Consider the following 113856-nt stretch of genomic DNA (forward strand, 5'->3'; position numbering starts at 1 on the left):
CCAGCAACCAGCCATAGGCAATATTGGAGAATTGCTGCAACCGGGCAAACACCGTCTCCGCCCCGATCAGCATCGGGAAGGTCTGGATCAGGCCGGCGCGCGGATCGACGCTCAACTCGTCGGCCAACCGGTCAATGGCCCGCCCGGTCATCAGGCTGTCGGCATCCAGTACCAGCATGGCCTCATAGGCCGCGCCCCAACCCGTGATCCAATCGACCAGATTGCCAACCTTCTTGTCGGAATTGGTCTCCCGTCGGCGGTAGTGGACGGCAAAACCTGCGGGCGCGGAGGCCTCCAGGGCGGCAAAGGCGCGCAGCTCATCCTCCGCGATCATGTCGTCGCGGGTGTCGGACAGCACAAAGAGCGTATAGCGGTGCGGACCGCCGCGGCGCGCCAGATCATCCAGCATCGCGGTGGCGTTGCCAAAGACGTCACAGGGAACTTCGTTATAGATCGGCACCAAGAGAGCCACATCCATCGGTACGACTTCGGACCGTCGGCGGGTCTGCGCCGTCTCGCGCGCCAAGAGGCCCGCGATGGCCACCCCAACCGTGCTGACCGACAGGGTGACCCAGATGAAAGTGATGCCAATCAGGGTCAAAAGCACCCATTCGAGCCCGGTCATGCCCATTTCGGCCAACCATCCGTGCATGCCGGAGACCAGAAGCAGCGTTGCGATCAGCGCAGGCACAAACAGCGCCACACGCCAGCCAAAGGCATGCTCGGACATGCGCGAGGGGTTGTCTTCCGGACAGGCGGACAGGTCCTGCACCCGCATGCTCAAGGGCGCGCGGGGCGGCATGGTCATGGCGACCGTGTCTATGTTGTCCGAACTATCCTTCACCCAGTTGTCCACCTATATAGCCAAACTTCGCTCAGAGGCGCGCCATCCAGACGCAGTTGCGCGCGGAATTCGATGTAACGGGCGTCCTCTGGTTTGAATGTAAACGCCAGTCGCGGCCCATTGGTTTCAGGGTTTCTTTGCAGCAGGCCGGGCGTGAGCGAACCGCCGCTGCCGCGCAGGACGATATCCAGCCGATTGAGGTCTTCGGGCACCAGCGCACCGTCTTCGAAATCGATTGTGACGATCTTGCCGCCCTCGGGGCGTCCACCAATGGCCGTGCTGAGCACACGCAGGGGCATATCGCGCTTGGGCGCCGGATCTTCGCCCCAATCGAGCAAATAGCTCATCTTGTGGCTTTGGCCCGCCAATATTGGCTCCGATGGGCGCCAGTAGGCCACGATGTTGTCGTAGATTTCCAGATCCGCCGGGATTTCGACCAGTGTCACCGAGCCTTGCCCCCAGTCCTCCTGCGGGGTGATCCAGGCGGCGGGCCGCGAGTGATAAAGCGCCTCCAGATCGGCGTAATCGCTGAACTTGCGTGGCCGCTGCATCAGGCCGAAGCCACGCGGGTTGGTGTCGGAGAACGCGCTGATCTGAAGCGTCAGCGGATTGGCCAGCGGGCGCCAGATCACCTCGCCGGCGCCATTGTGGATCAGCAGGCCATCATTGTCGTGCACGGCGGGGCGAAAATCGTCAAACCGATGGCGCATGGTTTCGTCAAACAGAAACATCGAGGTCAGCGGCGCGATCCCCACATGGGTCATGTCCGCGCGGGCAAAAACCTCGGCAGAGACGGACATGCGCAGCGTATCGCCATGGGCGATGTCGAAGCGGTAGGCACCCGTACAGCTGGGGCTGTCCAAAAGCGCGTGCAGCACAACGGAGCCAGCGCCGGGCTGAGGTGTTTCCATCCAGAAGGCGGTGAAATCGGGGAATTCCTCCCCCATCGGATCGCCGGTCTTGAGCGCGAGGCCGCGGGCGGAGAGGCCGTAGGTCTCGCCGGTGCCGATGCCGCGGAAATAGCTGGCGCCCTGAAATACTGCGTATTCCTGAAAGATGCCCGCCTGTTTCAGTTCGGCACGCAGGCGCAGGCCGGAATATCCCAGTATGGCATCGATCTCGACTTCGGGGAATTTGTCGGTGGAGTCGAAAACCCCCATGTCAAAGGCGAGCGGCCGGGCAGCGCCATTTTCCACCACATTGATTTCCACCGCCTGCGGGAAATAGAGGCCGGGCGGGAAGACATCAACGCGTTGTGGTTTGTCTGATCCTTGCCACAGGGCATTGCGACCGTCGAACCAGATCTTGCGGTACTGGTCATAGCTCAGGTTGCGCCAGCTTTCCGGGATCAGTGGACGTGGCGTGTAATCGGTCGCCGCCAGTTCCATGGCCCGCGTGCGCACGGTGTCCGCGTCAAAGGGTTGTGCATCGCCCAGCTGCAGGCCGGGTTCCTTGGTAAACCCGGCTGAGGGAACAGCGGCAAGCGCTGCGAGGGATTTCAGAACATCACGACGAAGCATCAGTGCACCGCTTTCTTGCGCCAGGGTTGCGACTTGTACCAACCCGCGCCATAGGCCGTCAGGACCAGCACGCCCATGCCCGCGAAGTTGATTGCAACCACGGTCCAGGTATCCCGCCCGATATTGTCCATCACGAAACCACTGACGCGCGCGGTGAACATGCTGACGATGAAAACGGCGAGCGATTGTTGGCCAACCTTGAGGATGATCGCCAGAATATTCTGCCAGGTCCGCGCCAGAAAGCTGGTGCCATGCGCGAGCAATCTTGCGCCTTTGTCTCCTGCGGCAACCCAGCAGAGATAGGCCAGCGCGAGAAAATGCACATAGCGCAGCAGGCCGAAATCGGACTTGGTGATCCAGACTTTGTTGGCAATGCGCCAGTCGCGCGCCCATTCAAAACCGAACTCGCGCACACCGATATTGGAGAGCGGAACAATGATCAGCACAACGGCCATCGCCAGACCGATCAGCATCGGCGTGACGGGCGGCTTGGGCAACCATCCCCGCATGAAGGCAAAGCCGGTGAAGAAGACCAGCTGCCAGCCGAATGGATTGAAGAACCACTTGCGGTCAGACCAGGGTTCGGCGGGCAGGCCCAGGTGATAATTTTCGAGACCGACCTTCGCCAGCACGAGGTTCTGCGCAAAGAGCCAGACACCCGCCACAAAGAGCGCCACAAGACCCAGATGGACGCGAGAGAGCGCCATGATCAGCGGCATCATCAGCAGCACAACCATATACATCGGCAGGATGTCGAAATAATTAGGCACATAGGTCAATGTCAGCAGCCCCACGAGCGGCGGTCCCGGCTCGTTAAAGAACTTCCACAGGTTCAGAGAGCCGATATAGACCTTGTCGTATGCCCCTGTCATGTCGATGGCGGCAAGCAGCGTGGCCACGGCAAAAAACAGCCCAATATGCGCCCAATAGACCTGCCAGACGCGGAAGCTGACCCGCGCCGTTCCCAGTCGCCAGCCAACCGTGTCATAGGCCCTGCCGAAGGCAATCGCCGAGGCCATGCCGGAACAGAAAACGAAAATCTCCGTGGCGTCCGAAAACCCCCAGCGCGCCGGGATCCAGGAGGTAAAGAAATTGCCCGGCGTATGGGCGAACAGAATGATGAACATCGCGATGCCCCGGAAGAAATCCAGACGCACATCACGTTGCTTTGCCATAGGCGCCGCTTGCGCCGCAGAAGCGGCAGCGGTAGGCGTTATTTGTGTTGGGTCGGCAAGTGTCATGGCCGGTCTTTATGCGTTGTCAAAAGAAATGTCATTATGCGGGGTATGCTATTGTGCGGGGATCCGCCGGGCCTCGTGAATGGTGGCCAGACGTGTTGTGGTAAAACGATCTTCGCGGCCGGCGCGGCGTGCCAGACGGTCCAATATGACCGCCTCAGCCTGTTCGTAACGTCCTGCGCGCAATCCTGCGTCAATCGTGATCCGTTCAAAAACGTCGCGCTGGGCATGGCTGCCCCCGATTGTCTGCATGGCCGGTCGCGCAGCGGTCAGATCAGCAAAGGCGGCATCGTAACGCCCTTCGGCAAAGGCATTCAGGCCGGAGAGCGCGGAGCAACCCGGATCGGCATAGCGCTGCGGTATTTCGCCGGACGTCGCCGCATCCCGCGCGAAACGGCGCGTCATGGCCGCCTTGGCGTCCGGGCGGTCTGCGCCGGTCAGGGCCAGCATGTAGTGCAGATCGGCAAAGACGACGCAGCCATCGTCGGTGCGGTTCTGCGCTAAGTCTGCCAGCTCTTCCCAGCGCGGGCCAACATCCACACCCTCCAGCTCCAGCCGGATCAGCAGCGATGTGGCGTTTGAGATGTCGCGGTAGTCGTCGGTCTTGTCCGCTCGGATCTGCGCGTCATAAAGGCCCAGGGCGACATCCAGTTGACCACGGTCCATATGCAACAGTGCCTTGTGCCACCAGACGTGATACCGGAAGTTATTGCAATGATCCCAGGCACTTGTGTGGCTTTCAATCAGGTCTATTCCGAGGTCGGGGCGGGCGGTCATGTCATAGACATGGGTGATGGCATGCAGACCCCAGGCGTCGTCGGGCGCCAGCAGCAGACCCTCGCGCCCGGCGGCCTCCGCCTGATCATAGGCGCCGGTTTCCTCCAGTGCAAAGGCGTGACACCCCAAGACATATCCGCGACAGGCATGGTCGTCGCCATGCGCCGCCAGCACCCGTTCGATGGAAGAGCGCATGCCGCTGGCATCCCCCAGAATGAACCGGATGGCATGGCTAACCTTGGCGGAAAGCGTGTCTTCGGGATGCCGCGTCAATACGCCTTCCATGGCGGCCACCGCTTTCGAGGGGCGCCCCTCCAGCCAATGATCCAGCGCGCGGGTCCAGGCGGCCTCCCGGAAAGACAGTGTCGAGTTCGCAGAAGCCTCATGCGCCGCAACCGCCGCCTCTTTGGCGGTCTGAACCATCTCCGCACGGCCCAGCATCAGCGAAAAGAGCCCGCGTGCCGCGTGCCCCATGGCGAAATCCGGATGGCTGGCCAGCACCGCAGCCAGATGGGTTGGCGTCGCCGTGCTGTGCGCCAGAAACGCGCGGATCATGCCATTCCAGTGATCCAGCGCTTCGGGATCGGTGAGCGAAACAGGGCAGTTACAAATATCATACATCATTGAGATGGCGCCTTTATTCTGCGAATTGCACAATTCTTTACCGCAATATCAGCATGCGCGAAGGCTTGGGCGCGTTGTTACACGCCAACGTGAAGGCGCGTGTTAAGATTCTGCATATGTTTCAGGATTAACGCGCAAAAATCGGCGGAAATAAGCTGATTTTCGTCAGTTGTTTCAATCCATCTTTGGCTTGATATCAAACATTTCAAAAACCGTATTCGTATCCTGCCCGAAACGCGGTGGTGGTCGCCGGTATTGCACCGGTGTGCGCGAAAACTTGAGAGGGTTGCCCAGCAGCTCAACCGCGCCCTTGGCGGTATCCGGTGTCTCCATCGCGACGACCGTGCCCCGCGCCTGCGCCTGATCGGATTGCAGCGCCTGCGCAACCGTGTGGATCGGACCGGCTGGCACCTTGACCGCATGGCAGCGCGCCAGCACGTCGGCACAGGATATATCCTTCAAGACGGTAGCGATCCGTTCGGTCAGGTCCACCCGGTTTTCAATACGGGCCAGATTGGTGTTAAACTCTGCGCTTTCGGCCAGACCGGTCAGATTGAAGGCATCACAAAACCGCGCGAACTGCGCGTCATTGCCGACCGCGAGCAGGATATGGCCATCAGCACAGGCAAAGGCATCGTAGGGCACAATGTTGGGGTGGGCGTTGCCACGCCGTTCCGGCAGCTTTCCCGAGGTCAGGAAATTGGTGCCCTCGTTGATCAGCCAGGCCATCTGCGCGTCAACCAGGCTCAGATCAATGTGCTGGCCTTCGCCGGTTGCATCGCGGTGCCGCAGCGCAGCTAAAATGCCGATGGTGGCATACATGCCGCACATGACATCCGCGATGCCGACACCAACTTTCATGGGTGGCCCGTCAGGCGCACCGGTCAGGGACATGATCCCGCCATAGCCCTGCGCCATCAGGTCGTATCCCGGCTGATCGCGGTTTGGCCCGGTCTGGCCAAAGCCGGAGATCGAGCAATAAACCAGACCGGGGTGTGCTGCGCGCAGCGTCGTGTGATCCAGCCCGTATTTTTCCAGCCCGCCGGGTTTGTAATTCTCAATCACCACATCGGCGCGCGCCGCCAGATGGCGCAGGGTTTGCTGGCCCGCTTCGGTGGCCAGATCGACGGAAATGGAAAGCTTGTTGCGATTGGCGGCCATGAAATAGGCGGACAGGTCCGTGGGCGTGCCGTCCTTGCCCTTGGCGTAGTTTGGCCCCCAACTGCGGGTGTCATCGCCCCCAGTTTTGGGGTTTTCGACCTTGACGACGGTTGCCCCGAGATCCCCCAGCAACTGTGTTGCCGTTGGCCCGGCCAGAATGCGGCTGAGGTCGAGGACAACCAGCCCGTCCAAGGCCATCGGTGTATCAGAGCCGGCCATCGTAAGCTCCGCGCTCGATCACGGCGGCAATGACGGTGAAGGTGTCGGCGGTCATGGCGGTTTTCAGCGCCTGTTCCAATCCGTCGCGGCTGGTGACGGTGTGCCCCGCGCCGCCAAAGGCCACGCCCATCGCCGCAAAATCGTGTTTTGCAAAATCCACGCCGCGGTTTTTCATCTGCCGCGAACGCTGTTTGAGCTCAATGAGGGAGAGCGACGCATCGACAAACACCAAGATGATCGGTTTCAGACCCAATTCCGCCGCAGTGGACAACTCGCCCGCGACCATCAGGAACCCGGCATCGCCGCAAAATCCGATCACCGGGCGTTCCGGATCGGCCAGCTTGGTGCCCATCGCCAGCGGGATGGCGCAGCCCATCGTGCACAGCGCCGTCGATTGTGTCAGCCCGCGGGGTGCGTAACATTCCCAAATCTGGCTGAGCAGAATGCGGTGGGCGCCGCTGTCCACCGTGGCCAGCGTGTCGCGGGGCAGGACTTGGCGGCAGGTATCCATAACGGCGGCGGGTCCCCAGGTGTCCTCCTTGGGGAAGGCCTCCGCCAGCGCTGCCTTGGTCGCGGCAACCTCGCCCTGCGCCCAGGTCTCTTGCGGGGCGATCCCATCTGAAATCGCCTGCAGGCTTGCCGCGCAATCGGCGATAAAGTTCAAGCTGGATTGATGCATATAGTGGTGGTTCGGCTCGGCGGTGATGTCGATCACGCGCTGCGTTGTCGGATCCCAGATATCGCGCCAGCCCACCCGCATTTCAATCGGGTCGTAGCCTACGCACAGGATCAGGTCCGCCTTTTCGATCAGGGGCAGGAGGTGGCGATCGGCGAGCGGTGAGAGCCCAGCCCCTCCAAGCGCCAGCGCATGGTCTTCGGGCAGCAGACCCTTGGCCTTGTAGGTCGTGACCACGGGCACGTTGTAGGTTTCGGCAAAATTCGCAATCGCCGCCTCGGCGCCTTCCACCATGGCATCCAGACCGACGACCATGACCGGGCGGCGGGCCTGCGCCAGCCAGCTGCGTGCCGTTTCCAGGTCCGTGCCGGAAGGGGCCACCGGGGAGGCTTTGACCCGCCTTGCCGGCGCCTCGGCGGGCACCTGCGCATCGGCCACGGTGATCGGCACATCGATATGCACCGGACCAGGACGGCCTTCGGTGGCGATGGCCACGGCCTTGTCGGCGATCACATGCGCGGCACCGGGCACCAGCGAGAAGCTCGCCTTGGTGATGGGGCGGAAAACGGCCTGCTGGTCCAGCACCTGATGGGTGTAGGTCTGCGCCTCATCCGCATCCACGGCACCGGCCAGAACGATCATCGGCACGCGGTCCTGATGGGCATTGGCCACCGCATTCACCCCGTTCAGCGCGCCGGGGCCGACGGTGGCCACCAGAATACCGGGCGCACCCGTACGGTGATAGGCCCCTTCGGCCATGAAGGCCGCGGCGTTTTCATGTTTGGCGAGGATGAACCGGATTCCCGCGTCTTCGAGCGCATCGACCAGGGTCAGAACCTCGCCGCCGGGCATGCCAAAGGCATAGCGGCACCCTTCGGCATAGAGGCGGCGCGCCACGGCATCCGCCGCTCTGATGGTTGATGATGGTGCCAAGTCCCGCCCCTCCGGTCATAAAGTTCGCCCGCATGGTCATACCCGAAGCAGATCGCAGTGCAATTCACCATTGTGTTCAAAGTGTTTCAGCGCACCAAAAAACCCGAACCACAGCGGCCCGGGCTTTCACGTGCTGTTGCTGCGCGGGTCGCGGTTCAGCGGCGGCGATCGCGGCGGGATGACATCGGCTGGAATGCGACGCCAACATGCGCCTCGCAATAGGGCTTGCCCTGCTGTACGGGCAGGCCGCAGAACCAGAAGTCTTCTGTTGCCGGATCGCCGACAGGCCATTTGCAGGTCCGCTCGGTCAACTCCATAAGCGAGAGCTTTTTCGCCTTTTTCTCGATTTCGGAGACTTTGGCCAAGGCTTCCGGGCTGATCTCATTGGCCGAAGGTTGTGGCGGCAGCGGCTGCCCTGCTGGAATAATCTGTTTGCGCGCGGGCAGGGGGCGCGGGGCTGGCTCCGCCTCCGTCTTGGCTGCGGGTTCAGCAGGTTTGGGTGCCGGTTTTGGCTTTGCCTCGGCCTTGGGGGCGGGTTTCGCCTTGGCTTCGGGCTTGGCCGTCGCCGAGGCCGTTGCCCGGTTGGACAGGCCCAGGCGATGTACCTTGCCGATCACAGCGTTCCGGGTCACGCCCCCCAGCTCTTTGGCGATCTGGCTGGCGGATTGGCCTTCGCCCCACATCTTTTTGAGCATTTCCACGCGATCGTCAGTCCAGGACATCAGCCATTCCCTAATTTAAAAGCGGTCCTGCTGTATGCGGACCGCTCTGTCAGTGTCGTCAGCGCCCTATTTTAATCACTGAGGGCGGAGTTACAAGCGGTGAACGCAGCGTTACACCCTTGAGTTTTGCGCGCGCTGTCGTGCCTTGGCCTCGCGCCAGGCCAACAGGATGCCGCCCGACAGGATGATCCCGCCCCCGGTCAAGGTAATCCAATCCGGGATTTGGCCAAAGAACGCAATGTCATAGAGTGTCGCGAAGAGCAGGGTGCCATAGCTGAAGGGCGCAATAAAACTCGCATCCGCCCGGGCCATGGCGTTGACAAAGCAGGCCTGGGCCAGTGCCATGCACACCCCCAGGGCGATCAGCACACCCCATTGTGCCGCTGTGGGCACCTGCCAAACGCCGATCACCGCCAATGAGGCAATGATCACGCCCAAGAAGTTGTTGATCAGCAAAACCTGAACAGGCGCTTCCCGACCGGACAGCTTTTTGATGAAAATCAGCTCGAATCCCATGATCAATGCTGCAGCGAGGGCCAAAAGGCTGGCGATTTGAAAGCTTTCGGGGGTGGGGCGCAGCAGGATCATCGCACCGGCAAAGGCAATGGCCGCAGCGGACCAGCGGATCGGCCCCACTTTTTCGCGCAGCAGCGGGATCGCGAGGATCATGGCGAAGACCGGGTTGAGAAAAACGATTGCCGTGGCATCCGCAAGCGGGATGAACGCCACCGAAGCAAACATCAGCGTGACCCCGCCCCAGCCAAAGAAAGTGCGCGCAAAGTGCAGGGCCCAGTTGGGTCGCGTGAATTGCGGCCGCATGATCGCAACGGCGCTGGAAATCGCCAGAAAAGCAAAGACGAAACGCCCATGGCTGACCTGCAGCGGGTGCAGGGGTGCGCCAAGCGTGTCGCCTCCCAACGCCTTGGCAAAGAGCGTGGTGCCCGCGATGAACGCGGTTGCTGCGCCCATCAACAGGACAGCGAGGCCGGGGTTGGTCGTCTTGGGCTGGAACATGATCGTCGCTATGCGCCCGAAACGCGCCATGGGCAAGGGCGGAAAAACGGCTTTGCAAATGGCAGGTCATGCGGTAAATGAGCCTCATGATCACAGCATCACATACTTCTATCCGACGACGCGCTTGCGCCTGACCCCGCTGCCGTGATCCCGCGCCTATGGGCGCATAAAATCCTCAACTTAAAATATTGACCTGTCTGCCTGCCTCATGCACGTTCCGTGTTCTTGCAGCAGACCCTCTGAGAAGGAAGATCCGATGATCCCGACCCTCCTGCCGACCTATGCCCGTGCTCCGCTCAGCTTTGAAAAAGGCGAAGGCGCTTGGCTGATCGAGGCGGATGGTCGACGTTTTCTGGATCTGGGTGCCGGTATCGCGGTGAATGCCCTGGGTCATGCGCATCCTGCGCTGGTGCAGGCGCTGACGGATCAGGCGGGCGCGATCTGGCATACCTCAAATCTCTATCAAATTCCCAAACAGCAGGAACTGGCGGACAAGCTGACGGCGCATAGCTTTGCCGATACGGTGTTTTTCACCAACTCCGGGACTGAGGCTTGCGAATTGGCCGTCAAAATGGCGCGCAAGTATTGGTACGAGAAAGGCGCGCCTGAAAAGACTGACATCATCACCTTTTCGGGGTCTTTCCACGGCAGATCCTCCGCCGGTATCGCGGCTGCGGGATCGGAAAAGATGACCAAGGGGTTCGGGCCGCTGCTGCCCGGTTTCGTGCATCTGGAATTCGGCGATCACGACGCGTTGACGGCGGCGATTACCGAGACAACGGGCGCGATCCTGATCGAGCCGGTTCAGGGCGAGGGCGGCATTCGCCCGGTGCCGGATCAATGTCTGAAAGGGCTGCGGGATCTCTGTGATGAACATGGGCTGCTGCTGATCTTTGACGAAGTGCAATGCGGTGTTGCCAGAACCGGCAAGCTTTTTGCGCATGAATGGTCCGGGATTACGCCCGACATCATGATGGTCGCCAAGGGTATCGGGGGAGGCTTTCCCATCGGCGCGGTGCTGGCGACCGAGGAGGCGGCGAGCGGTATGACGCTGGGCACGCATGGATCGACCTATGGCGGTAACCCCCTGGGCTGTGCCGTTGGCTGCGCGGTGCTGGATCATGTGACCACGCCGGGGTTTCTGGACGATGTCAATCGCAAGGCCGGGCTGATGCGGCAAAAGCTTGAAGGGCTGGTGGCATCGCATCCGGATGTGTTTGAAACGGTGCGCGGATCGGGCCTCATGCTCGGCATCAAATGCAAGGCGACCAATGCCGATGTGGTGCAGGCAGGCTATGACCAACTGGTGTTGACCATTCCTGCCGCTGATAATGTGATCCGCCTGTTGCCGCCGCTCACCATCGAAGACGCGGAAATAGCGCAGGCCATTGACCGTCTGGACGCGGCCGCAACCGCGCTCAGCGCGGCCTGATTGTTTCTTTTGGGGCCAAAGACCTCTCGTGCCACATCTTTTTTGAGTTGAACACCATGAACCATTTTCTCGACATTCATCTGACCGATACCGCCGACCTGCGGCGGATCATCGATACGGCGGCGGATATGAAATCCGCGCGTCTTGGTCAGCCACGGGGCGCTTTGGACGCGGATCAACCGCTCAAGAACCGAATGGTGGCGCTGATCTTCGAAAAGCCATCCACGCGGACCCGCGTATCCTTTGACGTTGGCGTGCGCCAGATGGGCGGGCAGACCATGGTGCTGTCGGGCAACGACATGCAGCTGGGGCACGGCGAGACCATCGCCGATACCGCCCGCGTTTTGAGCCGCTATGTCGATCTAATCATGATCCGGACCTTCGATGAGGCGGTGCTGACCGAAATGGCGGAGTTTGCCACCGTGCCGGTCATCAATGGCCTAACGGATCGGACACACCCCTGCCAGATCATGGCGGATGTGCTGACGTTCGAGGAGCATCGCGGCCCGATCAAGGGCAAGAAAGTCGTCTGGTCCGGGGATGGCAACAATGTCTGCGCGTCGTTCCTGCATGCCGCTGGGCAGTTCGGCTTTGATCTGACCTTTACCGGGCCGCCGACCCTGGACCCGGAGCAGGAATTCGTTGATCTGGCGCGGTCCAAGGGAGCGAAAATCGAGATTGTGCGTGATCCTGCCAAGGCGGTGCAGGGGGCCGATCTGGTTGTGACAGACACCTGGGTCTCCATGCATGATGCACAATCCGCGCGCGAACGACGGCATAACCAGTTGCGGCCCTACCGGGTGGATGCCGAACTGATGGCCCAGGCAAAACCGGATGCCTTGTTCATGCACTGCCTGCCCGCGCATCGCGATGATGAGGCGACATCAGAAGTGATGGACGGGCCGCATTCGGTCATTTTTGATGAGGCGGAAAACCGGCTGCATGCGCAAAAGGCAATCTTGCGCTGGTGTCTGGAAGTCTGACCCGGGTTAAAAGTCGCGCAGGATGGCCTTGAGTTCTGGTTCGCGCACGCGTGCGGCGGCTTCATCCGGTGTGAACCAGCGCCGTTCCCTTTGGTGATCCTCGGGGTAGCTTTCCGCGAGGGTTTCGACCTCGGCCAGATAAACCTGCGCTTTGACCGGCGTGACTTCCCCGCTATCGCCCAATTTGTCGTAGTCGTAATGCCCAACCGGGTCCGCCTCGACCTCCGCGGATTTAACACCCGCTTCTTCCCAGGCTTCCTGCAGGGCGGCGTCAGGATCATCCAATCCTTTGATCGGCCAACCCTTGGGCACGATCCACCGTCCGGTACCACGGCTGGTCACAAGCAGCACTTTCTTGCCCTTTTTCGTTTCACGAAAGCACAAGGCGGCAACCTGTCGTTCTCGGGCGGGTCCGGTGAAAACGCGCATGGCATTTTCGAGTGTTGTTTTAACGATATTGATCATGACAAGATATATTTCTGCTCACTTTTTAAACATGATAGACGGTTTTGTGAGGGATTCCAACATATTAAGTTTTTTGGACCTTCCCGGCGAGATCAGACCTCAATCCATACCTAGAAAGTTCGAATTTTCTGTAAACGACATCACATTCGTTTAAATTTCGTTACTTGTCGTCAATCCGTTGCCAAATTGCGCCCGGGATTGCCCGTCATCATCGGTCACTTTCTGGGTTTCGCCCGCAGGGTTGGATCAGCCTGTGTAGGGTCTTCGGGCCAGGGGTGCTTGGGGTAGCGACCGCGCATGTCTTTGCGCACGTCCGCGTAAGACGACGCCCAGAACCCCGGCAAATCCTCCGTCACCTGAACAGGGCGTTGCGCGGGCGATAAAAGCGTCAGTTGCACCGGCGTTCCGGCTACCGTCGGGTGGCGTGTCACCCCGAAAACTTCCTGCAATCTCAGTGCGATGCGCGGTTGCGCGCCGTCATATTCAATGGGCACCTGCCGTCCCAGGGGTGTTTTGAACTGGCCCGGAACAGTGCGTTCCAAGGCCTGCGCCTGATCCCAGTTGAGCCGAGCCTTGAGGGCCGGTGTGATATCGAAACGCTTCCAGTCCGCACCGGATTTCACCCCTGTAAGATGGGGCAGCAACCAATCCTCCAACGTCTCCATCAAATGTGGTTCCGAATAGTCGGGGAAGGCCGGGTCGGTGCCCTGCATCAGCCGTGTCCGTGCCATGAAACGCTGTGCTTTGGCATTGGGCAAGAAGCCCAACTGCCGCACACCCTCCAACATGGCGCGCGCGATATCTTCGGCGGGTGCGTCATGCCAGACGCGGTCCTCCAGGACCACCGCGCCGAATTTCTCCTGTTGGCGCGCTAAAACGCGGCCCTCCCGGCGCGACCAGATGCAGAGGTCGTGCCAGGCAATCTGGTCCGGAAACGTCTCGCGCAATTCGGTCTGTGACAGCGCCACCGCTTGCCGGATGCGCGCCTCGCGCGGGTCACCGTCCAAATCCGTGGCAACGATGAGCCGTGCGCTCGCCAGCGGATCGCCTTCGGGCATGATCGCGCCCTTGCCGCCGGAAAGCACATAGCGGGGCGCCTCTCCGGCGCGCCGCGCGCCGACGCGGTCGGGATAGGCAAGTGCCGCCAGAACCGATGGTTGATTTGGGCCGGTGCCGTTGGTTTTTGAGGCCAGTTTTTTGGCCTCTTCACGGATGCGCGACAGGGCAGGGCGGTCAGGTTCCCACCCGTGTTGGCTCTGAAATTGTGCGGGGGTCTTGGCCGCTGACACACGCAATGAAAGATCCAGCGGTGCATTTCGCAAAATGTCGCGTTCCGACAATAATGCAGCCAATAGAGGTGCATCGTGACCCCCTTTTGTGACCATATGGGCAAGTCGCGGGTGGAGGGGTAACGCGGCAAGTGCGGTGCCGTGGAGGGTGATCCGACCGTTTTTGTCCAAAGCCCCCAGCATCTTGAGAACGCTCTGCGCTTCTTCCAGCCGCCCTGCGTGCGGCGGTGTCACAAACTGCATTTGATCAGGGGCACTGCCCCAGATCGCCAGCTCCAGAGCAAGGCCTGTCAGATCGCCAACTTCGATTTCTGCGGGTGGGTGCGACGCCAGCGCGCCGTCTTCACCGCGGGTCCAGAGCTTGTAGCAGACACCGGGGGCCACGCGGCCCGCGCGGCCCGCCCGCTGCGTCGCCTCCGCGCGTGTGACCCGCGTGGTGATCAGGCGCGACATACCGGAGGACGGATTGAACTCAGCACGACGGGCGCGGCCTGCATCCACGACAATCCGAATGTCCTCAATGGTCAGCGAGGTCTCGGCAATCGCCGTGGCCAGCACAACCTTGCGCCCCGATGTCACCGGCGCAATGGCGGCGCGCTGATCCTTGAACGACATCGCCCCGAAAAGCGGGCGCAGCACAGTATCGGGTGGCAGATGCGGGCGCAACGCGGCCTCCGTGCGCCTGATCTCGCCCTCTCCGGGCAGAAAAACCAGGGCGCTGCCGTCGTTTTCCGCTAAGGCCTGCAGCGTCAGATCCGCAACCGCCCGTTCCAGCCGCGCGGTTTTGGGAACGGGTTTGGGCAGCCAGCGAGATGCAACTTCATAGGATCGCCCCTCGGATGTCAGAATGGGGGCCGCCATCAGGGAGGCGATGGGCGCTGCATCCAGCGTCGCGGACATCGCCACCAAAATCAGATCTTCCCGCAGCGCATTGGCCACATCCAGCGCCAGTGCAAGCCCGAGGTCGGCGTTGAGAGAGCGTTCGTGGAATTCGTCAAAGATAATCGCGCCCACACCCGGCAGATCGGGCTGTGCCTGGATCATCCGCGTCAGAATGCCCTCGGTCACCACCTCCACGCGTGTGGATTTCGAGACCTTGCTGGCACCGCGCATGCGATAGCCAATGGTCGCACCCACAGGCTCGCCGCGCGTCTCCGCCATCCTTTCGGCTGCGGCACGCGTGGCCAGACGGCGCGGCTCCAGCATGATGATCCTGCCGCTGGTCACACCCGCGTCCAGAAGTGCCAGCGGCACCCGCGTGGTTTTGCCCGCACCGGGGGGCGCCTGCAGCACCAGTCGGCCGCTTTGGCGCAGCTGTGCCACCACGTCAGGCAGGATATGATCGATGGGCAGGGAGAGGGTCATGCCCCTGCTTAACGAATGCGCGTGCGCCCGCCAAGCACTGGACATTTACGCGCGCCTGCCGGACAACCGGGACCAAAGCAGAGGGACCGCGCGCTATGGACATCGCCGATCTGGCAAAACGGGTGGCAGGAGGTGAACGCCGCGCGCTGGCGCGAGCCATCACCTTGGTAGAAAGCGCCCGTGCCGATCACAAAGAGCAGGCAGCTGCGTTGCTGGACGCGATACCAAAGGACCGCCAGGCCTTGCGCATCGGGCTGTCGGGCACGCCCGGCGTTGGCAAATCCACCTTCATCGAGAGCTTTGGCATGATGCTGGTGGGGCAGGGCCTGAAGGTGGCTGTGCTGGCGGTGGATCCGTCATCGACCCGGTCCGGTGGATCGATCCTGGGCGACAAGACCCGCATGGACCGGTTGTCGCGCGAGGCGGATGCTTTCATTCGGCCCTCCCCAAGCCAAACGCACTTGGGGGGCGTTGCGCGGCGCTCTCGCGAGGCCGTGGCGCTCTGCGAGGGGGCGGGTTTCGATGTCATCCTGATTGAAACAGTGGGCGTCGGGCAATCGGAGACCGTGGTTGCGCAAATGGCGGATATCTTCCTGCTGCTCTTGGCGCCTGCGGGCGGTGATGAATTGCAGGGCGTGAAACGGGGGATCATGGAGATCGCGGATATCATCCTGATCAACAAGGCGGATGGGGATCTGAAAGCTGCGGCCACCCGGACCTGCGCCGATTACACCGGGGCCCTGCGGTTGCTGCGCAAGCGGGAACAGGACCCCCAGGGGTTTCCCAAGGCGATGATGGTGTCCGCGCTGCAGGAGAACGGTTTGCAGGAAGTCTGGACCGATCTGACCGGGCTGCGCGACTGGCGTCAGGCACAGGGGTTCTGGGCGGCGACACGGGCAAATCAGGCGCGTTACTGGTTCGAAGAGGATGTCAAAAACGCGCTTTTGGCCCAATTGCAGACACCCGGCGCCCGTCAGGCCCTGGCGCGGCTTGGGGCCGAGGTTGCCGCCGGTGAAAAAGCGCCCGGAACCGCCGCGCAGGAGTTTCTGGAAGATTTGCAGCACCCTATGACCGCAAAACCGTGAAATGCGGCATGGTTCGGGTTGACCCGGTAGGCGATTCCCACTACAGCCAGCGAACGAATTTCCGGGGCGCGGCCTGAAGCTGCCCCCTTTGTCGTTTACCGGACCGCCGGGGCGACCTGAGAGAAAAGGATAAACCCATGTCGCGCGTTTGCGAATTGACCGGAAAAGGCCCGATGACTGGCAACAATGTCAGCCACGCCAACAACAAGACCCGTCGCCGGTTCTTGCCGAACCTGAACGATGTTTCCCTGCAATCAGAAGCGCTGGGACGTGCCTTCAAGTTCCGCATTTCCGCCGCAGCCCTGCGTACCGTGGATCACCGCGGTGGGCTGGACCAGTTTTTGGCAAAAGCCAAAGACAGCGAGCTGTCGCCCAATGCACTGAAAGTGAAAAAGGCGATCGCCAAGTCATCTGACACGGCTGAAGCGCTGAGCTGATCACTCTGATCAGATCGAGAAATCGAACCCTGCCTCAATCGGGCAGGGTTTTTTCGTGTCCAGGGCTCAGCTCTTGAGAATTTCATCGACCCAAGGGGGCAAGGTTTCTGTCGCCGGGCCAATGCGGATGTCGTCGAACTGGCTGCCCACCAGCGACGGTTCGAGATTGAACTCAACCGTATCTGCACCACAGCGCCGGGCCTCCGCCACGAACCCGGCCGCCGGGTAGACATTGCCGGATGTGCCGATGCTGGCAAAGAGATCCGCACCGGCCAGATGGTCGAAAATCTCATCCATATCGTAGGGCATTTCACCAAACCAGACGATGTCAGGCCGCGCGGTGGGCCGGTCGCAATTGGGGCAGGCGTCTCCCGGTGCCATGACCATCGGCGCGGGCCACCTGGTGTCGCAGGCGGCGCATAGCGCGCCCTTTAACGCGCCGTGCATATATATGACCTTTTGCGATCCGGCCTTTTCGTGCAGATCGTCGACATTTTGTGTGATCAGCACGACCTCGCCCGCGAACTCGGCCTCCAGCTTCGCCAGCGCCAGATGCCCGGCGTTTGGGTCGGCCTCCGCAGTCTGCGCACGGCGAGCGTTGTAGAAATCGACAACCAGTTTCGGGTTGCGCGCGAACCCTTCGGGGGTGGCTACGTCTTCGATCTTGTGTTGCGCCCAAAGGCCACCTTCTGCCCGGAAGGTGCCCAATCCACTTTCCGCGGAAATACCGGCGCCGGTGAGGATCACGATTTTCTGCATGCAGCGGCCTCCTGTGTCATCCACACGTTGATGACGCCATCACCGGGAGCTGTCAAAGCGGTTCGCAGGTTCAGAGGCCCAGAATGCGCAGGTGCCCAGCCAGAAACGGTAATTCCGTGAGCGCCGGGTCGATCATATGGGTCTTGATCAGGCGCCGCATGGTCTGCGCCACATTCAGCGGCACGTCATCCGACCAATCCGAACTGGCAAAGAGCGAGATTTGCCGGGCGAAAGGTTCCGACGGCAACGGGTGGGCATCCAGCTGGTTATGAAAGCGATGCGCGCGCATGTAACCCAGCGGCGTCGTGATCGTCCAGCCAATGCCACGTGCCACCATCGACATCAGCGCCAGGTGGCTGCCGATCTCAAACGGAACCGGATGCGCATCGATTTGATGGGCCAGGTGACCGTCGATTTGTTTGCGGATCAGCTGATCGGGATCGTAGCGCAGGTAGGGCAAGCCATTGGGATCCGGTAATGCGCCGCTGCTGACATCGACGCCCTTGGGTGCGACCAGCATGAACGGGTCTTCGGCCAGCGGGTGTTCGACTACACCCTCCAGCGGCTGGCCGGTGTGGGCTGAAATCACCAGATGTAGACGTTTTTCGGCGATGGCCGCAATCAGATCATGGCTCGATGCGGTGATCATCTTGAACTGGCACCCGGTCAGGCTGTCGGCCAGAATTGTGGCAAGGCGCGGGGTCAGGCTATCGTCGAAATCATCGATGATGCCGATGCTCAACGCCTTCAGATGCGCCAGATCCATCACCGTCAACTCGCTCTGCGCCAGCCGCAATTCGGCCAGCGCCGCCTCCACCCGGTGCAGGAACAAGCTTCCCGCGGGGGTAAGCCGCATGGGCCGGCGTCCGTGATCGATCAATTCCGCGTTCAGCGCCGTTTCGAGGTTGCGCAATTGCTGGCTGACAGCGGGTTGGCTGAGCCCGGTGCGCGCGGCAGCCTGCGCGACGGAACCGGTGCCCGCCAGCGCTTCAAAAACCTCGAGGCCGCGCAGGGTAATGCCCTTCATCATGTCGGCGAGCCTTTCACAGTTTCAGCTTTCCTGAGAAGTGCATCCGTATCTGCCCTATATTAGAGGTCACTGAGCGCCTGTATATGTCGGAAAACTGAATCTGCAACATATTGCTTTGACGGTTGCACTGTCGCGCTGGCTTCGAGACGATGGGACAGTCACATCAAGGAACACAGATATGAAGATCGCCACCGCCGCCTATCCGTTGGATTATCTGACGTCCTGGGCGCAGTATGAAGACAAGATCGCGAAATGGGTGCGCGGGGCAGCGGCAGAAGGCGCGCAACTGGCCGTTTTCCCCGAATATGGTGCCATGGAACTGGCAACGCTGGACGGGCGCGATATTGCCGCCGATCTGGAGAGATCGCTGTTCTCCGTTTCGGACCGGTTGGCCGACGCGGATGCTTTGCACCAAAGACTGGCGGCGGAATATGGGATGCACATTCTCGCCGCCTCGGGGTCTGCCGCGACCGCGACGCGACCGGTCAACCGTGCGCGCCTCTTTGCGCCCAAAGGGGATGTTGGGGTGCAGGACAAGCAGATCATGACCCGGTTTGAGCGCGATGTCTGGGGGGTTGTCGGTGGGGGTCCCTTGCAGATTTTCGACACGGAGATTGGCAAGATCGGCATTCTGATCTGTTACGACAGCGAATTTCCCCTGTTGGGGCGGGCGCTGTCGCAGTGCGATATGATCCTGGTGCCCTCATGCACCGAAGCGCTGTCGGGCTATTGGCGCGTGCGCATCGGCGCAATGGCCCGTGCGCTCGAAAACCAATGTGTGACGATCATGTCCTCTCTGGTGGGAGAGGCCGCATGGTCGGAAGCCGTTGACGTGACCACCGGAACGGGCGGTGTCTTTGGGCCGCCCGATGTGGGGTTTCCGCCCACAGGGGTGATGGCGCAGGGAGAGATCAACAGCCCCGGCTGGACCTACGCGGAGGTGGATTTGGACAAGATCGCACAGGTGCGCGCAGATGGCAGGGTTTTGGGCCGTTTGCACTGGGAGGAGCAGGACGGGCGCGATAACGTCGCGCCAATTGTGTCATTGCACTGAATTCCCCTTGAAAATCCTTGAAAATGCGCTCATTTAGGCGGCGTCCATATCAGGTGGACGTGTAATCAAGGAGACAACATGGCCAAGGAAGATACGCTCGAATTTCCCGGTGTCGTGAAGGAACTCCTGCCGAATGCGACATTCCGGGTCGAGCTTGAAAACGGCCATGAGATTATCGCACATACGGCAGGCAAGATGCGCAAGAACCGCATCCGTGTTCTGGCTGGCGACAAGGTGCAGGTCGAGATGACCCCCTATGATCTGACCAAGGGTCGGATCAACTACCGCTTCAAGTAAGCCCTTGTTTATACTGGGGTCTGGAAGTCCGCGCCGCAAGGAATTGCTGGCGCAAATCGGCGTTGTGCCGGATGATATTCGCGCGCCCGATATTGATGAAGACCCGCGTCCGGGCGAATTGCCCAGGCCCTATTGCCGTCGCATCGCCCGCGAAAAGGTTCTGGCGGTCGTGGCGGATGAGGCGGATGTCGTGCTCTGTGCCGATACCACGGTGGCGTTGGGGCGTCGCATCCTGGGAAAACCGGCGGATGCCGAGGAGGCGGCGGATTTTCTGCGGGCGCTTTCCGGGCGCAGGCACCGGGTGATCACCGCCGTGGCCGTGCGCCAGGGCGCCCGCATCTGGGAGAAGGACGTGGTCAGCACCGTGCGGATGAAGTCGATTTCTGATGAGGAGCGCGCGGCCTATCTGGCCACTGATGATTGGCGCGGCAAGGCAGGTGGCTATGGTATTCAGGGGCCCGCGGGCGTTCTGGTGCCGTGGATCAGCGGCTCCTTTACCGGCATTGTCGGGCTGCCGCTGGCCGAGACCGCGAATTTGTTACGCGCGGCTGGTCAGCCGGTGATGAGGGCGCTGGCATGAAGGGGCGCAGCATCATTCTCGACCATCTGGGCGACCGTGAAGCGGCGGCCCTGATGGTTGATGGACGGCTCGAAGACCTCCTGATCGACGCAGACGCGCCGCGCCCCGGCACGGTCTATCGCGCCATTGCGGACCGGCCGGTCAAGGGTCAAGGGGGCATGTTCCTGAAAACACCAGATGGGTCTGCCTTTCTACGTCAGATCAAAGGGTTGGCACCGGGGCAGGCGATCCTCGTGCAGGTCACCGGCTACGCGGAGCCGGGCAAGGCGCTGCCGGTCACGCAAAAGCTGCTCTTCAAAAGCCGCTACGCGATTGTGACGCCCGACGCGCCCGGTCTGAACATCAGCCGCGCCATCAAGGATGAAGCCGAACGGGATCGTTTGCTGGAGATTGCGCATGATGTGCTGGCGGAGGCCAAAACCGGCCTGATCCTGCGATCCTCCTGCGCGGGGGCAAATGCGGAAGAGATTGCCGACGACATTGCGCAGATGGCAGAGCTTGCGGCGCGTGTCGCTGCAGATGACAGCGCGGGTATGGAAACACTGGCAGAGGGGGATGGCCCCCACGTGCTGGCATGGCGGGACTGGGTTGCCCCGGCAGAGGTAATCACCGATCCGGGCGGCTTTGAGGACCACGGTGTTCTGGATGCGCTGGACGCGGTGCGCGCGGCGCAGGTTGGTTTGGGCGGCGGTGCCAGCCTCTATGTCGAACCCACACGTGCCTTGGTTGCCGTCGACGTCAATACCGGTTCGGACGCGTCGCTGGCGGCCGGGATCAAGGCCAATATGGCCTGCGCCAGGGCATTGCCGCGAGCCTTGCGTTTGCGCGGTCTGGGCGGACAAATTGTGCTCGATCTGGCACCGATGCCGAAAAAGGACCGTCGCGCTTTCGAGACAGCCTTGCGGCAGAGTTTCCGCGCGGATGATGTGGAAACGGCGCTGGTGGGCTGGACGCCACTTGGCCACTATGAGTTGCAGCGCAAACGCGCGCGCCTGCCGATAGAGGAGGTTCTGATATGAGTTGCCCGATCTGTGGCAAAGAGACCGCGCCCAAGATGCGGCCATTCTGCTCCAAACGCTGTGCGGATGTTGATCTCTCGCGATGGTTCAACGGCAGCTACGCGGTGCCCTCCACCGATCCCGAAGACATGGACGATCTGGAACAGGCGCTGGATGAAGCAGCGCGAACGGGTGACGCCCCAAGCAAACCCCACTGACGCAGTGCCGTAGGGTGGGCTTCAGGCCATCCGCACCTAGAGATCAAAGGTCGGCAAATGCTCGAACGCTGCACGCAAGGCGTCACCCCAGCCCGTTGAAATACTTTGGTAAACCGCATCTTCCTGTTCGATCCGTCGCTCCAGCAGGGGCTCGAAGACATCGTTTTCATAGATCATCAGATCGAACGGCAGACCAACGGATAGATTTGACCGAACCGTTGAATCGAAGGATACGAGCAGCAGCTTCACCGCATCCTCAAACCGCATGTTTGCGTCATAGGCACGCACGAGGATGGGCCGACCATATTTTGCCTCGCCGATCTGAAAAAACGGTGTCTCGGAGGTCACTTCGATGAAGTTTCCTTCCGGGTAGACCATGAACATCGTGGGTGCGCTGCCCTGGATCTGTCCGCCCACGATCACCGTGGCCTGAAAGGCGGCATCGCTTTTCTGACCCACGGGCGCGCTGTCGGCGATCACCTCTTTCAGCGTCGCGCCCACCATACGGGCCACCTGAAACATCGACGGGGCACGCAGGATGGAAGGGTCACGCTCGCCCACGGCTTTGACGCGCTCCTCGATCAGGCTCACCAGCGCCTGCGTTGTGGCCAGATTGCCAGCGGTCATCAGCGTGATCAGGCGTTCGCCTGGCACGCCCCAGCTGAACATCTTGCGTGTTTTCGAAAAGTTATCGACCCCGGCGTTGGTACGGGTGTCTGACATGAAGACCAGGCCACGATCAAGGCGCAGGCCCACGCAATAGGTCATGAAGTCATCCAGTTCTCAGGCAGCAGTTCTTTCCCGCAGGCTTACTGCTGTATCTGCAGCGATACAATCATCGATTCATTCGATGCCCCCAGACGCATGCCAGAAATCGGTGCCGCGTGCCGGTAATCGAGGCCCACAGCCAGGCGGACATAGCGGTCATCGGGGCTGATCCCGTTTGAGGCGTCAAAGCCCACCCAACCAAGCCCCTCGACATGGGCCTCGGCCCAGGCATGGCTTGCGTCCTGATCCACCCGGTCGTCCATCATCAGATAACCCGAGACATAACGCGCGGGCACCCCCGCCACCCGTGCACCGGCCACGAAGATCTGAGCGTGATCCTGGCAGACACCGCTGCCGCCCATCAAGGCGCTCTCCGCAGTGGTCGCCGCATAGGTTTCGCCAATCTTGTAGGGCGCCGCCATGCGGATCGAAGAGGACAGCGCGTGCAGCGCCCCCAGCGTGTCGGATGCCTCGGACAACTCGCCCGCCAGCGCGCGAATGCCGGGGCCCGCTTCGGTCAGCGCGGTGGATTGCAGGAAATACCAAAGCGGGGCAGGGCCGTAGACCTTGCCGAGCACACCCGCCGTATCCGTCGTCTCGACCTCGCCCGCCGCGGTGATCGCAATCTCCTGCGCGCCCGGGTCGACGCTGACCAGATGCACCTGCGTGCCGTTGTGATCCCGATACTGCGTCTCAATGGTGCCACCTTCGACGGATAACGCCCAATCGCGCACATCCTGCTGCGCGGTATTGGGCGGCGTTAGCCGCACCTGTTGCAAGGCGTAGTCGACCGGCGCGTCGTAGCAGTAGCGGGTGGTGTGATTGATCGACAGCTGCATGGCTGCTCCCTTCTATCCGATGAACCGGAAGTCTTTTTCGACCTGTGACCCTAAGACGTTGTTGTCGCGGATGAATTCCGTGACCATTTCGTGCAGCCCCTGATCGAAGACTGTATCGATATCGAGCGTTTTGAGCCGTCGCCCCAGTTTCTCCGCCAGATCATGGCAGGGGTGGCGGGTTTCGTATTCCTGTTCGAGATACCGCAGATTTTCGGTGGTCTGCTTGACGCAAAACGCCAAGGACCGCGGCAGCCTTTTGTCAAAGATCAGAAATTCCGCGATGGCGGTGGCGGTCATATCCTGTTCATCGAGCCACCGGAAACACCGATGGGCCGAGACCGAGCGCAGGATCATTTCCCATTGCACGTTATCCAGCGAAGATCCGACCGCCGAGGCCGAGGGCAGCAGTGTGTAGTATTTCACGTCGATGATCCGGGCGGTGTTGTCCGCGCGCTCGATGAAGGTGCCGATGCGGGCGAAATCGTAGATGTCATTGCGCAGCATGGTCCCGTAAAGCGCCCCCCGTACCAGCGCGCTTTGTTTGCGGATCACGGCGAGAGCTGCGGGCAAATCCACCGTTGTCACGGGCTTGGCCAGCAGATCTCGCAGGCTCATCCAATTGTCATTGACGGCCTCCCACACTTCCGTCGTCAGCGCCGTGCGCACCAGCCGGGCATTGTCGCGCGCGGATTTCGTGACGGACATGACGCTTGACGGGTTGTCGCTGTCGCGCAGCAACCAATCCATCACCAAGGTGTCGCTATAGCTGTCGTATTTCGCGTCGTAGCCGATGCCTGTGCCTGAGGTCGTGACCACCGATTTCCATTCGGATTCCGCATCAGACGAGCGGGTGAGCGCCATGCGAAACCCCGCCTCCAAAAGCCGCGCTGTGTTTTCGCTGCGTTCCAGAAACCGGAACATCCAATAGAGGCCGCCTGCGGTTTTTCCAAGCATATCAGTCCTCCAGCACCCAGGTGTCTTTGGTCCCGCCGCCCTGGCTGGAATTCACCACCAGGGACCCTTCGGTCAGGGCGACGCGGGTCAAACCGCCGGGGGTGATGTTCACGCCCTGTGGCGACACCAGCACGAAGGGGCGCAGATCCACGTGCCGCGGCGCAAGCCCCTGATCCACGAATATGGGCACGGTGGAGAGCGACAATGTCGGCTGCGCGATATAGTTGGAGGGTTTCGCCTCCAGCTTCTTGCGGAAGGCGGCGATCTCTTTCTTGCTGGCGGCGGGCCCCACCAGCATGCCGTATCCGCCGGAGCCGTGCACTTCTTTCACCACCAGATCGGCGAGGTTGTCGAGCACATATTTCAGCGCTTCGGGTTCTGCGCAGCGATGCGTCTCCACATTGCGCAGTATGGCCTTTTCGCCGGTATAGAACTCCACGATATCAGGCATATAGGAATAGATGGCCTTGTCATCCGCGATGCCCGCCCCCGGTGCATTTGCGATCGTGATGCCGCCCGCACGGTAGACATCCATGATCCCGGGCACACCCAGCATGCTGTCGGGGTTGAAGCTTAAGGGATCCAGGAAATCATCATCGATCCGCCGGTAAAGCACGTCGATCACTTTGTACCCGCGGGTGGTCCGCATTGCGATCCGACCCTCCACCACCCGCAGATCGTGTCCCTCCACCAATTCTGCACCCATCTGATCCGCCAGAAAAGAATGCTCAAAGTACGCCGAGTTGTGAATGCCGGGGGTCAGTACCGCAACCGTGGGTTTGCCGACGCAGGCTTGCGGAGCGCAGGCGGCGAGGGACCGGCGCAGGTTTTTCGGATAGTCACTGACCGGCTGCACCCGGATCTGCGAGAAGAGTTCAGGAAACATCTGAAGCATCGTTTCGCGATTTTCCAGCATATAGGACACGCCGGACGGGGTGCGCGCATTGTCTTCGAGCACAAAGAAGTCGCCTTCGCCCGTGCGCACGATATCGGTGCCCACGATGTGGGTGTAGACATTCCCGGGCGGGGTGAAGCCCATCATCTGCGGCAAGAAGGCCTCGTTATGCGCGATCAACTCTTTCGGCACACGCCCCGCGCGCAGGATTTCCTGACGGTTGTATATGTCCCAGATGAAAGCATTGATTGCGCGCACCCGTTGTTCGATGCCCTTTGACAGCCGGGTCCATTCCCGATGCGCCAGAATACGCGGCACAAGGTCAAAGGGGATCAGGCGCTCCTGCGCTTCGGACTGACCATAGACATTGAATGTGATGCCTGTACGTCGAAAAAACGCTTCTGCTTCCTCGGATTTGGACTGCAGGCGCTCAGCATCCTGCGCTTGGAACCAATCGTTGTAGGCCTGGTAGGGTGGGGTAATCGATCCGTCGGATTGGATCATTTCATCGAAAATCTGCGATTTCTTAATCATCTGTTTACCATAACGCACAAGGCCTGTGGCACAACCGTTTGGCGTCAAGCCGCTGATCGCAAAGGTCATGATGCGTCTGCTGCCCAAAAAACAGGCGCTTTGCATGTGCTGACTCTAAGGTGGTGTGACTTAAATCAAATAATGAATCTGGTTGCTACGGTCAGTGGTTTTCCGAAACGGTCGCATGACCAAGAGGGATGGTTCAAAGGATACCGTTTGACCTTGGTGGAACAGATGGAAAATTGCACTGGACAGCCCTGCGACAAACTCCTAGAACCCGCTCACCCAGCCAAGCGATTGGCGTCCCGTGCCCGGGTAGCTCAGGGGTAGAGCAGTGGATTGAAAATCCTCGTGTCGGTGGTTCGATTCCGCCCCCGGGCACCATTTAAATCTTTTATGATCAAATGGATAGATGGCTTGCTCCAGCAGTGGGCCAACGAAGGTTCGGCCTTGGGTATCATATGGGTAGCATTTTGAAGCCACTTCTTGTTCTGGCAGGTTAGTACTGGCCCAAACCCGGCATTAGTTCATCTCGGTACTCGAGGCGCTTTTTTGGGTTAGGTTTTTTTGCCTTAGATGAATTTGGTGGTGAGCTTGCGTTTCATATGCCCATGAAAAGGTGTGCAAATGAGCTGCGTCAGTGACACACGGCCGTTCGCAGCAGGCTCGTCAATCAGCTGCAAGCGGTCCAAAATTGGGCGGGCAACGTACGAACCCGCACACTCTCGCTATGAATGGAGGCGCCGCGGGAGATAGGTCATCTGGATCGTGTCACGGGAAAGAATGACTTGGCACCCACCCAGATGACAATCCATCCGGCGCGCCACGCCGGGTATGGGAGTGGGCAGGTAAATTGATCCTGTTTGACAGTCAGGTTGGCTCCCCCGTGTCAGCGTTACTTGCCCCACCAAAGCCGCAGAGCGATTGGCCCGACCTGCAGGCTGGCTGCGCACATCCGACTTTTCGAATCCTATCCTCCGCAAGGCGGCAACGGCATGCGGTTTAGGGCGCCATCAACGGCCTTGGTCGTCAATTCTCTGTTGCATGCAGCCGCCTCGTGACCACGCAGGCATGTCGTTACAACGCAAATACAACGCCATTACAACGCAATTACCACGCTTCGTGCGGGCTCCTGGGCTTTAGCCAAACACTGACTTGCTGTAGCTGACGGTCGAGAGCGTGGGCCATAACGGCGCATCACGGCAAAACGGCGTAACGGGTTACATTTTTGTGTTCTTTGCCGCTCTCGGATTTTTGAAACAAGACCTTTCGTGGGTTCAACGTTTGTAACGAATAAAGGATGATTTGATGAAGCACCAAGATAAACTGGAAGCCCTTTTACAGCAGGCAACCCTCGTGACCGGTACGGCTGTTATGGGCGCGTTTGCGGCCACAACCGCCGGTGCCGCGACCGTGGATGCCAACGGGCTGAGAATCGTCGATATCAACGAGACGGCGAGTAACTCTTCCTTCAACTTTGATCTCAACGGGGATGGGGTGGACGACTATAGCGTTGCCGCGGTTAATCGGGGAAAAGGCGCTTTTGGAGCTATCACCGGCCTCGCCGAAAGCAAATTCGACGACCCGGCAGGGAACGTGCTCACTGATGGCGAACTGAACCGTTTTCGTCTGGCTCTCCGCTTCGAAGAAGGTGATGCGGTTGATGCCGATAGCGACGGCGACGCCAACCGTTTCGCCAACGCCTTTATCAATGACCAGGGTCCCTTCGCGACGCTCGGGGACACCGGTTTTATCGGTCTTGTCTTGTCGCTTTTGGACGAAGATGGGGTCGCGAACACACATTTCGGCTGGGCCGAGGTGGAACGCGGTCGCGAAGACAGTCTGTCCCTGCTGCGCATCGGCTTCCAGACCAACGCCAACGCGGCGGCTGAAATCCCCGGCGGCGAGGATCTCGCCGCCGTGCCGCTCCCTGGCAGCCTGCCGCTCCTGTTGGCCGGTGCGGGCGGTCTGCTGGCGCTCCGGCGTCGCCGGAGCGCTCAGGCGGCGTAACCCCCTGATCCGCGGGGTTTCCCCCGATCAGGCAGGCGAACCCGGGTATCCCTCTCACCGGGGTTCGCCCTTGGAACTGTTCCATTCAACTGCGGTCCTTGTGGCCGCGAACCAAGGTAGAGTTGGACACCATCATGACCCAGCCTCGATTGCTCTGGATCAATCTGCAAGGTGCCGACTGGGCGCTGATGCAGCCGCTGGTGGATGCCGGTGCGCTGCCAAGGCTGGCGGCCCTGATTGAGGCTGGCAGCATTGGCAAGCTCTTTGCCGGACAGTCGCTGCGGTTTCCGACCGCTGCCATGACCCTTGCAACAGGGGCATCGCCGCTACGCCACGGAATCGTAACCCCGCTGGTCGAGGATGCGTCAGGTCCGGTTGGTGCGCGCCTGGTGGAGCGCTGCGACCTGGGCGTACCGCCCGTCTGGGAACACGTCGCTGCCGCCGGTGTCTCCTGCGCCGCGGTCGGCTGGCCGGTCACCTATCCGGCCACCGGGGCGGACAATCTGCTGGTGGTCAGCGACAGCTTTACCGACGCCAGCGGCACCGCGTTTGAGACATGGCCCTTTGACCCGCGGACGGTGTCCGACCTCGACCTACACGCGGTTTTTTCCGACCTGCGTCTGCATCCCAGCGATGTCAGCGCCGAGATGGTGCTGCCGTTTCTCGACAAACCCGAGACCATCGACAGCGGCAGCGACGAAAGGATTGTCCTGCTCGCCCGCGCTCTGGCGCGCACGCTGACCCTGCATGGCGCGGCCACCTGGATCGCAGAGCACCGCACGCCGGATTTCCTTGCGGTGAATGTCGATCTTGTTGATTTTCTGTCCGCCACCTTCCTGCAATACCGCGCCCCGCGCATGGGCCATGTGAGCCGGTCCGATCACGCGCGGTTTGCCAATGTGGTCGAGGGGGCATACCGAACGTTCGACATGATGCTCGCAACGTATCTGGAACTGGCAGGCGAGGGTGCGCGGGTGGTCCTCACCTCTGATCACGGCCATCAGAAGGGTGCGCTGCGCAAACGCCCGGCAGAGATGCGCGGCGGCAAGGTGCATCTGGCGTACCGCGACCCCGGCATCCTCTGCGCGGCAGGTCCCGGCATTCCCGAGGATCGTCTGGTGTTCGGGGCCCTGCAGACCGACGTCGCCCCTACGCTGTTGGCGCTGCTGGGCCTTGCGCTCCCGTCGGAGATGGACGGGCACCCGATTGCGGATCTGACCACCCACGTCCCGTCTGAGCGCAGGGGGATACCGTCTGCGCAGGGCCCCGCAACAGCACCCGCGCCCGAAACCGTGGTGCCGCGCCTGCTGGCCTGGACCCGCGCTGGCTATCTGCCGGATCTGCCGGGCAGCTGCGATGCCACCCGCGAAATGACGGTCTCCATGCAGCTGGAGGCGCTGGCGCGGCTGTCCATCACGGCGGGGGCGCATGGAAAGGCCCTTGCCCACCTCGCCGAGCTGCTCGACCTTGCGCCAGGCAACATCAACGCCCATGTCCTGATCGCACAAAGCCAGATCGAACTTGGGCAGGCAGAGGATGCCGCAACGGCGCTCGATATCGCCGAAGGTCTCGGATCGGAGAACGCCATGCTCGATTTCCTGCGCGGGCGCATCGCACAGTCGCGCGGCGATACGGAGACCGCCAAAGCTCATTTTTCACGTGCCGCGCAAAAGACCGAAAAGACGGCAGAGGGCAGCAGACTGCTGGCTTCAATTGGTTGGGCGCAGCTGCGCCTCACGGCTCATGACGCGGCCAGCAGCAGTTTTGAGCAAGCCCTGAGCATCGACGGCGCGTCCACACTGGCCCTTGGTGGCCTCGGAACCGTGCATCTTGGCCGCAAACAATTTACGCAGGCGCTGTCATACTTTCAAAGCGCGTTGAAAGGCGCCCAGCATCAGCCCAAGGTTCACGCCCGGCGCGGGTTTGCCCCGCTGGGCCTTGGCCGGTTGGGCGAGGCGCGATCCGCTTTCGAGACGTCGCTGTCGCTTGCCCCCGGGCTTGAGCTTGCTGCGGAGGGGGTGCGGCAACTCGATCAGATTTCCGCCGGCACCGCAATCGAAGCTCTTTTGCAAAATTGGCGCGCTGCGGAAATGGAGGCTTGAATGTTCAACTGGTCCGGAACATTCCACGATCTCGCGACAGGCAGCCGACTGTCCGGCCCCGAGCTTGGTGCCGAAGTCCACCGTCGCGCTGGCATCCTGCTGCGTCTCGGCATCCGCCGCAAGGATTGTGTGGCCGTTGCACATGCCAACTCACCGAACTTCTTCGCGGATCTTTTTGCAATCTGGTCCGTGGGGGCGACGGCGGCCTGTCTGAATCCGGGGTTGACGCGCGCGGAGTTTGCCCGCCTGATCGCCTTCTCAGATGCCGTGGTGCTGCTGACCAATGGGCAGGATCTGCGCTGCAGCGTACCCGTTCATGACCTCTCAGAGCAGAGCCTGTCCGCGGACATGTCGCACGCGCGACCGCTCGCCTTGGACGATCCGGCGCTGATCCTCTTCACCTCCGGATCGACCGGCACGCCAAAGGGGGTCGTTCACACGCTGCGCGCCCTCTTTGCGCGCATCGAGCTTAACCGGGCCCATATCGGCGATGACGCCTTGCAAAGCACGCTTTGCACTCTGCCCACTCATTTTGGCCACGGTCTGGTCGGCAATTGCCTGACACCGTTTTTCGCGGGCGGCACGGTCTATCTCGGCGCTCATCTGGGCGCATCGCTGGCGCTGAACCTCGACCAGATCATTGTCGACCATCAGATCCGGTTTCTGAGCTCCGTCCCAGCGTTCTGGCGGCATGCAACCCGTTCGCCCAATGAGAAATCCGTGGACAGCCTCAAACGCATTCATATCGGATCCGCACCGCTGTCAGCCGATCTTTGGCGAGAGGTGATCGACTGGAGCGGATGCGCTGATGTGGTCAACATGTATGGGATGACGGAGACTGCGAACTGGGTCGCTGGCGCGTCGTCCCGCGATACCGGACCTAGGGACGGACTGGTTGGGCGGCTCTGGGGCGGGCGCGCGGCAGTGCTGTCCGAAGACGGAAGCCTTCACAGTAGCGGGCAAGGCGAGATTGTGGTGCAGACGCCAACACTGATGCGGGCCTACCTGAACAGCCCGGCACTGACCGATGAGGTATTTACGCAAGGCTGGTACCGAACTGGAGATTCCGGAGAGATCGCGCGGGATGGCGCGCTCCGGCTGCACGGGCGGACGCGGTACATGATCAATGTCGCTGGCACGAAAATCTACCCCGAGGAGCTAGACCTGCTGTACGAAAAGCACCCCGCCGTGAAAGAGGCCTGCGCCTTCGCCCAGGAAGACGCAGTGAGCGGTGAGAAGCTCGCGGTCGCTTTGTCGCTGGCCGAAGGTGCCAATGCTGATTCAAAGGTGCTTGCAGGTTGGGCCAAGGCCCGGATCCGCAAGGACGCGCATCCCGCAAAGGTTTTTCTGCTGCCCAGCCTGCCCCGAACCGCCACGGGCAAGATCGACCGAAATCGGGTCGCTTCGCTTTGTATGGTTACAGCGCAATGATCTGGTCGCCCGGAGATCTGGTGGAGATCGAAACGGTCCGCTTTCTGGTTCGGTCGATCGAGCGCGAGGATGTGACGGAAAGTCTCCTGTCATGGATGGCCGATCCCGAGGTGATGACCGGGCTCAACCTGCCAGAGCGCCGGATGTCACAGGCCCAGGCGTTGCGATGGGCGATGGGGTTCGACAATGCCCGCCAGTTCTTTCTGCTCGTCTGTGACCGGGCGACTGGAACCCCCATCGGGTTCTTCACAGTCACCATAGACAGCCACAAGACCGCAGAGACAGCGGTTGTCATTGGCGACCGGAACTACTGGGGAAAAAACGTTGTCATGGAAACACGTGCGGCACTTCTCGATTTTCTCTTCGATACGCTCGGTATCTACAAGGTTATTGGACGGCCGCATGGTCGGAATTTATCGTCCATATACAACTACAACGCCATGGGGTTCACCTGCGAAGCGATCCTGCGCGCGCAGATGCTGTCCGTCGTCGACAACGACCGGCTGGATCAATTGGTCTATGGCATTCTGGCTCCTGAATGGGTCGAAAAAAGAAAGGGCACCGGATGAAGCTATCCAGCAGCACAATCCGGTTGATGGCTGATGCGCTTGAAGTGTCGTCAGAAGAGATAGACGATAGCCTCACGCCCGGTACCAGTGAAGTTTGGTCAAGCCTGTCGCATATGCGGCTCATTCTGTCGCTGGAAGAACGTCTTGGCCGTCGCCTCGCGCCGAGAGAAATCATATCTGTCGTATCGGCGAGTGCGGTAGAGGCTCTCCTCTCGAAAAGGCCGGCCCTTGCCCGAGACGCTGGCTCGCCGCGCTGATTGCCCATATTCTGTCGAGTTCATCCATCCAATCCGATATCGCGGCAGTCAGTTCGAGCGCGTCATCCACTTCCACGGCCTCGGTGTTGACTAAAATCGCATGCCATTCGCAGTGGCGAGAATAGAAGTGGCTCGCTTTCTTGATTGGCGAGGTTGGTACAAGAATGGTCTGCCTCAGCGCCCGCACCATCTCCTCTTGTTGCCGCTTTTCCTGCTCCGGTGTCGGTTTGCTGAACACAGTCACATCAAACCCGACGCCACGCGCGATGCTTCGCAGAGTTTGTACGTCGGGCACACGCCGCCCGCTTTCCACGTTCTGTATCCTACGGACGGTCAGCCCAGCAGCTTCCGCTAAGCTCTCTTGTGTCAAGCCAAGCATCTTGCGCCGAGCATTTGTTTCCAGAAAGTCTTGCGGGCGATGATGTCCGATGTTGCCATGTCGGGCAAGGCGATCTCAAGAATGGAAACTGTGTAGTCACGGTGGCCCGCATAGCATCCCTATAGATACCGAAGCCCGATCTCTTTGTACTATGTTGAAGGGCGCCTCCCACCATAACAGCTGACCACCGCTGGTGGCACTCTTGTTAAGATCGGAGACGCCCGAAGGGCATATGGGTCCCAGCGATGTTACTCCGTAACAACGAATGCATTGGGTTCGTCAATCTGGACAAGCAGGAAGCAGTCTTTAGGCCCAAGGAAGCGATCTCCGTAAACTTCCAATTTGGGTTCCCGCCTCAGCTGAAGCTGCTGGTTTGCCTCGCCAGCGATTTGCTGAATTGGAAGTCTGAGTATCGCAAAAATGAAACCCCCAAGCTTCGACCGCGTAAGCGTGGACGTAAAAGACATCGTTCGCGGTGCGCTTGTCGCTGTCAAAGGCGTTGAACGAACCAAAACGCGCCGAAATAGGGTGGGACTAAGAATCTGAATCTGACAAAGGCAAATGGCAATTCTTTGCTAAACACGACAGCGAACAAGCGGCAAATAGCTTGAAAACCTCCCTTGCTTGAAACGTGTGGCGTTTCGCGGCTCAACGATTATGCGTGAATTGCGATGATCTCGGTCGGAAGGGAGTTTTGTGCACAGCATTTCTCACGGGGTAGATCTACAAGATCTGGGCCAGCTCACCGGTCTGGACATCGTTGCGGTCTTTCGTTCGGAAGCAATCGCCGGATCCCTGGTCGAAAAGAAGATTCCGGCAGGGCACGACCAACTATGTACTGGTCTCGAAGGCCAACAGCCGGTTCTCCGAACGATTGTTTGCCCCGCGCTGGTGTCCGGTTTCGTCGATGCAAAGTGGACCAAGGGCCCTTCGGGAGAGCTTGCAGCCAACCATAAGGCCGCATCTTTTGATGGCGATCTTGGCCTTCAAAAATCACTGGAACGTCATTTGGTGGACCGTGGCGCTGTTTTGGCCCGCCCTTTCCGGAGCGCACAACAGGAATACGCAGCATGCTGATGGTCGCTTGCCACGCTGGCGTTGGCTATGCACTCGGATTGTTGGCTTGGTCGGAAGATCACCGTCAGTTTCAGCTCGGCAGATTTATTGAGCGCGCGGTTTCGCCTGCGTCGGACACAGGATCGTTCTGTGTACCAGATCAACGAATGGACCGGGATAGACTTGCGCGGAGCGTGCGAAAGGGGGGGGCATGAACATCGCCCAACTCTCGTCAGATGGCACATCAGACACCGCCGCGATTGAGGGCTTTGTCGTCTTGCTCAGAGACGGCGTTGAAAACTCGGAAAACATCTGGGCAACAGTCTTGTTCACCATTCCCGAATACCTTCAGCACGATTTTGTCGTAGGCAATGATGATGATCTTCTGGTCGTGCATGGCGCTCCAGAACGCAACGTTGACACGCAGGTGATGACCCCGACAGCCACGATGCATCGCATTTTCAACGAGTTCGAAACCCTCAATCGGCGCGATCCCCAGATCATTGGCACAATCACGTCCCCCGGCAATCCGCATGCAAACCACCTTACCAAATCCATCTCTGTCACACTGCATCCCGGTGAACCGCCGGTGCAGTGCGCAGGTTGGTTACATCGTGTCCATGCGTTCGACTGCCCCAACATGCCCGTGAATTATTTCTGGCGCTACTACTGAGCGCCGGAACCAGTTTCGTCTCGATCCGTCCAAAGAGACGAAAGTGGGTGGGCGGTTAGTCAAGAACCTCCCACCCGATTGAGCCGCCGGGCAGGAAAACCCGGCTAACCACAACGGCGGAACGGTATCAGATCCGGCCCGCAACAGGAAGGAAGATGGAATGTCCAATACTTCAACAAAGGCGCTCAGTGATCTTTACGCCAACATCAGTTTTGGCGGCGGAGGTGGTGGTGGCAGCGGAGACAGCGGAACCGGTAGCGGGTCGAATTACGACAGTGGCATCGCTGGCAGTGTGGAGTTCACCGCAGAACAGCAGGCGGTTAATCGCGACTATGCTGCAACTGGTGCTGCCGCAGCCACTGGAACGGCCGCTGGTTTGGGCGTGACCGCAGCCACTAGGAGCCCGGTTGCGGGCGCAGCTGTCGGCGCGATGGTTGCAAGAGGCACATATGATGCTCTGACCCCCGAATAGTGACGCGTAAGACTTGACCGGCTGTTTTTGCGCGACGCGTTTCGCAGATCGCAAAAACAGCCACCTAAAAAAGGCGGATCCTATGTCGATACCTCAGGCAGTCTTTTTCTTTGTTGTTGCAATGTCAGTATCGATTGCCATCAGAAAATATGTGCAAAAGAAAGCGATTACTCCACGCGAGGTGTCCGTCGCTTTTTTGGGCGCACTGGTTTTGACGATATTGACCGTTTTATTGACGCATATTTAGATGTCTGATCCCAATAACATCAAGATGCCAACGCGCGGGTCGTATTCTCATTTAATACGGTCGAGACGTATTTTTGACCAATTATTTCCGGTAATCCCCAGCAGGAACATTCATTTGTTTCAGCAAAGGTCCAAGCATTGATTTGGGTCGCGCGCACTTTCAAACTCACGCCTCTCTACCTTATTTCTGCAGTTGGCGTGGCGCTTGCAATTTTTGTAACCGTTGCTTCGGGTTTGGTCAGTTCTGGGTGGGATGAAGCCTATGGCAGAACCCGTATCGTCGGGAACGCCGAGCCCGAAACAGTGAGTGTGCATCTGTTGTTCAGCCGGTCGGGAGGCGCCGAAAACGCATCGCCTGCGTTGGATCACTATGTCGAGCATCTGACTTGGCTCAACGCATTTGCCGCCAGTCGCCACGCCGCACGTCATTCCAACGCATGGACGTCTGACATTGCCATCGGGTATTGGTTGTCAGGTCCGCCCGAAGATTTGCCAGCCATGCTGCATACCCTTGCACGCGTGTTTGACCCCATCACCCTGTCTCGTGAATTTGCAGACCAGGAGCGGGATATCGTCCGGCGGGAATACGACCTGCGCCTTGCCAACCATCCCGATGCGCAGGCGGCCGAAGAGATGAATGCGTTTCTCTATCAGGGCAATGCCATTGCCGCATCGGTCATTGGCACCCCCGCGCAGATCGATGCGCTACGGTTTGACGACGCCAAGGCGCAACACATGGCCATCCATCAGCCAGGCCGGTCGTCGCTGCTGGTCATCGGAGAGGTATCGCAGCGTCAGGTTCGCCGCGCCATGAAACAGGTCGGTTTTCCGCATCAGCCGAGCTCAACTATGGAGATCGCGCCACCGCCTTTTGTCCTTGGCCAGCCAGACGATCGTGTCGTGACGTATCCGGTGGCGGATGCTGCTCCACGCATGATCTGGCGCAAGGTTGTTGCACTGCCCGAACCGGTGCAATTCGATCTTCTGGATGCCCAGACGCGTTTGCTGCGGGATATTCTCGCGAGCACCCTTCCGGGCGGTATTGCCGGGCCTTTGCGGTTCGATACCCTTGTCGCAAAAAGCTTTCGGATCGCCGTCTTTCCCATCGATGAACGCCATGTCGAACTCAACTTTCGCGCTGAACCGGGCAATGACATTGGCTTTGACGACCTGCGCGCGGGCTTCGAGGCGGCCTTGACTGCTTCTGCCAGAGGAATCCCTGCAGAAACCTACGCGCGTGTCCATGAAAGGTTCAGATCGTTTTGGCCGGAGTGGTCAAACAAGGAGGCGACCCGTGACTGGATGGCGGATTACGTTTTGGACCGCGCCAGCAACTTGCGGGCGCCAATGACGGAAACCGAACTGGCCGCGTTGCACAGTCTGCTCTCGGCGCAAGACATCGACGCATTGCTCGCAACCCTGACCGGCCCTGGCCGAACGGCCACTGCCTTTATCGGAAAGGACAAGATCAAGTGAAACACTTTGCCGTGGCAGTGATTGCAATCTTTGTGTTGACCGGGTGTAGCGACGATACACCGTCCTCCAACACTGAGACCAGCCCCGGCGGCATCGATTACGTGCGCCTGTACATCCCTGAGGCCGAGGCTGTGGCCATCCAGATCGCCTGGCCCACAGACTGGCCGTTGCGTGAAGACGCCAATCAGGCGGTTCCCTATATCGGAGCCGACCTGATCCTCGCAGGTGGTGCCGAGGGGTTTCCGGCTTCGGAAGTTGTGGAGATGTTTGCGGATCTGCAAGTCACGGGCCGCCTGTCGGTTACGTCTGATAATGTCCAGGGCAGTTTGGTTGCTCCAAAGGAAAATTTGGACAAGGCCGTCGAAATCGCCAATGCGCATTTACGGGCGCCGCTTTTGGAACAAGGTTGGTTTGAAGGGATTCAACAGAGCTTTGCAGCGAATATGGCCGAAGCATCTGCTGCGCCAGCACATCAGGGTTTTGCCGCAGTGCGATGGGGTGTTTTGGGTGATGTACCGCTCCGTCGTGCGCTGTCCGTCGATCCACCCGAGCAGATTACATCCGCCACACCCGAGGACGTCGCGAGTTGGCATCGTGAAACAATTGTGCGCAACGACGCAAAGATTGTGATCGCGGGTGCCATTGATGCTGAAGAGGCCGGGGCCGCAATTGACGATCTCTTTGCCGGTTTGCCAGAGGCAGGGGCGCGGGTCGCAAAGACGCCAAGTACCGATTTCACGCCCCGCCGTATCCTGCTGCATGTGCCGGAGGCCAACACCAGCACGTTGTCGTTTGTTGCACCAATGCCCCCGATGCGAGATGGCGGTGAGTTGGAGGATATCATTCTTGTTTCGGCTCTGGGGGAGGGTAAGCACAGCGTTCTTTTTGAGGCCGTGCGCACACAGTTGCGCGCAACATATGGGCTCAGTGCGCATCTTGATGCATACACGCGCGACATCCGGCTTTTGTATTTTGGGGGCGAGGTCGAAACCACAAAGTTAGCGCAAGCCGCAACCATCGTGCAGGAGGCCTATGCGTCGTTTCGCGAGGTTGGGCCGCCGCAAGGCTTTCTGGAAAGTCTCGAGGGCCCCTTCGTCGCACAGAGCGAGAAAACGGCCGCTGACCCTGTCGCCGCGTCCACCTCTGCCCTTATGGCTCTGCTGGATGATCAAGACCCCAGCGTTGCACTTGACCTTGCATCTGCACTTGACCGTGTGACATCCGAAACCCTTCGCCAAAGACTTGCCAATGCGTTTCCGGCCGCACAGGACTTTATCATAGTCGCTGTGTCGCCTGATGCTGACGCGCTGCCAAACGCCTGTGTAATTTCCAAACCAAGAGACGTCATTGATTGCCGATGAAGACCCGGCGCGGTGAAAACGCTGGAAAGATCTCCTTCCTGGTTTGACCAAGGAAGACATCTTGCGTCATCACGACGTTCTCTGGGTGCTCGGGTCCATCTGCATCCCTGGCGGCGTCTCAAGACCAAGGGCCCTGAACGCGATGTTCCCCTTGATGGACATTCGCTAGCGGCAGCAGAACGGCCCCTGGGCCAGCAGACCTTACTCACGGCTCGCTTTTCCGCGCTACAACAAGACAGACACAACAAACACAAACGCCGCCAGTGCTGCATCGAACAATTGGATGAAGGAACACGTGCCCGTAGAGTGCACGATGCACGTCTGCCGTTATTCGACGCGCGACCATCTCAGGATCGTTGAGTGCCCTGCCGACATTGTCTGCCAGGTTGCCAGAGTCAAGTTGCAGCCAAGCAATAGGAAAACCTTTGGTACCGCCAGCCCGGCAATCTTTGCAACGCGCAACAGCACTTAAAGTCGCTGTTTTGCGGCGATCTCGGGGCTGCAAGCGTCGTTCATTTGCATCGGGAGAGAAACGATGAGGCGTTGCATCCGAGATCTGAAACGTGCCAACCGGTCATTGAAATGGAGTTGAACTCAGTCTCATCAATCAAGCGCGGCCATTGCGAACTCCGATATCTATCTTCTTGACAGAATCCGTGCAGCGAACTCTGTTTGGGTGGGTTGATGGCGCAAGGTGAGTAAATCAGAAATGTCGATATTCTCTAAACTCTTTGGTAAGGGCGGCTCGGCTGCTGCGACCGCTAAGAAAGACGTAGAAATGTACGAAGGTTTCCGGATCATGCCGGATCCCGAAGCAGAAGGCGGACACTATCGCATCGCGGCGACGATCACAAAGCATGGGCAGAGCTACCGATTGCTGCGCGCGGATACCTTCTCTGACCGAGATGAGGCGATACGTATTTCTTTGCGCAAGGCCAAACAGGTGATCGACGAGCAGGGTGAGCGACTTTTTCAGTGAGCGCTCCCGGGCCACGCGAGATTACGGTCAGCACACGAGGTGTCGGGCTCCATGAGATCACCGATCACGTGCGGCAATCGCTTTCCGGGTCCGGTCTGCTCACGCTTTTCATTAAACACACGTCAGCGAGCCTGCTCATTCAGGAAAATGCCGACCCGGAGGTCCAGACTGATCTGACGAATTTTTTTGCCCGTTTGGTGCCATCCGCTGACCATCCTGCGATGTCCTATCTCACCCATACCTATGAAGGGCCCGACGACATGCCGGCCCATATCAAGGCCGCACTTTTGCCCACGCATCTGTCGATCCCTGTGGTAGACGGGCAGCTGGCTCTGGGCACGTGGCAGGGCATTTACCTCTTTGAACACCGCACACGCCCGCACCAACGCAGCATTGCAGTGTCATTTCTGCGCAACGTTTGAGGGCGTAATTCGCCTACCACATCTGGGCGCGCATTTCCCCACTACCCAAAACTTAGGCGCTCACCTATAAGTGTGGATAAGTGGGGCGGCGATCCCACAATCAGAGGCAGATAGACAATAAAAGGGGGACGGCCCATGCGCTGCCCGTTTTGCGGAAACATTGACACCCAGGTAAAAGACAGCCGCCCGGCGGAGGATCATGTATCGATCCGGCGCAGGCGCTTTTGTCCGGCCTGTGGCGGGCGGTTCACCACCTATGAACGTGTGCAATTGCGCGATCTGGTTGTGATTAAATCGACGGGCAAGCGTGAAGATTTTGACCGCGACAAGCTGGAGCGCTCGATCCGTATTTCGATGCAGAAACGCCCCATTGATCCCGAGCGCATCGACCAGATGATCTCCGGCATTGTCCGCCGGTTGGAAAGCATGGGCGAGACGGATATTCAGTCCAAGATGATCGGCGAGATTGTGATGGAGGCGCTGGCCCGGATCGACACTGTCGCTTACGTGCGATTTGCCAGCGTTTACAAGAACTTCCAGGCCGCAGATGACTTTGACAAATTCGTCAGCGAGCTGCGCCCCGACGTCCCACCGGAAGAGTGAGCGACCCCAAACGCTTCATGGCGCTGGCGCTGTCTTTGGGGCGGCGCGGGCAGGGGCGAACCTGGCCCAACCCTGCGGTCGGATGTGTGGTTGTCAAAGAGGGCCGCATCATCGGGCGCGGCTGGACAAAACCCGGTGGGCGGCCGCATGCGGAAACAGAGGCCCTATTTCAAGCCAGAGCCACCGTAAATGGCGCGGATGTTTACGTTACCCTGGAGCCTTGCGCGCATCACGGTGAAACGCCGCCCTGTGCACAAGCCTTGATCGATGCGGGTGTGGCAAAGGTCTATGTTGCGACGCTCGACAGCGATCCGCGTGTGAGCGGCAAGGGCTGCGAGATGCTGCGTGCCGCCGGGATTGAGGTCGAGATCGGCCTGTTGGAAGACGAAGCGCTGGCCGACAATGCCGGGTTTTTTGCGCGTGTCGATTTGGGTCGGCCTTTCGTAACCCTGAAGCTGGCGAGCAGCTTTGATGGTCGGATTGCAACGGCGACCGGCGAAAGCAAGTGGATCACCGGACCAGCAGCCAGGCGATATGTGCATGCGCTTCGGGCACGGCACGATGCGGTGATGGTTGGCGGGGGGACGGCCCGCAAGGATGATCCCAGCCTGACGGTGCGCGATCTGGGGGTTGTGTGGCAACCCGCCCGGGTGGTGGTCAGCCGACGGCTTGACCTGCCTTTGATGAGCAAGCTGGCCCGCACCGCCCAGGACGTGCCCGTTATTTTGTGCCACGGCAAAGATGCTGACCCTGCGCTTGTGCAGACCTGGCGCGACCTGGGGGCTGAACTTCTGCCCTGCGCAGCAAGTGGCAGCCAACTCGACCCGGGTGATGTGCTGCGACAGCTTGGCGGTCACGGGTTGACCCGGCTCTTTTGCGAGGGCGGCAGCGCCTTGGCGGCCAGCCTGATCGAGGCGGATCTGGTGGATGAACTCATCGGTTTTACGGCGGGTCTGGCCATCGGTGCCGAAGGGCTGCCCTCCATTGGCGCGCTCGGGTTGAGCCATTTGCAAAACGCGCCCCGCTACGCGCTGAAAAGCTGTCGGTCTCTTGGCCCTGATACGGTGCAGGTGTGGCGCCGCGCACAGGGTTAAATCACCGGCGCCAAAGATGCGCTTTGCTGGCAAAGAGGCCCTGCAGTTTTGACAACAAACGATTGCGCGCACTGCGCGGTGGCAGGTCGCCTTGCGCCAGCCTGTCCGCGGCGACCTCGACCGGGCAGGGCAGACCGGTTTGCGGGTCGATATAGCGTGGGTAGTCAATGAGTGCTGCGTGGACCAACCCGGCCAGTGTGGGCCTTGCACGGCGGCGCGGCGGGATGTCCCCGAGATCGGTTGTCAGCCCCCAGCCCGCATAGAAGGGTGCGCCCAGCGTGGTCACGGGCAATCCGCGCAGCAGCGCCTCGAAGCCCAGCAGGGAGGTCATGGTCCAGACCTCCTCTACCTGATCCAGCAACGACAACACCTCTGTCTTCTGTGCGACATGATCGGCGAGGTTGGTGGCGTCACAGGCTCCCTTGCGCAGACCTGCCTCCACATCCGGATGGGGTTTGTAGATCAGGATGGCTGCCGGATTGGCCTCCCGGGCGGCTTGCAAAAGCTGTAGGTTGCGCCGGATGGTACTTGTCCCGGTGGTGATTGAGGCGTCATCCTCGACCTGGCCAACGACCAGAATCCGGTGCCCTTCCGGTATCTGCGCGGCCTCGCCGCCCAGATTATATTTGGTCAGGCCCCCGGTAACCAGCTTCCGGATCAACGCCTGCGCCCGCGCCTCCTGATCCGGGCGCAATGTTTCGCGGGTGGCAATCAGATTTTCCAACCGACTGGGGCGCGACGGATCATAGTAGATGCCCAGATCATCCGTGACGAGAGACAGGGGCGGCACCAGTTCCGCGCCGAGCCCGCGGGACCGCAGAAACCCATCCTCCACCCGCACCGCATCCTTGTGGCCAACGTCCGCCTTGCCCGCCCAGACCATCCAGGGCCGTTTGGTTGTGCGCGCTTTGCCGGGGTCATCCTCGAAGGTGACAGGCTTGTGCTGTCCGTAAAATTGCTGCAGCGGCGCGCGTTTCCAAAGGCTCATGCCGGAGGCGACCCAACCTTCATGATCCTCTCGCCAGGCGCGGGTTTGCGCGCTCATGGCTTCCATCACTGTCGAGAGATCGCAAAGCGTATCGTTGCAGGGATCGTACCATTTCGGGTAAAGCATCATGGCCGCTGCAAAAAGTTGTGCACGGGTGAGTTTGCGTTGCCGGCGCTGCACCGGGAATTCATCTTCGGACAGTCCCCAGCCCGCGTAAAAGGGCTGGCCGAAGACCCGTGGTCTGTGCCCGGCAAAGATCGCCTCGAACCCCAGTTGCGAAGAAACCGTGTAAACGCCGACCGCCCCTTCGAAAAGGATCCAGGGGCTGATGGGATCGGCCAGCAGCGAAATGCGATCCGAAAGATCGGCGGTGTCGAAATACCCTTTCCTGAACCCGGCCACGGTTTCCGGGTGGGTCTTGATGATAACCTGCGCGCCGGGGTGCTCTTCCTGCGCCACAAACAGCATTTCGAGAAAGCGATTCCGATCTGCACCACTTGCGGTCACAGATGCGTCGCCGCGGGTCTGATCCAGCACCAGCGCGTAGCCCGGGGGCAGGGCGGGCAGGGCGGAATTGACCGCGCTGAATTTCGTCAGATGCGCCTCCTGCATCCGCGCAATTGCGCCGCGGGCGGTGTTGAGAAGGGCGGTGTCGTCCAAAGGATGCGTGCTGAGCAGATGCTCCAGGTCGGAAACCGTGGCGGGGTCATAATGCACGCCCGCGTGGTCGATCAGCAGCCCAAGAGGCGGCTCGCCCGCGCGTCCGGGGTGCAGGGAGCGTAGCCACGCGTCTTCGACACGCACCAGCCCTGCGTTTTTATGGGCGGCCACCGCTTCGCCGCGATGTGATGTCGGGCTATTGCCCCAGACGCCGACCAGATCATCCGGACCGGGCGCCCCGAGTTTAATGTCATATCCGCTCAACTGCAGAATGCGCCTGATGCGCGTTTGGGTCAGGAAACCGCCGTTGTAAACGTATAGCCGCCGGGCAGTTTCCTGTCCGGCGGCCTTTGGATCATGCGGATGACCCATGTAGTGCGTCAGTTGACGATCTGGTCGACATTGGCAACAGGTCCGACAAGCGATCCGAAGACCGCAGAAACCGCTTTGTTCCACTGGTTGATCGGCGCTTCTGTCACGTAAAGCGTATCGCTGTCGCGAATGACGAAATCGCGGGCCACGAACATGCCATTGGGCTGGGTCAGATCCAGCAGGTAGATCATGCGCTGCGCCCCGATGAGGTCATCCCGGCCCAGCACCTGGGCGGCAACTTCTGGCGGTTCGTTGCGGAAAATGAAAACGCCCGTGGCGTCAGAGGTTGACGACACCAGGCCGCCGACCTGGGCGATGGCCTCCAGCGCGGACAGGTTTTGCGACTGGAAGGGTACGCGTGCCTGCGTGCCGGTCGCGCCAAGCGCTGTGAAGGAGCGGGTGTCTTCTTCGACCAGGATGCGGTCGCCGCCGCGCAGGGCGATGTCAAGGTGGGGATTGTTGTAGAGGTCCTGAAACCAGATGCGGCTGCGCTGACTGCCACGGATCACGGTGATCTGCGCAATTTCGGGCTCAATTGTCACGCCACCCGCACGGGCCAGCATGGTCGAAAGGGTTCTGGTTGGTCGTTCAATGGCGTAAACACCCTGTCCACCCACTGCCCCGGTCAGGGACACGGTGGAGCCGTCACCGGCCTCGCGGCGTACTTCGACCTGCGGATCAGGCGTCTGTTCTTCGAGCTTGGCAGTGATGATACGGCGAATGGCTTCCGGTGAATTGCCCGCCGCACGGATGCGCCCGGCATAGGGGACAAAGATGAACCCGTCCCCATCAACCTGTACACTTTCCAGCAGTGTGGCGTTGCTGGCCTCTCCGGCCAGCAGGCCGTCATCCACGTTTTCCCAGATCGTCAGACCGAGAATATCGCCCGGCTGGATCGTGTCGGACCCGATCTTGGCAGAATTCTGAAAGCTTTCGGAAAATCCTAAGGCCGGCACAACTGCGATGGCGCGCGTGACGCGGTCGTTGACCGCAACGACAAAGGCATCGCCTTCCTTTTGCACGGAGCCCGCAAAGATCTGTTTCTTGTTGGGGCCAACTTGCGGAAGCGTGCACGCCGTCAAGACGGCCAAGGCCGCCGAAATTACGATGGGACGCACCCATCCGAAATCGGAGTTTTTCACTGCGCGGTCTCCTCGACCAATTCGAATTCTGCCTCAGATCGCCGACGTTTTCCCGGCGTATTATTCCTCAAAGTACCGGCTAATCTTTCAAAAATCTACTGTGCGCTTGCGGGTAGGCTATTTCACGACACGAAACTGTTGCGCGATGGTCGCGGTTTTGCGGCGTGGAATCTCGTAGGGGTCGCGTCCCTCGAGCATCAGATCGACCACCTGGCGCAGCAGTTGTATGCGGCCCCGGCTGGCATAAAAGCTACCGGGTAACTGGCTGGTCTCCAACAGGAATTGTCGAAAGTCGCGGTAGGCTTCCATATCACTGCGGGTGGGGTTGGCAAAAAACGCGTCCAGCGGTTGATGCGACACCAATTCGGGTTTGCCATAGACCGCAGCGCCGAACGTCCGCAGTGGAATGCCGCGCCAGAGCACCTGCTGACCGGCGGTGGAATTCACGGTGACAGCGCTACGCGCCTCGGAGAGGATACCCGCCAATTTGCCCCCCCGCAGGTAATGCACGCGATCCGCGATGCCATGCTGCTGGGCAAACCGGCGGATGTCGCGGCGCAGGGGCGCGCGCCCATCCTCCAAAGGGTGCGCCTTGAAAACAAGGTGATGGTGCGCGGGGGCGCCAGCGGCGAATTGCGAGATGATGAGTTCGAGAAACTCCGCCTGGCTGGCAAAGGGCGCGTGCATCTGGAAGGCGCTGTCATGTTCCAATTGCAGCAGTGCCAGATGGTAGGGGAAGCTGCCGCTGCGCAGTCGATATGTGGCAACAATCCGTTCAAGCGCCTGAAACGGCATAAAGAGCAACCGCCTGATATAAAGCGCAAATTCCTGTCGTACGTGCAGGGCGCGGTGAGGTTGAAACTGCTTGTATCGCTGGTTCCAGAACATCACGAACCAATGATAGAGCGCGCCGTAAAAAATATGCTGGCGCATGTCGCCCCAATGGCTTGGCGGCAGTGGCGGGTCAGGGTCAGCCTCTGCACGGGCATCGCGCATGGCGGAAAGCGGCATGTCCATGAGCGCGGAATGCCCGTTTGAACCGCCGAGCTCATAGCTGACCCAATAGGGCCGCAGATACCCTTCCTCAAAGACATGTACGCGGATGTCGCGGGCTTTGGCCTCCGTGACGGCTGAGGCATGCATCCACCGTGTGTCGCCATAAAGCACAAGGTCGGTCACCCCCTTGTCGGCAAGATGTTTTTGCAGAAAAGGCAGCCAGTCTTCTTGCGGTGCACGGTAGGGCAAATAGCTCTGCCGTCCGGGCCAGAACGCCCTGTCGCCCGCGTTGAAGCCGATGCGCCAGACCTTGGCACCCGCCTGGCGCAATTGCTTGCCCAACTGATAAAAGAACGGACCGTGCGGGCCTTGCAGAAACAGGAAAACGCGGGAAGATGCGATGGTATCTGAAGTCAACGATTGCGCCTCAATCAACGAATAGCTTCACTTCCACCAAGTATACCCGGCATTTGTATGGCAGTTTATGCCCGTTCCGGCAAGGCAGGGGGTCTTGTCAGGGCAAGGTCGCGCCGCTAGGTCAGGGTCAGAACCGCAGGAGAGGCTGGCCATGTTCACGGGTATTATCACCGATATCGGGACCATCACGTCACTGGTGCAGGAAGGTGATCTGCGCGCGCGCATCCAGACGCATTACAATACACAAAGCATCGATATGGGCGCCTCCATCGCCTCAGATGGCGTGTGCCTGACGGTCGTCGATCTGGGGCCCGACTGGTACGAAGTGCAGATCAGCGCCGAAACCGTTGAGAAAACCAACATTGGGCGAAACAACTGGGTGGTCGGTAAACGCGTTAATCTGGAGCGGGCGCTTAGGGTCGGCGACGAATTGGGGGGGCATATCGTGTCGGGGCACGTGGATGGCGTCGCAGAAGTCGTCGCCATCAAAGATGAAGGTGACAGCACCCGGGTGACGCTGCGCGCGCCTGATGCATTGGCGCGGTTCATTGCGCCCAAGGGATCGGTGGCGCTGAATGGTACGTCGCTGACGGTCAATGATGTCTCCGGCACGGATTTCGGTATCAATTTCATCCCCCATACGAAAACCGCCACTACGTGGGGGGAGGTGGCCTTGGGCGATCTGGTCAATCTGGAGATCGATACGCTGGCGCGTTACGTCGCGCGACTGGCGGAAATGCCTGCCGCCTGAACGCGCGGCGCGTCTGGTCAAGGGGCAGCGGCTGGGCTAAGAGCCAGCAAGGTTGAAGGAAAGGCACGCGCGCCATGAGTTTTGAAACGCCCGGACCGGTTGAGAAAGATCTGCGCAGCAGCATCGCACCCATCGAAGACATCATCGAAGATGCCCGGCAGGGGCGGATGTTCATTCTGGTGGATCATGAGGATCGCGAGAACGAAGGCGATCTGGTGATCCCTGCGCAATTTGCCGATGCCGCGGCCATCAATTTTATGGCGATGCACGGCCGCGGCTTGATCTGCATGCCGCTGACAGCGGAGCGGATCGACACTCTGGGCCTGCCGATGATGGCGGTGAACAACTCCTCGCGGCATGAGACCGCCTTCACCGTATCGATCGAGGCGCGTGAAGGGGTGAGCACCGGTATTTCCGCCGCAGATCGGGCATTGACGGTTGCGGTGGCAATTGATGACGACAACGGCCAGGCCGACATTGCAACACCCGGCCATGTGTTTCCCCTGCGCGCGCGACGCGGCGGCGTTCTGGTGCGCGCGGGCCATACCGAGGCCGCCGTCGACATCAGCCGCTTGGCGGGGCTGCACCCCTCCGGTGTGATCTGCGAGATCATGAAACCCGATGGCGAAATGGCGCGTCTGCCCGATCTGGTAGACTTTGCCGCAGAGCATGGGCTCAAGATCGGCACGATCAGCGACCTGATCGCCTACCGTCTGAAACATGACAACCTCTTGCGGTTGCGCGATGAACGCGAGGTGACCTCGGCCTATGGGGGCGCCTGGCACATGCGGGTGTTTGCCGATGAAATCACCGGCACCGACCACGTGATGCTGTCGAAGGGAGATATTTCGTCTGACGCGCCGGTTCTGGTCCGCACCCATGCGCTGAACGCGTTGGAAGACATCCTGGGTCTCGGGCCGAGCCCTGCGGATGAGTTGCCCCGCGCGATGGAGATCATTGCCGAGGAAGGGCGGGGTGCCGTTTTGCTCTTTCGGGAGCCGCATCCGAAACTGCGCCTTGATGGGGATGAGGATGATGGCCCGCGCACCATCAAACGCACGGGCGTCGGCGCGCAGATCATGTCCACCATGGGGCTGAGCGAGCTTATTCTGCTGACCGACAGCCCGCAGACCAAATACCTCGGGCTTGATGCCTACAACCTGTCCATCGTGGGCACGCGCCCCATCACCAAGGAGTAGACCATGGCCGCCAATGAACAGCACTATGTCCTGCCGCGCCCGGCGTTCGACAAACCGGTGAAAATCCTGATCGTCGTCGCGCCTTACTACAAGGACATCGCCGACAATCTGGTGGCCGGGGCCAAGGCCGAGATTGAGGCCGCGGGCGGCACCTGGGATCTGGTCGAGATGCCCGGGGCGCTGGAAGTGCCGACAGCCATCGGTATTTCCGACCGACGCAGCAATTTCGACGGGTACGTGGCCCTGGGATGTGTGATCCGGGGCGAGACCACGCATTATGAAACGGTGTGCAATGACAGCAGCCGCGCCTTGCAATTGCTGGGCCTTCAGGGGCTGTGCATCGGCAATGGTATCCTGACGGTTGAGACCCGCGAACAGGCTGAGGTGCGTGCTGACGTCAAAGGTCAGAACAAAGGCGGTGGGGCCGCGGCGGCGGCCTTGCATCTGGTGGCGATGGCTCGTAAGTGGGCGTCCCAATCCAAGGGCATCGGGTTCAAGCCAGCAGGCCAGGAGATTCTGATCGCCGGTTCAAAAGATGGATCCACAACCTCATGACATCGCTTCACGGCAACCTTTCCGGCAATCAGCGCCGCAAAATGAAATCGGCGGCACGGCTTTATGCGGTGCAGGCGCTGTTTCAGATGGAGCATTCCGCGCAGACCGTGGAAGCGGTGCGTGCTGAGTTTCTCGATCACCGTTTTGGCGCCACCTACGACGGTGAGGAAATGCTCGATGGCGACATTGAGCTTTTTGAAACGGTGGTCGAGGAGGCCGTGAATTATCAGGCCCCGATTGACCAGATGACCGATCGTGCATTGGTGGCCAAATGGCCGCTGGGTCGGATCGATCCCACATTACGTGCGCTCTTTCGCGCCGCTGGTGCCGAATTGAACGGCAAAGAGACCCCACCGAAGGTGGTGATCACAGAATACGTCGATGTGGCCCGCGCGTTCTTCCCCGACGGAAAAGAGCCGCAATTTGTCAACGCCGTGCTGGATCACATGGCGCGCGAAATCCAGCCCGAGGCATTCTGAAGCATTTGCTTACCGCGGATCGGGTGTTAGGTTCTCGATGGTGAATGGTAAGATTGGATCGGTCATGCCCCGTGTCATGCGTCTCTACATCATCAGTGGGCTCACCGGATTTGGTGTCGCAGCAGTTTTCGTTGCGATGATCATCGCCTTTAACGTGGCCAACCTGCGCCACCTCATTTTCACCTCGGATATTGGTGTCATGGCGACGATCGCGTTCTGGATTCTGAACGGAATCGTGTTTTCAGGGGTTCAGTTTGCCTATGCCGTCACACAGCTCGCGAAGCGAACAGATTGACGCTGCGTAACAGCCATTGATGCACGCGTCGATGCGGTCATATTCTTTCGTTTAATCTTGATTTATGTCGCATTGACCTCTGGACATTTGGCTCAGAAATGCCATCTTAAGATCAAAGGAGAGCAAAATGTCCGAATTCATCCTTAGAATATTCAGAAATCTGTTTGCTCAGCCGCAGCAAGAAACACTGCTGATCCCAGTGCGCGTAGAAGAAAAGCGCAAGCTGTATACGCGCCGCTAAGCCGCGCATCTGCCGAGTATTGAACGTTTTGAAAGCGGGTCGGTGTGACGGGCCCGCTGCAGCCGTCTTGGTATTTATTCCCGAGGACCTGTATATACAGGTGGGCGCCAGGTAACCAGGCCAGGGCCAGGACAGAGCCAGCTCCCTCGGATTTGCTTAAGGCCACTGGAATGTAACCAGTCACGCGAAGAGCAGCACCCGTCACCCACCCCACTTAAGTTCACCACCTGACCTCGGCAAGGGGCAAAACGACGACAGCGGATGATTATCCTTGCACGATGTTCATGATATGTTCATATTTGCGACATGTCACATGATGATCTGCAGAATTTCCAACCGGGCCAGCTGTTGGCGCGTGGCGCGGCACGTCTGCTGACAAGTTATGGGTTTGTCAGTGTTGAAGAGCTGATCCCCTCCCGCGGCCTGCGGGTGGACCTGATGGGCCTGGGGCCCAAAGGCGAGGTCTGGATCATCGAATGCAAATCGAGCCGCGCGGATTATCAGTCCGATCACAAATGGCAGGGGTATCTGGACTGGTGCGACAGGTTTTTCTGGGCGGTTGACGCGCGTTTTCCAACCGACCTTTTGCCCGATGAGACCGGGTTGATCATCGGCGACGCCTATGGTGCGGAAATCATCCGCATGGGGCCGGAAGACAAACTGCCCGCGCCGCGGCGCAAATCCATGGTGCAGAAAGTGGCGGTGACCGCAGCGCGGCGCCTGCAGGTTTTGCGCGATCCGGAGGCGGGCGCGGATAGGGGTTAGCGGCGGCCGGGTTTCATCGCGCGGGCACGGTTGGCTGCGGCAGAGATCTCTTCGGCGATTTCATCTGCGTCATCAGGTGAAAAATCCATCGGGATTTCAGCGCCACCCGCTTCGACATAGATCCGCACCATACCCTTGTCCGTCGGGCCAATTTGAAGATTTGCCTCAATGTCGCTTTCGGTATCGATGCCCATGTCTGCTCTCCTCAGGTAAGTGCAGGCATCGCTAGCGTGCGTGACCTTGAAACACAAGCCGGCATGCGCTTTTGTGGCCGGATGGATCACATCAAGATACGCAATTTCACCTCGGCCGACTGGGATTGGCTGGTGACACAGCATGGCACGCTCTATGCAAAATCCGAAGGGTTCGATGACAGTTTCGGCAGTCTGGTGGCGGAGATTTTGGATGATTTCATCGCTGGGCATGACCCAAGTGTCGAAGCCGGTTGGATCGCGGAGGAGAACGGCCAGCGGCTGGGGTCGATTTTCTGCGTCCGGCTGACCGAAACGACGGCAAAACTGCGCTTGTTTCTGTTGGTGCCGGAAGCGCGCGGCAAGGGGCTGGGCAAGCGACTTTTACAGACCTGTATGAGCTTTGCGAAGGATCGCGGCTACGCTGACATGCAGCTTTGGACCCATGAAAGCCACGCGGCGGCCTGCGCGCTTTACAAATCGACCGGGTGGCAGATGATCGGCAGCAAACCGGTGCATTCATTTGGCCAGAATCTGGTGGAACAGAGCTGGACCTATCGCTTCTAAGCCCCTTGCAATCTGCAGGTCGGGCGGATAAATCGAGCGTAGTGCCGCCTTAGCTCAGTAGGTTAGAGCGCCTGATTGTGGATCAGGAGGTCCCCCGTTCGAGCCGGGGAGGTGGTACCACTCAAAAACGCATTAGTCGGTCGGATTGATGGCAATGCTTTGCCGCAGCTGGCCGGTGACCCTGTCAAAGATCAGGATTTCATCCGCATCCGTCGTGATTGCAAACCAATCTGGCCCTTGGGTGAAGGAAACGGGCCGCGCGTCTCCGGGCAGGGTGATCTCGGAGGGCAATGTCGGCGGGCGATCATTGAAGCGGATGACAATCAGCGCGATGATCAGTAGAAGACCGCCAATCATCGTTGCGGTCAGCACCGTCACCAATCGTCTCAGAAAGCGCAGGTTTGCGGGTTCTGCCACCTCTTCTTCGGGCTTCATTTCGGAATTACGCATGCCGCACCGCCAAATCCACTTCATCATCGACGAAACACCGCCGCAGCGTCTTGATAAGGCGCTTGCGCGGGATGTGCCAGCGGAGGCTGCATTGTCGCGCACCCGTCTGGGCCGTCTGATCGCGGATGGTGCCGTGTCTGTGGCGGGGGATGTGGTCACCGACCCCAAGGCGCGCGTGCAGGCGGGGGCAGCGGTGGTGATTGAGGTCGAAGAGGCGCAAGAGAGCCATATTCTGCCTGAAGACATCCCCTTGGACGTCGTTTTTGAAGATGATGACCTGATCGTGGTGAACAAGCCCGCAGGGATGGTGGTGCATCCCGCACCGGGAACGCCTTCGGGCACGCTGGTCAATGCGCTTTTGGCGCATTGCGGCGATGATCTGTCGGGGGTGGGCGGCCTGAAACGCCCCGGCATCGTGCACAGGATCGACAAGGAGACCTCCGGCCTGCTGGTTGTGGCTAAATCCGACGCGGCCCATCATGGGCTGGCCGCGCAATTCGAAGCCCATACGGTGGAGCGATACTACCGCGCACTGGTATTCGGGGTGCCGGATGGCAACGATCCTCGGTTGCGGGGGATTAAAGGGGCAAGCTTCGAGGCTGGGAACATCTTGAAGATCACCACTCAATTGGCGCGTCACAAGACGGATCGCCAACGACAGGCGGTTCTGTTTCACGGTGGGCGCCACGCGGTGACCCGTGCGCGTACGGTTGAAAGCTATGGGACGCCGCCGGTACTCGCGCTCATGGAGTGTTGGCTGGAAACCGGACGCACCCATCAAATCCGGGTGCATATGGCGCATGCCGGTCATGGTCTGGTCGGCGATCCGACCTACGGTGGAAAGCGCAAACTGGCGGCAAAAGCCCTTTCGAATAGTGCCCATGAGGCCATTCGCTCATTTGCGCGCCAGGCATTGCACGCCGCGGTTTTGGGGTTTGACCATCCCATCAGCGGCGAAAAAATGCGGTTTGAAGCGCCTCTGCCCGAAGATATGGCGGCGCTACTGCGCAATTTGCGGAGCGTTTTGACATAAACAGCAAGCCTGCGTGAGCGCACTGACATGTGAGATGTTAACGCTGGCGCTTTGTGTCAGTCTTTCTTTAATCGATGCATTGTAATGATTGCGTTAACATTTCCGCGGTCTGCGACTTGAACTGATCGGTTCAGACCCCATATTCATGTTAAGCCCTTAAACATTGGGAGGTGCTCATGGCGAATTATGCGAATCTACCGGCTCCAACACCGGAAGGCGGCCTGAACCGCTATATGCAGGAAATCCGGAAGTTTCCGCTCTTGGAACCCGAAGAGGAATACATGCTTGCAAAAGCATGGGTCGAGAAGGAAGACACCGCAGCGGCGCATCGGATGGTGACGTCACACCTGCGTCTGGCCGCCAAGATCGCCATGGGATACCGTGGCTATGGCCTGCCGCAGGCTGAGGTGATTTCCGAAGCAAACGTCGGCCTCATGCAGGCTGTGAAGCGGTTTGACCCAGAAAAAGGCTTCCGCCTTGCAACTTATGCGATGTGGTGGATCCGCGCGTCGATCCAGGAATATATCCTGCGCAGCTGGAGCCTGGTGAAGCTTGGCACGACCTCCGGTCAAAAAAAGCTGTTCTTCAACCTGCGTAAGGCCAAAAACCGCATTGGCGCGCTTGAAGAAGGCGACCTGCGCCCTGAGAATGTCGCTCGTATCGCGACCGATCTTGGCGTGACCGAAGACGAGGTGATCTCCATGAACCGGCGTATGTCCGGTGGGGATGCATCGCTGAACGCCACCGTAGGCTCCGAAGGCGAAGGGGCCATGCAGTGGCAGGACTGGTTGGAAGATGAAGATGCCGACCAGGCTGGCGATTATGAGACGCGTAACGAGCTTGAGGCGCGTCGTGAGTTGCTTTCCGAGGCAATGTCGGTGCTGAATGACCGCGAAAAGGACATTCTGACCCAACGCCGCCTGTCTGACAAAACCGTCACGCTGGAAGATCTGAGCACGGAATACGATGTGAGCCGCGAACGCATTCGCCAGATCGAAGTGCGCGCTTTCGAGAAGCTGCAAAAGAAAATGCGTGATCTGGCCAAGGAAAAAGGCATGTTGGCCACAGCCTGAGCCAATGCCCTTTCATCATCAACCCGCCGACGCAAGTCCGCCGGGTTTTTTTACGCCCGCGAAATTGTCTTTCAATGAAAGCGCACTGCAGGGCAAAGGAGCATAGTCTTACGGCGTCGTTTCTCATCGACCCAGCAGTGATCCTTGGCGTTCCGCTAGGGGCATTTTATGCCAGCACAACCTCTAGCGTGGATCGAAACTGGAAAATAAGGTATCGTGATCTGGGGTCATTTTACCCCTGTTTACAATGGTTGAGCCTTGCCGGTGGCGTTTTAGGCCACGGGCAGTGACCTTGATAGGCTGTGGCACCGCCCTTTGCGTTCAGCGGGTCGCAGCGCTTTTGGGATACGTCTCAACCCACAGACGACGTTATTTGAAAGATCGAATTTGGAGAAGATCATGAAAATTGCCCCGATTATTGCCGTTGCCATGGTCGCGTTAATCGCTGCCTATGCGGCCTCGCTCGGATTTGGCAGCCTGTCATTCGAAGACAACCTCGCGGAACGCGTGGCCAGTCACTTGCTGGCCCTGACGTTCTTTGCGCTTCTGATCGAACGGGCGGTGGAGGTCATCGTCAACAACAAGTTCATGGCGCGTGAGCTTAGCGAAAACGCCGCAGTTGTGCGCCTGCAGCGCAAATGCAGCATCCTGCAATCCGCCCTCGATCTGGAGGTGCAACAGCCCGTCCCGGTGATGACCGATCAGAATGCACTGACGACAGCCAATGAGGCGAAGAATGAAAACATTCACTCTTTGAGGACCCAGATCCGCGAAGCGAAACTGGCAAAAATCGCCGCTGATCAAAACGCCATGCCGGATCGCGAAAAAACATCGACGGAGAAGGCCGCTTTTGCCGCAACAACCGCCACGATCCTGGGGGGATTGGTTGCCCTGACGGGCACAACCGTCCTGGCGGAATTCGTCAAGGTGCCGCAGGAAGCCAGCGGCGCGCATTTCCTGGGGATCTTCAACCAACTGCAGTGCTTTGTGGCTGTTGATATCCTCTTCACCGCGCTGATCCTTGCAGGCGGCTCCGAGGGTATCCATCAGATCGTCAAAGGGTTTTTGTCAGCCAAGGATGAGTTTTCGCTGCAAACCTGCGCGGTCTCCCGGCCTCAGTCCTCCATCGCTTCCAACTCGTCGATGAAGCCGGAGATCATCGACAGGCCCTTGTCCCAGAACGCGGGATCCGAGGCATCCAGACCGAAGGGGGCCAGGAGTTCCTTGTGGTGCTTGGAGCCACCGGCCTTGAGCATGTCGAAATATTTCTCTTCGAAGCCCTCGTCACCTTCGGCGTAGACCGCATAGAGCGCATTCACCAGCCCGTCGCCGAAGGCATAGGCGTAGACGTAGAAGGGCGAATGCACGAAATGCGGGATATAGGCCCAGAAGGTCTCGTACCCCTCCATGAACTCGAAGGCAGGCCCAAGGCTTTCGGCCTGCACCGACATCCACAGCGCATTGATGTCTTCGGGGGTCAACTCGCCCCCACGGCGCGCGGCGTGCAGCTTGCACTCGAAATCGTAGAACGCGATCTGGCGCACCACGGTATTGATCATATCCTCGACCTTGCCCGCCAGCATCACTTTGCGTTGGGCAGGGTCCTTGGCACCATCGAGCATTTTGCGGAAGGTCAGCATCTCCCCAAAAACCGACGCCGTTTCGGCGAGGGTCAGCGGGGTGGAGGACAGCATCTCACCCTGTTCGGCGGCCAGCACCTGGTGCACACCGTGGCCCAATTCATGGGCCAGCGTCATCACGTCGCGCGGTTTGCCGAGGTAGTTCAGCATCACGTAAGGGTGCACGTTTGTCACGGTCGGATGGGCGAAGGCACCGGGCGCCTTGCCCGGTTTGACGGCGGCATCGATCCAGCCCTTGCGGAAAAACGGCTCCGCGATCTGGCCCATGCGCGGATCAAAGGCGTTATAGGCATCCATCACCGTTTTTTCAGCCTGATCCCAATTGACGATGCGATTGTCTTCCATCGGCAGCGGCGCATTCCGGTCCCAGACCTGCATCTTGTCGAGGCCCAGCCACTTGCGTTTAAGCTCATAGTACCGGTGGCTGAGCTTGGGGTAGGCCTCCACAACCGCATTGCGCAGCGCCTCGACGACCTCGGGTTCCACCTGGTTGCTCAGATGGCGGCCCAGTTGCGCCGTCTCCATCCCGCGCCACCGGTCAATGATCTCCTTTTCCTTGGCCTGCGTGTTGTGCACCCGCGCAAAGGTCTTGATGTTCTCGGCAAAGACCTCTGCCAACTCGCGCGCGGCGGCCTCGCGCTTGGGGCGTTCGGGATCGGTCAGCAGGTTCAGCGTGCCTTCGATGTTCAGCGCCTCGCCCTCCACCTCGAAGTCCAGACCGGCGATGGTTTCATCAAAAAGCCGTTCCCAAGCGTCGCCGACCACGCCGAGATCATGCAGGAATTTTTCCAGCTCATCGCTGAGCTGATAGGGCTTCATGGCGCGCACCTTGTCGAAAACAGGTTTGTAGCGCGCCAGATCGGCGTTCTGGGCATAGAGCCCGTCCAGGTGATCATCAGCCAGCCGGTTGATCTCCAGAGTGAAAAACACCAGCGGGGTGGTGAAATTGGTGATCTTCTCCTGCAGGTCGGACATGAATTTTGCCCGGTCGGCATCCGTGGTCAGTTGGTAATAGCGCAGGCCCGCAAAGGACATGATGCGTCCCGCGACCTGATTGATTTTTTCATTGCGCAACACGCAGTCCAGAAACCCGGGCGCATCCAGTTCCGCCAGTTTACCCTCGTAGTCGGCGGCAAAGCTGGCGCAGGCCTGCTCAAGCCAATCCAGATCGCGCTTTAGCTCCGGCGCATCCTCGCCGGTATAGAGATCATCCAAGTTCCACTCGGGCAGGTCACCCAACGGGCTGGCCGCCCCTGCTGCATTGGCGTCGCGGACAGGGAAGGGAAGTTGGAACATCAAAGACCTCATATGTGTTTCGCTATACCTAAGGCGCACGTCAGCAAGGGACAAGCCGGGTGCTGCGGGTTAGCCTTTCGAAAAGCGGAATAATGCAGCAGGATTGTCCACCAGAATGCGTTGGCGGGTGGCGTCATCGGGGATCACACGATCAAGCGCGTTCAGCATCTCCGCGGCCTGTGGCATGTCGGCACCGGCCAGCATCAGGTGCGGCCAGTCCGACCCCCAGAGGCACCGTTCCGGGTTGGCCGCGATCAGGGCCGCGACCAGCGGGTCGGCTGCATCATAGGGGGCGGGGCACATGCGATAAAGCGCGGAGAGTTTCACCCAGGCCTTGCCCTCGGCCAAAAGCGCGCAAAGCGTCTGGAACCCCTCGGACTGCGCGGTCAACGCCCCCTTGGGCCACCCGATGTGATCAAAGACGACATCAACATTCAGGCCGCGCACATCCGCCGCCAGCTCCGCCATATGGTCATCCGAATGGCACAGCATCTGAATGTGGAGGCCGCGTTCCGCCAGCGCAGGCGCCATCGCCTTGGCCCCCTCCCAAGTGAGCACGCCACCATGCACGTAGTTCAGGCGCATCGCACAGATGTTCCATTCGACGAACTGATCCATCTGTTGCTCTGACGCGCCATCCGGCAAGAGACCGACACCACGGAACCCCGTGCCCATCCGGCGCACAGCCTCCACGGTGACGCTGTTGTCGGTGCCATAGAGGATCGAATGCACGATCACACCGCGCGAAAACCCCAGCGTTTTCAATTGGGTGCGAAACTTCTCCAACCAACCCTCAAGGGTGGGTCCGGGGGCAGGGTTTTCCGCGCGCCCCTCCCAAAGCGGGAATTCACCTGCCCCCGCCACAAGATGCACATGCGCATCACAGGCCCCGGGGGGCGCCAGTTTCAGCGGCGCTTGCGGTGCGGGTGGCATTCCGGCGTCAGGCTTATCCATAAATTCTCAGCATGTCGTTCAAATCGTCCAATGTGTTGGCCTCCTGCAGCGGCTTGTCCTGCCGCCAGCGCGACATACGCGGAAAGCGCAGGGCGACGCCAGATTTATGGCGCGGGCTGGCCTGAATACCCTCGAAGGCGATTTCAAAGACATGATGTGGCGTCACTTGCCGCACCGGGCCAAAGCGCTGCAGCGTGTTCTTGCGCACCCATTTGGTGATCTCGCGAAATTCCGCATCCGTCAGGCCGGAATAGGCCTTGGTGAAAGGCACCAGATCGTTGCCGTTCCAGACCGCAAAGGTGAAATCCGTGAAGAGGTTGGCGCGCCGCCCGTGCCCCGCCTGCGCATAGATCATCACCGCGTCGATGGTCAGCGGATCAAGCTTCCATTTCCACCAGTCGCCCTTCTTGCGGCCCACTAGATAGGGGCTGTCGGTGCGTTTCAGCATGATCCCTTCGGCATTCTCGTCCCGCGCAACGCTGCGCAACTCGGCCAGATCGTCCCAACTCTCGAAATCCAGTTGCGGAGAAAGCCGGATGGGCGCGTCGGGGGGCAGCGCCGCGCAGGCGGTTTCCAGCAGGTGGCGGCGCTCACTAAATGGGGTCTGGCGCAGATCATGCCCCTGCCATTCCAGAAGGTCGTAGGCGTGCAGGACCACCGGCGCCTCTGACAACAGCTTTTTCGGCACGGTCTTGCGCCCGATCCGTTTTTGTAAGGCATTGAAGCTGTCGGGCTGGTCGGAGGCGGCTTGCCAGACCAGCAACTCGCCATCCAGCACCGTGCCGGGGGGCAGAAAATCTACCGCGCGGGCCAGTTCCGGGAAGCGATCCGTCATCAACTCTTCGCCCCGTGACCAGACGAAGTGCGCCCCGTCCCGCAGGATCAGCTGGCCGCGAATGCCGTCCCACTTCCATTCTGCCCGCCAGTCGTGGGTGTCGCCCAGAGCGTCAGGCGTGTCCTCCAGCGCGTAGGCGAGGTAAAACGGATAGGGCCGCGAGGCATCTGCTGAGGCGTCTTCGGCCTCGATCAGCGCCTCCCATGTGGTGTCATCGGGGTGCCAATTGCCCATCAGCCGATGCGCCAGTTCCGCTTCGGGCTTCTCCGTGGCCCGTGCCAGCGCGCGGGTCATCAGTTTTTGGCTGACGCCCATGCGGAACCCTCCGGTGATCAGCTTGTTGAACACAAATCTCTCGATGCCGCCCAATTCTGCCCAAGCCTCTAGAACAAAGGCCTTGCGCGCGTCTTCCTCAACCGCTGACAGGTCGCGCAGCGCGTTGATCCATTGCGACAGGCTCCGGTCACTTGATGTCTCGTTCGCGGGTAGGACAAGTGCAATGGTTTCGGCGAGGTCACCGACAATCGGATAGCTTTCCTCAAAGAGCCAGAGCGGGATGTCCGCCGCCTCCGACGCCCATTCGCGCAGTTTGGTGGTGGTCACCGCGCGTTTTGGACGACGGCCTGAAAAGAGCGCCATGGTCCACATCCGGTCCTCATGCGGCGCGGTTTGGAAATAGGCGGCCAGCGCGGTCACCTTCACGGTGGTCTTCGTGCTCTGATCGATGGCGCTGAAGAGCTGGGCAAACCGTTTCATTCCGGGCCCTCTGTGTCGAGGTTTTCGCCTTCAAACTCGGTGGGCACCACTTGCGCGTTCCATCCATTCTCCGTCAGGTAGCGGGCGAAAACATCGGTATAGCCGTGGGTGACATAGATGTTCTCGGCCTCTGTCGCTTTGATTGCGTCGAGCAACCCGCTCCAATCCGCATGATCCGAGATCACAAACCCCCGGTCGCCCGCGCGCCGCCGCCTGACACCGCGCAACTGCATCCAGCCGCTGGCAAAGGCGCTTTCCTGCGGGCCGAATTTGCGCGCCCAGGCGCTGCCCAGAGCCGAAGGCGGGGCCAGCACCAGCGCGCCTTTCTGCGCTTTGGGGTCCGTTTCCGCGGTGACCGGCACCGTTGCGGGCAACGCCAGTCCTTGCGCGCGCAGAACGGTATTTGTGGCCTCTACCGCACCATGGGTCAGGATCGGCCCGATCTCCGGGTTCAGCATCGTCAACAGGCGCTGCGCCTTGCCCAGAGCATAGGCGCCCAGAAAAGCGGTTTTGCCAGCCGCAGCGCAGGCGGCCCACCAGGCGTTAAGGTCCTCAGCGACCCGGGCTTGCGGCTGCCAGCGAAAGACCGGCAGGCCAAAGGTGGATTCGGTGATGAAGTGGTGACATTTCTGCGGCTCGAAGGCTTCCGACAGCCCGTCGTTTTCGGTTTTGTAATCGCCAGAGGCCACCCAGACCTCGCCGCCGACCGCGACCCGGATTTGCGCCGACCCCGGCACATGCCCCGCGGGATGAAAAGATACCGTCGCCTCCCCGATCTGCAGGACCTCGCCAAATGAAACCCCCTGGGCATCGATCTCTCCCAATCGGTGCCGCATCACCGGCAGGGTGGCATGCGTCGCGAGATAGCTGCCGTGCCCGCCCCGCGCGTGATCTGCATGGCCATGGGTGATCAGTGCCCGGTCCACTGGACGCCAGGGGTCGATGTAGAAATCGCCAGCGGCGCAATAGATGCCGCGGTCGGTGAAAGTCAGGGCGGGGCTGGTCTTCATACCGGCCAACTTAGCGGGCTCAGCCCGTTTGCCCAGAGCCTAGCCGTGGCCGCCGCTGCGAAAGAGATCTGCCATCATGTCAAACAGCGGATTTGCGACCGCATCGCTTTCCATCAGGACCTCATGCTCGCCGTTTTCCACCAGTTCCAGACGTCCGCGCGCCCAGGACGCCATGCGGCGGTGGATTGAAGGGACATCGACAATGCGTTCGTTGGTGCCCAGGAAGGTCACGCAGGGCAGGTTTGGGGCGGGACGGCTGGCCAGATGTCTGGTTTCCAACAGCGCCTCGCGCAGCCAGACAAAGCTGGGACCGCCAAGCGCCAGCTCAGGATGGGTTTCGAGTTGCTTGCGCATCATCTCGAACTGGTCCCGGTCGCGGGTCAGCAGATTGTCGTCAAACCCCTCCGTCAACACGTGGTGTTCGATCTGGGTGCCCGGGGGCAGGCGGTGCCCCTGACCGACGCGGGGCATCAAATGGCTCAGCGCCCAGGCCATCGGGCGCAGATGCGGCGCCAGATAAATACCCCACATCGGGGCCGAAAAGGCCGTCGCCTGAACCGAAAGCCCTTCCATCACGGCCCGCAGGCCGATGGCCCCGCCCATCGAATGCGCCAAGAGAAAGAAAGGGCGCGGCATGTCCAGCTCCCGAGCGGTGCGCACCATGGCATCCACGTCTTTCTGATAATCGGTAAAATGGCCGACATGACCGATCAGCGGATTGTCCAGGAGGCGATCCGCCAGCCCCTGTCCGCGCCAATCGATCGCCATGCTGGCCAATCCGCGCGTCGCGAAGGACGCCGCACAGCGATCATATTTTTCGATAAATTCGGTGCGACCGGGGAACATCAGCACCGTGCCCTTGGCCGCCTCCGGTCGCCAGTGGCCAACCCGGATGCGTATGTCATCCGACGTGGTCACCCAATGCGCGGCCCCGCCCGCCGCGCCATAGGCAATCTCGCTCAGAAAGGGGGCGGGGGTCAGGGCCATCAGGCGAGCGCGGAGGCCAGCTGCATCGCCATGCCCATGTCACCGTCAACGCTGAGCTTGCCGGACATGAAGGCGCTGGTCGGGTTCGTGTCCCCCGACAGGATCGATTGGAAGGTATCCGCGTCAGAGGTCAGCGTCACATCCGCCGGTTCATCCGCCGCGCGCGCGCCGGTGCTGTCCATCATCACGCTGCCCTCGCCGGAGATCACGAATTTGGCCGTTCCGCCGAAATCCGCACCCGCCAGTTTTTCGTTCAGAACTGTTACAGCTTGGTTCACAATATCGCTCATCATCAGGCCCTTTTGCCAATCTGCGTGTCTGGGGTCTGGAATTGCCCTGCACGCCTGTTACATTCACATGTGTTATGGCTATGAAACCGGTTATCCTCAAACGTATCGTTACGGCACTTGTCGCCTTGTTGCTCTATGTTGCGCCATTGCATGCACAACAGACCGAAGCGGAATTATTGCAGCAATTGCAACAGGCCCCCGAATCGGAAGCAAAGCGTCTGGATCGGGAGTTGAAGCTGTTGTGGGGTCGATCTGGATCTGCGGCCATGGATTTACTGCTTACCCGCGGGCGCGATGCCATGGAAGCAGAAGATAATTCAAAAGCCATTGATCATTTTACGGCGCTGACGGATCACGCGCCCGATTTCGCCGAGGGCTGGCACGCCCGTGCGACGGCCTATTACAAGGCCGGGCTTTACGGCCCGGCGCTGGATGATCTGGAGCGTGCGCTGGCATTGAACCCGAACAATTACCATGCGATCTTCGGCCTTGGGGTCATGCTGCAGGAATTTGGGGATTTTGAGCGCGCGGCTGAAGCCTTTGATCAGGTTCTGGCCTTGAACCCGCACCACGAGAACGCCAAGTCGGCGATGCAACAGCTCAAACGGAGCGGGATCGGCCGCACTCTCTGACCCCCAGACATGCAAGGACAGCGCCGTGACAGGTGAAACCCGGGTTGTGGCCGTTCTAGGCCCAACCAACACAGGCAAGACCACCTATGCCATCGAACGCATGCTGGGCCACAAGAGCGGTGTGATCGGATTGCCGCTGCGTCTGCTGGCACGCGAAGTTTATGACCGCGTTGTTGCAGCGCGCGGACCCTCCGTTGTCGCCCTGGTCACCGGTGAAGAGCGGATTGTGCCACCGCGCACGCAATACTGGATCTGCACGGTCGAGGCGATGCCCGAGGGCATGGGCTGTGATTTTCTCGCCGTGGATGAAATCCAGCTCTGCGCCGATCCGGAACGCGGGCATGTCTTTACCGACCGGTTGTTGCGGGCCAGAGGGCTGCATGAGACGCTTTTCCTGGGGGCGGACACAATGCGCGGCCCGATCCGGGCGTTGGTGCCAAATGCACAGTTCGTGCAACGCGAACGGATGTCGACACTGACCTATACGGGTCCGAAAAAGATAAGCCGGATGCGCCCCCGCAGCGCCATCGTCGGCTTTTCGGTTGAGAATGTATATGCGATTGCCGAGCTCATCCGCCGGCAGAAGGGTGGTGCTGCGGTGGTCATGGGGGCGCTGTCGCCGCGGACGCGGAACGCACAGGTCGAAATGTATCAGAACGGAGAGGTCGATTTTCTGGTGGCAACCGATGCCATCGGGATGGGGCTGAACCTTGACGTCGATCACGTCGCGTTTTCCAGCCTGACCAAATTCGATGGGCGCCGGATGCGTCCTCTCGCGCCCAATGAACTAGCGCAGATCGCCGGACGCGCCGGGCGCGGCATGAAGAACGGCACCTTCGGCGTGACCGGAGAGGCATCGCCGCTGGAGGAGGGTGTCGCAGAGGCGATCATGGACCATCGCTTCACCCCACAAAAAAAGCTCAACTGGCGCAATCATGCGCTCCAGTTCGGCACCATCGACCGTCTGATCCAGACCTTGGAGGCGGCGCCCGACGACGAAATTCTGGTAAAAGCGCGCGAGGCCGATGATCTGGGGGCTCTCAAGGCCTTGGCGCAGATCACCGAGGTTGCGGCGCGGTGCAGCGATGGGCCTTCGGTTAAACTGCTATGGGATGTGTGCCGGATCCCTGACTTTCGCGGCATCAGCCACGCGGAACACGCGGGCCTTCTGGAGGCGATATTCACCTATCTGCACGAACGCGGCCAGATCCCGGACGATTGGCTGGCGCAACAAATCAACAGAATTGATCGAACCGATGGCGACATTGATGCGTTGTCCAAGAGATTGGCGTTTATCCGCACATGGACTTATGTCGCGCAGCGCAAAGGCTGGACGATTGACGAAAGTCATTGGCGCGAGCAGGCGCGTTCTGTAGAAGACCGATTGTCAGATGCGCTGCACGAGCGTTTGACCCAAAGATTTGTAGACCGGCGCACATCCGTGCTCTTGCGCCGGCTCGGCCAGAAGGAAGCCATGGTGGCAGAAGTATCGAATACCGGCGAAGTAACCGTCGAAGGCGAATTTGTGGGACGACTGGAAGGGTTCCGGTTTTCCCAGGACAAGGGCGCCGGCGGCGCGGAGGCGAAAACCATCAAGACGGCGGCGCTGCAGGCGTTGGCGCCGCAATTCCATTTGCGCGCGGATCGGTTCTATAACGCCCCGGACACGGAGATCGATTTCACCGAGCAGGGCGGCCTGATCTGGGGCAAGGACGCTGTTGGCAAGCTGGTCGCAGGTGCGGATGCGCTCAAGCCGCAGGTTGAGGTTTTTGTCGATGACGTGGCGGGGCCAGAGGTGGCGCAGAAGGTGCAACGCCGTTTGCAGCATTTCATCGACCGCAAGATCGCGGCGCTGTTTGAGCCGCTGCTGAACCTTGGTCGCGATGAAACGCTGGCCGGGCTGGCGCGTGGGTTTGCCTTCCAGATGGTTGAGGGCCTCGGTGTTTTGCCGCGCGCCGCTGTTGCCGATGATGTGAAAGCGCTGGATCAGGACGCACGTGGCGCCTTGCGCAAGCACGGCATTCGGTTTGGTCAGTTCACGATCTTCATGCCGCTTTTGCTGAAGCCCGCCCCGACGCGGCTGCGTCTGGTGTTGTGGTCCCTGTCGCAAGGGGTTCAGGACTTCCCCGAAGCCCCCCCTCCGGGCTTGGTGACGATCCCAGCGGATACCGCTGCGCCTGCAGGGGCGGATACGATGTCGGGCTACCGGATTGCCGGGGAGCGCGCGATCCGTATCGATATGCTGGAGCGGTTGGCGGATATGCTGCGCTCGGAGAATTCGCGTGCCGGGTTTGAGGCGACGGCAGACATGCTGTCGATCACGGGCATGACGCTGGAGCAGTTCGCTGATCTCATGCAGGGTCTTGGCTACAAGGCCGAGAAAGGCGAGCGGGCCAAGGTCAAGGCCGTCGATCCTGCTGTCGCAGAAAAGGCAAAAGCGCCCGATGAGGCTGTGATGTCTGAAGAGGGGGAGACTGCAAGCGAAACGCCTGACGCCGCCGAAGTCGAGCAAGAGACCGCGCCAGCGGAGACGGCACCAGAGGCGGCGGACGACGCTGCATCTGGCGAAGATTCGACAGCAGCCGCGACGGACACTGCGCCTGAGACAGAGGTTTTCTATACCTTCACCTGGGGCCGCGCGGCACGTCCGGCAGGTCACGCCAACAAACGCGGGTCTGCGGATCGCCCGCAGGGCAAGGGCAAAGGCAAACCCGGCGGCAAGGGCAAGCGCGGCGGGCCGCGCAGCGACAAGGGGCAGGGCGGCCAGAAGTTTTCGGCCCGTCCACCAAAACCGGAAAAGAAGATCGATCCGGACAATCCTTTCGCGGCAGCACTTATGGGGCTCAAGGACACTAAATAATTGGCTGAAAAACTCCGGTTGGACAAATGGTTGTGGCACGCACGGTTCTTCAAGACCCGGTCGCTTGCCGCAACCCGCGTCGCTGCCGGGGACGTGCGCGTCAATGGCGTTCATACGCAAAAACGCAGCCAGATGGTGGGGCCGGAGGACGTTCTGACCTTTGCGCAGGGCGATCATATTCGCGTGATCAGGATCGACGCAATCGGCACGCGGCGCGGTCCGGCGCCGGAAGCCCAGGAGCTTTATACGGATTTGTCCCCGCCGGAGGCAAAATCCAAGGATAGCGACCCGAAAAACCCTGCCTATGAGGGAAAAGGTCGTCCAACGAAGCGCAATCGTCGCATCCTTGATCTTTCTAAGGCACGCTCTCTTGAATGATCCCTTTGGCTCATTTAGCTACCATATGATCTTGGGGAAAAAGAGGGTCCGATGACCTATATCGTGAACGACAGCTGCATTGCCTGCAAATACACCGACTGCGTCGAAGTATGTCCGGTGGATTGTTTCTACGAGGGCGAGAACATGCTGGTCATTCACCCCGATGAATGCATCGACTGTGGCGTATGCGAACCTGAATGTCCCGCCGATGCGATCCGCCCGGATACCGAACCGGACATGGAAAAATGGGTGGAATTCAACCGCAAGTATTCCGAGATGTGGCCGGTGATCATCACCAAGAAAGACCCCCTGCCTGACGCGGAAGAGCGGGATGGCGAATCCGGTAAGCTGGAGAAGTATTTTTCCGAAGCACCGGGTGAGGGCGGCTAGGTCAATCTGGCTGATTCGAACCGGTCCCCGCGCAGAACTCTCCGGTTAAGGCACTCATTTTTCCCGATTTTTCGCAAGTTGACGCAGCGTGCGCTTTTTTGCGGTGCATTTTTGTGTTATACTTCTGTCACAAAGTAATAATGGACGAGCTAATTGCCCTGCCTCGAAGAGGGGGCAGGCACCGGAAAATCGACTTACTCACACTCAGGGGCGCGGCTGCGAGGCCACCGCTTGGTGTGATTTTGACTGTCGAAAGTTTCGATTTGCACGCCTGTTTTCTAAGGAACACTGAATGACCAAATCGAAGAAACTTGATTTCCGCCCGAACGAATTTGTCGTCTACCCAGCGCATGGCGTGGGTCAGATTCTGTCGATCGAGGAGCAGGAAGTGGCCGGTATTTCGCTGGAGCTTTTTGTGATTTCCTTTGAGAAGGACAAGATGACACTGCGGGTGCCGACGCATAAGGCGACGGAGATCGGGATGCGGGCGCTGAGCTCGCCGGATGTGATCACCCATGCGATGCGGACGCTCAAGGGCAAGGCCAAGGTGAAGCGCGCCATGTGGTCACGCCGGGCACAGGAATATGAGCAAAAGATCAACTCGGGCGATCTGATCGCGATTGCGGAAGTGGTGCGTGATTTGCACCGCACCGACGATCAGCGCGAACAAAGCTATTCTGAACGCCAGCTGTATGAGGCCGCACTTGAACGGTTGACCCGGGAGGTTGCGGCAGTGAGCGGTGGCGATGAGCTTGCCGCGGCCAAGCAGGTGGGTGACGTGCTGGAAAGCCGCGTCGCGGCCTGATCCGATATCAAGGTTGAACAAGGCCGTTCCCTGAAAAGGGGGCGGCTTTCTTTATGTCAAGACGGCCACAAGAACCATAAGAACGGCAACTTCGGAAAGCTGTTGCACGGCGCCCAGAACATCACCAGTCTGCCCGCCTATTTTCGCGCGCGCCAACAGGCCCATGGCGGCGGCGGTCAACAGCGCCACCAGCAAACACAGGATCGCAATGCCACCTAGGCTCGCCCCCGCGAGGGCCAGGGCCAAGCCCAATCCGGCGATCACCGAGACCTCGCCCGGGCGACCGACGCTATGTGACAGGCCGGTGTCGCGCGCATGAGGCAAAGCGACCATCAGGCAGGGCATCACACTGCGCGAGAGCACGGCCACGGCAACAACCGGCCAAACGCCCAGTGGCAGCAAGAATGCATAGGCGACCCACCGCAGACCGGTCACCACGATCAAGGCAAGCAGGCCATAGGTACCGAGGTGGCTGTCTTTCATGATCGCCAAGCGCCGCTGTGCGTCGAACCCGCCCCAGAAACCATCGGCGGTATCGGCCAGCCCGTCCTCATGCATCCCGCCGGTTGACAGCATGAGGACGGCGAGAAGACCCCCCGCGGCAAGACCCGCAGGGAGCCCCAGACCCATCAGCGCAAACCCAAAGCCACCCGCAATCAGGCCCAGAACGGCGCCAGTGATCGAATAGGCCCACACCGCGCGTGCCGCGCGCTCATAGGCGCCTTCGTGCAGCTGCGGAAGCGGCAGGCGGCTGAGCAGGCTGCCCGCGACCAGCATATCCAGAACCCAAAAGGGTAATCTGTCGGTTTTCATGACATTACATGCCGTTTCTTGCCTTGTGAGTGTCTCAGCATTGGGTAATGAGGTGCAAAGAATGATGCAACCGAGGTGACCCGATGACAGCAGCTTTTTCCGATTTGGCAGGGTTCAGGAACCTCCTCGCAACGCAGCCTGCCAGGGACACAGCGGCCATCGCAGCAGCAGGCGCGCGCAACGGGCAATTGACCAAACCGCCCGCAGCCCTGGGCCGCCTCGAGGATCTTGCGATCTGGTATGCCGGGTGGCGCGGCACGGATCGCCCGACGGTTGCCGCGCCGCAGGTCATCGTTTTTGCCGGCAACCATGGGGTCGCGGCGCAGGGCGTGTCTGCCTTCCCATCGGAGGTGACCGCGCAGATGGTGCTGAATTTCGAGCACGGCGGGGCGGCGATCAACCAGTTGGCGCGCACCTTCGGGGCGAAACTCGATGTTCATGCCTTGTCATTGGACCGGCCCACGGCCGATTTCACACAAGGCCCGGCAATGCGCGAAGATGAGCTCTGCGAGGCTCTGCTGGCGGGTTGGAACGCGGTTGATGAGACCACGGATGTGCTGGTCACGGGCGAAATGGGGATCGGGAATACGACCTCTGCGGCAGCACTGGCCACAGCGCTTTTTGGCGGGGATGCGGGCGCCTGGACGGGGCGCGGCACCGGCGTGGATGATGAGGGTCTGGCGACGAAGACCCGCGTGGTTGCAGAAGGCGTGGCGCGACACGGCGGCAAAGGCGACGGGCTGGAAAAGCTGCGCCGTCTGGGCGGGCGTGAGCTGGCGGGCATGGTGGGCGCGATTGCGCGGGCGCGTAGCTTGCGTATCCCGGTGCTGTTGGATGGGTTCATTTGCTGTGCCGCAGCGGCCTGTCTGGAAAAGACGGTGGCGGGTTCTCTGGATCACTGCGTTGCCAGTCACCTGAGCGCCGAAGGCGCGCATGGCCCGATGTTGAAGGCCCTGGGCAAAGAACCGTTGCTGTCACTTGGCCTGCGTCTGGGGGAGGCCTCCGGTGCGGCGCTGTCCCTTGGGGTTTTGAAGGCTGCTGTGGCCTGTCTGAGCGGTATGGCAACCTTTGCCGAAGCTGGCGTTTCCGACAGCTGAACGCAGACATCGAAACCCCGATCTACTGTCAGGGTTTCGCGGCCTCACATCACGCGCTCTTTTTCTCGCTGTCGCGGCTGAGGAAGGCGGTTTCCAGCTCTTTCTGCAGCTCTTTGGCGCGGGCCAGGTAGGCCGCGTTCTGGCTGGCGGGAATATCCGGATCCCAGAGCTGCGCCAATTCCTGCACCGAATATCGGTCATGGTGGTAGAAGATGCGCTCGGCCTCCGCCGCCTCGTAATCGCTGAGCCCCATGTTTTCGAGCACGTAGCGCCCGGCGCGCAGGGAGCTGTCAAAGAGCTCGCGCACGATGTCATCGGCCCCCGCCTGATATAGCCTGTAAACATGGGTGCGGTCCCGCGCACGGGCAACGATATGCAGATCCGGGCGCAGTTTCCGGGCGTATCGGACCAGCTTTATCGCGGCCTCCTTGTCATCGAGCGCCACCACCAGCACGCGCGCCGCGTCCAGACCCGCAGCGCGTAGAATGTCAGGGCGCGTGGGATCGCCCAAAAACCCCTTAAAGCCAAAGCGCCGCATCACCGCGATCGTTTCCATGTCGTGATCCAGCACAACCGTATTGAACCCGTTGGCTTGCACCAGCCGGTTCACGATCTGCCCGAAGCGACCGATACCGGCGATGATCACCGGGCCTTCTTCGTCGATCTCGTCGTCTGGGTGTTGTTCCTGCGTGTCCTGCATCCGTTTCGAGAGGAAATCGTAGAGGATGAACAGCAAGGGTGTGATCAGCATGGAGATGGAGATCACCAGCAACAGCGTTTCGGCAACCCCCCTCGGAATGACGCCCTGCACGACGGAGAAGGACACCAGCACAAATCCGAACTCACCCGCCTGCGCCAGCGCGAGCGTGAAAAGCCAATGGTCCTTGCCCTTGAGCTTGAAGGCGCGCCCGAGGAAAAACAGGATCAGGCCCTTGATGAGGATCACCAGCAGCGCCATCGCGACGATGCCCGCCACGTTGTCGAACAGCAGGGTGAAATTGATGCCCGCGCCCACGGTGATGAAAAAGAGACCCAGCAACAGCCCCTTGAAGGGTTCAAGGTCGGTTTCCAACTCGTGACGGAACTCTGAACTGGCCAGCACCACCCCGGCCAGAAATGCGCCAAGCGCCGGGGACAGCCCCACCAGTGTCATCAGAAACGAAATGCCCACGACGATGAGCAGGGCCAGCGCCGTATACATTTCGCGCAGCCGGGCGGAGTGGATGTAGCGAAAGAGCGGTCGGGTCAGAAACACACCCGCCAGTACAACCGCAGCAATGGCTGCGAGGGTGACCAGCGTGACCCCCCATCCCGGCAGACCTTCGACCAGCGACAGGCTGTGGTGCGCCTTGTCGTGGGCTTCTTCGCCGGCGCGCTGGATCGAGCCGTCTGTGTTGAGTTGCGCAGGGACAGCCGCCACCAGCAGCGGCAGGAAGGCGAGGATCGGGATAACCGCGATGTCCTGCGTCAGCAGTACCGAGAACACGGATCGTCCGCCGCTCGTTTGCATCAGGCCCTTTTCCGACAGGGTTTGCAGAACGATGGCCGTAGAACTCAGCGACAGCGCCAACCCGATTGCCAGCGCCACGCCCCAGGGTTGGTGGTAGGCCATCGCGATGCCCATGATTGCCAGCGTGCTGAGCCCGATTTGCAGACCCCCCAGGCCAATAAGGCGGTGGCGCATGTCCCATAATGTGCGGGGCTCGAGCTCCAGCCCGATGAGAAACAGCATCATCACAACGCCGAATTCGGCAAAGTGCTGCAGGTCTTCGGTTTCGGCGCCCACAAGCCCCAGAACCGGGCCGATGATGATCCCGGCGGCAAGGTAGCCCAGCACCGATCCCAACCCCAGCCGCGCCGCAATCGGCACCGCGATGACCGCAGCGGCAAGGTAGATGGACGCTTGGAACAGGAAACTTTCCATGAATGCGGGTTCTCCTCGCAGGCGATCAGGTGGGCAGGGGCCCGTCGGATTTCAGTTGGTCCATGACAATCTGGCTGTGGACGCGTGCCACAGCTGGATGCGGCAGCAAGACTTCGTGGATAAGCGCGTTTAACGCTGGTAAATCGGCACAGTAAACCCTCAAAAGATAGTCCGCATCTCCGGTCAATGTCCACGCACTCGTAATTTCCGGGCGGGTGTCGACCAGGCGCGCAAAGCTCTTTGACTGATCGGGTCCATGCGTACCCAGGTGAACCTGCACGAACCCTTGAACATGCAGCCCCAACCGTGCGGGATCAAGCCTGGCGACATAGGCGCGGATGTAGCCGTCGTTTTCCAGACGCTGGCGTCTGCGCCCGGCCTGGCTCGGGGAAAGGTTGAGACGTTCGCCCAGCTGCTGCGCGGTCAGATGCGCATTCTTTTGCAGGGCTTCCAGAAGGCGGGTATCGACGTCATCCAGCATCATGCGTCCTTTTTCCACGTTTCACGTTTATTGTGCGCGCAATCCGCATGAATAGCCAATGCTTTGACCGAAGTTGCGCGAATTTCACAGTGAATAGGATGTATTTTGCCGTAAAACCGTGCGTTTCGCGCGTGATTCCACTCATTTCAGGAGTTTTCTCATGGGACCTTTCCCGCATGACGCACCAAAGTCCACGATCACAGCCGAAAACCCGGCAGGGACCGATGGATTTGAGTTTGTGGAGTTTGCCCACCCCGACCCACAGGAATTGCGCGACCTCTTTGCGCGCATGGGCTATGCGCATGTGGCCAACCATAAGACCAAGCAGATCGAGCTTTGGCAGCAGGGTGACATCACCTATGTGCTGAATGCAGACCCTGAGAGTTTTGCTGCACGGTTTGTCGAAGAGCACGGGCCCTGCGCGCCCTCCATGGGCTGGCGTGTCGTGGATGCCCAGCACGCTTTTGACCATGCGGTGGCGAAGGGCGCCACGCCCTATGAGGGTGAGGGCAAAGCGCTAGATGTGCCGGCGATTGTCGGCATTGGCGGATCGCTGCTTTATTTTGTCGATCAGTATTACGACACCAGCCCGTATAACGCGGAATTCGACTGGATTGCGCAATCCAAACCTGCCGGGGTCGGTTTCTATTATCTCGATCACCTGACCCACAACGTGCACAGGGGCAACATGGACATCTGGTTCAAGTTCTATGGCGACCTGTTCAACTTTCGCGAAATTCGGTTCTTTGACATCGAGGGCAAGTTCAGCGGTCTGCTGAGCCGTGCGCTGACCTCTCCCTGCGGGCGCATTCGCATTCCGATCAATGAAGACCGGGGTGAGACCGGGCAGATTGTATCCTATCTGAAAAAATACAAGGGCGAGGGCATTCAACATATCGCCGTGGGCTCCAGCGACATTTACGACAGCACCGATGAGATCGCCGCGCGTGGGCTGAAATTCATGCCCGGCCCCCCTGAAACCTATTACGCGCTCAGCAAGGACCGGGTTGTCGGGCATGATGAGCCGATTGACCGGATGAAAAAACACGGCATTCTGATCGATGGCGAAGGGGTTGTGGACGGTGGCGAGACCAAGATCCTCCTGCAGATCTTCTCAAAAACCGTGATCGGGCCGATCTTTTTCGAATTCATCCAGCGCAAGGGCGATGATGGGTTCGGCGAAGGCAACTTCAAGGCGCTCTTCGAGAGTATTGAGCAAGAGCAGATCGATAGCGGGGAACTGGCCGCGGAGTAAGCTGTTTGGGCGTTCAGTCGCCCAGCGGGGGATCAGGATTTGGGACGTTTTCGGGTGTGTCCTGGGGCGCTCCCCTGACGGGTCAGCCCTTGGGCATTTTCAAAACGATGTTCCGACCGCTTTTCTGATACCGTAGCTCACCCTCACCAATGGCCGAGATACGCCCACCATCGATGCGGTCACCGACCTCGACCTTTTTGTAGCGCCCGTTTGCGAGACGCACCAGGGCGCGCCGCTGGGAGGGCGTGCCATAAACGCCAATCAGATTGACCTTCCGCAGATTGATTGCGTTGCGCACGGTGGCCTCGCGGGCCACGGAGGCGCTTGAGGGGATGTTGGGTGTGATGGCGCGTGGTGCAATCGATGCGGTGGCAACCGAAGCTGCAGCGGCGGCGGCTTCTTGGGAGCGCTGAACGATCTGGTTGAAATTGCTCGGGCGTGCGTCGGGACGCAGGGTCGCGGCCAGGGCCAACCGGCTGTTGCTGGCGGCAATGCCCTGCGTATCCGGGTCCGACAACAGCGCGGCACTGCCCTCCAGCGGAACGAGGCTCGCTGAGGCGACGGTGGTTTCGGGTGACGGCGGCGTTGGCCGCGCGGGGGGCCGAATTTCCGCCAGTTCCGAGCGTGTAAGGCCGTCCAGTGTTGCGCGCTCCGTTGTCTCCACAATGTCGGCTGGGCGCAGACGCGGGCGGAAGGCGGCAAGCTCCGTCTGCACCGGGCTCAGCTCTTCCGTGGCTTCGGGGCCACCGCGTTCGGGCAGCGAGGTGGGGCGGACAGGCGGGGCACCGGCGAAGATTTTGATGCCATCGGGCGAGAGCGCGCCCTCGCTGGATCCGACAACAAGCCCGCGATCATCCAATGCAAATTTTGTCCCTGCAGCGGCGGGTGAATTGGGGGCGTCCAGCGCGACATCGCGATTGAGCTCTTCCACCGATGGCAGGGCAACGGCGTCGAACGCGGGCTCAATCGGATCGATGCTGGTCACATAAAGGTCTTCGATATCAACCAGCGGCGGGGGCCTCGGAACATCTGGCGCGATGGGCCAGATCCCGGTGACCGCATATTGCGCGCGCAGATCATCAGTGGTCGTCGGTTGCGGCCGTGCGCTGTCGTCTTGTGCGAGCGGTGTGCGCAACGCATCAAGCACGGCGGCATCTTCATCCGTCAGGTTCGGGTTGAGCGAGGTGAATTCGGTTTCGTCGAGCCGGGTAGGGGCCGGATCAGCTTCCGATACATCCGATTGTGGAATGGGCGGAGAGACCTGGATGGCCGTGGTATCGACATCGGCACGGGATGTGCGGTCAAAAAGACCCGCGATGCTTTCCGGCATCTTGCCAGATGCAAAAGCGCCCACCCCGACGAGAATAACCAGAAGTGCAACCGTCAGAACAAGAGCTGTATAGCGCGGCGCTTGTTTGCGTGGCATCTGCGCGCGGGCCCCGAACACGGTCATGCGTTCGGCTTCATCCGTGACGGGCTTGGGTTTTACCGGTGCAACGACATTCAGTTTTGGAACGCGCACCGAACGGGGTTTGGGCGTGTAGGGCGCTGCCGCCGATTCCGCAAAACCACGCGCTGCTACGGCTGGCTCCGGCTTTTGCACGAAGGTCGGGCGCGGTGGCGCGATGGGTTGCCGCCTGCTGGAGAACGTTGGCGGGGGCGGCGGCACATCGATGGGTGGCACCTGGGGCGCCGCGACATCTGCGGAGATATCACTGTTCTTGCGCAGGTTTTCGAGCGCGTCACCCAACCGGTTTCGGGGCTCGGTTACGGTGTCATCGGTCCAATCGGTCACATGCGCAGCGTCAGCGGCTGTCGTCTCCGCTGCGGCAGGCTCCACGACGGGGCCTTCGGGCACGGTCACGTCACCGATGACGACAATGGCTACGCCATCCGGCTCCACGCTTTGGCCGCTCTCCAGCAAGGTGCGCGCCGCTTTTGACGGCCCAAAGTAAGGTTCGCCAAGAAAGGGGTTGTGATCCGGGATCGCCACGAAACTGACGGGATGAAACCTGTGCTCCTCCGCAAAGGTCTCGGCTTCGTCCAGCGTTTCCTGTGCGACAGCCGCGACATGGGTGCGATCACCGTCTTGAGAGATGTCGAACGCCAGATCGTCGACCGCATAGGGCGTTGCCCCCTCAAGGGCCGCCCGCGCGGCATCTCGGCAGGCGGCGATGTCCATATCCGGTGTGTCGATGCTCAGATAACGGATCTGCCCATTGGGAATGACAAGCTTGCAGCGCACCCCGTCCGGCGCCAGCGACGACGCCGTTTTGCGCAGCATCGCGAGCTCGGAAATCAGCTCTTTTGCCTCTGGCGAAACTTCGCCGACCAGTCGCCACCCGCCCGCTGCGCGATGCAGCAACCGAATGCTCTCAGCGGATAAAGACAACGCGAAGTTTGGTTTCATGTCGTGGGTTTACCAGCCGATTGCGAAGTTGCACAGAACGTTGATGACATTTGAGATCATACAGCAGGTCTTTGCCGAGGAAAAGTGAACCATGTCTTAACGGCTTGCTCTTGCAGGAGCGGGAGTGTCAGGTAAATGGAATGTATGGAGGATAACGATGAGACATGTTTTTAAGCTTGTGATGATCTTGTGCCTGGTGGCAGGCAGCGCTTTTGCCGAAGATCTGCGCGTGATCACCACGACCGGACAGGGCGCCGTTGAGGCCGCCCCGGATATGGCGACCATTCGCCTCGGCGTGACCCAAGAGGCGAAAGAGGCCGCCGCCGCCATGGCAGCGACATCTGAAGGCGTCGCAGCCGTGTTGAGCCGGTTGTCGGAGGCGGGGATCGCGCCGCGCGACATGCAAACCAACAATATTTCGCTGCAACCGGTCTGGTCAGGGCGGGGATCGAACAGCGACACGCCAGCAAAGATCACTGGGTTTGTGGCCAGCAACACTCTGACCGTGCGGGTGCGCGATCTGGCGGCGCTTGGTGGCATCCTGGATCTGGTTGTCAGTGATGGCGCCAATACGTTCAACGGCCTGTCATTTGGTTTGCAGGAGCCGAAACCGGTCGCAGATGCGGCCCGGGCCGAGGCGGTGCGCGACGCGATAGATCGCGCTCAGCAGTTGGCGGATGCCGCAGGTGTCGTTTTGGGCCCCATTCAATCGATCAACGAACATGGCGGCATGCCACGCCCGAAGATGATGGAGATGGCGGCCGCCCGTCAGATGGACGCACCGGTGGCTGCGGGAGAGTTGACCGTGACGGCTTCGGTCAACATCGTCTTTGCCATCGCTGAATAGCTTCTCTTAGAACTGGAAAAAGGGGCGCCGTCGGAGCGCCCCTTTTCCATGTTCAGCTTGTGGCTTTGGCCAAGGCCTGATCCAGATCGGCAATCAGATCATCGGCGTTCTCCGTGCCGATGGAAATGCGCACCACACCGGGGCCGGCCCCTGCGGCCTCCTGCTGTTCAGCGGTCAGCTGTCGGTGGGTGGTGGAGGCAGAGTGGATCACCAGGCTGCGGGTGTCGCCGAGGTTGGCCACATGGCTGAAGATTTCCAGCGCGTTGACGAATTTCACGCAAGCCTCATAGCCGCCCTTGATCGCGAAGGTGAAGAGCCCGCCCGCACCTTTGGGGCAGATCTTCTTGACCCGGTCATGGTAGGGCGACGACTTCAAACCGGCGTAGGTCACGTAGTCCACGCGGGGATCTTTCTCCAGCCAGCCCGCCACCGTTTCGGCGTTCTCCACATGACGCTCCATGCGCAATGACAATGTTTCCGTGCCCATCAGCGTGTAATGCGCGGCCTGCGGGTTCATCGTCATGCCGAGGTCTCGCAGCCCTATGGCGATGGAGTGGAAGGTGAAGGCGAGGGGGCCAAAGGTCTCGTGGAACTTCAGCCCGTGATAGGCAGGCTCCGGCTGGCTGAGCGAGGGGAACTTGTCATTCGCGGACCAGTCGAATTTGCCTGAATCCACCACGCAGCCGCCGGTCACAGTGCCATTGCCGGTCAGGTATTTGGTGGTGGAATGCACGACCAGCGTCGCGCCATGTTCAATCGGGCGGCAGAGGTAGGGCGTGGCGGAGGTATTGTCGACGATCAGCGGAATGCCCGCGGCATCGGAGATTTTCGAGATCGCGTCGAGATCGGTGATATAGCCGCCCGGATTGGCGATGGCTTCGCAGAACACCGCCCGCGTGTCGTCGTTGATCGCCGCTTTGACCGCGTCCAGATCGTCGAAATCAACGAAAGTGGCTTCCCAGCCAAACCGTTTGATCGTGTGCGAGAATTGCGTGACCGTGCCACCATAAAGCCGGGTAGAAACCACGATGTTCTTGCCCGGCATCATCAGTGGGAAAAGCGCCATGATCTGGGCGGCGTGGCCCGAGGAACAGCAGGCCGCTCCAACGCCCCCTTCGAGGGTGGCGATCCGTTCCTGCAGCACGGCGACCGTCGGGTTGGTCAGGCGTGAATAGATGAACCCGACTTCCTGCAGATTAAACAGCGCCGCCGCATGATCCGCATCGCGGAATACGTAGGCTGTGGTCTGGTAGATCGGCGTCTGGCGGGCACCGGTTGCCGGGTCGGGGCGCGCGCCTGCGTGAATTTGCAGGGTGTCAAAGCCATAGCTGGGGCCGTCTGTCATGGGGTTCCTCCTGAGGACTTATTTGCCCATATCGTTAGGCGAAGGGGGCAGAGCATACAAGGGCGGCTGCTCTGCCCCCGTCTGTCAGCGCATCCAGAAGCCCGCGGATTTGATCCGGTTCCGGATCGCAGCTTCGCGGCGCGGCAGGTTGTCCTGATCGAAGAGCGCGCGCACCTTCGCGCCGCGCCCCTGATAGACGTTACGCTTGATCGGCTCATGCGCCTTGAGCAGCTTTTTGAGTTTATTGGGGGCCGCGACCTCTTCCAGGACCTTGATCACGTGGTCGCTTTCGCGGGCATAGAGCAGCGGGAACATGCGGTAGTGGCAACTCACGGTGCCGTCCAGCAATCCAGCGGGTAGGGTGTCACGCCCGCCGCCAAGCGCATGAATGACAAGGGGCAGGGCGATCTGATCCAGCCAGGGGTGCAATTCCTGTGCGCAAAGCGCCTGTGGCGGGTCGTTTCGGATCGCCACGGCATAGTCGCGAAACAGATCACCAAAGACACGCGGGCATTCGTAGAAGAAGAACCCGGCGTTGAAATAGAGGTAGCGCTTCCAGTATTCGTCGGGTTGATCGGGGTCGAGCGAGCTTTCGAAATCCAGCCCGAACTTGTCATAGAGAGACCGCCACAGATCGGAATAGCCCGGCCCATAGAGTTCGGGTTTGGGCCAGGTGCCTTCGCGCCGAAGCGATGCCGTGGGGCGGGCGAAATCAAAAGGCACCTGCGTCAGATCGCTGGTGATCAGGGTGTCGGTGTCGAAAAAGACAAAAGGCTCTTCGGGGGGAAGCGCTGCGAGCATTTCGATCTTGTTGCCATAGGGGTACTCAGCGCCAAAGTGAACGCTGTCAAAGGGCAGCACTTCCGCCCCAAGTGCCGCGAACATCTCGCGCGCACCATGATCAGAGATACGCGGGTCATCTGGCCAGAGCGGACCTGGTTGCGGCTCAGCGATCAGCAACCGACCACTAAAATCCGGGCTGCACTGGCGCAGGGAGGCTGCAAACAGCAAGGCCTCATAAGTCAGCCGCCCTTTTTGCGCGACGACAACCACATTGAAGTCAGTCTTCCCGGTTTCAGCCGATCTGGCCATAAATGCCTGTCCCTTTGAGGGTCTTTTGCGAAACTATAGGCGCAAGGGCGGCGGGACTAAAGCAATTTGCGCAGTCAGATTGGAAGGTCGGCTGCGATGCTTCGGATGGGTCCCTGAATGATCCATTTTCGCCTGTCGCTGCGCACGCCTTCCAGGGTCAGGAACGAACGTGTCCGGGATTGCCGACGAAGCGGATGCAAGCCGGAAAACCCACAAGTCAATTGGTACTGCGGGCAGGTTGCGGCTAGCTGTTTCCGGTGCCGAACTTCATTGTTTGTGCTCAAAGCTTGCGTTGCGAGACAACTTAACTGTCTGAGGCGCATTGCGGGTGCCATTTTGCGAATGGGATATTTTGTCTCAAAACACTCAAAATAGCGCGGTTGCGAAGAGGAAAATGCCAATGTTCTTGCTTCTTTATTGACAGGAATGTTTCATTTTTGGTCTGTTTAAACCACCACCGGTCGCATCGCGAACATGACCGCAAAAAACCGAAAATGATCCAACTGGAACCTTCTGTGACAAAGCCTCAGCAATCGCTCGAAGAAAGCAATCTGTACGTCTATGACTTTGAGCGGTCGGATGAAAAACGCGGCAAGCCCCAGAAGTATTCCCACCGCAGCACGTTCACGCAATTGCTGACGGAAACCGAGGCGTTGCCCGATTCCCTGAAATCGACCGAATGTCTTTTCCTGGCGGCCAAACTGGTGGAAGAAGCGGCGTATACGCTTGCGTCTGAAAAACCACATGGGGAGGTTCTTCAACTCATGTTGATGGCCGCGCGGATTGAGAAAGAGGTCGAACGGATTTCTGGTATTCGTTGACGGCGCAGAGTTTGGCCCTCTCGACGTGCTCTTCCGATGCCTCAAGAAACCGCAGTTTCTGATGACCGGCGCATAGGTCAGTCACTTCGCATCCAATTGTTCGCAATACCGCTTCAATACCCTTTGATCTTTTAAAGCGTTTCCGAGAGACGACTAAAAATATTGAGGGGTTCCCTTAGTGTTATGTTTCTTTAACATGTCCTTGGGATGGTGCACGAGTAGGGGTGGTTTCTGTGGAAAGATGGCTCGCTAAGAAGGTTGAATTGCGTATCCTGTTGGGCGCAGTTCTTTTGATGCTGCTTTTGACTTGGGTGTTTGGCTGGTTGGTCTACAACCGTTTGTCCGGTGGAGAACGCTTCGGGTCGGCATCTTCCGCCGCTGTGCTGATCGTATCGGCACCGAAAACGGCCCCAAAAATCCTCAGCGGTGACCTGAAACTCGATGATCACGAAGTGCGGGCGAATTTTGATGAAGCGGGCGGGTTCACTTTCTTTCGTGAACCGGAAGCGCCGCAATATGTCCTTGTCAGTCGGTACGATGGCGACATTCGCTGGAGCATTGTGGAACTCTATCGCGAGGGTGAGAGCGATCCCATCCATGTGTGGAAATTCGACCGGCCTGAGGAATTCGCATTTGCGTCGGAAAATCGCTTTGCGGTGTCCCCGAAGCCGCGCAAGTCGCACCTCCTGCGGACAGTGCACCCTCAGCTGATGCCGGACGGCTCGCTCGTCGTCCACTCACATTATTCGGGCCTTTACCGGGTCGACGCCTGCAGCAAACCGATCTGGACGAATGCCGAGTTTGGCTTTCATCACAGCGTCGAAATTTCACCCGAAGGTGACATCTGGACGCCGGGCACCGTGTCGCCGGAAATCGAAGGCTATGGCTGGAACGAGAAAACATACGATGATCACATCGTGAAGGTCTCACCAGAGGGAGAGGTGCTCTACGCCAAATCCGTGCTGCAAATGCTGATTGATGCGGACCTCATCAATCTGATTTACGACTATGACTTTACCGTGCAGGACCCCATCCACCTGAATGACATCGAACCGGTTCGCGCAGACGGAGAGATCGCAAAGCGCGGAGACGTGTTTCTGAGCCTGGGACATTTGAATATGGTCCTATTGTTCCGGCCGGCCACCGACGAGATTATCTGGTATTCGCAGGACCTGATGATGCACCAGCACGATGTCGACCCGCTGGGCCCTGACAGCATCTCCGTCTACGACAACCGACGCAAAACGGATGCGGATGGCAAGCCGTTTGTCCTGGGCTTGAACGAGCTCCTGCGTTTCGATTTGCCCGGCAATAAAGCGGAGCAATTCTTTCTGGATGAAATGAGTTCGATGGACATTCGGACGTTTAATCAGGGTCTTTCGGATGCGATCGCAGGGTCCGGACGCATGGTGGAAGAAACCTCCCGGGGCCGGTTGATCAAGTTTGGTGAAGATGGTGCACCGGATTGGGTGTTTTTGAACCGGTCAGAGAATGATCGTTTATGGGTAATGAACTGGTCGCGTTACTTACCCAAGGCCGTTGGCGATGTCGCGGTTGAGGCTTTGGCCGCGACTAGGTGCTGATCTGCGCGACAGATCGCTTTTCCAGCTTACCCAGCCAAAAGGTGGTGCAAAGTTGCAAGCTCGCTCCTCTTTGCCTCGCGCAAACGCGGCGGAAAATCACCTGACATCTTCAATGAGATCATAATGCTGGGTGTTGCTGGAACCGCCACTCTTTCCATAGGCGTTCAGAAATGCTCAGTTTCATTGCATAGAAGTCGCGGTGTCTCACTTAGCGGCCAGTCGCAATGCTTCGCCGGGCGGGTTAGAGTGCCGAGGTTATCTGAAGAAACGAAACACCCATTCGGGACCATATAAAAGGGCAATTGCAATGCCTTTGAGGGCAGTTCGATCCTTACTCAGTGTCGCAGCCAAGCGCTTTTAGATGGGCCGTGAACTTATTCATCATATGGGTCTTCATAAGCTGTCCGAGCCGGGGTGCGTCGCGATTGCGCAGTTGATCCATCATCTGGTTATGCTCGTCGATTGCTTCGGACCAGCGTTCGTCAGAGAGGTTGACCATGAACCGGGTTCGGCTGACACGAGCGGCGAGCCTGCGGTGATGCGCTTTTAGAACGTCGTTCTCGGCCCCTTCGATCAGGGCATTGTGAATGTCCTGATTGGCCTGAAAATACGCCGTTCGATCCCTTGCCTCATAGGCTCGGACCATCGCGTTATGGCGCTTTTCAATACTTGCGATGCCGTCTTCACTCAAACGTTCACAAGCCAGTTCACCCGCCAATTGCTCAAGCACCGCAATCACTGGAAAGGTGTTTTCAAGTTCTTCGCGCGTGACCCGGGCAATGCGCGCACCACGGTTGGGCAGAAGCACGACCAGCCCTTCCGAGGCCAGCACCTTGAGCGCTTCGCGTAACGGTGTTCGCGACACACCAAAGGTCTTGCACAGCTCCTTTTCCGGCACCTTTTCATCGGGCTTCAGAACGTCCTCGATGACGAGATTGCGCAGCCGTTCCACCAATTCTTCATGTAAGGTGGCGCGTTTGATGCTGCTGGTCAGATTCATATCGTCCTCCTACCCGGCCAGAACCATGTCCAATACATGCGCCACGTGATGTGCGCGCCTGGGGGTCCCGTCCGCAATCTGATGACGGCAAGATGTGCCGTCCGCCACAATCAGCGCCTCCGCCGGCATCGCATCGAGTGCCGGGAAAAGGTCAAGTTGCGCCATCTTGAGGGACACGTCAATTGTATCCGACGCATATCCAAACGCCCCGGCCATGCCGCAGCAGCTCGATTCGATCATATGCACCTGGGCGTCCGGAATGCGGCCCAGCAGCGCGAGCATGGGCGATACCGCGTCATGCGCCTTTTGGTGGCAATGGCCATGTACGTAGATTGGGCGGCCAAGTGGCTTGAACGGCAGTTCGGTGTGCTGCATCAGAAACTCTTCAAAGGTGCAGGTGGCTTCGGCCAATGCGTCAGCCTCTTGGCCGGGACAGAGCGCAAGAAATTCATCGCGCAGGGTCAGGATCGAGGAGGGCTCCAGACCCACCACCTTGACCCCGCGGGCAACGGCGTTCCGGGTGGCGGCGATGAGACGCTGCGCCTCTGCCCGTGCCGCATCCACTGCCCCCACCGCAAGCAGCGTTCGCCCGCAATCCAACGCGCGGCCCGACCCATCCTGTGCGACGGCAACGCGCATTCCGGCAGCGCGCAAAACCCGCAGAGCGGCGCGCAGGTTCTCAGGCTCGAAGTAGCGGTTGAAGACATCGGCAAAGAGTAGAACGTCGGGTGTCTCGTCCTGTGCCTCAGTGTCGCGAAATGGTTTGGTCGACCAGACGGGCAGGTTGCGGCGGTGAGAGATGCCGGTCAGGCCTTCGGTCAGTCTGCGCAGAGCGCCGATCTTATTGCGCAGGTTCATCAAGAACGCCACTTTCGCCGCGTAGGGCGCATAGCGGGGCAGGTTCCCAACAAACCTGTCTGCAACCGTCAGCCCGTTTTTCTGGCGCTGTGCGGCGAGCACTTCGATCTTCATGCGGGCCATATCGACGCCTGTGGGGCATTCGCGGCGGCAGCCCTTGCAGGACACACAATACTTCATCGTGTCCGCCATGGCGTCGGAGGTCAGCCCGCCCGGCATTTGGCCGGAGATCGCAAACCGCAGCGTATTGGCCCGCCCTCGCGTCGTGTCGCGCTCATTTCTGGTGGCCCGGAAGGAGGGGCACATGACGCCCCCCTTGAGCTTGCGACAGGCGCCGTTGTTGTTGCACATCTCGACCGCGCCCTGAAATCCCCCGGCGGCACCGGGCCAGGCCGACCAGTCCAGCGCGGTCTCGAATTCCGGCACATCATACTCGGGGCCATATCGGAACACGCGCCGGTCATCCATCGCCGGGGCATGGACGATCTTGCCGGGGTTCATCAGGCCGCCCGGATCAAAGCGGGATTTCACTTCTTCAAAAGCACTTACGATGCGTGGCCCAAACATCTTTTCATGAAACTCGGATCGGACGATCCCGTCGCCATGCTCGCCCGAATGAGACCCCTTGTAGCGTTTCACCAGATCGAAAGCCTCTTCGGCGATCGACCGCATCGTTTTGACATCCTGGTCCTGACGCATGTTCAGCACGGGGCGCACATGCAGACAGCCGACCGAAGCATGGGCGTACCAGGTCCCTTTGGTGCCGTGGCGCGTGAATATCTCGGTGAGCCTGCGCGTGTATTCCGGCAGATCAGGCAGTGCAACCGCGCAATCTTCGACGAAGGAAATGGGTTTGCCCGCCTCCTTCATGGACATCATCACGTTCAATCCCGATTTCCGATATTCCGCGATGGCGCTCTGCAAGGCGTTGTCCGTGATCGGTACAACACCCCCCCATCTGTCTTTCTGCCCGCTGAAGGTGTAGCCGAGACTGCCCATCATCTCGGCCAGCTCTGCCAGCTTGGCGGCGTTGGTCTCAGCACTGCCTTCGGCGAACTCGACGAGCAAAAGCGCCTCGGGCGCGCCTTCCACAAAGGCTTCAATCGTTTTGCGAAAGAGCGGGATGTCACGCCCCAGTGCGATCATCGTGTCGTCGATGAGCTCAACCGCTTGTGGATTTAGGGTCACCAGATGCTGCGCGGCCTCCATCGCGGCATAGAAGGTTGGGAAATGGCAGACCCCCGTCACCTTTTCGCCGGGTAGATGCGCGAGGCTCAGCTCCAGTTCCGTGAAATAGGCGAGCGTTCCCTCTGAGCCCACAAGCAGATGCGCCATGTTCACTTCATTGCCGGTCAGCGCGTCGATGTTATAGCCGCCAACGCGGCGCTGCACCTTGGGAAAACGCGTGTCGATTTCATCTGCCTCGCGATGTCCCAGGGCGCGCATGTCCGCCACCAGATCGGCGTAGGGCCCGGGCGCAGGTTCGGACCCGTTGAAATGTGCTTCGGTGCCGTCGGGCAGGATGCCGGTGATCGCTTGGACGTTGTCGCGCATGATGCCGTAGCGCAACGATTTGCCACCCGAAGAGTTGTTTGCGGCCATGCCCCCCAAAGTGCAGCGTGAGGCCGTGGAGGGGTCGACCGGAAACCACAATCCGTGCGGTTTGAGCGCGCGGTTCAGCTCATCCAGCACCAGCCCCGGCTCCACCCTTGCCCGAAGCGTGTCCGTATCAATATCCAGAATTCGGTTCAGGTGTCGGGTGTTGTCGAGCACCACGGCGCGGTTCACGGTTTGCCCGCATTGTGAGGTGCCGCCGCCGCGCGGCAGGATCGGCACTTCTTCTTCGCGCGCGACGCTCATGGCCGCCCGAATATCGTCCTTTGACCGGGGGATGACCACGGCTTCGGGAATCATCTGGTAGATCGAGGCATCAGTCGCATAGCGCCCGCGGGAGGCGAGGTCAGACATGACCTGACCTTCAACAGCGCCGGTCAGCTTGTTGAAAAGACGGGCATTCTCACGCATGAGCGACGACTTCTCCTCGCGTTTTTTGCGCAGGTCTATTGACGCAAAATTTAGTGTTGACTGAATTATGAATTCATAATTACGCTTTAGCAACTAGTAAATGCGCCCGTGCCGAGGCGCACGCCGGAGGAGTTTTCAATGCGTCAGGCTGGCAGACATTTCTTGCAAATCCCGGGTCCCAGCGCGGTGCCCGACCGCATCCTCAAAGCGATTGGCCAGCAGACCATCGATCATCGTGGTCCGGATTTCGCCGAGGTGGGCAAGAAAGCTCTCGACGGCATGAAATCCATCTTCAAAACCGAGCAGCATGTTTTCATCTTTCCGTCTTCCGGCACCGGCGCATGGGAGGCCGCTCTGGTCAACACGCTGTCGCCTGGCGACAAGGTCTTGATGTTTGAGACCGGGCATTTTGCGGCCATGTGGAACAAAATGGCGGGCAAGATCGGGCTGGAGCCTGAATTGCTGGAAGGGGATTGGCGCGGCGGGGCAGAGCCTGATCGGATCGAAAAGCGCCTGCGTGAAGACGTGACGCATGAGATCAAGGCCGTCTGCGTGGTGCATAACGAAACCTCTACCGGATCGGTGTCACCCATTGCGGAAGTGCGCAAGGCCATCGATGCCGCCGGGCATCCCGCCCTCTTGATGGTCGATTCGATCTCTGGCCTGGCATCGATTGATTTCCGCTTTGACGCTTGGGGCGTGGATGTATGTGTGTCGGGGTCTCAGAAGGGGCTGATGCTGCCGCCCGGCCTGAGTTTCAACGCGGTGAGCGAAAAGGCTCTGGAGCATTCGAAATCCGTGACGATGCCGCGCAGCTATTGGGACTGGCAGGACATGGTTACGCCGAACCAGACCGGGTATTTCCCGTACACCCCCGGCACCAATCTGCTCTATGGCCTGAACGAGGCGATTGACATGCTGCATGAGGAGGGCATCGACAATGTCTTTGCCCGCCACGCCCGCCATGGTGCGGCGACGCGGGCGGCGGTCCGCGCCTGGGGGCTTGAGGTCTTATGCGCCCGGCAGGGCGAGGAATCCGGTGTGCTGACCGCGGTCATGATGCCGGAAGGACATTCCGCGGACGCTTTCCGTGCCACCACGCTCAAGCACTATGACATCTCGCTGGGCAATGGGCTGTCGAAAGTCGCCGACAAGGTCTTTCGCATCGGTCATCTGGGGGATTTCAACGATCTGATGCTGATGGCCACGCTCAGCGGTGTGGAGATGGGGTTTGCCAAAGCCGGTGTCCCTCACCAATCGGGCGGCGTGCAATCGGCGATGGACTATCTCAAGGAGACAACAGACGAGCGGGTCGCCGCTGAATAGCCCCCGGAACGGGGCATCAAAGGGAGGAAGAACCATGAAATTGAGAGCAACCATTCTTGCGAGTGTTGCGGCAATTGCGATGCCGCTTGCCGCCACTGCGGCAGATTTGACCCTGCGCTTTGGTCATGTCGGCAACCCCGGATCGCTGTTTGAAGCGTCGGCGGATGCTTTTGCCGAATGTGCCAATGGCAAGCTGGGGGAGAAGGCGGAGGTTCAGACCTTTGGCGCAAGCCAGCTTGGCAAGGACAGGGAACTGCTGCAAAAGCTGAAGCTGGGCCAGGTGGACTTCTCACTGCCGTCGTCCGTCATGTCATCCGTGGCCCCTGAGTTCGGTGTCTTTGAGATGCCCTATATCGTGCAGGATCGCGACCATATGCGGCGCATTCAGGCAGAACTGGGTGACGTCTTTCAGGACGCGGCCCTGCGCGAGGGATATCGGATCATCGGTTATTTCGAGAATGGTTTCCGCCACATCACGAACAACACGCGCCCGATCAACACACCCGAGGACCTTCAGGGTATCAAGCTGCGGACCCCCAATGGGGAATGGCGCGTGAAGATGTTCCAGCTTTACGGCGCGAACCCGACGCCGATGGCCTTCTCCGAAGTGTTCACAGCGCTGCAGACCAAAGTCATCGACGGGCAGGAAAACCCCTACGCTCAGATCGCCTCCGCCAAGTTCCAGGAAGTGCAGGAATATCTGTCGATCACGGGCCATGTTTACACACCGGGATATGTTCTAGTGGCCGAGAACCAGTGGCAGCGTCTGCCGGAAGATGTGCGCGCGGAACTTGAGGCCTGCGGTGCAGAAACCCAGGACTTTGTTTACGAGCACGCAGCAAAGCTCGAAACCGAGCTGTTGCAGGTGATCAAAGACGCAGGTGTCGCGGTCAATGAGGCGGATAATCAGGCGTTCATCGAGGCCTCGGCGGCCATCTATGAGGAGTTCGCCAGCACCGTCGAGGGGGGCGCGGACCTGATCGAGCGCATCCAGAAGCTCGCTTCGGGGTCCTGACCTGAACAAAGCAGAAGGCCCACCAGTGGCCTTCTGCCGACCTTTGGCCAGACGGCCCAAAACAGCCATTTTGTAGATCATCGGGCGCGACACCCGGCAGGGACAAGGTTATGCTCAATTCACTGCGCAGGTTCTTCGAGGTGGTCCTCGAATACTTCGTCATTTTTCTGATGGTCATCCTGACGGTGATTGTCGTCGTGGCCGTGATCTACCGGCTGCTGGGCTCCAGCCTCGCCTGGTACGATGAAGTCGCGGCAATCCTGCTGGCCTGGATAACCTACTACGGCTCTGCGCTGGCCGCGCTGCGCCGCCGCCATATCGGCTTTGACAGTGTGCTGCTGTCGATCCCGATGCCGACACGGATGTGGGCGGTTGCCTTGGCCGAGGCGATCACCGCAGGATTCTTCGTTCTGCTGGCCTGGGCCGGGTATGTCGTGATGACCATCCTTGGGGGCATGTCGCTGGTGTCCCTGACCTGGGTGCCCGTTAGTTTCACCCAATCGGTGATCCCCGTCGGCGCCGTCTTGTTCCTGATCTGTCAGGCGCTCAGCCTGCCGGATTATTGGCGCAACACAGCGCGCGGCGTCTCCCTCGAACATGCCGAGATCGAGGAAGAGGTCGAAGCTGAAATGAAGAAAGCGGGGAACACCTGATGCTGATGCTGGCGATCTTCATCGCAATGGTGGCGATGATCTGTCTGAACGTGCCGATTGGTGTGGCGTTGGCCGTGTCCGCGATTGGCGGTCTCGTTGCTTTGGAAGGCACCGGATCGCTCGTGAATGTGGCGCTGGATATGTACAGCGGCGCAACCAAGTTTTCACTGATCGCCATACCCATGTTTGTCTTGGCCGGTGCGATCATGAACGCAGGCGGCATCACCGACCGCCTGATCAATTTCGTTGCGGCACTCATCGGTTTCATTCGCGGTGGCCTTGCGCATGTGAACATCGGCGTGTCGCTGTTCTTTGCGGAAATCTCTGGCTCAGCCGTGGCGGATGTGGCGGCGATGGGCTCCGTGATGATCCCGCAGATGAAGAAACGCGGATATTCCGGTGCCTTTTCAGCTGCGGTCACATCGTCTTCAGCCTCGCTCGCGATCATCATCCCACCCTCGATCCCGATGATCCTCTATGCGACCTCGGCCAACGTGTCGGTGGAGCAGCTCTTTGTCGCCGGTATCGTGCCTGGCTTGATGGGGGCGGCGGGTCTCATGGGCGTCGCCTATTACTTCGCCTGCCGCTATGATCTGCCCCGAGAGGAGGCGTTCTCTGGCCGCAGACTATGGGTGGCCTTTGTCGACGCGCTGCCCACCTTCGCGCTGCCGGTCATCATTCTGGGCGGCATTTTCGGCGGCTACGTCACCGCAACAGAAGCCGCAGGGCTGGCCGTGCTTGCTGCGATTGCAATCAGCCTGTGGTACCGGCAAGTGGATCTCAGGCACCTGCAACGGTCCATGCTGGACGGGGGCATGCAGACGGCTGTGGTGATGTTGTTGGTCGCCGCCTCCGTGGTCATGGGGGGCTTTCTGACACGGGCGCAATACCCGCAGGAATTGGCGGCGGGTATTCTCAGCATCACCGAAAACAAATGGCTTATCCTGCTGATCCTGAACTTCTTCTTTCTGGTGATCGGGTTCTTTCTGCACTCTGCCGCGGCCATCATCCTTGTCGTGCCCATTGTCATTCCGCTGATCGATGCCGTGGGGATCAATCCGATCCACTTCGGCCTCGTGGTCACGCTCAACCTTGCCATCGGTCAGCAGACACCACCCGTCGCCAGCGTGCTGATAACCGCCTGTGCCGTGGCGCGCGCCAATATCTGGGATGTGACGAAGGTCAATATCTACTTCATCGCAGTGCTGCTGACCGTGCTGCTCATGTGCACCTACATTCCGTCTATCCCGCTGTTCCTAGTAGATTATTTCTACAACTGACGCCGCTAAGCTGTGCGTTTTCCAAATGCAGGCACTCGCCCGGGCAGACGGCATTGCGGGCGTTACCGCATTTCAGGGAAAACCCGCGCATAGACGGATTTCAGATGTGCTGACATGGCCTTTTTGGCGCGCCGCGCATCGCCGGTTTCGATGGCGGCAACGATACTCTCGTGCTGCTCAAAGCTGCAATAGTCTTTCGCCGGGCCGGGGGTCGTTCTGGTTTGCTTCCAGACCATGCCGCGCCGAACCACATTCAACGTTTCAAAGAAATAGAGATAAAGCTTGTTGTGCGCCGCGCGTGCGATCGCAAGGTGCAGGTTCGTGTCCCACGCTTCATAGCCGCGCCAGTCTGCGGCCTGTGTGCAACCGGTGGCGCAGTCTCTGATCCGCACCAGATCTGACTTGTTTGCGTTTTCCGCTGCCAGCCGGGCCAATTCAGGTTCAATGGAATGGCGAACGGTTACGATCTGTTCCGCGGACACCAATTCACTCAGATACGCGACCTCTTCGAGGTTCAAAACGGGACGCGGCCCAACGAATGTCCCCCGCCCGACATGGCGCCAGATCAACCCGTTTTTCTCTAGTGACGCCAGTGCTGTACGCATCTGATGACGCGTCACGTCGAAGGCCTGGCAAAGCTCTCGCTCCGGGGGCAAGCGGTCGCTGAGCCCGTATTTCTGGGCAACGATCATCTTGCGCAATTGGTCCGCAAGCGCGTTTGTTTCAGACACAATCAATCACCCAATCACTGAATTGGTTGATTGAAATGTAGTCAACCTAAGCTCTTATTGGAAGTAACGATATCTGTCCGGCTGAGAAAATCGGCACTGGCGCGGCGTTTTGGCGGAGCCCATCGCAACAGCCAGCCCGCATGTTTCCAGGACAGTCATTGGTTACTAAGGGGGGAGGATCGGATGAGACTTGCAACTGTTTCGACAGCGGAAGGCCCATTGGCGGTTACGCTGCTGAACAATGAGGCAGCATTGAACATCGCAAAGGCGGCAAAGAACCTCCCCGGTGTCGCTGGCGAGATCCTGCGCGCGGGCACCATCCAGGCGATTGTCGATAGAAGTTCGGAGGCGTTGCCCGCTCTGCAAGAGATCACAAAAAAGGCCAACAGCGGCGGGCACGCCGACGCCACTTTTGATCCGCGCGGATCATTTCTCGCCCCCATTCCCCACCCCCGCAAAAACGTCTTTTGCGTGGGGCGCAATTATGCGGAACACATCGCAGAAGGCGAGCGCGCGCAGAACACCAAGATCGGCGTCACGGATCACCCGGTGTATTTTACGAAACCCGCCACGGCGGTGGTCGGGCACGAAGGTGACGTGCTGCTCTTTCCCTCCGTCTCCGAGGCCATCGATTACGAGGTCGAATTGGCCGTGGTGATTGGCAAGGCGGGGCGGAACATCCCGAAGGACAGCGCTTACGACCACGTCTTTGGATACACGATCCTCAACGACATCACGGCGCGCGACGTCCAGCGGCGGCATGGGGGGCAGTATTTCAAGGGGAAAGGTCTGGACGGGTCTTGCCCCATCGGTCCCTGGATCGTGACCGCAGATGAGATCGAAGACCCCCACAACATCGCCATCCGTCTGACCGTGAACGGTGATATGCGTCAGGACGGCCAGACCCGCGATATGATTTTCGACATCCCGACGCTGATTGCCTCGCTGTCGGAGGGTCTGACGCTGGAGCCGGGCGACATCCTTGCAACGGGCACCCCGTCGGGCGTGGGTTATGCCATGGACCCACCGCAATTCCTGAAGGCGGGCGATACCGTCGTCTGCGACATCCCGAAAATTGGACAGCTCAAGAATACGGTCCGCTTGGCATAATCGGGCTCAAACGCACCCGTCAGAGGTGCGGCACATAACCAAAATCAAAACGGAGGAGAAAATTCATGATTACCAGAAGATTAATCACAGCGGGCCTGATCGCCGCTTTGCCGTTCGCCGGTATTGTCGCAAATCAGGCCGTCGCTCAGGACATGCGCGATATCACTTTTGTGCAGCCCAGCCCGTCGGCCATCAACTCTTTCCCGGTGTTTGTAGCCATCGGTGAAGGCTATTTTGCCGAGGAGGGGCTCAACGTCACGGTGGAAGCGATCAACGGATCAGGCGCCGTGTTGCAGGCGCTTTCCGCTGGTCAGGCGCATTTCGGTCGGCCAGGCCCTGGCCCGGTCATTGCAGCGCGCTCGCGCGATGTCGACGCGGTTTTCATCTATAACGTTGCCGCGCGCAGCAACTTTGGCATCGTTGTCCGGGACGATAGCGAAATCCAGAGCCCTGCGGAACTTAAGGGCAAGGTCATCGGGACCGGCACAGCCGATGGCGCCGAGGTTGGTTTTGCACGCAATGTCATGGCGGGCCAAGGCATGATTGCCGGCGAGGATTTTGAATTTCTCACGGTCGGCGATGGCGGGCCTGCGACGGTCGCCTTCAACAGCGGCGAGATGGATGCCTATTCGTCGTCAACAGCGGATGCGGCGATCCTGAACCAGCGCGGCATGGCCGTGCGGGACATCACCCCGCCTGAATTCGCGCGGTTCTTCGGCAACGGCATTGCCACCATGGGCGACACCATCCGAAATGAGCCTGAACTGGTCGAAAAGTTCATTCGGGCATTCGCAAAAGGTCATGCTTTCGCCTTGGATGATGCCAATCGTGAGGCAGTACTGGCGCATCTGAAGGACGGCAATCCGCAAGAGGGTGAAGACGCCGAATTCCAGTCCGCTCTTTTCGACGCGGTCCGGTCGAAAACGATCCCTGTGGATATGTCAAAAGGTCTTGGATATTTGCCGGCCGAAGTCTGGGAAGAATGGCAGGCCAGCTTGGTTGCCGGTGGTGAAATCGCAGCCCCGCTCGATGATCTGTCTGCGGCCTTTACCAATGAATTCAGTGCCAAAGCGAACGAGGCGCTGAACTGATGAGTGCTTCCGCAGCCCGTATAGATGCCCCGCCGGTCTCTGGCGAAGCCGTCTATGAATTGACCAGCGTGCACAAGACCTATGCGCGCAACCAGGTCATCGCCCTTGAAGATGTGAGCATCACCCTGCGCAAGGGCAGCTTTTCATCGGTCATCGGCTCAAGCGGCTGCGGAAAATCCACGCTCCTGAAGATCATGGCAGGGTTGATTCCGCCGACGCGCGGGCGCGTGGTCCTGCGGAACAAACCTGTCACCGGCCCACGCCGCGATATTGGCATGATGTTCCAGCAGGCCACACTCTTTCCCTGGCGCACCACGATTGAAAACATTGTGCTGCCCATCGAAATCCGGGACGGGCGTGCTGCTGCGGAGAAGGCAAAGGAAAAGGCGCGTGAGCTGTTGGAGATCGTCGGGCTGAAGGGCTTCGAAGACGTTTTCCCGAACGAACTGTCCGGTGGGATGGCACAGCGGGCGTCCATCTGCCGAATGTTGATCACCGAGCCAGCCGTGCTGTTGCTGGACGAGCCCTTCAGTGCGCTGGACGAGCTGTCACGCGACACCATGAACATGGAGCTCCAGCGCATTTGCAATGAACAGCATGCCACTGCGTTTCTCGTGACCCACTCTATTCAGGAGGCGGTGATCTTGTCGGATCAGGTCTTTGTCATGAAGCCCCGGCCGGGCCGTCTTGCCGAGATTGTCGATATCGATCTGCCGCGTCCGAGAACGCTGGATATGATGACAACCCCGAAGTTTGGCGAGTTGGTGGATTACATCCGCAGCCTTTTGGACAAGGGAGAAGACCTATGACCGATGTCAGCGCAAGCGATCGTGGCCAGGCGGAGGAAGATACCGTCTGGGTAGAGGAGGTGCCCCTCCTGGACCGCATTCCACGCGGGATATTGATGACCTTCGTTTTCGTGGTCTTTGTCGCGTTGTGGCAACTCGCCACCAGCCTCGATCTTGTGTCCAGCATCGTGCTGCCGACACCTCTGGAAACCTTCAATGACATGATTTTTGTCGGCAAGAACCTGTTGACCGGGCAGTACATGCTGCCCGCGCTCTGGATCACGACCAAGGAAGTGATCTACGGCTTTGCCCTGGCGATGTTTCTGGGGTTTTCGCTTGGTATTCTGGTCGGGGAAACCGCCTTTGGCGAGCGGGCGATCATGCCTTATCTCGTCGCCCTTGACACCATGCCCAAGGTGGCGTTTGCGCCGCTCTTTGTCGCCTGGCTGGGCTTTGGGATTGAATCGAAGGTTGCCCTGGCTGCCTTTATCGCCACCTTTCCGATTGTCGTCGGGACCGCAGCAGGTCTTCACGCGGCGGATGAAAACTCACGCATGCTCTTCAAGACAATGGGCGCCAGTCGTGTCCAAACGCTGATCAAGATGAAGCTGCCGATGGCGTTGCCCCAGGTCTTTACCGGCCTCAAGATCGGCGCGGTCGGTGTGATGGCGGGCGCAATCACGGCTGAATTTCTCGGCGGCGGCAAAGGCTTCGGCGAATTGATCCGGGTCGCGGCCTCGCAGCTGAACACGCCGCGTGTCTTCTCACTCATTCTGTATCTCAGCCTTCTTGGTCTCGCGCTTTATGCACTCGTAACGTTTGCACAGCGCAAGATCGTTTTCTGGCAACGCGACAGTGTCGGTGCACGGTTCGATGGCTGATCTGGCAGAGGCAAATATCCCGGTTTCGGACCTCCGCGATTTCGTTGCGAAGGCCCTGGCGACCCAAGATGTGCCATCCGAGGATGCCAACACGGTCGCCACCTTGATGGTTGAGGCGGATGTCTACGGCTATGGCACCCATGGGGTGTTCCGGCTGCGGCAATATCTGGCACGGCTGCGCGACGGCGGCTGCAACCCCACGGCACAAATTAGCGTGGCCACAGAAACTGCCGCGACAGCGTTGATCGACGGCGACAACGGGCTCGGCCATTTGGCTATGTCGGCTGCGCGTGATCTGGCCATGCAGAAAGCCAAGGAAGCCGGGATCGGATGGGTCGGCGTGCGCCGCGGCAATCACGCGGGCCCCCTCGCACTCTATGTCCGCCCGCAGGCTGATGCGGGCATGATTGGCATGGCGTCTGCGGTGGGCAGCGCCAATCATGTGCCACCCTTCGGCGGATCGGACCTGTTGCTTGGCACCAATCCGTTTGCCATTTCTGCGCCCAGTGCCGACGCCGATCCCTTTGTCCTCGATATGGCCACAACCGTTGCTGCCATGGGCAAGATCAAAGTGCTTGCGCAGCGCGGAGAACTCATGCCAGAGGGCTGGATGGTGGGCCGGGATGGTGCGCCACTGACCGACCCCGCCAAGCGGTCTGAGGGGTTCCTGCTGCCCATCGGCGGTGCCAAGGGCTTCGGCTTGTCGGTGGCAATTGGCCTGCTGGCGGGCGTGCTGAATGGGGCCGCCTTCGGATCGGATGTGGTTGAGTTTACTTCCGATACGACCAGTGAAACCAACACAGGGCAATTTGTGATGGCACTGGATGTGGCAGCCTTTGGCCTTGGCCGCGATGCTTTTTTCGCAGCAGCGGCCCGTGTTTTCAGCGAAATGCGCGCATCAGCGCCGCTTCCGGGTCACGATCCCGTCCGCCTGCCGGGCGATGGCAAAACTGCCGCCGCTGCCAAGCGCCGCGCTGAAGGGCTGGCCCTGAACCCGGCGCTGCGCCGCGACCTTCAACACCTCGCCAAGGATGTCGGTGTCCCGGATCCGTTTACCGTTTGAAATACGCCCGACCTCCTGTTGCGCCGCAACGTACCTCTCTCAAAATGCATGAAAATCGAAAGGCAATTATATGGACTCTGTAGCTCAAGCCGTGGCTTACGCTTTTTCGCCCCCCGAGCAGGCGACGCTGTCAATTAGTGGAACGACTGATCGCTTTCCCGTTCACCGGGTGTATTGCGTCGGCAGAAATTACGCTGCGCATGCCGTTGAGATGGGGCATGATCCGGATAAGGAACCCCCATTTTTCTTTCAGAAGAACCCGGACAATCTGGTGCCGGATGCGACCACATTTCCCTATCCAAAGGCGAGCGAGGATGTGCACCACGAGATTGAGCTTCTGGTTGCGTTGAAATCCGGCGGCGAAGACATCCCCGTCGAAAACGCGCTGGACTGCGTCTTTGGGTATGGCGTTTCCCTCGACATGACGCGCCGGGATTTACAGGGCGAAATGAAGAAAATGGGTCGGCCCTGGGAAATTGGTAAAGCTTTTGAAATGTCTGCGCCCGCCGGACCAATCATGCCGGTATCCGCAGTGGGACATCCCGACGCGGGTGACATCTGGCTCAAGATCAATGAAGAGCTGCGGCAGTCAGGCGATCTGAACCAGATGATCTGGAAGACACCGGAGATGATTTCGATCCTGTCCACGCTCTTTACCTTGCAGCCGGGCGACGTGATACTGACCGGCACCCCTGCAGGTGTCGGTCCGGTTCAGCGTGGCGACAACCTGCATGGTCATGTGGCGGGCGTGGGAGATCTGGTGGTGACTGTTACTTGAGATCGACATTCAGGTCGGATGCGCAGACGGTGACGCGCGACAGAGGCTGGGCCGAGCGCAATGATCCCAAACAGGTCAGCACGCGCCAAGGCCGTCAGAAGGCCTGTAGCGAACGTGATCCGTTGCAATCTACTGCTCTGGTTGTGCTGCGAACGGAAGGGCTGAAAGACGTCGATCTGAGGATTGATGTGCCTGCTGACCTGCTGGCCGCATTGAAAGCGCTGCCTTCCAATTGGCTGTCCAAATCGGAGGGCTATCGCCAAAGAGCGTTTGATCCGGACTGGGCTCCATCATCAAGTGAAACTGAGCGTAAATAGTCCGGGTTTGCGCATTTGTCAGCGACGTTGCCTGCCATTCCCGGCCTCGGGGCGTCTGATTTCATCAGTCTTGATCACGGTGACGAGGTATTTGAGAACACCGGAACAAACCGTGTGCCGTCATCCAAGAGAGCAGGCTTGGTGGCCTTACATTGGACCAGCTGATCTATTTTGCGAGCCACGAACGGTCGTTTTAAAGAAGCCGACCGTCGCGGTCGAATGTTCGCGAAACCGCACTTGGACCATTATCGTCAAGCAACAGACCGCCCAGGGCACTGAAACTGGCCTCTTCGAGATCAACCCCCCCGGATTTCACAGGTTAGAGCCCAACAGGTACGCCGCCGGTAACGGGCAGGTTGATCCCGGTGACATAGTTTGCCTGTGGTCCCACAAGATAGGCCACAGCATGTGCCACATCGATTGGCAGACCCGCATCCTGCAGCGCGACATTGGCATAGCGATTTGCCTTGGTTTCCTCAAGGGAGTTACCGCTTTCAGCAGACAGCCGATTGTTGGCAGCCAAATGCATGTCAGTCGCAATGTACCCCGGACAAACAGTGTTGCAGAGAATGCCATCACCTCCGAATTCGGCAGCCAGGGTCTTCGATAACCCAACAAGACCATGTTTCATCGCAGTATAGGCACCAAATCCCGGCTCCGCGCCGAGACTGCCTGTTGAGCCGATATTGATGATCCGGCCACCACCAATCTCTTGCATCCGGGGAATAACAGCCTGTGCCATCATCATCGGACCCAGCAGATTGACGCGAAAGCTTGTTTCCCATTGATCGGGCGTCGTCGAAAGAAAATTGGCTGATCCTGCAAGCGATCCCGCGTTGTTGACAAGAATATCGATGCGGCCGAACGCTGAAATGGTCTGCGCGACGCAGGTTTCTATGTCGTCTTGGCACGTGACATCCAGCTGCACTGAGATCGCCTGACTTTGACCTTGGCTGATCTCTGTTACGAGGTCATTGAGCAGGTCTGCCCTCAGACGGGGCTTTCCTGCCACTTCCACCGTGCCGTCGATATCTGCCACAACGATGTCGGCACCGTCCATCGCCAGTCTTAACGCAATCGCGCGACCAATCCCTTGTGGTGCCGATGCGCCTGTCACGATGGCTGTTTTGCCGGAAAGCGTTCCCATTTGTACCCCGTCCCAGGCTGATGGTGATGCGACAGCGCTACATGAATATCCCAGGGTATCAAGTATTTTGCGAATACCGGTCTGGTCTCGTTTCACGCAAAAAAGGCCGTCAATTCAAAGCAGGCGCACGGATGACAGCTTTGGGGCAGGCGACCCGGACACGCCGAACCTCGGCCAGGGGTCGCGCATGACATCACGAAGCTGTGGCTATGGTTTGTCATGCGCGGGAGATACCCTATTTATAGAACTTGGAATGAGTTGCGCGTAACGCGCGTTGGCTTTGTCCAGCAAGCTATGGAAATGAGAGATTCGACAGGAGGCATCCAGATGATTTCCAAGCGTCCTACCCGTAGAACCATCCTCGCAGCAGGCTCTGCCGCTGTCGCAACGGGCGTTTCCGGCCTGATTGTGCCGGCTCAGGCTCAGGGTCTTGCGCCGACCGCTTCGATGCGAGGCGGCGCCAACAACTACCTGCCCGGCGCACCGATTGTCGATAAAATTGGGGGCGGGGGCTTCTGGATGACCGGAACGGTTCGCCGCGCCGGAGATGGCGCACCGCTTGCCGGTCAGCGCATTCAAATCTGGGCGCATACCACCGAAGGGCACGAGCGCGACCCACATAGCCATGGTGCCACGCTCACCGACGCAAACGGTGAATTTCGCCTGGAGATGCCGCAGATTGTCCCCGCATTTGGCCAACCGCATGGGCATCTCGCCTATGACAGCGGCGACTTCGAAACAGTATTCCTGCGTCCCGTCATGTCAAAGGCAGCTGAGACCACTCTCGAGGCGCATTTCGTCCTTCAGTCGGCCTGATCCACGAGGATGAGCCTCGCGCGCGCTACCTTGAAATGGGCGGCCCTCGCGATGGCCGTTGCTGTGCCCATCACAGCGGCAGCCTCCAGCCCGCTGCTCGCTTGGCGCGATCCGGTCTACATCGTGGCTGGCTTTGCCGGGGTTATCGCGATGTCGCTCTTGCTCGTTCAACCTTTGCTCGCGGGCGGGTATTTGCCGGGCCTGACGGTACAGATCGGACGACGAATCCACCGCTTTGTTGGCGTTTTCTTGTTGATGGCCGTGGTCATACATGTCGCGGGGCTTTGGATCACCAGTCCGCCAGATGTGATCGACGCACTTTTATTCGTATCACCCACCCCATTCTCTGCCTGGGGCGTCATCGCCATGTGGACGATCTTCGCAACAGCGTTTTTGGTCGCCTTCCGTCGGCGGTTACGCCTGAACGTGCGCATGTGGCGGCGCGTTCACACGACCTTCGCGATTGTGATCGTGCTGGGTAGCGTGGTCCATGCAATGCTGATTGAGGGCACGATGGAAACGGTGTCAAAGGCGGCGCTTTGCGCGCTGGTCCTCGCAGCGACCATCAGGACGGTGGTTGGCCTCCGGGCTTTTGCGACACGGAAGACATCGCGTTGAGCCGAACCTGTTGTTGCGGATCTTCAAATTCAGACAGGCAGTTCACTTTAGAGCATGCTCGCAGTGCGTTGACGCCAAGGCGATATCCGCCGAAAAGCGGTCAAAACTCTTGTACCTGCTGAACTGAGGATGACAGCTTCTTCACCCAGAATTGCGAAGCCGCGCCAACCAATTGCCGCCACTCAATGCTGTCAATTCGAAACAATAGCAAAGCCATGTCCCAAAGGTCGCCAGACGAAGAGCGTCAAGAGCGCGGCACCAACCGCTGCGACCATAAACGGCATGGCAAGCGCAAGATCGCGGGCCATGATTACAGTGGCGGCATTGACGACAACCCCGGACAAGAGAAGCCCGATGGGCATCATGCCCCAAGCCAGAAGTCGATAAACGCTGTTCACGCGGCCAAGCAGCGCATCGGGAATGGTCCTTTGACGATAAGATACGGATACGGTGTTCCAGATCAGCCCGGTGAACTCGAACGCGGCCAGAACCAGCGCCAAAACGAAACCGTTCGGGGCAAGCGGGATGGCCGCAAAGGCCACGGCCGAGGCCAGCGTCATCCATTGCGCCGCCGCACCAGGGCCCATCCAGCGCACGACCCGGTCAGCGACAAAACCACCCAGGATACCTCCGACGGCACCGGCCGCGAGGATCAAACCAAACCCCCAGGCCGCGAGCCCAAGATTTTCCTGCACATGCAGAACCAGCGCGATCACCACCATCTGATGCAGGAGGTTCCACGCCCCTGTCGTGATCGCAAGAAGCCGCAGCAGGGGGGCATCGCGCAGAAATGCCAGTCCTTGCCCCAGCTCCTTTCGCCAATTGGGCGCATCATTGCGCCGCGGTTTGAAAGAACCCTGCAAGCTGAGCATCAGCGCCACGGCCAGCGCAAAGGTGACCGCATTCAGGGCAAACGGCAGCCAGATGATCCAACCAATGAGAAAAGCCCCGATCGCTGGCCCCAAGAGCGCGTTGCCGACCAGCTCGGCACTCCACAACCGTCCATTGGCGCGTTCAAGCTGGTCGTACGGGGCAATCGCGGGCAGCATGGTCTGTGCGGCATTGTCCCTGAAAACCTCAGAGGTGCCCACCAGCAAGGCGCACCCCAGCAGCGCGGCAAATAAGGTTGGCTCCGCGGTTCCGTCCCCGGTCACCGGTGCAAGCGGCTGCGACGCCCATACAACCAGCGCCGCCGTGGCGAAGGCGATGGCCCGCACCATGTCCATCGCCAGGATCAGGCGACGGCGGTCTGTTCTGTCGGTGACAATCCCGGCCGGTAACGCAAACAGAAACCATGGCAGACGGAGGGCGACGGGCATGAGGGCGATCAGAAAAGGGTCGCGGCTCAGCAGAGACGCGATCCATACCCATACGACCACAGCAATCCCATCGGCGAGATTTGTCATGCCGCTGGTGACGATAAACCTTGAAAGCTGATGGGATTGAGGAGGATTGCTCATGGAGATGCCTAACGCCAAAAATTGATCGTGATGAACAGTTCCTAGGTCCTCAAGTATGGTTTAGGTCAACCTTAAACTCCGCTCGGGATCGACTTTTGAGATAGCCGGAATTTGACCATCGGGAGCGCGGGCTACATGCCACCCCGCTCAAATTCTTCTCGCTGTCCTTGGTCGCTCGAAGATCATGCGGTGGCGAAGCACTGCTGCACATAAACGCCGGCAGCCAGGTCCAGGGCGTTTTACCTGCCACACCTTGGCAATCCTCGCCGACAATGAGGGGCAGGCGATGTCAAAATGTCCACAATACGCGCTAAAATTGCCGCCGAAGCTTTAGAGACCTTGTTCGTCAACCTCCTGCGCGTGAAACGCCTTGAGGCAGGCAACGAACTCCATTGTCTTGCGATCAGGTTCCGGTTTCTTGCGTGTGATGGCGGCGAAGGTGCTGGAATAGCCGGTATCTGCAGGTGCAATCGGACGCACCGTACCCTTGCGCAGGAAGGTCTCGGCGACGTGATCCGCCAGAAACCCCAGGTAGCGTCCGGATTGGATGAGTAGGGACAGCGCCTCTTCCTCCTGCACCCGGGCGGCGCGTTTGATGCCAAGGTTCATGCCCGCCTTCATGTTTGGAGAGTTGAACGCGTAGCCTGCGTATTTGTGATCGGCGAGGGCCAGATCGCTGACGGTTACGTGGTTTGGCGTGTCAAAAAGCGCATGCCCCTCACCGCAATAAAGTGTCATGTGCTCGGTATAGAGGGGGGTATATGTCAGCAGAGTGGATTGGCGGTGCACGGGCACGATCGCCACATCCATCGTGCCATCGGTGACACGTGCCTCAAGGGAGCTGGGCGGATCGAGGGCGATTTCCAAGGCCACATCAGGGGCAATATCGTCAAACTTTTGAATGGCTTTGTGGATATGGGCATTCGGATTGGTCGTGGACTGATCAAACAGGCCGATCCGCAGGGTGCCGGTCAGATTGGTCTGGATATTGTCAATCTCTGATTGAAACCCTTCGATGGACGCAAGCAGCCTGCGCGCCGCAACCAACACCTGTTCACCTTCCGGCGTCAGCGAAAACCCGGATGGGCCGCGGTTGCACAGCTTCAGCCCGACACGCAGTTCCAGGTCCGAAATATGCTTTGAAATGGTCGAGCGCCCGATGTTCAACTCAAGTTCAGACGCTGCAAAGCCGCCGAATTCGGTCACTGTGATGAAGATACGCACAAGCCGAATATCGACATTGGTAAGGCTTCGAATGAGTGCGCGTTTGGCCATCTAAGGTTTCTCTATTATGCAACTATGCACAACATAGTTTCTAGTTGTCAAACATTATGCCACCCGTATTGTTATCTCCATTAAGATCGCGCTACGTTCGCGAGAACAACAGGGAGACTATAATGTCAATAAAACCTCCATTATCCGATCTACCGATTAAGACCGCTGACAGCGGTTTTTATCGGGGGTTCAGTGTTAACGTAACCGTCATCAGTAAGATCATCATTAGTATGCTGGTGGTCTGGTGTATCGTTTGGCCAACCCAGGCGGGCACCGTTCTGGGCAATTGGAACACGGCCATCCTGGCGCAGTTCGCGGCCTGGTACATCTGGGTGGTGACGGCCTTTGTGATCGTCTGCATCGGTTTGGCCATCTGGCCCACCGCCGGTCGCCTGAATCTGGGCACCGATGGCGAGAAGCCCGAGTTTTCGAATTTCTCATGGTTTTCGATGATGTTCGGCGCCGGGATCGGTGTCGGCATGCTGACATGGGCCGTGGCGGAACCCGTCGCCCACTTCAAGAACAACCCTTCGGTCATTCAGGGTCTGACAACCGCTCTTGATGCGGACAACGTGCGCACGGCCTATGTGTGGTCCTACCTGCACTGGGGTTTGGGCGCTTGGGCGTGTTACGCGATTGCAGGTCTGGCGCTGGCCTTCTTCAGCTACCGCCGGGGATTGCCGCTGACGATCCGCTCGTCACTGACACCTCTTTTTGGCAAATCCCTGTCCGGCCCGGTGGGCCACCTCATCGATATCGTGGCCGTTGTGGCGACAATTCTCGGTGTGGCGCAAACGCTTGGCTTCGGTGTTGAGCAGTTCGTGGCCGGTCTGACACGCATCGGGATCGGTGGTCTGGCGCTAGAAGATGGCTCTGCGACCACGATGGGCATCGTGATTGCCTTGCTGGTGATCATGGGGGCCTCGACGCTCTCGGCGCTGTCGGGTGTCGGCAAGGGCATCAAGTGGCTATCCAACATCAACATGGTGCTCTCGATCTTCCTGCTGGGGTTCTTCATTCTCTTCGGCGCAACATGGTTCGGGGCGATGGCCTTCTTCGTCGGCATTTGGGACTACCTGGTCGCGCTGCCATGGCTGAGCTTTAACGTCTACAGCTCTGATGGTGTCGAAGGGTCCGAAGCCTTCCTGCTGACGCAATGGCAGGGCTGGTGGCCGGTGTTCTACTGGGCCTGGTGGATCGCCTTTGCTCCGTTTGTGGGTCTGTTCCTCGCACGTATCTCGCGTGGCCGGAGCATCCGCGAATTCGTGCTGGGTGCGATGATCGTACCGTCGCTGATGTGCTTTGTCTGGTTCGCCTGGGCCGGTGGCACAGCGATCGACCTCGAGCTCAACGGTGAGGCCAACGGGCTGATCCTTGATGCCGCCAACGGTGACAAGATCTTTGCGATGACCGAGTTCATGCTGGCGCCCATTGCGCAAGCACTGGCCTGGGCCATGGCGGTTGTGATCGTGGTTCTGCTGATGACGTTCCTCGTCACCTCCGCTGACTCTGCGGTGCTGATCGTGAACACCATCAACGCGGCCGGTGACGAAGGTCCAAAGGCCCGCCCTCACATCCTGTTCTGGGGTGCTGCTCTGGCGCTGGTGGTTGGCGGTCTGCTGATCTCCGGGGGGACGGGGGCCATTCAGACCGCGATGGTGATCGGGGCGCTTCCGTTCTCGATTGTCATGGCGCTGATGTGCATCGCTTTGATCAAGGCCATCTTCAACGATGGTCGCCGGGAAGCGGCTGGTGTCGCGACGACGATTGACCCGGAAACCTCGGTGATGCCTGCGGAATAATCTGGCAACAATGCTCCTTAAAGGCCCCGGTCACCACCGGGGCCTTTTTTTATGTCGCCCAGCAACGATAGCATCACCCGAGGCTGTGGGATGGCCTACCGTCTTCGTGCCGCGTCGCGAAAGCAGAGCGATAGGTCCCGCTGTAAGAACCGTTGTCATATCGATTTGAACCGGTCGGGCGATGGGATGGTCATCAGATGAACCTCACCCTGTGCTGAAAGGGGTAAGATGATCTTGAGAGAGAGGAGAACGCCTTGTCTGAGACGCCGAGTTTAAATGACGAGCATCTGCAACCAATCGACGACGCGCAGCTTTTCCCGCAGGCTCGGAGCGTGCATCCGCCGCGCATATTGCTCTTGTACGGGTCCCTGCGGACCCGCTCTTTCAGCCGCCTGATGACAGAAGAAGCGGGACGCGTTTTAGGGCACCTTGGGGCGGAGGCAAAAACCTTCGATCCCTCAGGGTTGCCGCTGCCCGATGATACGGATGCACAACACCCCAAGGTACAGGAGTTGCGCGATCTGGTGACCTGGAGCGAGGGCATGGTCTGGTGCTCACCGGAACGTCACGGGGCCATGACCGGGATCATGAAAGCGCAGATCGACTGGATACCACTCTCGCTAGGCGCGGTCCGGCCAACGCAGGGAAAAACGCTCGCCGTCATGCAGGTCTGCGGCGGGTCGCAAAGCTTCAACGCGATCAATCAGCTGCGCATCCTGGGCCGCTGGATGCGCTGTCTGACGATCCCGAACCAGTCGTCGGTTCCAAAAGTATTTCAACAGTTCGACAGCGACGATCGCATGAAACCATCACCTTACTATAACCGGATGGTCGACGTGATGGAGGAGTTGCTGAAATTCACCCTGCTGACAAGAGACAGCAGCGCCTATCTGGTTGATCGCTACAGCGAACGCGTGAAGAGCGGCGAAGCTCTGACGCGCCGGGTCAATGAAAAGGCTTTGGGATCTGGCCAATGCAAAAGCTGCTAGCGGCTTGGTCCGCCAAGTCTGAACGGCAACCTGACCTGCTGCGTGCGCGCGCATCCGCTCGCTAGGAACGGCCTTGGGGCGTCGGGTCAGCGCCGCTTTTCGACCACCCCATATTGCGCGTAGCCGCGATAGAGCTGGTGGTGGCGCGCGCTTGCGCCAGCGCCGCGCGCGATTTCGCTGAGAACGGGGGCCAGAGACATACGCGGGCTGACGTGGAATTTGCGCAGCCACTTGTTCAGCGCCGCTCCAAACCAGCGCGGCCAACCGTGTTGATCCGAAAAGTCGACCACATGCAGCTCTCCGCCGGGTGCAAGGTGGGCAAATGCCATGCTCAGCGCAGCCTCCCACTCCGGGATCATCGAGATCCCATATGAGATAAAAACCCGATCAAAGTGCGGACGATTAAACAGGTCCGCACCATCAAAATGGCAGGCATCTGCCTGGGCGAGCTGCACCTTCTCCCCCAATTTGTCCTGCGCGGATCGCAGCATTTCAGATGAGATGTCCAACCCGTAGAACGCGCAATGCGGATATTTTTGCGCTGCGACCTGCAGGTTGCGCCCGGTGCCGCAGGCGATTTCCAGCACATGCGATCCTTCCTCCGGGGCGAGCCCGGCAATCAGGTGGTCGCGGCCAAAGAGGTAGTACTTCCGGGACAGATCATAGATCAGCCGTTGATGGCGGTAGGTCTGGTTCATCAGGTCGGCGTGAGAATTGGCACCTGTATCAAGCATGGGTATCAGCCTTCGAAGTGATAGAGGTGAAAGGCGCCGTAAATCGCCGAGCGGTCGCGTGCGCTGCCATCTTTGGAGGCTTCGTCGTCGTATGACCAGCGCCCAAGCAGGGCAGGGGCCACGCGCCCGGGCAGGATGTCAGCGGTGCCGCCGGTGCGGAAGATCACCCGTGCGCCGGGGCTGGCCGTGCGGGTGATCTCGCGCCAGAGCGCGTTCAACTGCGCGTCGTTCATCCAGTCCTGCGCATCCAGAAGCACATATCCTTGTTTCGAGCCGTCCGGGGCCGTGGCCAGATGGTCGGTGAGCGATTGGTTCACGATCCTGCCGCGGTTGGCATAGCTGCGCAGTGCTTCGAAATTCTGTGGCTGGAGATAGGGCGGGAGCGCGGCGTCCGGGCTGGGATCATAGCACCGCGCAAATGCTTGCCAGGCAAAGTAATTCTCTCGAATTGGAAAGTCGCAGGTGAGCTTGCGCACGCGCTCGCGCAGCACCGGAAGCACATCGCCACCCCCATCTGCGGCCAGCTTGTCATACTGCGCAGGCGGGATGCCCAGACCGAACAGCGACGCCCGGAAACCAGCGAGCTTTTTCACCAGCCACATGTCAAAGAGCGGGGCAATCTCTGTGTCGAAAAAGGCCTGCTGCTCAGTCTGGGTGCGCGCCGCCAACAGCCTGGAGAAATCAACACGGCCGAGACGCGCGACCAGATGCACCGCGCCCAGAAAACGACCAAGCAGCCCATATTGGTAAAAACCCTTCTGGAACAGCGAAAGCCTGCGGCGGAATGGCGACCCGCCTTCCCAGAAAGCGCGGCTTTGGTCATCCAGACTGTGCCGCAGATAGCGGTCATAAAGCCGCATATTGCTTGCCATGTCAGCACGTCCGAAAAACTGGTAGAGCGCCGCGTGGTCGGGCAGGTTTTGTGCCGCGGCCAGTTTCAGGCGGCCCAGAGCCACATGGGCCGGTGACAGATCAACCGCCGTGACAGAGGCCGGTCCGGCGGTCAGATAGGACATCATGTTGCAGCTACCAGAGGCGATGCAGACCAGATTGTCGTCGGGGCTGATCTGCAGGGCGGCCAGGTCGACAACCGGGTCCTCCCAGATCTGAGGATACACCAGACCGAGAAACAGGCGCGAGAAGAGCTGTTCCAGATGCCCGGTCGTTGCATCGGTGTCTTGCCGAACGGCGGCGTCCAGCTGGGCCTGTGCGGAGATGTTCATCAGGTCTGGGCCTCGCTATACATTTTCCAGTTGCTTGTCTTTGCGGCGGGCGCGGCGCAGGCGCGCGCGTTTGCGGGATTGCCGGGCAGAGTTTTCCCAGTCGATCAGGGCCAGGCGGCCACTGTCCAACTCCACAACCGCGATGCAGCTCTCGACCCAATCGCCGGTATTCACATAGGCAATGCCATCCATCTCGCGGATGGCGGCGCTGTGAATGTGGCCGCAAATGACACCATCATAGCCGCCGCGTCGGGCTTCGGTTGTAAGCACGTTTTCATATTCACTGATGTAGTTCACGGCTTGCTTGACCTGATGCTTGGCCCACTTCGACAGCGACCAGTATTGCCCGCCCCAGAGCCAGCGCAGCCGGTTTAGCCGGGTATTGAGCCACAGCATGAAACCATAGGCCCGGTCGCCCACATGCGCGAGCCACCGGGCGTTGACCACCACCGAGTCGAATTGGTCCCCGTGCGTGACCAGAAACCGCTTGCCATCGGCGCTGGTAAAATCGGCGCTCTGCAGCACCTCAATGCCGCCAAAATGCGTGCCCAGATAGGAACGCAGAAATTCGTCGTGATTGCCCGGGATCAAATAGATCTTTGCCCCATCATGTGCCTTGGCCAAAAGGGTCTGGACCACGTCATTATGGGCCTGCGGCCACAGAAAACCTTTGCGCCGGATGCGCCAGGCATCGACGATGTCACCGACGAGATAGTATTCCCGTGCCTCGTGTTGACGCAGAAAATCCAGCAGCAATTCCGCCTGGCAACCGGGCGTGCCCAGATGGATATCCGACAAGAAGATGGTGCGGTAATTCACGTTGCTGCCCGGCCAGTTTGCTTTTGTGCCGTGCATATCGCGCTCCGATCACAGAAACATGACGTCCGCGCTTTTGGTCTTTTGTGGGCGCTATCGATCAGAGCATAGGGGCGATAAATGGAGAGGAAAACGCATCACAGCATGGCTGATGGCGAAGGCTTTCGCGCAGAAAAAAGCATCAGCGATCCGGTTTTTCCCACTGCATCAAAATCTTGACGAAATTCATCGCTATGCATGGGGCCAGAGAAATCATCCGGTGGTCCGAATGAGCGCGCTTGAACAAAACTATCGTTATCTGGCCCGGTCAGCGCTGCGCGATCATGCCGACGGTCAGACCCTGGCTCTGGTAAGCGATACCAGTGCGTCGCCTGCGAACCAGGGTCAATTCCTGAAAGCGAGGGCGCTCTATCCGGATGTGACGGCCCGGGGTCTCAGGGCCGTGTCCGAGATTGTCGGGTCGCGGTTCTATGTGCCGCCATCAATGTTGGCGCGCCTGCTGCGCGAAGCGGATCCGGTGGCAACCGTCAGCGGCACTGCCGTCCGGTTTGAGGGCTTTTCCGCCTGCTGCAGCGCCTATATCCGGCTTGATCTTGACCAGAATGCGCTGAACACCACGCTGCGCCGGAAGGGCACCGTGAACGTGGATTTTGGCGCCGAGGTGCGGAGTGCGCTGGCCCAGATGAGCATGCGCAACACGCTGGACCTGACGATTGGTGCAGATGCGGTTGAGGTCGCGCGCGACGGCCAAGCCATCGTGGAGAAGAAAGTGCCGATGCCCCTGCGGTGGATCAAGGGGTTTGCCGAGGTGCAAACCGTTATGGCGGGCATGACGAAAGCCTATACCCTCAAATCTGTGGCGGCGCAGCGTTTTTTGCGGCAGTTGCCGCGCGGAAAGAGTGATCATCTTCAATGGCTTACTCTGGCCGGTAATCTGCCGCGTTTGACGATGCGTGAGGTGCCTAGCGCGGTGCCTTTGCGTGGTGCGCATCGTTTGCGTGCTTTGGAGGTGATGGCTGGGCTGTGTGAGCGTTTGGAGGTCTATGTCGATCGGGATACGGGCGCTTCGGCCTGGGTGCTAGAGCTTGCTGCTCAGCGCCTGTGCCTTGTCTTGAACGCGGATCCGTGGCGGGGGTTTTCCGGGGATGGGGGGGTGCTGTCGCAGATTGCAACCTCGGACGGGTCCGGGGCGGCGGCGCTGCGGGCGCAATTGTGCTGGCAGGAACAGTTGGACGAGGTGTCTCTCGCCGCTGCAACGGGTTTGTCGCTGCGCGATACCCGCCGCGCGATGGCGGAACTGGCCGCTGTCAGCCTGCTTGGGTTTGATCTGAAAGAGAACAGATACTTCCACCGCGTTCTGCCGTTTGATCTGGAACGCATCGCGGCGATCAACCCCCGCCTCAATGCCGCGCAAAAGCTGCTCGACAAAGGGGCTGTACGGATGATCGGAAAAGGCGCTGAAGTGCGCAGTGCCGGTGTGATCCATCGGGTAGACGCGCATGCTGAGGGCTGGCGCTGCACCTGCCCCTGGTACTCTAAACATGCCGGGGGCCGGGGCCCGTGCAAACATGTGCTGGCGGTCGAAATGCAGGTGGAGCAAGGGGCATGAATTCCGATGATATCCTCAAGCTGATCCGCACAAAGCAACCTGAAGTGGTCTTGGAACGGCTGGCCGCCATGCCGCAGGCGGAGCGGCGCAAGCATGGCAAAGACGTCGCGCGTTTCTACGGTGAGGTGTTGCAAAACCTGAAGACCGCCAAGTCGTTTGAGGCGGTTCAGGTGGGCGTTTTGGCGACGGCGACCCTGACCGATCTCAAAAAATTGCTCTTTCATCCTATTCCGACCAAATTCGGCATCGAACACGCCCTGCGCACCCTGTCACCGGAGTGGACCGATGCATGGGTTGCATGGGTGGTTGAAAACAGCCCCCACTGGATCGCGCGTATTGCGCCGGTTTGGGAGGTCGGTCTGTGCGCCCGTCCGACAAGCGATGCTTTCATTCTTGGCTACTACGCAACCTACGCACAATACCGCGACCTCTCCGCGGATGATATGTTCCTCGACCACGACGTCTGGCGTTTTTTCGAGGTCGAAGGCGGGGGCGAATTCAGCCTCGCGGCGCATGATAAATATGCGAGCCCCGATTGCAGCTGGGCAACGCAACTTCTGGCGCTTATGAACGCAGGCAAGCTGGACCGTGACAGGATGCTCGATGCGACGCTGGAAGCGCTCGCCCGCGATTTTGCGCAGTTCCGTGCAGGCTGGTACGCACGGTTTCACACCGCTCTTAGCCCCACGCCAGAAGAAGTTGCCAAGCGGGCAGGGCGATACGTGTCGCTGCTGGGGTCGTCGATCCCGACAACGGTATCCTTTGCCATCAAGATTGTGCAGGCCTTGGACAAGGCGCAGGAGATCGCGCCCGGTGACCTGCTTGAGGCGCTGGATGGCCCGCTTCAGGCTCGGCAAAAGGGTACCGTGGTGGCTGCCTTGCGGCTCATCACATCAGCGGTCAAACGAGATCCGACGTTGTCTGAGGTCGCGACCCGAAAGGCGACACGCGCACTGGTGTCCGAACAGGCGGATGTGCAATCCAAAGCGCTCGACCTGATTGAGAGTCTAGATGCTCCGGCGATCCAGGATGCTCTGGCGCAATATGTGCCGCTGGTGGCGCCATCGGTTCAGGCGCGCATTGCCGCTATGGCGGGGATCAGCCATGAAACACCGCAAGCGGGTCAGGCCATTGCCCAGACCAGCATCCCACAGCAGATCATGCCCGTCGCTGATGCTGCCGAGGCGCTTACGGTGTTTCTGGCTGTGCTGGAGGTGTCGCGCGATCCGTTTGAGGTGGAACGCGCAGTCGATGGGATTGCACGGTTCGGCGCAGAATTAACAAAGGACGACAAGCTCCTGTCACCACTTAAAAAACGTGCTGGACAGATTTGGAATAATGCGGGCGAGAATTACACCAGGGTTGTTCTGGCGGCGACCGGCAGAGCGCTCGCCGAGGGCACTGCAGTGCATGAATTTGCGGACGAGAGGGGTTACAACCCGAGTGTCGCTCATGTGCCGAAAGGGTGCTTTGCCCGCGTGTTTCGGGATCGCAACGCCGAAATCATCGAGCGTATTCAGTCGGGGTTCAGCCTGCCGATGCTATCTGCGCCCACGGATACCGGCGGCTTCGTTGACCCGGTAGCCTTGATGGCCCGGCTTGAACCTTATCGGGCAGCCGGGGTTGCGCCGGGGATGGTCGATCTGTCGCTGGCCTTGTTGCGGTTATCTACAGACAATCGCGAAACGGCGCGCGTGGGTTTTATGCCAAAAACAGAGCAGGAACACGCGCTGGCCTATGCTTTGGGCTCCGACGCGTGCCTCGGATCGCAGCAAGCGCTGTGGGCCTCTGCCTGGGCCGCGCGGCAGCCTTGTCCGACCGATCCGCGCATTGTCGCGCTGTTTGACAGGCCACATCCCGATTGTGGCATTGCCGCAGAATATGATGTCTCGGTCGCGCGGATCGACCGCGATATCTATCGCTACATCGACGTTAAAATTGCCGAACCCTTGACCATTACGCAGGATACAAAAGCATTGCCCGCCATGTTCCATGTGACGGGCGCATACGGGGTTTTTGCTTGCAGTGGCTCTTACGAGGATGTGGCTTGGGCCTCTCTTGTCAGACCGGGGTGGCAAGAGCCATTTTTCCGCTCGGCAATCGCCAAGCTGGATCTCGATCAAAAACTGACCGATCATCCCTGCCTGGGTTTTCTGGAGCCGTTCTTCCGACCGGGTCCCCCATGTGGACCGCTGGGTGCCGCGACACTGGTTTACTATATGGCGTCTGAGGACAAATCCGTCTCCGGTCTGGCCTGCGAAGCGGTTGCCACATTGTTTGCAGAAGACCGCCTGGAGGTTGCGCTCTTTGCACAGGCGTTGAAGGCGTTTGTCTTGGCCGATGCCCTCCCGACCAAACGGTGGACGAAAGGGCTGGGTGCGATCACTCAAACGGCCCCGCAAAACGCGACGCTGGTGCGCGAAGCCATGGTCGCGGTGCTGGATTTTACCGCGGATGACACGCCGCATGATTTTGGCGGCATGTTGGAGCTTTTGTATGAGCTCTCTGTCGCCTCACAAACCACCTCGCTCAGCCCGCAAGCCGAGGACTGCCTGCGTGGTGTCCGTGGCGGCGGGAAATTGGCGAAATTCTCGAAGAAGCTGCTGCAGATGGCCCAGGGGGTGGAAGCCTGACGCCGAAAACATGCAGGCAACCTCAGCGGCAGTTGTTTGAATGACCGAAGCGTACCTTCGGAACTTCAAACTATCTTCTAAAAACAGACACCTACTGCAGGGAGTTGAACCTTTCAGTTAAGTCTGCAATCGCGCTCGCATAGGGGCCGGGACCGTAGCTTGCACGGGACACACCGATCTCTGCGACACCGGCGAGCGTGTCCAGCGCGCCTGTCATCATCACATTCACCGGAAGGCTGGCCGCATCAACAATGTCGCCAATCAAATCATGTTGTGTCAGGCCGGGGATGAAGAAACCATCTGCACCTGCTTCCGCATAGGCGGCTTCACGTTCCAGCGCGTCGGGGGCCAACCTAGCGTGCTGAGACGGATCCGACCCCAGAAACACATCGGTCCGCGCGTTGATGAACAGGGGGATGTCTTCCATCCGGGCCGCTTCGCGCACGGCGCGTATCCGCTCGACCTGCGTTGCAACCGGGTAGAGGCCCTCGCCCTGCACGATGCGATCTTCGAAATTGATGCCAATTGCACCTGCCCGCAGGACCTGACGCACGTTTTCGGTCACAAGATCCGGTGCCGCGGCATATCCCCCTTCGAAATCAACGGTGAGGGGGATATCCACGCTGGTCGCGATGCGTTCCACGACGCGCAGCACGAAATCCAGTGGCATGGCTTCGCCATCCTTGAACCCATGCGCGGCGGCGACAGACCAGCTGCCGGTTGCGACGGCCTTGGCGCCCGCTTTTGCGAGCGCTTTTGCCCCGCCTGCGTCCCAGATGTTGTAGAGAACCAGAGGATCACCTTTCACGTGTAGTGATTTGAACAAATTTGCTTTTTCGGTCTGGTTCATTGTTTCATGCTTCCTTTTCCTGGGGTCGATATTGGCGTTCTATGTCGATCAGTTTCTGCTTGCGCCACAGACCGCCACCATATCCGGTCAGCGATCCGTCGGCACCAATAACGCGGTGACAGGGGATGATAATGGCCAGCCGATTGGCGCCATTGGCGCGGGCAACGGCGCGCGTGGCGGAGGGCCTGCCAATGCATCTGGCGATCTCTGAATAGCTGCGCGTGGTGCCTGGAGCGATGCGGGTCAGTTCCGCCCAAACCTCGCGTGCAAAGGGTGATCCGTCGAGCGCGCAGGGTGTCGAAAAACCGGCGGAACCGCCTGCAAAAAAGGCGCGCAGTTCCGCTTTGATCTGCTCGCCGGGGTCGGTTTTACCGATCCCGAGCCTGCCATGGGCGTGCTTTTCCAGCTGGGTGCTCTCTCTTTTCAGTGCTTTCCGGTCGACGAATTCCAACAGGTGAAGATGTGATCGGCTGCTTACCGAAATCATATCGCCCAAGGGTGTTGTGACCCAATCCGCGAAGAGCAGGGGTTTGCTGTCAAAATTGCCCGGGGCGCGGCCCAGAAGCTGTGCAAAGGCCGCTCTGAACGCGCTTGCGGATGCAAACCCTGCATCTATTTGGGCGTCAATGACCTTGCCGCCCTCGGCCAGAATCGCAAACCCATCGCGCAACCGCCGTTGCCGGGCCATTTCCAGAAAGGTCATCCCGAACTGGCGCTTGAAACTGCGGCGGATCGTGGAGAGGTCAAAGCCCATATGTTTGACATCGTCTTCGGACCAGCGGTGCGCCGGCCGTGCCTCAAGCGCCGCAAGCAGGGTGCCGATGGCAGGGTCCGCCGATGCCATGGGGCGCAAGGGCTGGCATCTCTTGCAGGGGCGAAACCCTGCTTCCAGGCACGCCTTGACCGATCCGTAGAACCTACAGTTTTCGGGCTTTGGTTTGCGGGCAGGGCAGGTCAGCCGGCAAAACACGCCGGTTGTCGACACGCCGACATAGGCTTGCCCGTCGTAGGCGGCATTCCGGTCAATCAGCGCCTGGTAGAGCGTGTCGCGGTCTGGAAGTTCAAAGAGCATGCACCCTGCATATCATCTGGCAAAAGAGACGCCGCCGAAAATCGGGCGTGTATTTGATTTTCTTGAGCGCAAATGTAATGCCACCTCAACGGGCAGCCAAGGCTGACCCCAGTTGCGCGCTTCGCCGCCTGTTGAGCGATTCACGCCAGCAGCTTGGTCAGAACATTCTGGAAGAGCCGTGAAACACTGTTGTCAAAGTTGTTCCAGGGCAGGCTGCCGCAGAAGGTGATCGAACCGGTGGCAAAAACCGTTCCACCCTGCGGATATTCGGCCCAGATCATATCCGCGTGCAGGGCATCCTGCGCCGGGCCGCCGGTGAGATTGGTCAGATGGGTCAGTTGTTCTTCGGGCACCAGCATGAAGCCGTTTTCACGCGTCACGGATCGCGCCAGCAGCACCGTGTGTTCAGGTGTGCCCAGACGATAATCCATATGGTCCAGTTCAAAACCCGCGGCGCCATGCCCCGAAAACCCGAAATCGCCGATGATCTCGCCTTCGATCCCCTCGAACACCCACTCATACGCCAGATCGGTGCAGACACGGCGGTAGGGATCGCCGAAGAACTCGCCCTGCGCGGCAAAGCCGATGCCCACCAGAGCCTGCGGCGCGCGCCCGTTGCGCCGCCAAAGCCCGCCATAGGTGCCGTCAAACGCGTTATAATACTCCCCGGGTTCAGCCGCCCAGGCGCGAATGCCATCTTCGGCGCGGCGGATTTCCAGAAGGCTGTCGTTCTCCGGATGCACGGCAATACGCCAGTAAAACCCGTTGCCACCAAGATAGGCCAAATGGCCGCCTGCATCGCGATAGTCGCGCAGGGCATCAAGGGTCTGTGCGGTGTGGTATTCGGGGTGGGTGGTCGTGGTGACCGCCTTGTAGTCACGCAACGCCGCCACGCCATCTGCATGCAGGGCATGGTCCGTGATCAGATCATAGGCAATGCCCTTGGCATGCAGCCAGCTGAGCAAATGGCTGTCGGCCTGGAAATGGCGCAGGCCCGAACAGTCGGTATTGCCGAAGGTCACGTAGCCGGGGCGCAGATTAAAGAGCGGACGGCGATGCGACGCGTGGCAAATGCCGGAGCCGTCGCTGTGATTGTTGTAGGTCGACAGGCCGTAGTGCGGGTATGTGGCCGGGTTGTGGGGGTAAGCCTCCCAGTCGGTGAATTTTTTCTGCCACGAGGGGTCAAAATCCGGGCGCGCGTGGTTGCCGTAGATCGTGTAGGTGAAGGTCGGGATCAGCACGCAGAGATCGGCGGATGGCTTTCCCAACGGCGGGCAGACAAAGAAGGGGATCGCATCCTCATGCCCGTCGCAGCTCAGCCGCATGACATAGGCGCCTGAGGCCATGTCTTCCGGGAGGGTGAAGGTAAAATCGGTATCCCACCCGAAATCGTAAATGTCGTCTTCGTGGAAGTGGATCGCCGCGTAGTGATCGGGCTTGTGGGTCCAGTTCATCTCGGCGCCGTCCCAACCGGCGCTTGTGACGGCGCGCGTCGGGTAGTTCACCAGATCAAGATCGGGCCCGGTTATTGCCTGTGCCGTTGTGGAGGAGATCTGCTTGCCAAAATCCCAGGCGCAGAGGGGCTGAGCATCAGCCACCACGGTCGGGGCCTCGATCTTGCCGTTGAAATGCTGCCCCGCCTGACCGTCCTCCCATTTGGCGGCGATCACCGGGGTTCCGGATAAGCTGAAGGAGGCAAGCGCGTCCTCTTGGACCTCAACCGGCGCGGCCTGCGCAGGTCCAAGCGGGGTTTGCCGCAGCGTCCAGGTGCCCTTCTCAAGCCGGGCTTCGATCAGGTGCCATTGGCGTAAACTCAGCGGACAGCCGGTGGAGATGGTTTGGTCGCCAAATGCCAGTGCCACGGCACCTTCGGTGTCCAGTCGCAAGTCGAGCGTGCCGATATTGAGGATGGTTTGGCGATGACCCGACCGCAGGGTCGGCCAAATCTTCACCGACAAGTTCAGGTCAGCGCCTTTTGCGGCAGCAACCCCGGACCGGGCGATGGCGTAGGAGCTTGCATAAAACGGGCGTTCGACAGATGCGAAGGTCTGAGCGGGGAAGTAGGGTGAGGCATCCTCTTCAACGATCCCTTGGCCCGCCGGGTTCGGATCCGCGCTGATGGAGCGCACGAGCCGTGCCGCGAAGGGCTTGGGCGAGGCCGATGATACCTTGAAGGCGATGCGCTCTCCGGGTCGTGCGGAGAGACGGTCAGCATACCCCAGCAAGGGTGGGTTTTTATGGTCGGTCGTCATCGCATCGGCCCATAGACCAGATCGGGCAGAAATGTCACCCAGGAGGAGAAGAAGACCAGCAGCAGGATCATCAGGATATAGGGGATCAGCAGGGGCAGAACGCCCACGGATATTTCCTCGATCGTGATC

The 113856-nt window shown here is 59.8% G+C and carries 105 protein-coding genes and 2 tRNA genes (2 of these 107 only partly in view); 60 read left to right on the forward strand and 47 right to left on the reverse strand.

What is annotated here, in order from left to right; translation table 11 throughout:
- The 8 genes from mdoH to Q1A63_RS05260 all read right to left on the reverse strand — a co-directional run.
- On the reverse strand, positions 1-844 hold the start of the coding sequence (mdoH, locus tag Q1A63_RS05225; protein WP_299630950.1) for a glucans biosynthesis glucosyltransferase MdoH. Its footprint begins 1052 nt before the window's first position; only the first 844 of its 1896 coding nucleotides appear in the window; it begins with the start codon at positions 842-844; its stop codon lies beyond the left edge, outside the window.
- Positions 841-2364, reverse strand: coding sequence for a glucan biosynthesis protein G (locus tag Q1A63_RS05230; protein ID WP_299630952.1), 1524 nt, complete (start codon positions 2362-2364; stop codon positions 841-843). The genes mdoH and Q1A63_RS05230 overlap by 4 nt, the downstream gene beginning before the upstream one ends.
- Complete coding sequence (locus Q1A63_RS05235; protein ID WP_366524285.1) at positions 2364-3539, reverse strand: OpgC domain-containing protein; 1176 nt, start codon at positions 3537-3539, stop codon at positions 2364-2366. Before Q1A63_RS05235 ends, Q1A63_RS05230 begins: the two co-directional genes overlap by 1 nt.
- Positions 3540-3653: 114 nt before the next feature.
- Complete coding sequence (locus tag Q1A63_RS05240; protein ID WP_299630956.1) at positions 3654-5003, reverse strand: tetratricopeptide repeat protein; 1350 nt, start codon at positions 5001-5003, stop codon at positions 3654-3656.
- 174 nt (positions 5004-5177) lie between these two features.
- A complete protein-coding gene (locus Q1A63_RS05245) occupies positions 5178-6383 on the reverse strand; it encodes a CoA transferase (protein WP_299630958.1) in 1206 nt (401 codons plus the stop codon).
- A complete protein-coding gene (locus tag Q1A63_RS05250) occupies positions 6370-7992 on the reverse strand; it encodes a thiamine pyrophosphate-binding protein (RefSeq protein WP_299630962.1) in 1623 nt (540 codons plus the stop codon). Before Q1A63_RS05250 ends, Q1A63_RS05245 begins: the two co-directional genes overlap by 14 nt.
- 155 nt (positions 7993-8147) lie before the next feature.
- A complete protein-coding gene (locus tag Q1A63_RS05255; RefSeq protein WP_298970240.1) occupies positions 8148-8714 on the reverse strand; it encodes a GcrA family cell cycle regulator in 567 nt (188 codons plus the stop codon).
- Between the two features lie 111 nt (positions 8715-8825).
- Positions 8826-9758 carry a DMT family transporter gene (locus Q1A63_RS05260; protein ID WP_298970238.1) on the reverse strand — a complete coding sequence of 311 codons (933 nt, stop codon included), beginning with the start codon at positions 9756-9758 and terminating at the stop codon, positions 8826-8828.
- Positions 9759-9984: 226 nt separating this feature from the next.
- On the opposite strand from Q1A63_RS05260, the gene Q1A63_RS05265 reads away from it, so the two are divergent.
- Together Q1A63_RS05265 and argF are read left to right on the forward strand one after the other, a co-directional pair.
- A complete protein-coding gene (locus tag Q1A63_RS05265; protein ID WP_298970236.1) occupies positions 9985-11160 on the forward strand; it encodes an aspartate aminotransferase family protein in 1176 nt (391 codons plus the stop codon).
- A 56-nt stretch (positions 11161-11216) separates the two neighbouring features.
- Positions 11217-12143 (forward strand): ornithine carbamoyltransferase, encoded by a 927-nt coding sequence (gene argF, locus Q1A63_RS05270; protein ID WP_298970234.1) that lies wholly within the window; start codon positions 11217-11219, stop codon positions 12141-12143.
- 6 nt (positions 12144-12149) lie between these two features.
- Here the strand turns inward: argF and Q1A63_RS05275 are convergent, their stop codons facing one another.
- Positions 12150-12608, reverse strand: coding sequence for an NUDIX hydrolase (locus Q1A63_RS05275; RefSeq protein ID WP_366524286.1), 459 nt, complete (start codon positions 12606-12608; stop codon positions 12150-12152).
- Between the two features lie 215 nt (positions 12609-12823).
- A complete protein-coding gene (gene hrpB, locus Q1A63_RS05280) occupies positions 12824-15262 on the reverse strand; it encodes an ATP-dependent helicase HrpB (RefSeq protein WP_298970232.1) in 2439 nt (812 codons plus the stop codon).
- 95 nt (positions 15263-15357) lie between these two features.
- Between hrpB and meaB the strand changes: the two genes are divergently transcribed.
- Complete coding sequence (meaB, locus tag Q1A63_RS05285; RefSeq protein ID WP_298970230.1) at positions 15358-16347, forward strand: methylmalonyl Co-A mutase-associated GTPase MeaB; 990 nt, start codon at positions 15358-15360, stop codon at positions 16345-16347.
- Between the two features lie 137 nt (positions 16348-16484).
- Positions 16485-16784, forward strand: coding sequence for a 50S ribosomal protein L28 (gene rpmB / locus Q1A63_RS05290; protein ID WP_298970229.1), 300 nt, complete (start codon positions 16485-16487; stop codon positions 16782-16784).
- Positions 16785-16850: 66 nt separating this feature from the next.
- On the opposite strand, the gene Q1A63_RS05295 is transcribed toward rpmB, so the two are convergent.
- Both Q1A63_RS05295 and Q1A63_RS05300 read right to left on the reverse strand, forming a co-directional pair.
- Positions 16851-17543, reverse strand: a complete 693-nt coding sequence (locus tag Q1A63_RS05295; protein ID WP_298970228.1) for an NAD-dependent deacylase — start codon at positions 17541-17543, stop codon at positions 16851-16853.
- Between the two features lie 70 nt (positions 17544-17613).
- Positions 17614-18570 carry a LysR family transcriptional regulator gene (locus tag Q1A63_RS05300; RefSeq protein ID WP_299631177.1) on the reverse strand — a complete coding sequence of 319 codons (957 nt, stop codon included), beginning with the start codon at positions 18568-18570 and terminating at the stop codon, positions 17614-17616.
- A gap of 181 nt (positions 18571-18751) precedes the next feature.
- Here Q1A63_RS05300 and Q1A63_RS05305 point away from each other — a divergent pair, with 181 nt between their 5' ends.
- The 5 genes from Q1A63_RS05305 (at position 18752) to yacG (ending at position 21720) form a co-directional block, all read left to right on the forward strand.
- On the forward strand, positions 18752-19627 hold the full coding sequence (locus Q1A63_RS05305) for a carbon-nitrogen hydrolase family protein (RefSeq protein WP_298970227.1): 876 nt from the start codon (positions 18752-18754) through the stop codon (positions 19625-19627).
- A gap of 78 nt (positions 19628-19705) precedes the next feature.
- Positions 19706-19924: a translation initiation factor IF-1 gene (infA, locus tag Q1A63_RS05310; protein ID WP_005978431.1), complete on the forward strand. Its 219-nt coding sequence runs from the start codon at positions 19706-19708 to the stop codon at positions 19922-19924.
- A gap of 4 nt (positions 19925-19928) precedes the next feature.
- Positions 19929-20504, forward strand: a complete 576-nt coding sequence (locus Q1A63_RS05315; RefSeq protein WP_298970226.1) for a Maf family protein — start codon at positions 19929-19931, stop codon at positions 20502-20504.
- On the forward strand, positions 20501-21523 hold the full coding sequence (locus Q1A63_RS05320) for a ribonuclease E/G (protein WP_298970225.1): 1023 nt from the start codon (positions 20501-20503) through the stop codon (positions 21521-21523). Before Q1A63_RS05315 ends, Q1A63_RS05320 begins: the two co-directional genes overlap by 4 nt.
- Complete coding sequence (gene yacG / locus Q1A63_RS05325; RefSeq protein WP_298970223.1) at positions 21520-21720, forward strand: DNA gyrase inhibitor YacG; 201 nt, start codon at positions 21520-21522, stop codon at positions 21718-21720. The genes Q1A63_RS05320 and yacG overlap by 4 nt, the downstream gene beginning before the upstream one ends.
- Before the next feature lie 36 nt (positions 21721-21756).
- Here yacG and Q1A63_RS05330 read toward each other — a convergent pair whose 3' ends face one another.
- The 4 genes from Q1A63_RS05330 to Q1A63_RS05345 are packed head-to-tail and all read right to left on the reverse strand — an operon-like array spanning position 21757 to position 25710.
- The gene (locus Q1A63_RS05330; protein WP_298970222.1) at positions 21757-22488 is read right to left on the reverse strand and encodes a peptidase; all 732 of its coding nucleotides are present in this window, start codon (positions 22486-22488) and stop codon (positions 21757-21759) included.
- A 41-nt stretch (positions 22489-22529) separates the two neighbouring features.
- Positions 22530-23327 (reverse strand): transglutaminase family protein, encoded by a 798-nt coding sequence (locus tag Q1A63_RS05335; protein WP_298970221.1) that lies wholly within the window; start codon positions 23325-23327, stop codon positions 22530-22532.
- Positions 23328-23339: 12 nt separating this feature from the next.
- Positions 23340-24281 carry an alpha-E domain-containing protein gene (locus tag Q1A63_RS05340; protein ID WP_298970219.1) on the reverse strand — a complete coding sequence of 314 codons (942 nt, stop codon included), beginning with the start codon at positions 24279-24281 and terminating at the stop codon, positions 23340-23342.
- 1 nt (position 24282) lies between these two features.
- Positions 24283-25710, reverse strand: a complete 1428-nt coding sequence (locus Q1A63_RS05345; protein WP_298970217.1) for a circularly permuted type 2 ATP-grasp protein — start codon at positions 25708-25710, stop codon at positions 24283-24285.
- A gap of 309 nt (positions 25711-26019) precedes the next feature.
- On the opposite strand from Q1A63_RS05345, the gene Q1A63_RS05350 reads away from it, so the two are divergent.
- The 5 genes from Q1A63_RS05350 (at position 26020) to Q1A63_RS05370 (ending at position 31822) form a co-directional block, all read left to right on the forward strand.
- Positions 26020-26094 (forward strand) — tRNA-Phe (locus Q1A63_RS05350).
- A gap of 924 nt (positions 26095-27018) precedes the next feature.
- Positions 27019-27720, forward strand: coding sequence for a hypothetical protein (locus tag Q1A63_RS05355; protein ID WP_298970147.1), 702 nt, complete (start codon positions 27019-27021; stop codon positions 27718-27720).
- 134 nt (positions 27721-27854) lie between these two features.
- Entirely contained in the window at positions 27855-29822 is a 1968-nt protein-coding gene (locus tag Q1A63_RS05360; RefSeq protein WP_299630969.1) for an alkaline phosphatase family protein, read from the forward strand.
- On the forward strand, positions 29823-31253 hold the full coding sequence (locus Q1A63_RS05365; protein ID WP_298970141.1) for a class I adenylate-forming enzyme family protein: 1431 nt from the start codon (positions 29823-29825) through the stop codon (positions 31251-31253).
- The gene (locus Q1A63_RS05370; RefSeq protein WP_298970137.1) at positions 31250-31822 is read left to right on the forward strand and encodes a GNAT family protein; all 573 of its coding nucleotides are present in this window, start codon (positions 31250-31252) and stop codon (positions 31820-31822) included. The genes Q1A63_RS05365 and Q1A63_RS05370 overlap by 4 nt, the downstream gene beginning before the upstream one ends.
- A 171-nt stretch (positions 31823-31993) precedes the next feature.
- Here the strand turns inward: Q1A63_RS05370 and Q1A63_RS05375 are convergent, their stop codons facing one another.
- The gene (locus Q1A63_RS05375; RefSeq protein WP_298970135.1) at positions 31994-32458 is read right to left on the reverse strand and encodes a helix-turn-helix transcriptional regulator; all 465 of its coding nucleotides are present in this window, start codon (positions 32456-32458) and stop codon (positions 31994-31996) included.
- Positions 32459-33154: 696 nt separating this feature from the next.
- Between Q1A63_RS05375 and Q1A63_RS05380 the strand changes: the two genes are divergently transcribed.
- The 9 genes from Q1A63_RS05380 to ribD all read left to right on the forward strand — a co-directional run bounded on the left by Q1A63_RS05380 (position 33155) and on the right by ribD (position 40840).
- Positions 33155-33535: a hypothetical protein gene (locus tag Q1A63_RS05380; RefSeq protein ID WP_298970133.1), complete on the forward strand. Its 381-nt coding sequence runs from the start codon at positions 33155-33157 to the stop codon at positions 33533-33535.
- Positions 33536-33725: 190 nt separating this feature from the next.
- The gene (locus Q1A63_RS05385; protein ID WP_298970132.1) at positions 33726-34187 is read left to right on the forward strand and encodes a hypothetical protein; all 462 of its coding nucleotides are present in this window, start codon (positions 33726-33728) and stop codon (positions 34185-34187) included.
- Between the two features lie 160 nt (positions 34188-34347).
- A complete protein-coding gene (locus Q1A63_RS05390; protein WP_298970130.1) occupies positions 34348-34659 on the forward strand; it encodes a hypothetical protein in 312 nt (103 codons plus the stop codon).
- Positions 34660-35139: 480 nt separating this feature from the next.
- Positions 35140-36381, forward strand: a complete 1242-nt coding sequence (locus Q1A63_RS05395) for a hypothetical protein (protein ID WP_299630973.1) — start codon at positions 35140-35142, stop codon at positions 36379-36381.
- Positions 36378-37742: an insulinase family protein gene (locus Q1A63_RS05400; protein ID WP_298970126.1), complete on the forward strand. Its 1365-nt coding sequence runs from the start codon at positions 36378-36380 to the stop codon at positions 37740-37742. Before Q1A63_RS05395 ends, Q1A63_RS05400 begins: the two co-directional genes overlap by 4 nt.
- 709 nt (positions 37743-38451) lie before the next feature.
- A complete protein-coding gene (locus Q1A63_RS05405) occupies positions 38452-38721 on the forward strand; it encodes an HlyU family transcriptional regulator (RefSeq protein WP_298970124.1) in 270 nt (89 codons plus the stop codon).
- Positions 38718-39143, forward strand: coding sequence for a secondary thiamine-phosphate synthase enzyme YjbQ (locus tag Q1A63_RS05410; RefSeq protein WP_298970123.1), 426 nt, complete (start codon positions 38718-38720; stop codon positions 39141-39143). The genes Q1A63_RS05405 and Q1A63_RS05410 overlap by 4 nt, the downstream gene beginning before the upstream one ends.
- Before the next feature lie 135 nt (positions 39144-39278).
- Positions 39279-39746: a transcriptional regulator NrdR gene (gene nrdR, locus Q1A63_RS05415; protein ID WP_298970122.1), complete on the forward strand. Its 468-nt coding sequence runs from the start codon at positions 39279-39281 to the stop codon at positions 39744-39746.
- A 17-nt stretch (positions 39747-39763) separates the two neighbouring features.
- Entirely contained in the window at positions 39764-40840 is a 1077-nt protein-coding gene (gene ribD, locus Q1A63_RS05420; protein ID WP_298970493.1) for a bifunctional diaminohydroxyphosphoribosylaminopyrimidine deaminase/5-amino-6-(5-phosphoribosylamino)uracil reductase RibD, read from the forward strand.
- Position 40841: 1 nt separating this feature from the next.
- Here ribD and Q1A63_RS05425 read toward each other — a convergent pair whose 3' ends face one another.
- The 3 genes from Q1A63_RS05425 to Q1A63_RS05435 all read right to left on the reverse strand — a co-directional run bounded on the left by Q1A63_RS05425 (position 40842) and on the right by Q1A63_RS05435 (position 45415).
- Positions 40842-42860 (reverse strand): capsular polysaccharide biosynthesis protein, encoded by a 2019-nt coding sequence (locus Q1A63_RS05425; protein WP_298970120.1) that lies wholly within the window; start codon positions 42858-42860, stop codon positions 40842-40844.
- Between the two features lie 8 nt (positions 42861-42868).
- Positions 42869-44002 (reverse strand): polysaccharide biosynthesis/export family protein, encoded by a 1134-nt coding sequence (locus Q1A63_RS05430; RefSeq protein WP_298970118.1) that lies wholly within the window; start codon positions 44000-44002, stop codon positions 42869-42871.
- Positions 44003-44119: 117 nt separating this feature from the next.
- A complete protein-coding gene (locus Q1A63_RS05435) occupies positions 44120-45415 on the reverse strand; it encodes a capsular biosynthesis protein (protein WP_298970116.1) in 1296 nt (431 codons plus the stop codon).
- A 151-nt stretch (positions 45416-45566) separates the two neighbouring features.
- On the opposite strand from Q1A63_RS05435, the gene Q1A63_RS05440 reads away from it, so the two are divergent.
- The 6 genes from Q1A63_RS05440 (at position 45567) to Q1A63_RS05465 (ending at position 49700) form a co-directional block, all read left to right on the forward strand.
- On the forward strand, positions 45567-46166 hold the full coding sequence (locus Q1A63_RS05440) for a riboflavin synthase (protein ID WP_298970114.1): 600 nt from the start codon (positions 45567-45569) through the stop codon (positions 46164-46166).
- A gap of 74 nt (positions 46167-46240) precedes the next feature.
- Positions 46241-47365, forward strand: a complete 1125-nt coding sequence (gene ribB / locus Q1A63_RS05445) for a 3,4-dihydroxy-2-butanone-4-phosphate synthase (RefSeq protein WP_298970112.1) — start codon at positions 46241-46243, stop codon at positions 47363-47365.
- Positions 47366-47368: 3 nt separating this feature from the next.
- Positions 47369-47920 carry a 6,7-dimethyl-8-ribityllumazine synthase gene (locus tag Q1A63_RS05450; RefSeq protein WP_299630977.1) on the forward strand — a complete coding sequence of 184 codons (552 nt, stop codon included), beginning with the start codon at positions 47369-47371 and terminating at the stop codon, positions 47918-47920.
- Positions 47917-48399: a transcription antitermination factor NusB gene (nusB, locus tag Q1A63_RS05455; RefSeq protein WP_299630978.1), complete on the forward strand. Its 483-nt coding sequence runs from the start codon at positions 47917-47919 to the stop codon at positions 48397-48399. Before Q1A63_RS05450 ends, nusB begins: the two co-directional genes overlap by 4 nt.
- Positions 48400-48439: 40 nt before the next feature.
- Positions 48440-48694, forward strand: coding sequence for a hypothetical protein (locus tag Q1A63_RS05460; RefSeq protein ID WP_299630979.1), 255 nt, complete (start codon positions 48440-48442; stop codon positions 48692-48694).
- A gap of 547 nt (positions 48695-49241) precedes the next feature.
- Complete coding sequence (locus Q1A63_RS05465; protein ID WP_299630980.1) at positions 49242-49700, forward strand: MmcB family DNA repair protein; 459 nt, start codon at positions 49242-49244, stop codon at positions 49698-49700.
- Here Q1A63_RS05465 and Q1A63_RS05470 read toward each other — a convergent pair.
- Entirely contained in the window at positions 49697-49894 is a 198-nt protein-coding gene (locus tag Q1A63_RS05470; protein ID WP_298970106.1) for a DUF6324 family protein, read from the reverse strand. The genes Q1A63_RS05465 and Q1A63_RS05470 overlap by 4 nt on opposite strands.
- Positions 49895-49975: 81 nt before the next feature.
- Between Q1A63_RS05470 and Q1A63_RS05475 the strand changes: the two genes are divergently transcribed.
- Together Q1A63_RS05475 and Q1A63_RS05480 are read left to right on the forward strand one after the other, a co-directional pair.
- A complete protein-coding gene (locus Q1A63_RS05475) occupies positions 49976-50458 on the forward strand; it encodes a GNAT family N-acetyltransferase (RefSeq protein WP_299630981.1) in 483 nt (160 codons plus the stop codon).
- Positions 50459-50501: 43 nt separating this feature from the next.
- A tRNA-His gene (locus Q1A63_RS05480) sits at positions 50502-50578 on the forward strand.
- 12 nt (positions 50579-50590) lie between these two features.
- Here Q1A63_RS05480 and Q1A63_RS05485 read toward each other — a convergent pair.
- Positions 50591-50908 carry a DUF6476 family protein gene (locus Q1A63_RS05485; RefSeq protein ID WP_299403689.1) on the reverse strand — a complete coding sequence of 106 codons (318 nt, stop codon included), beginning with the start codon at positions 50906-50908 and terminating at the stop codon, positions 50591-50593.
- Between Q1A63_RS05485 and Q1A63_RS05490 the strand changes: the two genes are divergently transcribed.
- Both Q1A63_RS05490 and rpoH read left to right on the forward strand, forming a co-directional pair.
- Positions 50907-51941 carry an RluA family pseudouridine synthase gene (locus Q1A63_RS05490; RefSeq protein ID WP_299630982.1) on the forward strand — a complete coding sequence of 345 codons (1035 nt, stop codon included), beginning with the start codon at positions 50907-50909 and terminating at the stop codon, positions 51939-51941. The two genes, Q1A63_RS05485 and Q1A63_RS05490, sit on opposite strands and share 2 nt — an antisense overlap.
- Positions 51942-52117: 176 nt before the next feature.
- Entirely contained in the window at positions 52118-53014 is an 897-nt protein-coding gene (gene rpoH / locus Q1A63_RS05495) for an RNA polymerase sigma factor RpoH (RefSeq protein ID WP_299630983.1), read from the forward strand.
- Positions 53015-54129: 1115 nt separating this feature from the next.
- Here the strand turns inward: rpoH and Q1A63_RS05500 are convergent.
- From Q1A63_RS05500 to Q1A63_RS05525, 6 genes are all read right to left on the reverse strand, one after another.
- A complete protein-coding gene (locus Q1A63_RS05500; protein WP_298970094.1) occupies positions 54130-55950 on the reverse strand; it encodes a M3 family oligoendopeptidase in 1821 nt (606 codons plus the stop codon).
- A gap of 69 nt (positions 55951-56019) precedes the next feature.
- Positions 56020-56904, reverse strand: a complete 885-nt coding sequence (locus tag Q1A63_RS05505) for an amidohydrolase family protein (protein WP_298970093.1) — start codon at positions 56902-56904, stop codon at positions 56020-56022.
- Positions 56897-58495 (reverse strand): ATP-dependent DNA ligase, encoded by a 1599-nt coding sequence (locus Q1A63_RS05510; protein ID WP_298970091.1) that lies wholly within the window; start codon positions 58493-58495, stop codon positions 56897-56899. Before Q1A63_RS05510 ends, Q1A63_RS05505 begins: the two co-directional genes overlap by 8 nt.
- Positions 58492-59505, reverse strand: coding sequence for a ligase-associated DNA damage response exonuclease (locus Q1A63_RS05515; RefSeq protein ID WP_298970089.1), 1014 nt, complete (start codon positions 59503-59505; stop codon positions 58492-58494). The genes Q1A63_RS05510 and Q1A63_RS05515 overlap by 4 nt, the downstream gene beginning before the upstream one ends.
- 39 nt (positions 59506-59544) lie before the next feature.
- Positions 59545-60492 (reverse strand): alpha/beta hydrolase, encoded by a 948-nt coding sequence (locus Q1A63_RS05520; RefSeq protein ID WP_298970087.1) that lies wholly within the window; start codon positions 60490-60492, stop codon positions 59545-59547.
- A complete protein-coding gene (locus Q1A63_RS05525; RefSeq protein ID WP_298970491.1) occupies positions 60492-60782 on the reverse strand; it encodes an SCP2 sterol-binding domain-containing protein in 291 nt (96 codons plus the stop codon). The genes Q1A63_RS05520 and Q1A63_RS05525 overlap by 1 nt, the downstream gene beginning before the upstream one ends.
- A 74-nt stretch (positions 60783-60856) precedes the next feature.
- Here Q1A63_RS05525 and Q1A63_RS05530 point away from each other — a divergent pair, with 74 nt between their 5' ends.
- The 5 genes from Q1A63_RS05530 to Q1A63_RS05550 all read left to right on the forward strand — a co-directional run bounded on the left by Q1A63_RS05530 (position 60857) and on the right by Q1A63_RS05550 (position 65847).
- The gene (locus Q1A63_RS05530; protein ID WP_298970085.1) at positions 60857-61414 is read left to right on the forward strand and encodes a tetratricopeptide repeat protein; all 558 of its coding nucleotides are present in this window, start codon (positions 60857-60859) and stop codon (positions 61412-61414) included.
- Positions 61415-61439: 25 nt separating this feature from the next.
- Positions 61440-64274, forward strand: coding sequence for a helicase-related protein (locus Q1A63_RS05535; RefSeq protein WP_298970084.1), 2835 nt, complete (start codon positions 61440-61442; stop codon positions 64272-64274).
- Positions 64275-64652 (forward strand): RNA-binding S4 domain-containing protein, encoded by a 378-nt coding sequence (locus Q1A63_RS05540; protein ID WP_298970082.1) that lies wholly within the window; start codon positions 64275-64277, stop codon positions 64650-64652.
- A 51-nt stretch (positions 64653-64703) separates the two neighbouring features.
- Positions 64704-65042 (forward strand): ferredoxin FdxA, encoded by a 339-nt coding sequence (gene fdxA, locus Q1A63_RS05545; protein WP_298970081.1) that lies wholly within the window; start codon positions 64704-64706, stop codon positions 65040-65042.
- Between the two features lie 292 nt (positions 65043-65334).
- Positions 65335-65847: a CarD family transcriptional regulator gene (locus tag Q1A63_RS05550; protein ID WP_298970080.1), complete on the forward strand. Its 513-nt coding sequence runs from the start codon at positions 65335-65337 to the stop codon at positions 65845-65847.
- 51 nt (positions 65848-65898) lie between these two features.
- On the opposite strand, the gene cobS is transcribed toward Q1A63_RS05550, so the two are convergent.
- On the reverse strand, positions 65899-66660 hold the full coding sequence (gene cobS / locus Q1A63_RS05555) for an adenosylcobinamide-GDP ribazoletransferase (protein WP_298970078.1): 762 nt from the start codon (positions 66658-66660) through the stop codon (positions 65899-65901).
- A gap of 83 nt (positions 66661-66743) precedes the next feature.
- On the opposite strand from cobS, the gene cobT reads away from it, so the two are divergent.
- On the forward strand, positions 66744-67757 hold the full coding sequence (gene cobT, locus Q1A63_RS05560; RefSeq protein WP_298970076.1) for a nicotinate-nucleotide--dimethylbenzimidazole phosphoribosyltransferase: 1014 nt from the start codon (positions 66744-66746) through the stop codon (positions 67755-67757).
- A 49-nt stretch (positions 67758-67806) separates the two neighbouring features.
- Here cobT and Q1A63_RS05565 read toward each other — a convergent pair whose 3' ends face one another.
- On the reverse strand, positions 67807-69681 hold the full coding sequence (locus Q1A63_RS05565; protein ID WP_298970074.1) for a monovalent cation:proton antiporter-2 (CPA2) family protein: 1875 nt from the start codon (positions 69679-69681) through the stop codon (positions 67807-67809).
- Positions 69682-69706: 25 nt separating this feature from the next.
- Positions 69707-70162 carry an Lrp/AsnC family transcriptional regulator gene (locus Q1A63_RS05570; protein WP_298970490.1) on the reverse strand — a complete coding sequence of 152 codons (456 nt, stop codon included), beginning with the start codon at positions 70160-70162 and terminating at the stop codon, positions 69707-69709.
- Between the two features lie 160 nt (positions 70163-70322).
- Between Q1A63_RS05570 and hppD the strand changes: the two genes are divergently transcribed.
- On the forward strand, positions 70323-71417 hold the full coding sequence (gene hppD / locus Q1A63_RS05575; protein ID WP_298970071.1) for a 4-hydroxyphenylpyruvate dioxygenase: 1095 nt from the start codon (positions 70323-70325) through the stop codon (positions 71415-71417).
- Positions 71418-71499: 82 nt separating this feature from the next.
- Here hppD and Q1A63_RS05580 read toward each other — a convergent pair whose 3' ends face one another.
- Positions 71500-73827 (reverse strand): hypothetical protein, encoded by a 2328-nt coding sequence (locus Q1A63_RS05580; protein ID WP_298970069.1) that lies wholly within the window; start codon positions 73825-73827, stop codon positions 71500-71502.
- 157 nt (positions 73828-73984) lie between these two features.
- Between Q1A63_RS05580 and Q1A63_RS05585 the strand changes: the two genes are divergently transcribed.
- Positions 73985-74674 carry an SIMPL domain-containing protein gene (locus Q1A63_RS05585; RefSeq protein WP_299630984.1) on the forward strand — a complete coding sequence of 230 codons (690 nt, stop codon included), beginning with the start codon at positions 73985-73987 and terminating at the stop codon, positions 74672-74674.
- A 52-nt stretch (positions 74675-74726) separates the two neighbouring features.
- On the opposite strand, the gene Q1A63_RS05590 is transcribed toward Q1A63_RS05585, so the two are convergent.
- Together Q1A63_RS05590 and Q1A63_RS05595 are read right to left on the reverse strand one after the other, a co-directional pair.
- Positions 74727-76019 carry an O-acetylhomoserine aminocarboxypropyltransferase/cysteine synthase family protein gene (locus Q1A63_RS05590; RefSeq protein WP_298970065.1) on the reverse strand — a complete coding sequence of 431 codons (1293 nt, stop codon included), beginning with the start codon at positions 76017-76019 and terminating at the stop codon, positions 74727-74729.
- An 84-nt stretch (positions 76020-76103) separates the two neighbouring features.
- Positions 76104-77111, reverse strand: a complete 1008-nt coding sequence (locus Q1A63_RS05595) for a hypothetical protein (protein ID WP_298970063.1) — start codon at positions 77109-77111, stop codon at positions 76104-76106.
- 515 nt (positions 77112-77626) lie between these two features.
- Here Q1A63_RS05595 and Q1A63_RS05600 point away from each other — a divergent pair.
- Positions 77627-77932 carry a hypothetical protein gene (locus Q1A63_RS05600; RefSeq protein WP_299630985.1) on the forward strand — a complete coding sequence of 102 codons (306 nt, stop codon included), beginning with the start codon at positions 77627-77629 and terminating at the stop codon, positions 77930-77932.
- A gap of 293 nt (positions 77933-78225) precedes the next feature.
- Positions 78226-79515 (forward strand): arylsulfotransferase family protein, encoded by a 1290-nt coding sequence (locus Q1A63_RS05605; RefSeq protein ID WP_298970059.1) that lies wholly within the window; start codon positions 78226-78228, stop codon positions 79513-79515.
- A 331-nt stretch (positions 79516-79846) separates the two neighbouring features.
- Here the strand turns inward: Q1A63_RS05605 and Q1A63_RS05610 are convergent, their stop codons facing one another.
- Complete coding sequence (locus Q1A63_RS05610) at positions 79847-80515, reverse strand: GntR family transcriptional regulator (protein WP_298970057.1); 669 nt, start codon at positions 80513-80515, stop codon at positions 79847-79849.
- Positions 80516-80524: 9 nt separating this feature from the next.
- Positions 80525-83398: an FAD-binding oxidoreductase gene (locus Q1A63_RS05615; RefSeq protein WP_298970055.1), complete on the reverse strand. Its 2874-nt coding sequence runs from the start codon at positions 83396-83398 to the stop codon at positions 80525-80527.
- Between the two features lie 138 nt (positions 83399-83536).
- Here Q1A63_RS05615 and Q1A63_RS05620 point away from each other — a divergent pair, with 138 nt between their 5' ends.
- From Q1A63_RS05620 to Q1A63_RS05635, 4 genes are all read left to right on the forward strand, one after another.
- Positions 83537-84724, forward strand: coding sequence for an aminotransferase class V-fold PLP-dependent enzyme (locus Q1A63_RS05620; protein ID WP_298970053.1), 1188 nt, complete (start codon positions 83537-83539; stop codon positions 84722-84724).
- 34 nt (positions 84725-84758) lie between these two features.
- The gene (locus tag Q1A63_RS05625; RefSeq protein WP_298970052.1) at positions 84759-85739 is read left to right on the forward strand and encodes a TRAP transporter substrate-binding protein; all 981 of its coding nucleotides are present in this window, start codon (positions 84759-84761) and stop codon (positions 85737-85739) included.
- 110 nt (positions 85740-85849) lie between these two features.
- Complete coding sequence (locus Q1A63_RS05630; RefSeq protein ID WP_298970051.1) at positions 85850-86392, forward strand: TRAP transporter small permease subunit; 543 nt, start codon at positions 85850-85852, stop codon at positions 86390-86392.
- Positions 86392-87672 (forward strand): TRAP transporter large permease, encoded by a 1281-nt coding sequence (locus Q1A63_RS05635; RefSeq protein WP_298970050.1) that lies wholly within the window; start codon positions 86392-86394, stop codon positions 87670-87672. Before Q1A63_RS05630 ends, Q1A63_RS05635 begins: the two co-directional genes overlap by 1 nt.
- A 62-nt stretch (positions 87673-87734) precedes the next feature.
- On the opposite strand, the gene Q1A63_RS05640 is transcribed toward Q1A63_RS05635, so the two are convergent.
- A complete protein-coding gene (locus tag Q1A63_RS05640) occupies positions 87735-88403 on the reverse strand; it encodes a FadR/GntR family transcriptional regulator (protein WP_298970049.1) in 669 nt (222 codons plus the stop codon).
- A 183-nt stretch (positions 88404-88586) separates the two neighbouring features.
- Between Q1A63_RS05640 and Q1A63_RS05645 the strand changes: the two genes are divergently transcribed.
- From Q1A63_RS05645 to Q1A63_RS05675, 7 genes are all read left to right on the forward strand, one after another.
- The gene (locus tag Q1A63_RS05645) at positions 88587-89513 is read left to right on the forward strand and encodes a fumarylacetoacetate hydrolase family protein (protein ID WP_298970048.1); all 927 of its coding nucleotides are present in this window, start codon (positions 88587-88589) and stop codon (positions 89511-89513) included.
- A gap of 65 nt (positions 89514-89578) precedes the next feature.
- Complete coding sequence (locus Q1A63_RS05650) at positions 89579-90604, forward strand: ABC transporter substrate-binding protein (RefSeq protein WP_298970047.1); 1026 nt, start codon at positions 89579-89581, stop codon at positions 90602-90604.
- Positions 90604-91413: an ABC transporter ATP-binding protein gene (locus Q1A63_RS05655; protein ID WP_298970046.1), complete on the forward strand. Its 810-nt coding sequence runs from the start codon at positions 90604-90606 to the stop codon at positions 91411-91413. Before Q1A63_RS05650 ends, Q1A63_RS05655 begins: the two co-directional genes overlap by 1 nt.
- Complete coding sequence (locus tag Q1A63_RS05660) at positions 91410-92273, forward strand: ABC transporter permease (RefSeq protein ID WP_298970045.1); 864 nt, start codon at positions 91410-91412, stop codon at positions 92271-92273. Before Q1A63_RS05655 ends, Q1A63_RS05660 begins: the two co-directional genes overlap by 4 nt.
- Positions 92266-93336, forward strand: a complete 1071-nt coding sequence (locus tag Q1A63_RS05665; RefSeq protein ID WP_299630986.1) for an Ldh family oxidoreductase — start codon at positions 92266-92268, stop codon at positions 93334-93336. The genes Q1A63_RS05660 and Q1A63_RS05665 overlap by 8 nt, the downstream gene beginning before the upstream one ends.
- Positions 93337-93406: 70 nt before the next feature.
- The gene (locus Q1A63_RS05670; RefSeq protein ID WP_299499447.1) at positions 93407-94114 is read left to right on the forward strand and encodes a fumarylacetoacetate hydrolase family protein; all 708 of its coding nucleotides are present in this window, start codon (positions 93407-93409) and stop codon (positions 94112-94114) included.
- A 29-nt stretch (positions 94115-94143) separates the two neighbouring features.
- A complete protein-coding gene (locus tag Q1A63_RS05675) occupies positions 94144-94431 on the forward strand; it encodes a hypothetical protein (RefSeq protein WP_299630987.1) in 288 nt (95 codons plus the stop codon).
- A gap of 319 nt (positions 94432-94750) precedes the next feature.
- On the opposite strand, the gene Q1A63_RS05680 is transcribed toward Q1A63_RS05675, so the two are convergent.
- Positions 94751-95578, reverse strand: coding sequence for an SDR family oxidoreductase (locus Q1A63_RS05680; RefSeq protein ID WP_299630988.1), 828 nt, complete (start codon positions 95576-95578; stop codon positions 94751-94753).
- 327 nt (positions 95579-95905) lie between these two features.
- Between Q1A63_RS05680 and Q1A63_RS05685 the strand changes: the two genes are divergently transcribed.
- The gene (locus tag Q1A63_RS05685) at positions 95906-96394 is read left to right on the forward strand and encodes a twin-arginine translocation pathway signal (RefSeq protein WP_299630989.1); all 489 of its coding nucleotides are present in this window, start codon (positions 95906-95908) and stop codon (positions 96392-96394) included.
- Between the two features lie 9 nt (positions 96395-96403).
- Positions 96404-97012, forward strand: a complete 609-nt coding sequence (locus Q1A63_RS05690; RefSeq protein WP_299630990.1) for a ferric reductase-like transmembrane domain-containing protein — start codon at positions 96404-96406, stop codon at positions 97010-97012.
- A gap of 191 nt (positions 97013-97203) precedes the next feature.
- On the opposite strand, the gene Q1A63_RS05695 is transcribed toward Q1A63_RS05690, so the two are convergent.
- Entirely contained in the window at positions 97204-98472 is a 1269-nt protein-coding gene (locus Q1A63_RS05695; RefSeq protein ID WP_298970038.1) for an MFS transporter, read from the reverse strand.
- A 330-nt stretch (positions 98473-98802) separates the two neighbouring features.
- Complete coding sequence (locus Q1A63_RS05700) at positions 98803-99747, reverse strand: LysR family transcriptional regulator (protein WP_298970037.1); 945 nt, start codon at positions 99745-99747, stop codon at positions 98803-98805.
- A gap of 122 nt (positions 99748-99869) precedes the next feature.
- Here Q1A63_RS05700 and Q1A63_RS05705 point away from each other — a divergent pair, with 122 nt between their 5' ends.
- Positions 99870-101549, forward strand: coding sequence for a BCCT family transporter (locus tag Q1A63_RS05705; protein WP_298970036.1), 1680 nt, complete (start codon positions 99870-99872; stop codon positions 101547-101549).
- Between the two features lie 254 nt (positions 101550-101803).
- The gene (gene arsH, locus Q1A63_RS05710) at positions 101804-102538 is read left to right on the forward strand and encodes an arsenical resistance protein ArsH (protein WP_298970035.1); all 735 of its coding nucleotides are present in this window, start codon (positions 101804-101806) and stop codon (positions 102536-102538) included.
- A gap of 86 nt (positions 102539-102624) precedes the next feature.
- Here the strand turns inward: arsH and Q1A63_RS05715 are convergent, their stop codons facing one another.
- Genes Q1A63_RS05715 through Q1A63_RS05725 form a run of 3 tightly spaced genes read right to left on the reverse strand, consistent with a single transcriptional unit; the run spans position 102625 to position 105350 of the window.
- On the reverse strand, positions 102625-103272 hold the full coding sequence (locus Q1A63_RS05715) for a class I SAM-dependent methyltransferase (RefSeq protein ID WP_298970034.1): 648 nt from the start codon (positions 103270-103272) through the stop codon (positions 102625-102627).
- Positions 103273-103277: 5 nt separating this feature from the next.
- Positions 103278-104495 (reverse strand): DUF3419 family protein, encoded by a 1218-nt coding sequence (locus tag Q1A63_RS05720; protein ID WP_298970033.1) that lies wholly within the window; start codon positions 104493-104495, stop codon positions 103278-103280.
- A 15-nt stretch (positions 104496-104510) separates the two neighbouring features.
- The gene (locus tag Q1A63_RS05725) at positions 104511-105350 is read right to left on the reverse strand and encodes a UDP-2,3-diacylglucosamine diphosphatase (protein ID WP_298970032.1); all 840 of its coding nucleotides are present in this window, start codon (positions 105348-105350) and stop codon (positions 104511-104513) included.
- Positions 105351-105579: 229 nt separating this feature from the next.
- Here Q1A63_RS05725 and Q1A63_RS05730 point away from each other — a divergent pair, with 229 nt between their 5' ends.
- Positions 105580-106920: an SWIM zinc finger family protein gene (locus tag Q1A63_RS05730; protein WP_298970031.1), complete on the forward strand. Its 1341-nt coding sequence runs from the start codon at positions 105580-105582 to the stop codon at positions 106918-106920.
- On the forward strand, positions 106917-109553 hold the full coding sequence (locus tag Q1A63_RS05735) for a DUF6493 family protein (protein ID WP_298970030.1): 2637 nt from the start codon (positions 106917-106919) through the stop codon (positions 109551-109553). The genes Q1A63_RS05730 and Q1A63_RS05735 overlap by 4 nt, the downstream gene beginning before the upstream one ends.
- Before the next feature lie 91 nt (positions 109554-109644).
- Here the strand turns inward: Q1A63_RS05735 and Q1A63_RS05740 are convergent, their stop codons facing one another.
- The 4 genes from Q1A63_RS05740 to Q1A63_RS05755 form a co-directional block, all read right to left on the reverse strand.
- On the reverse strand, positions 109645-110403 hold the full coding sequence (locus tag Q1A63_RS05740) for an isocitrate lyase/phosphoenolpyruvate mutase family protein (protein ID WP_298970029.1): 759 nt from the start codon (positions 110401-110403) through the stop codon (positions 109645-109647).
- Between the two features lie 4 nt (positions 110404-110407).
- On the reverse strand, positions 110408-111475 hold the full coding sequence (locus tag Q1A63_RS05745) for a trifunctional transcriptional activator/DNA repair protein Ada/methylated-DNA--[protein]-cysteine S-methyltransferase (protein ID WP_298970028.1): 1068 nt from the start codon (positions 111473-111475) through the stop codon (positions 110408-110410).
- Positions 111476-111615: 140 nt separating this feature from the next.
- The gene (locus tag Q1A63_RS05750) at positions 111616-113727 is read right to left on the reverse strand and encodes a N,N-dimethylformamidase beta subunit family domain-containing protein (protein WP_299630994.1); all 2112 of its coding nucleotides are present in this window, start codon (positions 113725-113727) and stop codon (positions 111616-111618) included.
- Positions 113724-113856 carry the 3' end of a TRAP transporter large permease gene (locus tag Q1A63_RS05755; RefSeq protein WP_298970026.1) on the reverse strand. 1259 nt of this gene lie beyond the right edge of the window, so 133 of the gene's 1392 nt are visible here — the last part of the coding sequence; its start codon lies off the right edge, out of view; the stop codon is at positions 113724-113726. Before Q1A63_RS05755 ends, Q1A63_RS05750 begins: the two co-directional genes overlap by 4 nt.

The sequence above is a fragment of the uncultured Roseobacter sp. genome (assembly GCF_947499265.1).
In the GTDB taxonomy this organism is placed as follows: Bacteria; Pseudomonadota; Alphaproteobacteria; order Rhodobacterales; family Rhodobacteraceae; genus Roseobacter.

What these genes read in the sequence shown, in the direction of transcription:
- Q1A63_RS05245 (WP_299630958.1), bottom strand. Translation starts at nt 6,383, where the DNA reads ATGGCCGGCTCTGATACACCGATGGCCTTGGACGGGCTGGTTGTCCTC.
- Q1A63_RS05635 (WP_298970050.1), top strand. Translation starts at nt 86,392, where the DNA reads ATGCTGATGCTGGCGATCTTCATCGCAATGGTGGCGATGATCTGTCTG.
- cobT (WP_298970076.1), top strand. Translation starts at nt 66,744, where the DNA reads ATGACAGCAGCTTTTTCCGATTTGGCAGGGTTCAGGAACCTCCTCGCA.
- Q1A63_RS05750 (WP_299630994.1), bottom strand. Translation starts at nt 113,727, where the DNA reads ATGACGACCGACCATAAAAACCCACCCTTGCTGGGGTATGCTGACCGT.
- Q1A63_RS05340 (WP_298970219.1), bottom strand. Translation starts at nt 24,281, where the DNA reads ATGCTTGGAAAAACCGCAGGCGGCCTCTATTGGATGTTCCGGTTTCTG.
- nusB (WP_299630978.1), top strand. Translation starts at nt 47,917, where the DNA reads ATGACATCGCTTCACGGCAACCTTTCCGGCAATCAGCGCCGCAAAATG.
- Q1A63_RS05255 (WP_298970240.1), bottom strand. Translation starts at nt 8,714, where the DNA reads ATGTCCTGGACTGACGATCGCGTGGAAATGCTCAAAAAGATGTGGGGC.
- Q1A63_RS05670 (WP_299499447.1), top strand. Translation starts at nt 93,407, where the DNA reads ATGGACTCTGTAGCTCAAGCCGTGGCTTACGCTTTTTCGCCCCCCGAG.
- Q1A63_RS05295 (WP_298970228.1), bottom strand. Translation starts at nt 17,543, where the DNA reads ATGCAGAAAATCGTGATCCTCACCGGCGCCGGTATTTCCGCGGAAAGT.
- infA (WP_005978431.1), top strand. Translation starts at nt 19,706, where the DNA reads ATGGCCAAGGAAGATACGCTCGAATTTCCCGGTGTCGTGAAGGAACTC.
- Q1A63_RS05520 (WP_298970087.1), bottom strand. Translation starts at nt 60,492, where the DNA reads ATGGCCCTGACCCCCGCCCCCTTTCTGAGCGAGATTGCCTATGGCGCG.
- Q1A63_RS05360 (WP_299630969.1), top strand. Translation starts at nt 27,855, where the DNA reads ATGACCCAGCCTCGATTGCTCTGGATCAATCTGCAAGGTGCCGACTGG.
- Q1A63_RS05645 (WP_298970048.1), top strand. Translation starts at nt 88,587, where the DNA reads ATGAGACTTGCAACTGTTTCGACAGCGGAAGGCCCATTGGCGGTTACG.
- Q1A63_RS05745 (WP_298970028.1), bottom strand. Translation starts at nt 111,475, where the DNA reads ATGCTCTTTGAACTTCCAGACCGCGACACGCTCTACCAGGCGCTGATT.
- Q1A63_RS05335 (WP_298970221.1), bottom strand. Translation starts at nt 23,327, where the DNA reads ATGCAGCTGTCGATCAATCACACCACCCGCTACTGCTACGACGCGCCG.
- Q1A63_RS05525 (WP_298970491.1), bottom strand. Translation starts at nt 60,782, where the DNA reads ATGAGCGATATTGTGAACCAAGCTGTAACAGTTCTGAACGAAAAACTG.
- Q1A63_RS05565 (WP_298970074.1), bottom strand. Translation starts at nt 69,681, where the DNA reads ATGGAAAGTTTCCTGTTCCAAGCGTCCATCTACCTTGCCGCTGCGGTC.
- Q1A63_RS05475 (WP_299630981.1), top strand. Translation starts at nt 49,976, where the DNA reads ATGGATCACATCAAGATACGCAATTTCACCTCGGCCGACTGGGATTGG.
- Q1A63_RS05370 (WP_298970137.1), top strand. Translation starts at nt 31,250, where the DNA reads ATGATCTGGTCGCCCGGAGATCTGGTGGAGATCGAAACGGTCCGCTTT.
- Q1A63_RS05625 (WP_298970052.1), top strand. Translation starts at nt 84,759, where the DNA reads ATGAAATTGAGAGCAACCATTCTTGCGAGTGTTGCGGCAATTGCGATG.
- Q1A63_RS05680 (WP_299630988.1), bottom strand. Translation starts at nt 95,578, where the DNA reads ATGGGAACGCTTTCCGGCAAAACAGCCATCGTGACAGGCGCATCGGCA.
- Q1A63_RS05260 (WP_298970238.1), bottom strand. Translation starts at nt 9,758, where the DNA reads ATGGCGCGTTTCGGGCGCATAGCGACGATCATGTTCCAGCCCAAGACG.
- Q1A63_RS05695 (WP_298970038.1), bottom strand. Translation starts at nt 98,472, where the DNA reads ATGAGCAATCCTCCTCAATCCCATCAGCTTTCAAGGTTTATCGTCACC.
- ribD (WP_298970493.1), top strand. Translation starts at nt 39,764, where the DNA reads ATGGCGCTGGCGCTGTCTTTGGGGCGGCGCGGGCAGGGGCGAACCTGG.
- Q1A63_RS05490 (WP_299630982.1), top strand. Translation starts at nt 50,907, where the DNA reads ATGCCGCACCGCCAAATCCACTTCATCATCGACGAAACACCGCCGCAG.
- Q1A63_RS05485 (WP_299403689.1), bottom strand. Translation starts at nt 50,908, where the DNA reads ATGCGTAATTCCGAAATGAAGCCCGAAGAAGAGGTGGCAGAACCCGCA.
- Q1A63_RS05320 (WP_298970225.1), top strand. Translation starts at nt 20,501, where the DNA reads ATGAAGGGGCGCAGCATCATTCTCGACCATCTGGGCGACCGTGAAGCG.
- Q1A63_RS05685 (WP_299630989.1), top strand. Translation starts at nt 95,906, where the DNA reads ATGATTTCCAAGCGTCCTACCCGTAGAACCATCCTCGCAGCAGGCTCT.
- Q1A63_RS05700 (WP_298970037.1), bottom strand. Translation starts at nt 99,747, where the DNA reads ATGGCCAAACGCGCACTCATTCGAAGCCTTACCAATGTCGATATTCGG.
- fdxA (WP_298970081.1), top strand. Translation starts at nt 64,704, where the DNA reads ATGACCTATATCGTGAACGACAGCTGCATTGCCTGCAAATACACCGAC.
- Q1A63_RS05605 (WP_298970059.1), top strand. Translation starts at nt 78,226, where the DNA reads ATGCTGCTTTTGACTTGGGTGTTTGGCTGGTTGGTCTACAACCGTTTG.
- Q1A63_RS05330 (WP_298970222.1), bottom strand. Translation starts at nt 22,488, where the DNA reads ATGACCTATTGCGTGGGCCTGCGCCTTGATCGTGGCCTGGTCTTCATG.
- hrpB (WP_298970232.1), bottom strand. Translation starts at nt 15,262, where the DNA reads ATGACCCTCTCCCTGCCCATCGATCATATCCTGCCTGACGTGGTGGCA.
- Q1A63_RS05375 (WP_298970135.1), bottom strand. Translation starts at nt 32,458, where the DNA reads ATGCTTGGCTTGACACAAGAGAGCTTAGCGGAAGCTGCTGGGCTGACC.
- Q1A63_RS05240 (WP_299630956.1), bottom strand. Translation starts at nt 5,003, where the DNA reads ATGATGTATGATATTTGTAACTGCCCTGTTTCGCTCACCGATCCCGAA.
- Q1A63_RS05345 (WP_298970217.1), bottom strand. Translation starts at nt 25,710, where the DNA reads ATGATTAAGAAATCGCAGATTTTCGATGAAATGATCCAATCCGACGGA.
- Q1A63_RS05585 (WP_299630984.1), top strand. Translation starts at nt 73,985, where the DNA reads ATGAGACATGTTTTTAAGCTTGTGATGATCTTGTGCCTGGTGGCAGGC.
- Q1A63_RS05465 (WP_299630980.1), top strand. Translation starts at nt 49,242, where the DNA reads ATGTCACATGATGATCTGCAGAATTTCCAACCGGGCCAGCTGTTGGCG.
- rpoH (WP_299630983.1), top strand. Translation starts at nt 52,118, where the DNA reads ATGGCGAATTATGCGAATCTACCGGCTCCAACACCGGAAGGCGGCCTG.
- Q1A63_RS05365 (WP_298970141.1), top strand. Translation starts at nt 29,823, where the DNA reads ATGTTCAACTGGTCCGGAACATTCCACGATCTCGCGACAGGCAGCCGA.
- Q1A63_RS05730 (WP_298970031.1), top strand. Translation starts at nt 105,580, where the DNA reads ATGAGCGCGCTTGAACAAAACTATCGTTATCTGGCCCGGTCAGCGCTG.
- Q1A63_RS05305 (WP_298970227.1), top strand. Translation starts at nt 18,752, where the DNA reads ATGAAGATCGCCACCGCCGCCTATCCGTTGGATTATCTGACGTCCTGG.
- Q1A63_RS05715 (WP_298970034.1), bottom strand. Translation starts at nt 103,272, where the DNA reads ATGCTTGATACAGGTGCCAATTCTCACGCCGACCTGATGAACCAGACC.
- nrdR (WP_298970122.1), top strand. Translation starts at nt 39,279, where the DNA reads ATGCGCTGCCCGTTTTGCGGAAACATTGACACCCAGGTAAAAGACAGC.
- Q1A63_RS05690 (WP_299630990.1), top strand. Translation starts at nt 96,404, where the DNA reads ATGAGCCTCGCGCGCGCTACCTTGAAATGGGCGGCCCTCGCGATGGCC.
- Q1A63_RS05500 (WP_298970094.1), bottom strand. Translation starts at nt 55,950, where the DNA reads ATGTTCCAACTTCCCTTCCCTGTCCGCGACGCCAATGCAGCAGGGGCG.
- Q1A63_RS05595 (WP_298970063.1), bottom strand. Translation starts at nt 77,111, where the DNA reads ATGGCCAGATCGGCTGAAACCGGGAAGACTGACTTCAATGTGGTTGTC.
- meaB (WP_298970230.1), top strand. Translation starts at nt 15,358, where the DNA reads ATGGACATCGCCGATCTGGCAAAACGGGTGGCAGGAGGTGAACGCCGC.
- Q1A63_RS05705 (WP_298970036.1), top strand. Translation starts at nt 99,870, where the DNA reads ATGTCAATAAAACCTCCATTATCCGATCTACCGATTAAGACCGCTGAC.
- Q1A63_RS05570 (WP_298970490.1), bottom strand. Translation starts at nt 70,162, where the DNA reads ATGCTGGATGACGTCGATACCCGCCTTCTGGAAGCCCTGCAAAAGAAT.
- Q1A63_RS05505 (WP_298970093.1), bottom strand. Translation starts at nt 56,904, where the DNA reads ATGGATAAGCCTGACGCCGGAATGCCACCCGCACCGCAAGCGCCGCTG.
- Q1A63_RS05470 (WP_298970106.1), bottom strand. Translation starts at nt 49,894, where the DNA reads ATGGGCATCGATACCGAAAGCGACATTGAGGCAAATCTTCAAATTGGC.
- Q1A63_RS05550 (WP_298970080.1), top strand. Translation starts at nt 65,335, where the DNA reads ATGACCAAATCGAAGAAACTTGATTTCCGCCCGAACGAATTTGTCGTC.
- Q1A63_RS05620 (WP_298970053.1), top strand. Translation starts at nt 83,537, where the DNA reads ATGCGTCAGGCTGGCAGACATTTCTTGCAAATCCCGGGTCCCAGCGCG.
- Q1A63_RS05740 (WP_298970029.1), bottom strand. Translation starts at nt 110,403, where the DNA reads ATGAACCAGACCGAAAAAGCAAATTTGTTCAAATCACTACACGTGAAA.
- argF (WP_298970234.1), top strand. Translation starts at nt 11,217, where the DNA reads ATGAACCATTTTCTCGACATTCATCTGACCGATACCGCCGACCTGCGG.
- Q1A63_RS05425 (WP_298970120.1), bottom strand. Translation starts at nt 42,860, where the DNA reads ATGGGTCATCCGCATGATCCAAAGGCCGCCGGACAGGAAACTGCCCGG.
- Q1A63_RS05515 (WP_298970089.1), bottom strand. Translation starts at nt 59,505, where the DNA reads ATGAAGACCAGCCCCGCCCTGACTTTCACCGACCGCGGCATCTATTGC.
- Q1A63_RS05385 (WP_298970132.1), top strand. Translation starts at nt 33,726, where the DNA reads ATGAACATCGCCCAACTCTCGTCAGATGGCACATCAGACACCGCCGCG.
- Q1A63_RS05630 (WP_298970051.1), top strand. Translation starts at nt 85,850, where the DNA reads ATGCTCAATTCACTGCGCAGGTTCTTCGAGGTGGTCCTCGAATACTTC.
- Q1A63_RS05590 (WP_298970065.1), bottom strand. Translation starts at nt 76,019, where the DNA reads ATGACAGACGGCCCCAGCTATGGCTTTGACACCCTGCAAATTCACGCA.
- Q1A63_RS05355 (WP_298970147.1), top strand. Translation starts at nt 27,019, where the DNA reads ATGAAGCACCAAGATAAACTGGAAGCCCTTTTACAGCAGGCAACCCTC.
- Q1A63_RS05655 (WP_298970046.1), top strand. Translation starts at nt 90,604, where the DNA reads ATGAGTGCTTCCGCAGCCCGTATAGATGCCCCGCCGGTCTCTGGCGAA.
- Q1A63_RS05510 (WP_298970091.1), bottom strand. Translation starts at nt 58,495, where the DNA reads ATGAAACGGTTTGCCCAGCTCTTCAGCGCCATCGATCAGAGCACGAAG.
- Q1A63_RS05720 (WP_298970033.1), bottom strand. Translation starts at nt 104,495, where the DNA reads ATGAACATCTCCGCACAGGCCCAGCTGGACGCCGCCGTTCGGCAAGAC.
- Q1A63_RS05725 (WP_298970032.1), bottom strand. Translation starts at nt 105,350, where the DNA reads ATGCACGGCACAAAAGCAAACTGGCCGGGCAGCAACGTGAATTACCGC.
- Q1A63_RS05230 (WP_299630952.1), bottom strand. Translation starts at nt 2,364, where the DNA reads ATGCTTCGTCGTGATGTTCTGAAATCCCTCGCAGCGCTTGCCGCTGTT.
- Q1A63_RS05735 (WP_298970030.1), top strand. Translation starts at nt 106,917, where the DNA reads ATGAATTCCGATGATATCCTCAAGCTGATCCGCACAAAGCAACCTGAA.
- Q1A63_RS05615 (WP_298970055.1), bottom strand. Translation starts at nt 83,398, where the DNA reads ATGCGTGAGAATGCCCGTCTTTTCAACAAGCTGACCGGCGCTGTTGAA.
- rpmB (WP_298970229.1), top strand. Translation starts at nt 16,485, where the DNA reads ATGTCGCGCGTTTGCGAATTGACCGGAAAAGGCCCGATGACTGGCAAC.
- Q1A63_RS05530 (WP_298970085.1), top strand. Translation starts at nt 60,857, where the DNA reads ATGGCTATGAAACCGGTTATCCTCAAACGTATCGTTACGGCACTTGTC.
- Q1A63_RS05235 (WP_366524285.1), bottom strand. Translation starts at nt 3,539, where the DNA reads ATGGCAAAGCAACGTGATGTGCGTCTGGATTTCTTCCGGGGCATCGCG.
- Q1A63_RS05390 (WP_298970130.1), top strand. Translation starts at nt 34,348, where the DNA reads ATGTCCAATACTTCAACAAAGGCGCTCAGTGATCTTTACGCCAACATC.
- yacG (WP_298970223.1), top strand. Translation starts at nt 21,520, where the DNA reads ATGAGTTGCCCGATCTGTGGCAAAGAGACCGCGCCCAAGATGCGGCCA.
- Q1A63_RS05660 (WP_298970045.1), top strand. Translation starts at nt 91,410, where the DNA reads ATGACCGATGTCAGCGCAAGCGATCGTGGCCAGGCGGAGGAAGATACC.
- Q1A63_RS05275 (WP_366524286.1), bottom strand. Translation starts at nt 12,608, where the DNA reads ATGATCAATATCGTTAAAACAACACTCGAAAATGCCATGCGCGTTTTC.
- Q1A63_RS05265 (WP_298970236.1), top strand. Translation starts at nt 9,985, where the DNA reads ATGATCCCGACCCTCCTGCCGACCTATGCCCGTGCTCCGCTCAGCTTT.
- Q1A63_RS05300 (WP_299631177.1), bottom strand. Translation starts at nt 18,570, where the DNA reads ATGAAGGGCATTACCCTGCGCGGCCTCGAGGTTTTTGAAGCGCTGGCG.
- Q1A63_RS05440 (WP_298970114.1), top strand. Translation starts at nt 45,567, where the DNA reads ATGTTCACGGGTATTATCACCGATATCGGGACCATCACGTCACTGGTG.
- ribB (WP_298970112.1), top strand. Translation starts at nt 46,241, where the DNA reads ATGAGTTTTGAAACGCCCGGACCGGTTGAGAAAGATCTGCGCAGCAGC.
- cobS (WP_298970078.1), bottom strand. Translation starts at nt 66,660, where the DNA reads ATGAAAACCGACAGATTACCCTTTTGGGTTCTGGATATGCTGGTCGCG.
- Q1A63_RS05580 (WP_298970069.1), bottom strand. Translation starts at nt 73,827, where the DNA reads ATGAAACCAAACTTCGCGTTGTCTTTATCCGCTGAGAGCATTCGGTTG.
- Q1A63_RS05665 (WP_299630986.1), top strand. Translation starts at nt 92,266, where the DNA reads ATGGCTGATCTGGCAGAGGCAAATATCCCGGTTTCGGACCTCCGCGAT.
- hppD (WP_298970071.1), top strand. Translation starts at nt 70,323, where the DNA reads ATGGGACCTTTCCCGCATGACGCACCAAAGTCCACGATCACAGCCGAA.
- Q1A63_RS05650 (WP_298970047.1), top strand. Translation starts at nt 89,579, where the DNA reads ATGATTACCAGAAGATTAATCACAGCGGGCCTGATCGCCGCTTTGCCG.
- Q1A63_RS05450 (WP_299630977.1), top strand. Translation starts at nt 47,369, where the DNA reads ATGGCCGCCAATGAACAGCACTATGTCCTGCCGCGCCCGGCGTTCGAC.
- Q1A63_RS05405 (WP_298970124.1), top strand. Translation starts at nt 38,452, where the DNA reads ATGTCGATATTCTCTAAACTCTTTGGTAAGGGCGGCTCGGCTGCTGCG.
- Q1A63_RS05610 (WP_298970057.1), bottom strand. Translation starts at nt 80,515, where the DNA reads ATGAATCTGACCAGCAGCATCAAACGCGCCACCTTACATGAAGAATTG.